The sequence below is a fragment of the Mesorhizobium sp. M0074 genome, assembly GCF_040322975.1.
Classification (GTDB): Bacteria; Pseudomonadota; Alphaproteobacteria; order Rhizobiales; family Rhizobiaceae; genus Mesorhizobium.
The window spans coordinates 1-103,223 of record NZ_JAMYUM010000027.1; the positions used below are offsets into that span (position 1 = coordinate 1).

A 103,223-nucleotide genomic window follows, 5' to 3' on the forward strand; every position below is an offset into this window, starting at 1 on the left:
CGGCGCTGCCGCTGACGGCCAACGGCAAGCTTGACCGCAAGGCGCTGCCTGTTCCCGACGACGACGCCTATGCGCGGGCGGCCTATGAGGCGCCGCGCGGCGCGATCGAGATGGCGCTGGCGCAGATCTGGGCGGAGCTTCTCGGGGTCGAGCGCATCGGGCGCCACGACCACTTCTTCGAGCTGGGTGGCCACTCGCTCCTGGCGGTGCAGTTGCTCAGTCGAGCATTAGATCTTGGGCTGGACTTTAGCGCCGCTGACCTCTTCCAAGCCCCTGTTCTGAAGGAACTTGCATCGAAGATTCATTTGGAGCCACAGCCCAGGAGTCGCGGAGTGATTTCCATTCGACCAACCGGATCGCAGCCACCGCTCTTCTTTGTCCCCACAGGTTTTGGCGATTGTTCCTATGTCGTCGGTCTGGTGGAGGAAATGGACGTAGACTGTCCCGTCTACGCTCTGCCATGGCCCCCCTTCAATAACCGTTGTCCACCAATTCTTGAGGCGATAGCCGCGGAGACCATCGTGGCGATTAGAAAGATCCAGCCGCAGGGTCCGTATCGTTTCGCTGGATACTCATCAGGCGGGATCTTGGCTTACGCCCAAGCCCAGCTCTTACTGGGTCTCGATGAAGCTATCTCTTTCATGGCGTTGATCGATGTTACGTTACCTGCAAACGTGACAAAGATATCACCCATCCAAATGGTACGAGACGTCGTGCTCGATTCTTTTGAACCCTTAGATGATGAGAGCTTCGAAGTGTTGGAGCAATTTGCTGGACAAAGTTCAATCGCTCAGCTGCTTGAAAAGGGGCAGCAAATTGGGGCAATACCTCTGGATCGTAATCTCCATAACGATGTTTTGATGTATGAAAGGACCGCCCGGTTTCACGAGGCGCTGCAGGCGTACCAAGTCCCAACCCTGCCAATTGAGATACATCAGTTTTATGCCACCGAGGCTCTCTTCAGTTCTCGGGCACGACAAGCTAAGAGTTCATTATGCCCAGAGGCACGTTCGCCTATGCGCGGCTGGGACCGGGTCTTGAGTCCGGAGGCCATTACTGCCGTACCGATTGTAGGCGACCACGTGACGATGATGAGTGTTCTGGAAAACCGCAAGGCTCTGGCCCGAGCCATTTCTACGCCTTTAACCGGGGTTCTTGAAAAAGATCCCTAGCGAACTGCACCGAAGGTTCTGGCACCCAGACGAGGTTCGGTCTCGGATCGCGACAATCCCCAAATGTCGGAGGAGTTCTGGCTCGGTGATCCAAAGATGGGAAACATATGTGGTCCGCCGCCGCTGCTGATCGACGACCGAACCGAGTCAATTCCAAGGCCAAGCTGCATTGGCTGAGCTTCTCATTCGAAAAGCTCAAAGGAACCAAACAGATGGAGATTATCGCAATTGATCAACGGAACATCCTCGTCGGCATCCGTCCAATAGAACCGGGCGACGACTCCACCTTATACGCTTCCGAAGTTACCTCGTTGGGACGCGCTGTTACCAAAGTTCGCCGCCAAAGCGGTGCTGCAAGAGTAGTCGCCAGAACACTCCTTGGGCAACTGGGATTCCCACAACTGCCGATCCTAAAGACGCGCTCTGGTGTTCCGATCTGGCCACCCGGCGTCGTCGGATCTTTGGCGCACCACGATACCGTAGCAGCCGCCGCCATTGCAGGGACGAAAAGGATTGCGGCTCTCGGCATCGACATTGAGCCTAATGAACCTCTGCCGGAGAACCTGATCGAATTGATTGCCACCCCTAACGAGCAACGCATGTACGATCTACATCTGCTCAAGCGGCGGGACCTCTTCGTTCTGAAAGAGGCGGTATATAAGGCGTATTTCCCGCTGTACAACCAGTTCATTGAATTCCAGGATGTGGAAATTGATATCTCTGCGCGATTAGGGTACGTGTCGAAGGCAAATTGCACGTTTTCGCTCGAGTTACTTATTTCCAACAATGTAATTGGGTTGGCGTATTCATGGCCGACATGCGGTGACCTTGCCCCGCTGATCTAATCCGGTTGACGTTCGTTCTGGCCCATCGAGAGGACCAGGACATGAAACGTAGCCGCTTTTCTGAAGAGCAGATCATCCGAATTTTGAAGGAACATGAGGCCGGGGTATCGGTTGCCGATCTGTGCCGCAAGCACGGGGTCAGCGACGCCTCGATCTACAACTGTCGCTTGGCAGATGGGGTGGTTGCCGTCCTCCCTTAACGAGACCGGTAACTTCTCTGGGGTTAGGCGGCGCGCAGGAGAGGCGGTTTGGGCTTGAATAGTGGTGGCACGTTCGGCTCTGGCTGTCGGAACGGTGCCCGCAATCGATTGCGAAGCTCGCCGTTGAGATCTGCCGTCCTGACCTGCATGAGCATGTGAGCACCGTGGAGCGACCACCGCATCTGCTGTTTCTTGACCATCCGCTTGCCGACAAGTGAATTCACCGCCGATCCAGCCAGAGTCGTTGCGACGCGAAGGCCGGCTTGGTAGCGCTTGCCATAGTTGACGATCGCGCCGCGGTTCGAACGGATATAGGTCAGGAGTTGCAAGCCGAGGCTTTGAAGTCGGGCGATGGAGAACTCGCTGTCTCCTTGCGAAGCCTTCACCCTCTCCAAGAGTTGCTCCAGATCGGTGATCGCGCGATCGACCCGCCCATGCCACAGGCGCCACTTCACCGCTCTGATGTCACGGTCGATTGCGGGAAGCGCTTCAGAGAGACCCGATCGGGATCGAGCCATATGATCGGCGATCTGCTGCATCGGCTGGACCTTCATGGCGATGTGGAACCAGTCGATGATGTGGGCCGTCGGCTTCGGCATTGCGCGGGGTAGCCGCTTCAGGATTTCGGCGCCGTCCGAAATCACCGTCACATCGCCAAAGCCGCGGTAGCCTACTTCCCGAAGGGCATGAAGGGCGCGATCCCGGATTGCCCGTTGGTCGGTGCTGCCGGTCACGAAATAGCGACCGCCGCCTTCGCCCCGCCCGCCGCGGCCGCATCGGGCCACAACGAGCTCGAAGTTGCGCGCGGAATTGGAATCGGCGCTGCGAACATGCGCAGTATCGATGCTGATGACGAACTCTTTGCGTCGATCGCCGGGAAGCTGCATTTCAAGCTGGCGTCGTTCGTCGGTTTGCGCCCTTGCGTGCAATTCTTCCTCAGCAACCTGATCGTCGAGCCGTTCGCCAATCCTGATGGTTCGCTTGCGCACGGTGGCATGCGTCTCGGTCGGCTCAACGGGCAGGAATTCGGCAAGCACTCTCGCAGCCTGCCGGTACGGCATCATGCTCCCCAGCCGCGCCGTCAGTTCCATCAGCTCGGATGTCGCTCGATCCGGGCAGATCTCCCGCAGCGGCGCAAAGGCATCGACCATGCCTGGGTAACAATCCCGACACAGCATCCAACGAGGATTGCGCACCTCCACGATGCCAAAGACAGTCCGGATCCGTCGCGTCGTGTAGTCCTTGACCGGCCGAAACCTGTGGCAATCCGGGCAGACCCGACGAAAGAGGGAATACGTCTCCGCCTCATGGTTCACGACCGCGCTCTGCAGCGCCGCCATGATGGTCTTGCTGTCCTCGATCGACAGGCCAAGGTCGCCGTCAAACAGACGTTCCCAGCTCTTGTCGATGCGGACCGCCTTCCGGCAAACGTCTCCGAACTCGTTCCTGCCCTCGATCGTGATCGTCCATTCCACCGCCATCGCTTTCCCTCCGAACAAAGCGGCGCTCATGGACTACGCGGGCCTAACAACCTGTATTCGACCCCAGAGAAATTACCGGTCTCAGCTGGCCGCAATCTCACATTTAAGTGCAGTGCGACATCGTGACCGGCACACGACATTGAGCGACGTCACCATTTTCAGCGACGGTGACGTTGGACCACAAGGAATCGTCCTGAGCGCCACAAGGGAGCCCATCACCCACATTCTCCACTGGTTCCATCTGTCGATGCAGCTTGGGCACATCGAGCGGGCATGGCACGGGATCAAGAGCTCGAGGGATCTGAATGTCTATCTCTGGGAGTCCGCGTTTCATGTGCCCAGGCTCCGTCACTTCTCTGGAGCGCGGCCAGGTCGCGGACTGCAAGGCGGCGAGGTGCTTCTCGGACAGATGCCAGAAACCGGTCCCGTCAATACCGACAAGGGCTACGATAGCAACGCCATCCGCCGCCAGATCAGTGAACGGGGAGCCTTCGCCAACATCCCGCCCAAAGCCAATCGCATCTGGAAAAACTGCTTCTCACCCTTCCTCTACCGCGACCGGAACGCAACCGAGCGCATGTTCTGCCGCCTCAAGGATTTCCGCCGGATCGCAACGAGATACGATCGCCTCGAAACTAATTTCCTCGCCGCAGTCTGCATCGCCGCGACCGTCAGCTTCTGGTTATAAGTCCGGACTCTAAAGACTAGAAGATGCCGCCATCGGTTAGGCACCGGGCTTGGGTTGAGACCTCCAAGCCTTACAGGCCTTTCCGAATGCCTGAAAAAGCTTCTTGGAGAAGTCATCCTCTGCTACATGCCACTCAGGATGCCATTGCACTGCCAACTGGAAAGATCTGGCATTGGCTACGCTGACAGCCTCTATCAAGCCGTCGGAGGCAACAGCCTCACAGACGAGACCTTTTCCAAGCGCTGATATTCCTTGGTTGTGAAGCGAGTTGACGTTGAAGGACTCGTAGCCATCAAAGATTTCCGCGAGAATTCCGTCGGGCTGAACAAGCACTTCGTGAACCGGGTCGTACTGCCTGTCCCGCGGTAGGGTTACGTCTTCCGTGTGGCACAGCATACCCTTCTTGCTCGAAATGTCTTCGTAGAGGTCGCCGCCGAATAGGACGTTGAGTTCCTGAACTCCCCGACAGATGCCAAGGATCGGCGTCCCCGCAGCAAGAGCGGCAGAGAGGAACGAACTTGCCATCAGGTCTCTAAAAGGATCCGATGCTCCACTGCGATACCCATCCTCTGACGGCGAAGGGCGTGGCGCGCCGGATCGCCTGAAGTAGGCGGGATCGAGGTTCGATTCGTCTCCGGTGAGGACAAGTCCGTCGAGACGGCAGGCGATTTTCCGGACGCCTTCTGCGTCGTCCGACGATCGCGTCGGCAGGATCACGACATCGACATCGGCGAATATCTCAAGTGCATCGATGTATCGCCTGCGGACCCACTCCCGGTGAACTCCGTCGTCGACGAGACGGTTTGCGGTAACTCCGACCAGTGGCATCGTTGCCTCTCTCCAAGATCTACGAGACGGCCGCCTTAGCCATTAGCAGGGTTGCTCTGCCCGGCTTACTTCGTACAGCCTTCTGTTGCGATCGATCAGTTGTGAGATAACGCTTGCCTGTCCTTCCGGCCCCTTACAGAAGAGGCCGCCCCATGTCGCCGCCGCCTTGCTGTATTCGGGGTCCGCCATCCGAATCTTCTGCGCCTCTTTGAGCAGCCAGAACGGAATGCCGGGAGAAAGGTGATGTTCGAGATGATATTCGTCCAGATTCACACCCAGCAATTTGCGCTCGATAAAGTTGCCCTTTCGGTTTCTGGTCAGGTACAGGTTCTTGTTCTCCGTTTCGCACATTGGCGAATGCTCGGCGATCTCGGTGAACCAGCCGATGACTTGGAAGGTCGTAAGGTATGGAACAAACCAGAAAAGCACGAGCTTGTCGAAGAACCCGAACGCCACCGACGCGCCCAGAACAGCCAGCCAGAAGGCAAAGAAACCCCACTTGTCGACCAAGATGCCCGTCTTGTCAGTGTAGTCCCCTTCAGTGCTGCCGACACTGAACCTGTAGGTGAAGAGGTATCTCAGGTAGGCCAATGTCGCTCCTCCCAGCATCGGGAAAACAACGATGTCCCAAAAATATCTCTTCGGGTGGCGCACGTCGTACACACCGCTCGCCAGGAAGAATTGGAGATCGGGATCTTTCTGCGGATCTCCAAGGTGCGGATGGTGCAGGTGGACGTGTGAAATCCGGTAGGCCCAATGGCGCTGGAACAACGGATAAGAGGCGAACAGGATGCCGAGGAGGTAGTTCAGCCTGATGTTTTTCGCCAGGGTCTTGTGTGCCGCGTCGTGCGCGATCGTGGTCAAGCCTCTTTGGTGCGCCCCGATAAACAGCACCGCCAACGGATAGAACCACCAGGAAACCCACGACACGAGTGCGGCGAAAGCGATTATGACCGCGTAATCTTTCGCGATGTAGAGCACGCCAGTGACGTTGTCCGGGCGTAGCGCAGCGAGCGACTTTTTGATACCGGAGGGAAAGCGGGCACTTTCGAAACGGTGGTCCTTTAGAGGCCAAACATCTTGAACGTTCATGTTTTCCTCGAAATGTTGGTGGTTGGCAGTTTTTCAACCCAAAGCCGACAAGGCGCGTTCCAGGTCGCGCATGATGTCGTCGACATGTTCAAGACCGACGCAGAGTCGGATGGTCCCGTCGTTGATACCGGCCGCCATACGCTTTTCACGGGGGACCGTCGTATGGGTCGTCGAAACGGGGTGAGTGATGAGAGTGCGGGCGTCACCCACGTTCGAGACGTGGTAAAGCATGTCGACGTTCTCTATGAGGATGCGGCCGCTGGCGGCGTCGCTGACTTCGAACATGAGCATGGCCCCGAAGCCATAGTTCCTATCGAATAGGTCATCCGCTAGTTCCTTCTTCCTGCCAGTGAACAGGGACGGATAGGTCACCTTGCTGACCTTTGGATGGTCCTTCAACATCTCAGCCACTGCCTGGGCGTTATCGCAATGCTCGCGCATTCGCAAATGCAGCGTTTCTAGTCCCTGCAGGAGTTGGAAGCTGTTAAAGGGACTGGCGCAAGCACCGACGTCGCGCAGCCACGTCATGCGCGCTTTCAGAAGCGCTGGGCTCTTGCCCAGGTCGTCGAGATCCCGCACAGCCTCGTGCCAAAGGATGTCGCCGTGCGCCTCGTCGGGGCCTGCGAATAAGGGAAAGCGTTCCGCATGTTCCTGGAAAGGGAAACTGGCATAATCCGTGATAATCCCGCCGAGCGTGGTCCCATGCCCGCAAACATACTTGGTGGCGGAATAGGTTGCCATATGTGCACCAAGTTTCGCAGGCCGGCAGACAAGCGGAGTCGTAGTATTGTCTACCACGACGGGTACGCCCCTCCTTCTCCCCATCTCTGCCAGTTGGCGCAGCGGCAACGGGTCCAGTATAGGATTGGAGATACACTCTCCGAACAGGCATATCGTGCGGTCATCTATCTGCCTTTCGAAAGCTTCAGGACCAGAGTTTTCGGCCGTCCGGGCCTCGATGCCGAGCCTTCTGAAGGTGTTGTGCAGCAGGTTCCACGTGTTCCCGTAGAGATACGGCGAAGCGACAACATTGTCGCCGGGCCTGCCGCTGCAGAGATTGGCCAACGCTATGAAAGTCGCAGCCTGGCCGGATGAGACAGCCAAGCTGTCAGACGCGTTGTCCACCGCCGCGAATCGTCTCTCCAGCGCCCTAGTCGTGGGATTGATAATGCGGGTATAAGTATACCCGTCTTCTTTGACATTGTAGATGTTGGCGATCTTGGAAAGGTCGCCATCCAATTCGTATGCGGTGTTTTGGTATATTGGTACGCAAACAGCCTTCGTCGCCGGATCGCTTCTGAAACCTGCATGCAGTGCTGCGGTCGCCGGGTGCATCCAGGATTCCGGCCCTTTGGCTTTCTTAAACATTCGGTGCTCCTTGTCTCGCCCCAGATCAGGCGGCCTGGACTGAAAACGATGTCGAGATGCGGAAATGCCCGGCTGTGACACCGAGAAGCTTGTCGATCCAAAAGTCTGGGATCTGACCAATGCATCCTATTCGGAACGTGCTGGTTTGCTCGTGGAGCTTCGCGTAGATGCAAATTCCATGTTCAGCGAGGCATTTGTAGAAGCTCTCGAAGGCCGCCTTGTCCGGAACGAGATCGGCTGAGTGGAAGGCCAGGCAAACAGGGGACTGGAACTCCTGCGGAACGACCGTTCCGAATCCGAGTGCCTTCATGCCACCAAGGATCCTGTCGCGGATTTTGCAATAGCGCTTGTTCCTTGAGGGGATCCCCTCTTCTAGAAGCCCTTCGAGTGCCTTGTCGAATGCTTGCACCACATGGGTCGGGGGCGTCGTGCGCCACTCCTGATGCTGTTCGAAGTGTTGCCATTGGTCCAAGATGTCGAGGCAGAATGATCGCGCGTGAGACACTCCAGCGCCGAGCAATCGGTTCGAGACTAAGGCGAAAGCGACGCCAGCAGGCGCTTCGATGCATTTGTTTCCCGACGACACCAAGATGTCGATGCCGTCAGCTTCGACATCGACAGTGAGGGCTCCGAAAGAACTCATTGCGTCAACGACGGTTACGAGTCCGTGCCGTCGGCCGATTTTCAGGAGACTGTGCATCGGATTGACCAGTCCCGTGGTGGTTTCGCAGTGAACGAAACAGACATGGGTGAAACGCTCGCCCAAGATTGTTGCCCGCTCGAATTCGGCGACATCTATTGGCAGGGAAGCTGGGAATCGGAGAGCTTCGAAGTCGATACCGCTTTTCGATAGGATTTGCGCGATGCGTTCACCGTAAATCCCGTTGATGCAGACGAGCGCTTTGTCTCCCTTGCCGATGAAGGTCGAAAGAGCTGCTTCCATTGCATAGGTGCCACTACCCTGAATCGGGATGGCCGAATGCGACAGCTGGCCGCCGGCTATGAGCAACAGCCGGTCTCTCAATTGTTGTGTGACCTGCTTGAAAGTTGGATCCCTCGATCCGAGGTCCACCCTCATTGCGTCCTTGACGGCAGAAGACAGGTTCAAAGGCCCGGGGGTAAAAAGACACCTGTCGCTCATCGCTTGCGCCTTCCTGTTCGAGGGTGAGATAGCTTCGCTGACAAGTCGCCCGGAACGGCCCGTGACACGACGTCCTACTGGCGTGGCTGCTCGGGCTCCAATTGCCAGTTGCGACTTGGCAAGTTGCACAACGTGTATTTCTTGTTACACTTCCTCGCAAACGTAATAGTGTCATGTGACACTATTTTTGGAGTTGTGATGCTTCTAAAATCGCCTTGGGAACCGTATCTTGCGGCCATGAAAGCCGCTCCGTCGGATCGACTGGTAACAGCTTTGGCTGACGACATTCTTACAGGCAGGCTCGGTGCAGACGACCGGCTGCCACCCCACCGTGACATCGCGTTCCGGCTGGGAATTGGCGTAGGAACAGTGACGAAAGCCTATACTGTCCTTGAGCGGCGTGGGCTGATACGGAGCGAACGAGGAAGGGGTACTTTCGTGGCCGCCTTGCCGGGGACGAGGGAGGCCGTAATCGATCTGAGTGTGAACACGCCGCCCCGCCTTCTCAGCGAGCGCATGCTTGGGAGGACCTTGGCATCTATCTCACGCGGCATCGATCCCAATCTGTTTGCCCAGTATCCGCCTGACGGAGGGCACATCGAGCATCGCAGGCAGATGGTACAATGGCTTGCGGGTCTCGGCATGCAGGCGAAGGCAGACAACGTTCTGCTGTGCAACGGTGCGCAACAGGCCTTAGCAGTTGCTTTCTCAGTGACGAACCAAGCGGGGGGAACGATCTTTAGCGAGTCGCAGACCTATCCGGGCGCGATCTCGTTTGCTCGATATGCTGGATACCGTCTCGTCGGTTTGAAGGTAGACGGTGAAGGCCTGAGACCGGACGTGCTCGATGAAGCCCTGCAACGTCCACGCGACGGCCAGAAAGGTGCCGTAGTTTACGTAACACCTACAATGCATAATCCTACCACTGCGACAATGGGGATAGGCCGCCGGCGGGACATCGTGGAAGTCTGCCGCAAGTGGGATGCTTTGATCATAGAGGACGACGTTTATTCCCTCGGCTCAACCGATCACCCTCCCTTAGCGATGCTTGCTCCCGAGAGGACCTTTTATGCCAACAGTCTATCCAAGACCGTCAGTCCAGGGTTGAGGATAGGCTCCTTGGTCGTTCCCGAGAATTTTGTCGGCCGTGCTGCAATCGCGCTTTCTGCCACATCGTCGATGGTGTCCCCGTTTTCTTGCGCGGTCATGGCCGAATTGCTCGTCAACGGCGTAGCGGAGTCCGTTCGCACGTCGATCGGTGTAGAATCGTCCAGACGCCTGAACTTAGCGAGATCATTCCTCGCAGACCGCGTGGTATTCCCTAAATACGAGGGATTCCACATATGGCTGCCGATGCGGCGCCAAGAAGCAGAAAGCTTTGCGATTGCTAGCAATGCAGTCGGCATTCATGTCACCCCGCCGGCAGCGACGGCCGCGGATCCGGCTGCCGATGACGGCGGCATTCGCATCTGCGTTGGTGGACCTGAGCTTTCCGACCTGAAGATTGCTTTGGAGAAAATCTCCGCCATCATCAAAAACTCCGACAATCGCGAACAGCCGCATAGATCTTTCGTCTGATCAGGAATATCCGGAAAGGCACCAATGCAACACAATTTGTGGATCATTTTCACTACGTTAGGGCTGTATGCAGCCATCATAGTCAGCCCAGGCCCCAATTTTGCCCTGGTTTCGCGCCTGTCGATGTCAGGCGCTCTGCCGTCAGCTCTGGGGGCAACACTGGGACTGTCTCTCGCGGCCACGCTCTACGCGGTCTTGTCCATGACCGGCCTCGCCATCCTGATTACTCGAGTGGATTGGCTAGCTACTGCCGTGCAGGCCGTCGGAGGTGCGTATCTTATCTATCTTGGGCTAAATAGCTGGTTTGCTTCTCCCTCACGTGACGAGGCCGTAAAATCGACGGGTGGCACTTTCTGGTCAGGCCTACACATGGGAACTTTGGTCGAGATGACAAATCCCAAGGGCATTGCGTTCTTCTTGGGCCTCTATGCCATGGCAATACCTGCAGATGCCGGCATCCCCCTAAAACTCGCAGTCCTGGCTGGCGGCTTCATTCTGGAAATGCTGTGGTACGGTTTTGTCGCCGTCGTGATGTCTACGCCGCCCGTACAGGCGGCCTACAAGAAATCAGGGGGGTGGATCGATCGCCTTACCGGCACACTTTTGATCGGCTTCGGCATTAAAATGCTGGCCGAGCGTATCTGAGCCAGCCAACTGCCTACATCGTCTTTAAGACAATCCTGGAAGAGCTGTCGCAAAGCGTCGATGAGGCGGATCTCCGCGAAGCCATGGCTGGTGCGGACGCAGGACTCGAGCTGATCATCCTCGACCATTTGACTTTGCCGTCGCAACTGGCCTTATCGATCAACCCCTCAACAGCGCCTGATGCGATTTGCGCAGTCACATGCCACGGTTTATGTCATATTCCTGTCTATTTGCCTGTTGTCTGTTGGACACCTTGTATGGGGATTTCGTTGTCAAGGGGCCTTCACTGATTTCGCGGTAAAGCGGTCAGGATAGCCATAACAGAACGGTTGGTCACTGCCTTGTGCATTGGTCCGCGAGCATCAAATTCGAGGGGAGCCTGCCTTTGGGCGCATCGCATTACGCCGCAACCTTGTATTCGGTGGGTCTGCAAAAGACCCGGACCATGAAGCAGTCATTGGCTTCAGCAGCAAGGCTCCGAGGCGGCGGGCCCATTCTCATGACAGCAAATAACGCCATGGTGTCCATCGGGACACCGCCACCTCGAATCGATACGCGCGGGCGTCATTACGGCGGTTGATCCGTCAGGCGCCCTGCAGTGTGTTCAGTTCATCGGGCGCAATGTGACGCCCATCGGGATTTCGCCGACGGTAACCAATCGCCAGAGCGCGATGAGTAACTTGCGTGCGAGCGCCACGATCATCGTCGTCTTGCGGGCGCCCTGTGCCGCTCGTGCCTGGAACCATTGCGTCAGTTCGCTATTCTTTTGGAATCTCAGGAAGCGCCAGGCCAATTGGATCAGCCCGCGTCGCACCCGGGCGTTGCCTGCCTTGGCCAACCCCTTTTCGCGTCGTTTCGATCCGCTCTCGTCGGGGGAGCCTGTCAGACCGGCGTAACGCGCCACCGCGCGCCGGTCTCTGAGGTTGCGGCTAAGCACCTCGTGGACCAGCATGTCGGCTGTCTCAATCCCGACACCAATCACGCGCGCCAATAGCACAACCATTGCATTACACCCCGACGCGGGCGCCTGCTCAAGCTGGGCAATTCTGGCTTTTTCAATCGTCGTGATCTGATCGCGCACCACCGCAAGCCGAGCCATGTCGCGCCGCATCTCTTCCAGCATATTCGGCGGAAGCGGCTGTCCTTCCGAAGTGCGCAGGTCCGGCAACTTCTTCGGCGCCCGGCGAAGCTCGGGCTTGAAGCCACGGATGCCGAGCCGAGCCAGCGCCCCTTTCATGCGATTGACTATCCGCGTTTTCTCGCTGACCAGGTTCTCCCGCTCGCGGCTCGGCCGCTTGGCATCCTCTTCCGCCAGTGATGGGATCGCCACCATGCGGCAGTGGCCACGCTCGCCACGCAGCCAACCCAGGAACACGCGCATCAGCATGGCCGTGTCTAGCCTGTCGGTTTTCGCCCGTCGGTGTTCACGGTTCACGGCGACGCTGGTTGAATGGATGACGTGAGCGTCTATGCCTCGCGTCTGCGGCAACAGCCTTATCGACCGATCCGGACAGCACCGCGGCAAGAACAGCGTCAACAAGCCGCCCGGCGATTCCCGAGAGCTTAGATCCATATTAGATTAGCGGACGTTAAATTTAGAACGTCTCGGCTTGTGACGTTCCGGGCAGAATGACGGAAGACGGTCTGGTTTCACTTCGCGAGCTTTGACCGTCTCGCCGACTTCGCGTGATCTCGACAAGACATTTGTTCACTAGGCATGGAAGCAGGATGTGTTGCAACGATTTTGTTACTCTCGAGTGGCAAGGGATCCTTCAACCATTTCGGAGGATTGCGATGTTCAAAGGCCGCCAGTTCGACCAATCTGTGATCCTGCTTTGCGTGCGCTGGTACCTGGCCTACAATCTGAGCCTGCGTGATCTTGAGGAGATGATGGCCGAGCGCGGCATTACGGTCGATCACACGACCATCCACCGCTGGACGGTCCGTTTCGCGCCCTTGTTGCTGGAGCGCTTCAACCGGCGCAAGCGTAGCGTGACCGGCAAATGGCATGTCGACGAGACCTACATCAAGGTCCGTGGCCAGTGGATGTATCTCTATCGCGCCATCGACAGTGTCGGCGACACCATCGAATTCTATTTCAGCGAGCAGCGCGACCTGCCGTCGGCCAAACGCTTCTTCAGAAAGGCGCTGGAGCGTCATGGCCGACCGGATCGCGTCGTCATCGACGGTAGCCAGACCAATCGGGAGGCGATCGTTTCCTGCGACACCACAAATCGCTTGCAGGATCGCTCCCGGCGCCGGCTGAAGCCGATCCGGATCCGCAAGAGTAGATACCTGAATAACCGGATCGAACAGGACCATCGGCGCATCAAGCGCCGTATCCGGCCGATGCTCGGCTTCAAATCGACGGCCACCGCAGCCACCACCCTGACCGGCATCGAAATGATTCACATGATGCGCAAGCGACAGGCGAGGTACGCCTTCAATCCGAATCCGTCCTCGGCCGAGCAGTTCGAAATCCTCGCCGCCTGATTGACCTCGCATCAGGGCCTCTCTGTGCCCCTATTCAGCCGTTGCAACAAAACCCCTCAGAAACCCATGCCGCCCATGCCGCCGCCGCCCATACCGCCAGGCATGCCGCCGCCAGCCGACCTCTTCTTCGGAGCCTCCGCGATCATGGCTTCGGTGGTGACGAGCAGGCCGGCGACCGAGGCCGCGTCCTGGAGAGCCGTGCGCACGACCTTGATCGGATCGACGATACCCATGGCGATCATGTCGCCATATTCGCCGGTCTGGGCGTTGTAGCCGAAGGCCGCGGTCGATTTGAAGACCGCCAAGGCATCGCGACGATCTTTTCGGGCTCGCCACTCTCTCCAATGCGCAGAGGCCTCCCGCTGAGATCGAGGAGTTTGGCAGAACCTTCACTCAAGACTGCCTGACGGCTCCAGGGCCTTCTGTTGCTGGCGGTTTACGGCACCCGTCTGGGGGAGCGGGCGGCCGTAGTGGTCATTACCGACAACTCTCCTTCGTCATCATTTCGGTTCGCAGGATCTCCCCGTCGGATCGGCCGTACTTGTAAACGGCCGGCAGCCCGATTCAAGGCCGGTTTGGCGCCGGCTCAACGGCAGCCAATTGAGTTGGCGTGGCTATCGACCAGTCGCCGGCGCTTTCCAGCTTGGCTTGCCAACGATATTCTTGGGCGCGTCAAGGATAGAGGCCGGATTGTAGTGGGGGTCCGTCGGGAAGGTATAATCCGCGTGATTGCCTTCGCTGATAAAGCCACCCGCATAGAGCGTCTCTAGATAGGGATTGTCGCTCACTAGCACGTCTGCATAAGGCTCGAGCGCGCCGAAAGTGGCACGCAAATCCATGTCGGGACGGCCGGGCAGCGTGATCGGCACTCCCTGACGGCCGTAGTAAAACTTCCGGCCGTTCACGGAGAAAGCTTCTGAGATATAGGACATTGTGAGAGGCGTGCTGGCGAACTTCTCGCCCGCCGCCTGAATCTCTTGGCCACCTGATTCATCTCCTCTGAGGTAGCGATCCCTTGAAGCGGGAGATTTCTACCATGGCGAGGTCGCCCAGCTTGTCGAAGGAGGTCAGCCAATTGACGGCCTGGGTGACTGAGTCGTCTATGATGTGAGAAGACCGGACGTCTTCGGTCGTGATGAGGACCGGGATCAGGTTTAGCTTGTTGTCCTGGACGGCGACGTTGGCCAGCTCCAGCGTATTAAGTACATTCGTGGTCTTCTTGTCCCAGTTCGCAATGACGCGATCGGTAGTGGGGACATAGGTCGAATAGATCTTGATGCCTAGGTGGCTGCGCACGTCCAGCATTTCCAGGTGCCGAGACAGACGTGATTGCGACGATCGTCGATCCTTCGTCCTTTGGGTCAATGAGGACGTTGAATTCGTCGCCGCCTCTTTTTGTCGCGCGAACATAATCGATAATACTCTGGAGGTCTTCTGTCTTTTGCGGATTGCCGTTGCGATCGAGTGCCGGCGTGTGTTCGTTCGTGATGGGATTCCATATCGAGAGGCTCATATTCTTGATTTCCTCGGAAGAGACCTCCGAGATCAGGCAATTGTTCGGATCGCCGGTGATGCGCCCGAGCGTCGCGTCGTGCATCATCCAGGGATGGCTGTTCTTGTCAGCACGCAGGTCGAATTCGACACCATGGAACCCATGCTTGAGGGCGTTGTCGGCAGCTGAAATGGTGTTCTCGAGAATGCCCTCGGAATTATCGAACAGGCCGCGGTGGGGCAGTACCTGCGTTCGGTGTGGATCAATGCCGCTGTCTTGGTCTCCGGCCGGGTCAGGAAGAGATTCGTGCCATAGCCGGAATCGTCAATTTCGTCTTCTGCGTCGCCGAGAGCGGGGCCGTCCAGACCGAAGTCGACTTTCCACTCGGCCTTATTGCCGGCCGCCAACCACTCGGTGATGGTCTTGTTGACGGTGCCGTCGACCGGATCATTCGGATCATTGGAACCAAATCTTGCGGTCGTCTCGCAACGGGCCGAAATTGATAAAGCGACGACCTCGTCGCCCGGCTGAAGCGGGTTGTTCCGAGTTTGGAGGCCAGTCTTCGCCTTTTCTGATGCAATAGCATTTGTGGCATTCAGCCCGCCCGCCAACGTAGAGGCGAGAACCATGGCCACGCGAGGATCTTGCCGGCAACGATCGATGCTTCCGCACCGGCGTTGGCCGCGATCTGACGGGCCGGAGCCTGCAGCGCGCGACGCATGATGTTGATGCCAGCGGTCTGGTCGGAGTTGGCGCCGACAGCCTTGATGTTCAGCGAAGCGCGCAGCAGGGCAACGCTGCCGCCGGGAACGATGCCTTCTTCGACGGCCGCGCGGGTCGCGTTGAGGGCGTCATTGACGCGGTCCTTCTTTTCCTTGACTTCGACTTCCGTCGCACCGCCGACGCGGATCACCGCAACGCCGCCCGCCAGCTTGGCGAGACGTTCCTGCAGCTTCTCCTTGTCGTAGTCCGAGGTGGTCTCCTCGATCTGCTGCTTGATCTGGGCGACGCTGGCTGGTGTTGCCAGCGAAGAACTCGCCTGACCCTGGACATACGCCTACGAGGCATCTGCTACCCTGGCACTGTGATCTAGCTTCCCTCTGTCGCGATCCCGACAGAATTGTATCGTGGCTAACAAACGGAACCAGCCGCGCAAAGCCAACCTATTGCAATAACGACGGCCTTTTAGCTGGCATGGCTCTTGCTGCCTGAACTGTAACATGCGCTTCGGAGCCGCTTCCAGCGATTCTCACGACCGTTGCGCATCTATAGGCCAAGGAACTTTTCTCCAGCAAGGTCAGGGCGACGATGAGTAATCGTCCCGTTTCACCGAGGTTCATTGGCTCTGAGTTTATGGAGGAGGTCATACAATGAGCAAGGCGGTTTCGTTCGGGGCTAAAGTCTTGCCGGTGACCGCCTCATTGACGTCCCTTCGCGAGCTCATTGTTTCGAACGAACTGACGTTTTTGATGGAAGCCCATGATGGGCTTTCGGCAGCGATTGCCGAGCGTGCCGGCTTTCGAGGGCTCTGGGCGTCTGGTCTTTCCATCGCCTCGGCGCTTGGCTATCGGGACGCCAACGAAGCGAGTTGGACGCAAGTCGTCGATGTCGTCGAGCACATAGTCGATGCGACGAATATCCCTGTTCTTGTCGACGGTGACAGCGGCTTCGGAAATTTCAACAATGCTCGCTTGGTTGCGCGGAAGCTTGAGCAACGCGGCGCCAGCGGCATCTGCCTTGAAGACAAGAGGTTCCCGAAAATCAACTCCTTCGTCGGCGATCGGCATCTGCTCGCTGACATTGACGAGTTCTGCGGCCGTCTCGAGGCTGTGAAAGACACGACGGGACCGGATTTCGTCGTCGTCGCGCGCATCGAGGCGCTGATCGCCGGTCACAGTCTCGATGAGGCGCTATGCCGGGCCGACGCTTATTCAGAGGCCGGCGCCGACGCAATCCTCATCCACTCCCGCGAGGCGGTCGCAGACGAGATCCTGACCTTCGCCAAGGAATGGAACAACAAGCTGCCAGTCGTCATCGTCCCTACCAAATACTACAAAACCCCGACTTCAGTCTATCGTGATGCCGGCATTTCGACCGTCATCTGGGCCAACCATTCGATGCGGGCGGCGATCGCTGGCATGCGTGACGCCTGCGGCCGCATTCGGTCGGAAGAAAGCATCGCCGGGATCGAGGACCAGGTTGCGGGCCTCGACGAACTGTTCAGTTTGATGGGCTACGACGAATTGGCTCAGGCGGAAGAACAGTATCTGCCGAAGCGGACAGCGGAGCGACGTCCGAGCGACTCGGACCAATTAAGCAATCGACAATTAGCTCAGGAGGGGGACGTCACGTGTGCGACCGCATCATTCAGAAAGAGAGCATTGCCGTATTGAAGGTGAAGTCGCGACGCTCGACGAGCTGTTCGAACTGATGAACTACGGCTAGCTCTCGGCGGCAGAAGAGAAATGGCCAAGGACAGCCGCGGTAAGCGGTTTTGCCGAAAAAGATGGAGACGCCCATGTTAGCGTCACGGACAAACTTGTTCAAATCGTCGGGCACAGCGGCCGCCCGCGCCGCGGCGAAGGCTGCCGCCGATGCCGGGATGGAGATTGTGGATCTCACGGCCGGCGAAATCTGGAGCGATCTGGCACCAACGATCCGGGACGGAGCGATCGAGGCCATTCGACAAGGCCTGAACCGCTACACCGACACGATTGGCTTGAAGGAGTTGCGCGAGGCGCTGGCACGGAAGGTCTCGGTCGAGACGGGACAGCTCTGGCGTGCCGATGAGATCGCCGTGACGAACGGTGCCAAGCAGGCTCTTTTCAATGTGGCGATGACACTGATCAATCCCGGCGACCAAGTCATCATTCCCGCACCCTACTGGACGACATTCCCAGCGCAGGTCCAGATCGCCGGCGGCACCCCAGTCCATATCGACACGCGAGCAAACGGCTACGTTCCACGGATCGATGACATTCAACGCGTCATCACGCCGCTGACTCGGGCCATCGTCGTCAACACGCCCGCCAACCCCAGCGGCGCTGTGTACGACGCGAAGACCCTTGCGGGCATCGCCCAGCTGGCGATGGATCGGAACCTCTGGATCATCTTCGACGAATGTTACTGCCCCTTCACCCATGATGGCCATCGGCATCATCCGATCGTGTCGCTGGCCCCGGAGGTCCGGGCCCGGACGGTGATCGTCAATGCCTTCTCCAAAAGCCTGGCCCTCACCGGCTGGCGCATCGGGTATCTCGCTGCGCCGAAGGAACTGATCTCGGCTGTCAAGGCGCTTCAGTCGCACACGACATCGAACCCGAATGTCGTTGCCCAGCACGCAGTGCTGCACCACCTCTGTGAGGGAGATGGTGCCTTTGAAGCCCGGCTCAAGGATCGAACGACGGCGTCGCGGCAGGCTGGGCTTACCGCCCTCTCCGAGCTGCAGAGCGTGCCGATGCCTGAAGCACAGGGCGGGTTCTATTTCTATCTCGATCTGTCCGGCCTGTTGCGGTCGACGATCGCCAATGGGTACGCCAGGACGGCTGACGACATCGTGGCCGCACTGCTCGCGCAGGCCGGCGTGGCCGGCGTGTCAGGCACCGCCTTCGGCGATCCCATGGGTCTCAGGCTCTCCTATGGCTTGCCGCCCGAGCAACTCGAGGTAGGCCTCGAGCGTGTGGTCGGCGTCCTTAACGCCTGGAACCGAAGGAATCGTCGGAAACCCAAACCGAAATAGAGGGACTTAGACCCATGACTGCAACTGTTCCGAGAAAGGCGGTGATTCTTGCCGCGGGGTTTGGCTCGCGCCTGCATCCGTTCACCGATCTGCGGCCGAAGCCGTTGGTCGAAATCAATGGCACGCCGATCCTTCACAACGCCTTGCAGAACCTCGAGGCCGTCGGCGTGCGGGAGGTGACGATCGTCGTCGGCTATCGCAAAGACGCGATCCAATATTCCTGCGGCCAACGCTTCGGCGATCTCGGCATCGACTATATCGAATCCGATGTCTTCGACCGCACTGGTAGCGCGTACTCGCTATGGCTGGCGCGCGATGCGCTCTTGGCCGGGGACACCTATCTGCTCGAAGGCGACGTGTTTTTCGAGCTGGATGCGCTTCGCTACCTGACGCTGGAGGATGCGGACAATGTCGCTGCCGTCGCGCCGTTCAGCCCGGCGATGGAAGGTTCCGCTGTCGTGCTGACGAACAACGGCTACATCGCCGAAGTGCGGATGAAGCAGACGGCAGCGAACCTTAATGATGGTTCGCCGTCTCTCTTCAAAATGATGAACCTGATCCGCTTTTCCGGAGAAGATCTGCGCCGGACGATCGTTCCGCATCTCAATGACATCATTAGCGAAGGGGCCGTCAAATCCTATACCGAAGAACTTCTGTCGAACCTGGTGCGCGAGAAAGGCTTGCAGATCGCGGCCGCCCGGTGCGACGACCTCAAATGGTACGAGATCGACAACGAGGCGGACCTGCGTTTCGCCGAAGCTATGTTCATGACGGCACGGGATATCGCGTGACGACCAAGTCTGGGAGGGTGGAAGATGCTTCGCTACCTCATTGATCCCGCCAACGCCATTACCACAAGCGGAATTATTTTCTCTGGCTTGGCCTTGCGCGAGTTGCTCGTGGGGCAGCCAGAACTGGCAGTCGCAATCTCGCTTTGGTCGATGTTAGCTGATCAGCTTGACGGCGTCATCGCTGGGCGCACAAAGAATAGAAGTCCCGAAGCAGCGAAAATCGGCAAGAGTCTCGACGGCTTCAGCGACCTCATCTACGGCAGCGTTATACCCGCCGCCGTAGTCATGAGCCTCGGAGGGGGCGAACTGACCTCGATCATCGTCGGAATCGTCCTTCTCGTCGCCGGTGCACTCCGGCTCAGTTATTTTAGCAATTTCGGTTTGACGACTGGATATTTCACGGGTGTCCCGCTGTCTTACGACGGACCGCTTCTAGCGACGCTTCTTATTCTTCGCCCATGGATTCCAGACGGCATCTTCGTTCCTATCGTAACAGCATCGTTTCTTCTGCTCGGCTGCCTGCATGTCAGCCCACTGCGCGTCCCCGCACCTGGGGGGGCGATGTATTTGGTCATTGTCGCCTTCGGCACCACGGCCTCAGCCTTCCTCGCTGGGCGCGTACTGATTTGGACCTAGGCAAAAGCATTCCATGACAGGAGTTTCTCCATGAATAGAACCGCACTTCAACCGGCCGTCAAATGGGGGGATTTTTCTCCCAATGCGTCTGAATACGGCCAGAGACCGCCCTATTCGGACGTAGTGCTGTCTGCGTTAGCGAGAACTGTTACTGAACAGTTTGGCCCCATTTGGCTAGCCGAGCTCGGTGCCGGGACCGGGAACCTGCTGCGATCATTCAAGGAAGCGGAAATCGGTGGCTTCGCCGTCGAGCCGAACAAGGATATGCGCGCGGTGGCCCGTAAACTCGCACCCAACGACCAGCGATTTGAATGGGTAGAAGGAACGGCTGAGCAATCTAATTTGCCGCCTGCTTCGGTGAACTGGGTGTTACTTGGCAACGCCTATCAGTTCGTTGACCCCCTCGCCATGTTTGCCGAAGCTCATCGAATTCTCGTGCCCGGTGGCTTTCTCACACTCATCTGGAATGTCCGGCATTTCCGGAAGGACCCTTTGCAGTGCTCCATTGAAGAGATGGTCAAGCGTCTCGCCGGAAGCCTCAAACGGACCGGGATTTCCGTGGCCGAAATCATGGATAGCTTGGACACCGGCGAACGCTTCTTAGAAGTCCTCTACGCCGAGGCTAGTCACAAACGGATTTTTACACCGGATAGGTTTCTCGCGACTTGGAAAGCCGGACACGATGTTCCCAGTCAGGTCTCTGCCGACATGTGGCGACGCATCATCAAAGAAACCGAGCGGATGATCCCCGACCAACCAGCCATCGAAACCATCTGGCTGACTCGTGCATGGACGCTCCAGGCCCAATAGTGCCTTCGCTGACCAACGGTAAATTCAAAGAGGTCGACGATGTCATACTCCGCTATGCCGCGCGGGACGATTGATCTCTCCCGTGCCATTCCGCCCGCTCCTCCGAAACTTGAGACCGCTTTGGTGGAGGCCATGGGGATGCTTGCAGCATCCGGCTCCCTGGCGCGCTCAATGCGACGCAACCGCTTCGCCGGCACGGAGGCCGATCAAGAGGCTGCGGCGCTCTGGCTGGCGCTACGTCTGGGGCAGGCGCCGGAAAGAGGACGCATCATCCTCGCCAATGGGACCCAAAGTCTTCTCGGCCTGCTGTTCTATCAGTTGGTCGGAGCAGGGGAGATTCTTCTTGCGGAAGCGCTCACCTACCCGGTTTTGCGCCCCCTGGCACAGCGCTTCGGCCTCATTCTCCAGCCGGTTGCGATTGATGAGGAGGGGTTACTGCCCGAAGCGCTCGAAGCGGCTTGTGAGCGCCATCGCCCCAAAGCGCTCTTTTGCAATCCGACGCTGCATAACCCAACCACGGCAATAATGGGATCGGAGCGCCGTCAGGCCGTTATCGAACTGGCAAGACGATTCGATCTCCTCGTCATCGAAGATGATGTCCTTGGTCCACTGCATGCGGCGGCGCCGCTCCCCTTGGCAGCGCTTGGGCCGGATGTCGTCTGGTATATCCAAAGCTTGTCTAAGTGCGTATCTCTGGGTTTGAAGGTGGCCTACATGGTGGCGCCGTCCGCGAATGCGGCTGAAACGCTGGTGCAATCGGCCGCAAGACATTCGTTCTGGTTTCCATCCGCCCTCTCAGCAGACATTGCGACGAGACTGATTGTAGAAAAAGCGATTGAAGACATCGCCGCTGCCATCGCTGGACGAGCTCTGCATTGCCAAGACATCGCAAGGCGGATCTTGCGCGATGTCCCTTTCTATTCGCAGTCGGGCGCTCTCCACATTTGGCTGCCGGTTCCTTCTCCCCGTTCTGCCGTCGATTTCGTCGCCACCGCGGCCGAGCAGGGCCTCTTGATCCGACCAGCCGATATGTTCGCAATCGACGGCAGCGACGGTCCTCCGAAGCCGGCGGCCGTGCGGGTCGCACTCACCACACCAGAAACGGATGAGCACCTTGAACTTGGGCTCGAACGTCTGAAGTCCCTTTTGCGATCATGACCTATTCTCCGTTTATACAGCGCTGCTATTCGAGGGTACCATGAGCCATTGGAAGCGCGACCGATCCCTGATGGATGCGTCGGCCGGCGGGCGCAAAGATGGTTCGTGGTGCATTGGTCTTGCTGTCGCCGCGGCGGGCGGCATTGCCGCCAGTCTGGCCGGATTGGCTGCACCATGGCTGACCGGGGGAATATGCGCTGCCGCGGTGGTCGCGTTGTCACACCCGTTTCCAAGCCCGTCCAAATGGCTGACGAATGCTTCTACGACCGCACTTGGAATATCGGTCGGATCGCGTATCGGCGTTAGAGAGTTGGAGATGGCGGCTACATGGCCACTCAGTTTGGTGGCGATGGTGGTTACCGTGACCTTGATGCTCATCAGTTCCTTCTATGCATTGCGCCGGATCTTCTGCTGGGATGTGGCCACAGCATTCTGGGCATCCTCTCCCGGCGCCGTCGGTATAGCTCTTTCGATGGCCGCCCAAACACGTGCTGATGTAGTAAAAGTCGCGATCGTTCAACTTATGAGAGTCTTCGCCGTCATGATTCTGCTACCGGTCGGACTAGGCCGGCCGACATTGATTCAGTCACTTCCTTCAACATCCACCCTTTGGCCGACCGCACTCGTGTTCGGGATCTGTTTTGGCCTCGGCCTATTCATCAAAGGGATGAAAGGTCCAGCGAGCATGTTGATCAGTGGGATCGTCGGGGCGGCATTTTGTCGGGCAAGCGGATGGTTCGTTGATGCTTCGCCGGACAGCCTAGTAATACCGGCCTGCATCATCATCTCGGCCGGTATCGGGGCGCGTTTTTCCGGCATGCACTTGCGAGATATTGCCAGACTACTGGCGCCGTCGCTCGTGTCCCTCCTAGTTGCTACCTTCATAGGTATCCTGGGCAGCCTGGTCATGACATCCATCGGCAAGCTGCCGTGGCAACAAGTCCTCATCGCCTATGCTCCCGGCGGATTGGATGCGTTGATCGCCACGTCGATTCTTCTCGGTGACGACCCGCTTTATGTCGCTGTTCATCAAGTCGCGCGCTTCGTGTTGCTCAGCCTCTTTTTGCCGATCACGGCAGATATCGTGCGGGCGCGTGCAGAACAGCCGTAAGCCCGTCAAGAAGGCACGGCCCTCGCCGTTGCCATAGGAGATCACGGCCGATGATTCCGGAAAGGACAGCGGTTGCAGCTCCGCCAATCGTCGCCAGTGTGAATACGCCATTATTTCGCTGCCGCTTTTTCACCGCTGACCAGATCGTGGAACGGCTTTGTGGTCGCGGACCGAACAACTCGCTGATGCGGATCCATTCCCTGTCGTTGATCTCGGTTTCCACGATCCCAAAGTCGCTGTAGGGGACGAGTTGAAGGATATCGAGCTCTGTGACATATCCATGCTCGAGGAAAGCGAAGCGACCGTCAATCACCGGTTGGCTGTAGGTTGAATATACCACCGCAGCATCGGCATCGCTAATCTCCGAGATCGCATGCGCCAAGAAGCACGCGAGAGAAGACTGGCCGTTGGCCTCAGAATATAGCGGCTCCGCCAGATAGCCGAGTACATTGCCTTCAGCAGTGTCAATTATGTCGGCACCATAGCCGCTCCATTTCCATGGCAGAGGACCTTGGCTTTCAACCAATTGAAACGACGATTGCGTCTGGCAATCATAGCCGATCTCGACAATCCCGATTTCGCAACCAAGCGGCCACGGCTGGATGACGGGCGTGCCAGCAATCGTTCCGCTGAACCGGCCGAGAGTGTGGCCACACAAGATGGCATCTACAGCCCCGGCCCATTGTGAACATATCCGCACCAGCCTCTCCGGAAAAACATTCCATCGTCGATCAATGTCGAAATGCCAGTCAACTCCATCATGGAGAGCGGCCACAACGATGGCTGCTCCCTGACGTCGCAATTCATTCGCCAAGGCGACGACGTCGATGGCCCTGTCGAGCTGGCTCTGGCAAGGCATTTCGCGATCGGGCGTCATGCTCCATGATCGCATCGAGGCGAGATCATGGTGCGTCAGGCCCACCACGCCGACATCACCAACTGGAGTGGCAATGATGGTCGTTGCATCGAGGCTCAGACCGGCATTGGCCCCCAGGACGGGAAACGGAAAGGTCTCTAGGCTTTCGAGGAAAAACGGGATGCCGAAGTCCAATTCGTGATTGCCCGCAATCGAGACGTCGACACCTAGTTCGGACGCTGCAATAATGCCCCCTTTGCCTCTGGTCGGTAAAGTCAAGGGGCCGCCTTGAACGAGATCGCCGGTGTCAATCCAGACGGTTGGACCTTGGCCGCGCATCTCATCGATCATCGATCGGAGACGCGCTCCCCCGCCCAGAAGTCCGCGCGTCGTCTTGAGCGGCGCAAAGCACCCGAAAAAATCATGGGTTACTAGGATACGAAGCTTGGTCATGCACGGCCTTCAAGGGCGCTTGCGATGATCCGAAGTCCCTTTTCGACCTCCCCGCGGTCTAGAGGGCCGCTCAGCGAGATGCGGATCGCATTGGCGTGGTTCCTTTCCGGTTCGATCGCGAAGGCGTCCGAAGGGCGGACCAAAACGCGATCGCGAGCGAGCACTTGCGCAAAGTTGCGACGATCGAGGCCGGGTGGGAGGCTCAGCCAGGCGTGCAAGCCGCCCGGTTGAATGGCTAGGTCGTGGTTGCCAAGGATCTCTTCCGCTAATTGTTGACGACACGCCGCTTCGGCAGAGATCGCATTGCGGACGCGATCGGCGACGCCGGAGACGATCCAATCGTTGACGATCGCGGTGGAGACCGGCGAAGGAAACCAATACGACAAACGGTTTGCACCGGTGGCGACCGCCTGCGTTTCAACCGCCGTTGGTCCAACGACGTAAGCGACCCTGAAGCCGTGTGCCAACCCCTTCGTCAGCCCGGCGATGTACCAGGTGATGTCCGGTGCGATCATGGCCATTGGCGGCGGGGCCTCCGGATGAAGGCAACCAAGGGGTTCGTCTTCAATGATCGTGACGGCATGCCGTCTGGCAATCTCGGCGATGGTCTTTCTGCGTTCTGCGGGCATCATGATCGCTGTCGGATTGTGAACCGTCGGATTGCAATATAAGGCGCGAGGTCGGTGCGTCTTGCAGGTTAACTCGAATGAGGATGGCTCAATACCATCAGCATCCAAATCAAGACTGCAGACCCGGATATGCGCTCTTGCCGCTAATTGGGGCAAGACGCCGTAGGATAACGCTTCAGCTGCGAGGAGACCGCCTTGGCCAACCAGTGCTTCGAACAGCAACAGGAGTGCGCCCTGTGTTCCATTGGTGACGATCAAGCGATTATCCGGTGGTTCCTTCAATCGCGATCGAAGCCACAGTCTGGCCGCCTCGCGATCGACTGCCGTGCCGCCGGCAAGACTATTCCGCGAAAGAAGGCCAATATCGTCTCGCGCTGCGAGTCTCGCCAACGTTCGTTGGAGCATTGGGGTAAAGAGCGGAGGCATGGGAGGAATCGACCTAGAGAGATCAATGGGATGCGTTGCTGTTGGCGACTGTGATATCGAGCCGATATGAAGCGTCGCGTTGGTCAAGACGTTATCTCTCATTGCGGCCCAATCATTGTCGACCGCTGTTGAAAAACCCGATGCGCGAGTTCGGGGTCGTTGACGATCAGAGCGTCGACTCCGGCCGCAGCAAGTTCGGCGATTTCTGACGGGACGGCGTCCCCAACAGGTCTTTTCCCGCCGCCACAGGTTATCATCACCTGCATACGGGCATCTTTCATGCGGGATATGGCATGTTGGCTGGCATCGGCGTGACGTAGGCGGACCCATTGCCCTGGCAGCGTTCTGGTGAACACCTCATTTTCGTCTCTCGTCGTAATTAGAGAAACTTGGGCAATTCCGGGATGTCGGTCCGCAATTGCCTCCGCCGTCGAGACGGAATGTACGCCGACAAGAAAGCGATGTGGGGCCGCAGAAATCTCCGGCAAAGCCAGGATATTGAAAATGTCGGCGGCCTCCGCCTCCTTGATGTCGAGAAAGATCGGCAAGGCTAATCGGCAGGCTTGAGCTAACGTCGGAGCGTTCGGCAATAAGAGAATAAGATCATGACAATCAAGGTCACGTGTGTAGTGAAGAACATCCTCGCCCGTAGTCCGACAAGTCAGATCGTGGTGGCAAATAGCGATTCGATCTCGTGTCAGGATTACGTCCGTTTCGAAGGCATCGGCTTGCGAGGTGATCGCCGCGTTGAAGGCGGCGATTGTGTTCTCGGGAGCTTGGGCGGACGCTCCCCGATGGGCGATGATCAGTGGACGCAGCCGTCGCCGGGCCGTAGGCCGTCGCCAAAGGCTCTGAATATCCATCATTCCAACCCTAGCAGCTTTTCGACATCCTTCTTCATCGCGGCCAGGGCCTCGTCAGGCTGCCGTCGCAACGTCAGAACGGCCTGAAGATAATTCTTGATGACGTCCGTGATCTTCATCGAATTCTCACCTGGAAAGGCATACCATTCAGTGAGGTGAGACAGTTCCGAGCTGGCGGCCTTTTGATTGGGCCGATCCTGCATTTGCTTCCCCAAGCGGTTCGGGTCGTCCAGTGCTGCCTGGTTAACCGCCAGCAATCCCGTTTCTCTCCCCATAATGGTTTGCGCGTCAATCCCAACAGCGAATTTGACGAAATCCCACGCTAGGGCTTTTGACTCTTCGTTCTTGGAAGTAATCATAAGAATTGTTCCGGCCGCTGGTATGCGGCCAACCGAGTCCACGAGCGGGAGAGGTGCGGCTCGAAGGTCAAATCTGCCAGCTGCTTGCTTTTCAAGATTGGGAAGGGCGCCGCTTGAAGTAACCAGAAGCCCGATCGTCCCTGCAGCAAAAGCTTGGCGCGCCTGATCACGAGTCATGTCGGCTTTAGCCTGACCCGCTCGGCCAAAAGCTTGGAGAATCTGGAAAGCTTCTCGACCTGCCGCGTTGTCAAACATGATCTGCCGACCGTCGGCGGTCATCATGCGACCGCCAAGTGTTGCTACCAGTGCTTTGTATGTCCAGTTGCCGGTGTTGTCATATTCCAAGAAGCCGCCAAGGTTGCCTTCTGCCGCCGCGATCTTGTTCATCAAGGCAACCGTGTCAGGCCAAGTAGTTGGGAAATGATCTGGGTCCCCGCCGGCTTTGGCCACCAGATCGGCGTTGTAGGCGATCACTGGAACAGATACGCCGAACGGCAGCCCATAAAGCTTTCCTTCGACCATTCCCACGCCCGTAGCCCCGCTGATCAAACCCAGGCTGCCAAGAGCCTGATCCGAGGCTCCGATCCTGGCCAGGTCCGTCGCGATCTTGCGGTCGATCAGCGGTCGCATAACATTGGGACTGATGAAGAGCACGTCCGGGAGAGTGCCGGTAACGGCTGCGCGCATCGTATTTTGGAGGAGTTCTTCATCCTCGCGGACCGCCGGAATCAGTTCGACCTTGATCTCCGGATGCAGCGTCTGAAATTCTTTAGTGATCTTTTCGTATATTCCTTGGTAGATCGAAGGCGCGGCAGCGATGCGGAGCGTCGCATCTTGAGCGTACGAAACTCCTATTGTGCAGCCGAGAAGTACAAAGGCACAAGTCACGATGGAAGTGAGACGCTTCATGGTATTTCCCTTGGTTATTTGATTGCTCCGCCAGTCGTCCCCTCGACAAACCAGCGTTGGGCGGAAAGGAAGGCGATGATGAGAGGTGCGACGACGATGGTGGACGCAGCCATCAGCGGCCCGTAATCGTTGCCGGCTTCCTCGTTCTTGAAGGCCATGATGCCAAGCGGCGGCGGCATGAGGTTTTGGTCTCGCACGGCGATCAGCGGCCAAAACAGGCTGTTCCAATGGCCGACGACGGAGAAGATGCCGAAGGCGATTATGGCCGGCAACGCCATCGGCACCACGATCTTCCAGACAATGGAAAGTTCCGACAGCCCGTCGAGACGGGCGGCGTGGATGACGTCGTCGGGGATGGTCTTGAAGAACTGCCGGAACAGGAAGAGGCCGAAGGGCGAGACGACGTACGGCAGGATCAGCGCCGCATAGGTGTTGAGGATGCCGATCTGGTAACCAAGGATGAACAGCGGCAGCGACAGCACCTCATGCGGCAGGATCAGCGCGATCAGCACCATGGCGAACAAAAGGTTCTTGCCGGGGAAGTCGAGCTTGGCCAGCGCATAGGCCGCCGGTGCGCAGACGATGATCTGGGCGATTACGATCATGGCGCAGACGAAGACGCCGTTCAGCATATACTGCGGCAGCGGTGCTCCGGTCAGCGCCTTGGTGTAGTTCTCGATGCCGTAGAACTGCTCAGGCCAGAAACTGAAGGTCGCACGGAAGATCTCGCCCGGCGGCTTGATCGAAAGGCTGATCATCCAGACGAAGGGTATCAGGATCAGCGCACCCGTGATCAGCAGAGCGGCATGGCGAAGAAGGGCCGATGGCGGCGCAAGGTGACGGATGCTCATTGGTAGTGAACCCTTTTGTCCAGCACGCGGGCCTGGATGAGCGTTAGCGCGACGACGATAAAGAGAAAGACGACGGCGACAGAGGCGCCATAACCGGTACGCAGATATTCGAAGCTCTCGCGGTAGAGGGTGTAGAGCAGCATCTCGGAGGCATGCCGCGGCCCGCCCTGGGTGAGGATCTGCACTGTGTCGAAAGTCTCGAAGGCCCGGAGCGCCACGACGATGAACACGAACATGGTGACAGGCCCAAGCATCGGCAGGGTGACGGTGCGCAGCCGGTCGAGCCAAAGGTCAGCGCCGTCGATGTCGGCAGCGTCATAGAGGTCCTGTGGTATCGACTTGAGGCCTGCGAGGAACAACACCATGGCATAGCCGAGGTTTTGCCAGATGCCGATGACAGCAAGAACCGGCAGCACCGTGTTCTCGTCGCGCAGCCAATTGGCCGTCGGCAATCCGAGGCCGGTGAGTGTCTGGTTGACGAGACCGATGGTTGGATGCAGCAGTGCCTCCCAGGCGATCGCCATGGCGGTCAGCGTGGCCATGAAGGGCAGGAAGTGGATGGCGCGGTAGAAGGCTCGGCAAGACTTGCCACTTTCGATCAAGAGCGCAATCACAAGGCCGAGGATGATTGTGCCGGGCACGACGATCACGACATAGAGGATGGTGTTGACAAGCGAAGCGCGAAAACCCTCGTCGGAGAAGACCTCGCTGAAGTTGGCGAACCCGACAAAAGAGAGCGTGCTGGCGCCGAACTGCCAGTCGGTGAGTGCAATGCCGAAGACGGCAATGACCGGCAGGAAGAATAGTACGACAAGCAAGAGAAGCGCCGGACCGGCCAACGACCAGGCCGCGAACGTTTCGCCGATCCGCTGGCGGCGTAGCGCCTTGTGGGTTCCGGAACTGCCTGTCGAAGAAGCGGACTGTTCCGGCGTCGTGGGAGACGCGACACTCATTAGGCGTGCTCCTTCATCCTCAACACCTTTGCCCCTACATCATCCCGTAAACGCACGCGCTTGCCGTCGGCGGCAAACAGCAGCAGTCGTTCCGGCTTGACGCCAAGATGCAGGGTCTGGCCCGAACCGATTTGCGGTGCGCGTTCGGCCAGCAGGCGGCCAACGACCGGATGGCCGGCACCTGGAACATCAAGGTGGACGAAGAGATCAGAGCCCATGTGCTCGACCAGCCTCACCGAACCGGTCAGCACATTCGGGCCACTGGCATCGACGAGATGGAAGGCTTCGGGGCGGATGCCAAGGCTCAGGGCTGTACCCGGTCCGGTATTGCCGGGAATAGAAAAGCTCGTGCCAGCCGTATCGGCTAGTCCGCCCTCCCGCAACTTCGCATCCAGTATGTTGATCTTGGGCGAGCCGATGAACTCGGCTACCCGCCGATCGTCCGGATCGGCATAGATCTCCTGCGGCGGAGCGACCTGGAGCAACTCGCCGTCCAACATCACAGCGACACGATCCGACATGGTCATGGCCTCGGACTGGTCGTGGGTGACATAGACGAAGGTGACGCCGAGCCGCTTGTGCAGTTCCTTGATCTCGGCGCGCATCTGAACCCTGAGCTTGGCGTCGAGATTGGAGAGCGGTTCATCCATCAGGAAGACCGCCGGCTGGCGTACCATGGCGCGGCCGACGGCCACACGCTGGCGCTGGCCGCCGGACAACTGCCCAGGCTTTCTCGCCAGCAGATGGCCGATGCCCAAGGCCTTAGCGGTGCGCATGACGTCCCGTTCGATCTCAGCGGCCGTCGTTGTCGTTCCCGGCATGAACCGGCCGACCCCAGGCAGCCGCTGCGAGGATGAAAGGCGCCGCATCCGCAGCGGCAAGGCCATGTTCTGCGCCACCGTCATATGTGGGTAGAGCGCATAGGACTGGAACACCATAGCCACGTCGCGCTTCTTCGGGCGTACCCCGTCGACAACCCGGTCGCCGATCGACACAGAACCGGCAGTCTGTACCTCAAGGCCTGCGAGGATGCGCAGCAGTGTCGACTTGCCGCAGCCCGACGGACCCAGTAGCGTCAGAAACTCGCCGTCAGCGATCTTAAGGGAGACGTCGCGTAGGACGGATGTCGGCCCGAAAGACTTTTTGATTGCGTCGATAGATATTCCGCTCATTACTCAGCAGCCTCCGCAATGTCGTTGGAGGCAACCGAGCCGCCTTCCAGGTAAGTTGTCTGATCCATACAAATGCGCCGGAGGATCTGCCGGTAACCATTGAGACCAGTTTCGAAGACCTCTGGTTCCAAACTGATGGCAGGCAGGTCAGCGGCGCTTTGCAGTACTTCCTTCAGCACCCTTCCTGTCATCGACGCAGGGATTGGCACTTCCAGGAGATGAAGAGCGGTGGGCGCGAAGTCGCAGATGCCCGATGGAATGTCTGAATTCTGTCCTGCATCCCGGAATGCCGCACCTGCCACGATGCCGACTGCGGCAAGCTCTTTCGGATGCAGCCCGCCATGCACGCCAAGGCCGGGACGCCGCGCATTGTCATACCAGGTTCTGCCCGCCAGCCCGAACTCGTCGACGTCGTCGTCGGCCCTGAACGAGAAATAGACGTCAGGCGCGCGCTCATGGTCGGCAAAGACCAGAGTGCTTGCGAAACTGCCTGGGGCGATGCCCTCGACAGCGTTTCGAGCGGCGGTGAAGATCGGCCCGCACCAGGGCCGTTCGATCAGGGCCTCCACGAGACGACCTAAATTGCTTTCAGAGCGATCGGCCAGGTAAAACGCGCCGACCTGCCCGGGAACGACTACCAGGTCCACGCCAGCCTCTGGTGCCGGGCCTGGGTTGAAGCCGTCAGCCTTCAGTTCTTCGATGACCGAGACACGGCTATGTGCGGTGATATGGCCATGATCGGAAGCGATGATGATCTGAACGCCGGCGGCCCTCCCATCCGCTTCCCACCAGTCGAGCACGCGACCGAACTGTGCATCGCAAAAGGAGATGATTTCGCGGGTGGCGGCTGCCCCGGTTCCATGGAAATGCGAAGTCGTGTCGGGCTCCCCATAGGAAATTATCGTTACATCAGGCTCCAGCGTCGGCCAGACAAAATCGAGAAAAGCGGACGTGATCCAGACTTGCCCATCGGTATCCGGCTGGCCTTGCGGTGGAGCGGGCGGCAGCGGACCGAGATGGGCCTCTGCGTGGTCAAGCAGATCATTTGGTGAACAGGCTTCACGGAAATGTCCGGAAAACCGGAGATGACCGAAGGTTTCGGCCTGGTGGTTGAATAGCCGGGTCGTCCCAGGGGTATTGGTAGCAAGGACCGCGAGGCTCTTTCCGGCCTTGTGGAGGATCTCACCCAGCGTCGGCGTGGTCATCAGGCCGCCATTGCTTTGGCGGTTCAATCGGTCGATGAGGCGCGCATCAGCAGTGTCAACGTAGAGCTGCGGTACAGCTTTTCGATCGACATATTTGTTGCCCACCATTCCGTGCTTGCTGGATGTCGCTCCTGTAACCAAGCTCGGAAATGCAACCCGCGTCTCGCTAGGATAGACCGTTCGATGGCGGGACAACGTCGTACCGCTTCTTCGTACCCGCTCTACGTTGGGGGTGAGTTCGGGACTGATCAGATCGGGTCGTAGCCCGTCAAAGCTTACAATAAGAATTTTCATGGGGACCGACCCTGCAGACACAACTTCATTCTTCGTTGCAGCGCGGCGTATCGGTCTGACGTAACAAATCTGTGACATATATTTAATAATACGATCCAGCACCGCCACTATTCGATGGATGGGCTTACAACATGGAGTGACTAAAAATGGGATCAGAGGTCGGCGATGTGCCCCTGAACGCAATCAGGGCGTTCGCTATGATCGCGAGAGAAAGGAGCGTCACCAAGGCAGCCGAGGCGCTCGGCACCACACAGAGTTCGGTCAGCAGGTATCTCGCGGTCCTCGAAGATTATCTCGGCGCCGGGTTGATCAAACGACAGGGCAGATACACCGAGCTGACCGATTTCGGACGGCTCTTCGCCAGTTCAGTAGCCGAACCTCTCGATCATATCTCATTCACGGCGCGAAGAATGCGCCGACGAGAGCGCCGCGAGATCAATCGGATCGTCGTCAATTCGTCCCTGCCAACTTTCGCCTATACGTTCCTGATCCCGAATCTCCAGGAATTCTCCACCGAGATGGGTGGTGCTGTCGTCGACGTAATGAGTTCCCTGTCGCTGCCATCTTCGACCGATGGTTTTGACGTCCTGATTACGCGTGACCTCGCTCTCGTCGAACCATCGGACCACTGGGAAGTTTATCGTGAACATCTTGTCTGCGTCGGCGCTCCCGGTCACATAGCTGGAAAAGGCATGGCAATCGCCAGGTCCTTGCCGATCCTCACGATTACCTCTCGCCCCGACATCCTGCCTGCCTGGCTGAAGGCCCATGATTTGACTTCTGACGACATCAAGCCGGGGGCGCGATACGATCACCACTATATGGCGCTGCCCGCCGTCATCACTGGCAAGTGCCTGCTTGTCGCGCCTGAGATCGTGGTAGGCGACCTGGTGCGTAACGGTTTGCTCAAGGTCGTTCCAAATTCGTGCACACCAAGTGGAATGCAGTATCGAGCATATGCTGTGGACCGCAGCAATAACCCGGAACTTGCGCGTGCTTTCTGTCGTTGGCTGGTGCGCCTTTGCCGCAAGGAGGCTTTGATCGCGGAATCCAGCCGGATCGAATAATGCGACTGTTGCATCGATAGATTCGATATATGGATTTGCCCAATCCGTATTTTCGCAGGTCTCATGGACATATTGCCCATGTGTCGTGCCATGGTCCTGTGGCGCCTGTCAGGATCACGTCCGCCATGTACGGCCCCACTCCTGGAGTTGTCCATGTCACTCGTTTCAAGCCGCCTCAAATCCATTCGTCCATCCGAAACAAAGGCGATGACGGCTCGAGCGGCCGCGCTCAAGGCGCAAGGCCATCAGGTCATTACGCTCAGTCAGGGCGAGCCAGACTTCGACACCCCCCTCAATATCGTTGAAGCCGGTATCCAGGCAATCCGTCATGGTCGAACCCGATACACGGCGGTGGCCGGAGTGGCACCGCTAAGAGAAGCAATTCGAGACAAACTGGCGCGGGAAAATGGCCTCAACTATTCGATCGACCAGATCACGGTCGGCTGCGGGGCCAAACAGGTGGTCTTCAACGCGCTCTTTGCCAGTCTGGAGCCCGGCGAGGAGGTCATCATCCCCGCTCCCTGCTGGGTCTCTTACCCCGATATGGTGCGCCTCGCCGGTGGTGACCCCATGATCGTCAACTGCCCGGAAGCACACGGCTTCAAGCTGACGCCGGAGGGGCTTGAGAAGGCGATCACCTCCCGCACCAAATGGCTGATGCTGAATTCGCCCAGCAATCCCACGGGCGCCGTCTACAGCGAAAACGAGCTTGCCGCACTGGCCGACGTTCTGAGGCGGCATCCACACGTCTACATCCTGTCAGACGATATCTACGAGAAATTAGTCTACGGAGCAGCGCGGTTCGCGACAATGGCGAGCGCTGCCCCCGACCTTTTCAACCGCACGGTCACGATCAATGGTGTATCGAAAACCAATGCGATGACGGGTTGGCGCGTTGGCTATGGCGCCGGGCCCATCGAGCTTATCAAGGCGATCAATGTCATTCAGGGGCAGACCACGTCGCACACCAGCTCGATCTCCCAATATGCGGCTATCGAAGCGATTGCCGGTGACCAAGGATACGTTCCCGAGTTCAAGGCTGAGTTCGAGAAGCGCCGAAACCTGGTCGTTGAAAGGCTCAATGCCGCGCCGGGATTGAGCTGCACCGTCCCTGACGGAGCCTTCTACGTATTCGCCAACTGCGCCGATGTCCTCGGCCAGAAGACGGAAGCGGACAGAGTGATCGCGACCGATACAGACTTCGCCATGTATCTGCTCGAAGAAGCGGGTGTCGCGGTCGTTCCGGGCTCAGGCTTCCTAGCCTCCCCGTACATCCGCATTTCCTACGCCTCCTCGATCAACGACCTTACCACAGCGTGCGACCGCATCACCGCGGCTTGCACCAAACTTTCTCAGGACAAAGCAGCATGAGCCAGGGCACGCTTCTCAAGAACATCATTTCGAAGAACGGCCTCGCTCATGTGATGGCCGCACATAGTCCGTTGTCGGCCCGTCTTGTCGAGGAAGCCGGGTTCGACGGCATTTGGGCGTCCGGCTTTGAGCTGTCGGCTTTGTATGGCCTCCCCGATGTCAGCCTCGTCTCGATGAGAGAGCACCTCGAGATGGTGCGCGCAATGGCGGAGCAGTCGTCGCTGCCGATCATCGCCGATATCGATACAGGGTTCGGAAATGCGATCAACGTGATTCACGCGGTGAAGCAATACGAACATGCAGGCGCAGCAGCAGTTGTTATCGAGGACAAGACCTTTCCCAAAGTGACCAGCCTGTTGGCTGATGGTCGGCAGGAACTGCTTCGGGTGGAGGAATTCCAGGGCAAGCTCCGCGCAGCGATCGCGACACGCTCCGATCCGAACTTCCTGATCATTGCTCGAACAGAGGCTTTGATCGCCGGTCTCGGCGAGAAAGAGGCCGTCGATCGAGCCGCCGCGTATGAAGCTGCTGGCGCCGACCTCATCGTCGTCCACTCCAAGCAGAAGACGCCCGATGAGGTGGAGAGCTTTGTCCGAGCCTGGAAAGGGAAGGCCGGCATTGTAGTCATTCCGACCGCCTATCCCCAGATGAACGAGGCCCGGATCAAGGATTTGGGAAAAATCTCGGTCGTCATCTATGGTAACCATGCGGTCCGCGCTTCGGTGACGGCTATGAAGGATGTATTCGCGCGGATCCTTAAGGATCGCGGCATTCACAATGTCGACAAGGACATCGTTTCAGTCGAGGAAATTTTCCGTCTCCAGAAGATGGACCAGATGAAGGCCAACGAAAAGGAGTTCCTTGCGTGAAGGAAGCCTGCTGGCCCGATCATCACACCGTTCCATGGTCCGTACGTCGCGAATGGGCCGCTCCGCTAATATACATAGAACTGATAGGACTGGCCCACCCCGATGACAGGGCTGCCGAACTCTGAACCCACATATGCGATCTACCTCACGCCTCCGCTCGGGGCGAAAGCCCGGCTCGCATTGTGCACAGCCGAGCCTGATGCCCCATCCCCCGTTTCTGGACAGCACAGCCGTTACCGAGCTGGCAAGTTCTGACTGCCTTCGACGGTGGAACTCATGCCGTTATCCAGCCGATATGCCGCGCATGCCGGCTTCGTCACCCGCCCCACAATTCCTCATGCTCTCCTTTCAGCTGACGGTGGATCGATGACGCTTTTAATACACCATAGCCAACGGACGGTTGTTGCCGAAGACAGCCGTTTCGCTCACGTCAGGCTGCTGTGGGGTTCCCGTGACAGCTCCGCAGCGGAAATAGTGCTCTGCATGCTGGTAGTAATTCTCTGCCTCGACGCGGTTGCCGAGCAAAGTCTGGGCATATGCAAGTTCCAAATTGCGCTCATAGTTTTTTTGCGAACCGTGAGCGTTGCCTGTCTTCAGGCCTGCAGGCCCCAATGTTGAGGCCCTCGTGCGGATACTGGAAGATATCACCTGTCTTCGTTGATTTCTTTTCATGTTGTTTTCAAGCCATCACGGCTTGCTCCTTAATTGGAATTGTTTGGTTTGGCGCATGGTCGAAGTTCGGGATTCACGCGCCGCATGAATCATGCTGCCGGTCAACTGCACAGGCTGCACCATTCAGCCGAAATAGCTTTGCGGCCTGTTGATCCGCACAGCGTAATTCTGGAATCATTTGGTTTAAGCGGACCCCGGCTGCACCTGGGGTGGCAAATGGTCGACTTCAGGTAAAAAAAGACCGGGCGCTCGATCACATATGAGAGCGAGCCGAGCCTGTTCAGCAAGGAATACATACGAACGCAATATGGCGATTTCAAGTTGTGCTTTACCGCTCGGAGGCATGCCCCATCAATGATTGGTTCTGCGGGAAGTTGATTATCTCAGTCTTCGAACAGCGTGAGATGCCGGTTACTGGAGCGATCGCGCTATGGCGGCCGGCTTGCGCTGCCATGGGCTTATCGCAATGCAGTATGCAAGGTCGTCCAGATTCCGCCGCCTGGCTCAGATGACCGTTGTTGGCTTGAACGGTTCCCGGTATTGCACCTCCTCAAAGCTGGATAGAGCCGATTGAATCGAGTCATACCACTTTGGAATTTGCGAGATTTGCGTACTCGAGCGCAGGCAGTTTTGGCGCGCGGTTCTGGCCATCTCCTCGAAATCACTATAACTGGTTGCAAGGTGATGCATCATTTCTGCAGCTTTGTCCTCGATGTCCGGCTCGTCGAGGACAACGCCATTCAGTCCATTTACGACCTGCCTTTTCAGACCAAAAGCGGACGACACCACGACGGGTTTGCCTCGGAACAGAGCCTCTGTTGCTGTCAGGCCGAAGCCCTCTTCGCGAGAGAGCGCAAATACTCCATGGGCGTTCTGTTGCAGCCGGCCGACAATTTCGGCATTTGCGTCGTGGTCCTTCATCGAGATACAGGCCAGATACACGCGCCGCCGCACTTCCTTGGGCAATTGAGAGCATAATACGACGCATTTGTCGAAATACTCGCGTCCTTCAGGATCGTCGGCAACATCCAAAGGATCCGGTCCCGCGACCACCAAGCGTATATCGTATGCCTCGTCGAGCGCCATTTTCACAAAGCGATCAAAAGCGGCGATGATCCGGTCAATACCTTTCAGTCCATCCCACCTGGATACATGCAGGAAATACCGCGAGCCGAGAATGTCCTGAAGGGATGGGGTGGGCTCGAATTCTTGGCTATTGAACGAAAACGAATTCTCCAGCGTCTGGCGTGCTGGCCCTTCATAGTTACGGTTCTTGCTTGAGAATGGGCTGATCGATGGCTGGATGATATCTATGGGGAGACCGGTATCAAAGGCATATTCCTTTGCGCTCAGGACAATGCGCTGGAATTTACGGAGGTATTCCCCCAGAAACCTCCAGATTTCGTCGACTGTCGGGGTGCGTTTTGGATAGCCGATGTGGCATCGCCAGATAGCCGGGTGCGGGTGAGATTCCAGGAACTTCGCGGCTGCACCAAGTGGCTGCGGATCATGAATAACCAGAAAGCCATCAGGTCTGATGATCCTTTCCAGCTGCGCGGCGCCTTGCTTCGATGCCTCAAGATAATGGGGCAGCAGATCATTCAAGCCTGCCACGGTGGCGTCGTGAAGAGAATTGTGAAGTCCTTTGGTGAACTGAAAAAATTGCTCTTCCTTCGGTTTAAAGATGAGCCAACGCACATCAAAACCAAGTTCCCGAAGGAGGCATATGTGGTGTGGAAGCATTTCGGCCACCCCACCGCCGAACGCGGTGGAACTTATGTGCCAAATACAACGGCGGCCAATCTTTTCACGAATTGCGCTAGACGAACGAAATAGTTCATCGAGGAGTTCGTCATAGTCGTTTCGCTCCGCTTCGTAATGCTCAAGTACCGAGCCTTCTACCAGCACCTCATCAAACAGCGGTGTGCGGGGTTTCGTTGATACTTTCATTTCGTGGCCGTCTTAAGTCTGGGAAGCAGGTTCAGCGCGGCCGGTTAGAAAGGGAGCCTCGCAAAAGTTCTCTATCCAGCCGCTGCTGTCAGGGTGACCCCTGGCATTGGGGCCGACACCTACGCAGGCGCAGCCTGCAGCGATCGCCGCTTCAATTCCGGTGCTGGAATCCTCGAAAACCAAGCATCTTTTGGGAGTGATGCGCAGCATTCGCAACAGCGTTTGATAGGGTTGCGGATGCGGCTTTCCTTGACTGACGTCCTCGGCTGCAATCATGATCCTCGGGCAGGAGAGTCCAGCCGCCTTGAGGCGCGCAAGGGCCGAAACCCTTGCCGAAGAGGTGACAATAGATCTCCGTTCGGCGGGGATCGAGCTATAGAACTCTGCGGCGCAATGGATCAGTTCCAACAGTCCCATCGCTTGGACCTCATAATCCGCAATGCGAGCTGCTTCGCGTTCTGGCGAGAGACCGGGCGCGACCGCCGCCACCAGGTCGACGTCCCGGCGGGCGGCCGACATCCGCATTGCGTAATCCGGAGAGATCCGTTCCTCCCGTGCCCATCGACGGAGTGCGCTTTCGACCACAGCCTCCGAATCCACAAGGGTTCCGTCCAGATCGAAGGCCACGTGATCATAATCTTCGAGCTGAACATTGACGGTTGCGGTTTTCGTTTGATCTTTCACGGCTTTCCTCCCCCTATCAGGCCCAATGATGCTTGTTGGAAAGACATGCTCTCGCTGTGGTGTGGAACGCCTCCGCGCAGTATTCGACCATGGATGCGTCAGTGACCTGTGCAGTCATGTCCTCGTCCTTGCGGTAGTCTGCGAGTGCTCGCTCCAGTGCCGGCTGCAAAGCTGCGAAAAATGCACCGTCCATGGACGCATTGCTCATGTATGTCCCTGGGTAGCCCGTGTAGATACCGTGCTGCAGACACCTCTGCGCGAAGACCCTTCCATGCTTTTGCGAGGGCAGAACGATTCTGAACATGGTATCGCTTCCGAGTACGCGCGCCGGTATTTCGCTACGCTCGAACGAGGTCTGGAACTGCCTCTTGAGCGCTAAGCCGCTCGCGGCGATGCGAGCAGCAATTTCTGCTTCTTCAAAGATTTCCTGTGTCAGGTTGCCGGCCACAAAGGCCCGGTTCTCGCGCAGATAGGTATTGCCCAGATAGGCCCTGTCGGCTCCCACCATGGCACCGGCGGTGCCGACGACCGCGGAAAGGCCAATGCCTTGTGCGATCCCCTTGGCCAATGTGATGAGGTCGGCTCTCACACCGTGTTTTCGGCAGTAGCCACCCTTGGCGTAACGAAGTCCGCATAGAACCTCATCAACGATGAGCAACACTCCATGCAGGCTTGCCATCCTGGAGATTTCCTGGAGCAATTCCGGAGGAAAGATCGACGGCTCAGGCGTGACGAAAATTCCCGCGACTCTCCCCTCGTTCCCGACCAGCTGCTGCTCCAGGATATCGAGGTCGTATTGGAAATCCTGGATGTGTTGATCCTTGGCCGGCGGATTGTCCGACCAGGGGAGCTGTTGAAAGATGTCGTGCCATCCGTGGAAGCCAGCCGTCAGCATGACCGGCCGGCCAGTTCGGTGCCGGGCGATCCGAACCGCCGCTTCCGTTGCACAAGATCCGGTCCTCAGAAAGAACACTCTGGGATTGCTTGGGAACATCTCCGCGATTTTCCCGGCGAGTATCTGGCGTTGCTCACCCACCGGCGATGGCAGAATATCAGTTTCCTGCTCCATCGCCTGCGCAAGCCTGGCCTTGAACACTGGGTCATTGCTGCCCAAGGGCGAAGCCCCGCTGCAGGACGTCATATCCAGATAGATCTTGCCGTTGATATCCTCCGCCATCGCGCCATTGGCGGAGCGGAATATGATGGATGATCGGGTGTCACGCTCCCATTCGGCCAAATGTCCGGCAGCTCCAGGATCGAGCATCTCGGTTACCCTTTACTTGAGTGACATGGCCATTCGCCTGGCGTTGGCCATGATTGTGTGTGTCGGATTGCTGTTCCCCGCGAAGTTCATAACGGAGCCATCCATGACATGGATGTTGGTGAACCCATGGACCCTGCCGCAGCTGTCGACGACCGAGGTCCTCGGATCACATCCGGCGCGCATCGTGCCGTGCAGGTGGCAGCCGCCTTTTCCATGGAAAGATGGCTCTCGCTCGATGCGGAATGCGCCAAGGTGGCGCAGAATGTCATCCGCGCGGTCGGCGAGAAAATTCATTCGCGCACGGTCATTTTCCGAGTTTCGGTATTCGAAACGGATGTAACGGATACCGTACTGGTCAACAGCCTCGTCAAGCACGATGCGATTGTGCGACCATGGCTCTTCTCCAGCTATGTAGTGCAGGCGCACAAGGCCGACGTTCTCATCCGGCGAGGGGAAATTCGCTTCATAAATGAGGCCGCCAAATCTGCATGGCACGTCGTTATGTTCGTAGAACTCATCGGTATAAACGGTCGCATGCGGTCCCCAGTGCGGAGCACATGCACCGGAGCCGCGATCGGCCGGCTCCATGTAGCCGACGGAGTAGCCGCTAATCTTGAATGAGAGGCCTCGCCCAACGAGGCCGGATTCGTTTCCTATTCCCTTAAGTGCATGCCCACTCTTTGACCGAAGCATCAATGCCGCTGATTGTATCGCGTTTGCGCACACGATGACCCTTTCAACTGGGACCCGGATCAGTTCCGACGAGAGCGGCACATAGCACTCAAGGGCTTCAGCCCGACCGTCGTTCCGCATTTCGATCCGGTTGACGAAACAGCCGTATAGAACCGAGATCGTTCCTGGCAGGGCGGAGTCATCCAAAATGTTTCTTGCAAGCACTGATGCTCTCGCATCCGTAGGGCACACCAGTTCATCGCAAGCGGAACACTTGATGCACCCCATGTTGGTCCCTGGCGGCCTGATTGCCAGGGGGATGCTCTTTGATCTTATGCTGAGTTCCTGCATTGCATTGGTTAGCATCAACCCACGCGCACTGGCTGGATACGATGGAAGCCCATTCGCGCCACTGATCTCCAGGAGATGCTCGATCTCCGAATAGTAGGGTTCAAGATCCTGGAGGGTAATGGGCCAATCAATCGCCATGTCAGTCGTAAGATATTGGGAGGCCGACAGATCTGCTTGTCGGTATCTGAACGTTATCGCGTTGTAGAACCACATCCCGCCGCCGACGCAGCACGCTGTCCAAGGATTACCATCGATGGGGCCGTTGGAAGTGAGTGCCTTGCTGTACGCCGCTTGATGAGGCCCGAGCATGGCGCCAGGCGAAACCAGGCCTCCATATTCCAGGACGGCCACATGGCAGCCCTTTTCCGCAAGTGTTCGGGCGACGATCGATCCAGATGGCCCAGAGCCAACGATAACCGCATCGAAGTTTGTGTAATTACACGAGTCCGCTGCAATGTGTCTGATATCCGTCACGGTCAATAGTCTCCTCTGGGGTGGGCGGTAGCGGGCCAGCGAGCGGTTCTCGCGATGCAGGCGAGGAGATGCTTTATACTGGCCATGTAGTGGGGGGACCGCGACGCCTGCCGGGCCGGTCGCAGGGTGACGGTAGTTGACGAAGAGGCCGTCGTAGGTACGCATGATCCAGAGGTACACGTCGTCCGGGTCGGTGCTGCGGCCGCGGAGGATGACAATCCGCCAAGTGTTCCAGTCGCGGGCACCGGGGTGCGACGAAGGTCACTGTACGAAACTTGAAGGGGTCGCGGAGGGGTCGGCCGAGGAGCTCCTCCACTCGGGGTGTGGGTATCTGGACCAGGTCCTTCACTCCGTCGAGGCCGGAGACCGCGGAGCGCGCCGCCTCAGCGAACGAGTCGGTTGCGCTTAAGGGGAAGGCGATGGGGCCCATACCTTCGTACCAGCCGATGGAGGACCGCGAGGGACCCGTCCGGGTGTGGAAGGGGGCCATGGTACGGAATACGCCCGAGCCGGTGATTTCGTGGCCGACCTTGGCCAGGCAGGCGAGCAGTCCGGAGAAAGAGGCGCCCCCGGCCGCGCGGCAGACTCGATCAAAGGCGTGCGCGGTGGATGCGTCGACAAGCTCGGTGTATCCGCCTGGCTGGGCGGCGGGGCTGCCGCTCACGTCGCTACCCGGTACAGGGAACTCCGGCAGGCGGCCGCCGGCTTCGGTGAGGAACTGCCGCCAGTGGACGATCGATTCGTGGGCCGCTGTCAGCGCGTCGGCGGCGGTCCGTTCGGCCTCCGCGAAATCGAGGTAACTGGCCGTGGGGGGAAGGGGAGGTGGGGCGGGCTTGCCGTTGGCGGCGGCGAGTGCTGCGGCGTACAGAGTGTGGATCTCATAAGCGGTTAGGCGAACGGAGTAACCGTCCGTCAGGGTGTGGTCGGCGGCGAGACAGGCGGTGGTTGCTTCTGGGCGGCTGATGGTGGCACAGATATACCCGGGCCAGCCGAGGGGGCCGGTTTCGCTGTCGAACAGTTCCTCCAGATACCGCGCCAGCTTCCGGCCGTCGGTGAAGTCCCGCGCCGCACTTGGGTGGATGCTCATGGCGCCGGCCGGTAGCATCATGCGTTGTAGACGGCCGCCCGGTGTGCAGCGAGGGGACAGAGTGAGTTGGCTGCGCAGGGCTTCGTGGCGGTTTGTCCAGCCGCGCAGCGCAGTGGCGAAGGCGTCCGCATCGAGTTCGGCGGGCAGATCGAAGGCGCAGCCCAGCCAGGACGGTGGCAGGGGACCCTCACCGGCCGCCTCGAGTGCGTATGTGATGTGCGCTTCCTGCACGTGAGACGCCCGCCGTAGGTCGGCTGCCCAGGTGGTGTCGGACATCGGCGTAGCGCAAGCCCGCCAGACGGTGAGACCGCCCGGAGACAGACCGAGTGATGGTATGTCAGTGAACTTCATGATATGGCGCGCCTTATCTGCGAGGAGCGGAAACGATGGGTGCACGAGGAGCGCCGGCCGGTCGCGAGAAGAGGGTAGAAGCTGCGGGGCAGGCGTCGCCGGAGCGCTTCGTGTGCCTACGGCGTCACCCCGCGCTTTCCGGATCCGGCATCGACAGGTCGTAGCCTAGGTGTTCCAGTTCCTTCCCGGCGATCCGCTCGAATTCCTCGATCTCCCCGGGCGTGAGGTCCTGCAGGTACCGTCCGTTACGCCCGGTATACAGCGGCTTACCCGCGGCCTCCGCTGCGGGATGGCCCCAGGGGTTGTCGAACAATGCGTGCTCGTGCTCCGCGTGGTGCAGGACCGCATCGTCCCATGGCAGGCCGAGGTGGTCCAGCATCCGCTCGACAGTGTCGCGGGGGCGGGTGACCAGATCCTCATACCGCACTTCCAGATAGCGGCCGTCGGGCGCAGCACGGCGGGGCCGGGTGACGACCTCCAGCCAGCCGCGCGCGGCTTCCGCGACGGTCCGGTAGCCCCAGTCGGGGACGGTCTTGAAGTGGGAGGCAGTCAGGTCGCGGCCGTCGCGGATGATGTGGATGAAGTGCGCTTGTGGCCAGATAGCGGCGTACGTGCCGATGTCCTGGATCCTCCGCTGAAGCTTCAGCCCCCATCGTCGGGCTCCCGTCTGTTCACGCCGGAATTCGCCGATGGAGTTGATGAGCAGGCAGCGGTCCTCCAAGGCGGACAGATCGGTACCGCGCTCGGCCATCAGGCTGATCACCAGGCTCCGTACATCGTCGCGGTCGAGACCGAAACGCTCGCACTGCACAACGAAGTGCCCGCCGTCGTACCACTCAGGGTCAACGGTGTCCTTCGTCCTACCGGCGAGCCGCGAGTCGCGGGCATCCATCAGGTCGCACACCGCGAGAATGTGCGGGCCGAGGTTAATAGGTTCGGTGAAATCGATCTCCGGGCCGACGACCAGGTCGTGGTGCGAGTCGAGCAGGACACTGAGCAGAGTGGTGCCGGAGCGGTTCTCGCCGCCGAGCAGGACAGGGTTAGAGGGCAGGGCGAGATGAGGGGACACGTCTTTGTCCATGCCCACGTTTCCTAGGAGAGGTTTGGAAGTGTTCACTTTCGTCTCCTCAAGCACGAGATTTTAGGCGACGCGACATCGCTCTGACGTCTCAATTTCCATCAATTGGCGGTTTCGTTTGAACTTCTAAGGCGAAGTCTTTTGAAAAAACCCGTCACTACGCAACGGCAGCGTATTGGCAGCAGGCGACCAACAAAATACGGTGAGGTCTGAACGCCAGCGGCACATCCACCCTAAAACCGAATGCCCGGCAGGAGACTGAGTTCGCTGCCGGTCCGGTACGCCTTGGGAGGTGGCATAAGTCGGAATTCATGCCCATCGACCTCAGATGGCTTTTGAGCTCCCCTGGAAGAGGTCATGATGCTGTAATCGGCGACCTGGAAGATATATTGGCCCATCGCGATGTCGTCGGGAGGAGCATCCACTCTAACAGGTCTGGATGTCGACCAGGGTTCCGGTAACGCCGATTGACAGCCTGCGCACCTGATCTCATGTCCAGGTTTCATTTCGTCGGTCGCATCGCACACTCACGATTTAACGATGATAGGATCGAAACGGGATTCTTTTCCGGAGTACTTTTTCGATGGAATCGAGGGCAGAAGTCCTGAGCGATAATCTTGGTTGCGTTTTCTGAAGCGGGTAAGATCGGTGGTGGAAACCTTCGCCAGCGGTTTTCGTGGCCATGGGAGACTTCTCCTCAGTACGTACTCGTTTTGCGGATAGCCTTGCATGTAACGTGCCAAAGCAGAAAGCATTTAAAAACATCTGATTGATCAGGTTCTGTTACGTTGCGTACCCGACATTGTCGGGTATCGGACAATACCGAACGTGCCTGAATGGCGCGTGATGACTCCAGTGCGACGGCGAGGCGTTGCCCAAAGCGGTTCAGGTCGCCGATCCGCTGGCATCTCATGGAGAATGCGAGCGCGGCTTTCCTCCATGCCGTCCGGAAGTCGATGCGTTCGATCCGTGCCGCGATCGGCGCCACCAGGGTCGATCCAAACCTGCTCACCTACGCGGAGAAGCTGCAGTATAAGGGTTATCTGCAGCGCGAGGAGACGAACTCAGCGATCATGAAGCTGGCGGGCGCAGGCGATCCAATCAAGGAGATCGTGCGTCGCACCGGCCATAGCCGTAAGATGGTCCGTCAAATGGTCCGTGGCCAGCAGACCGATATCTTCCGCGACCGCCAGAGTTCACTCGAAGCCTGGCTGCGCTTCCTGGATGGGCAATGGATATCGGGTTGCCACAATGCAAGCGAGACGTCTGGGTGTCGTCAGCGAATGGGCAAGGCGACGACGGCGCGCCAGCAAAAGCTTTATCGCGTCTTTCGCCAATGGCATCATTCGCGACCGCGCTGCCGTCCGCGCCGCGATCACCGAGCCATGGTCCAACGGGCAGACGGAAGGACAGATCACCAAGCTCAAGCTTGTAAAACGGCAGATGTATGGGCGCGGAAAGCTCGACCTCCAGCAAGCCAGGCTGATCGGTGCAGAATGACCGTAAGCGCTATTTTCCCCGCACGTTGACGCCCGCGATTTCGACGGATCGCCTTCGAATTGGGAAAGGCATCTGGTCTGATCAGGCAGTGGCGTTGGCGAAGTTGAAGGGCAGCAGATCATCGATATCGGCGTCTTCGGCACGCTGAGGCAATTCGGTGAGTGCGTGGCGCAACCACACTAACGGCTCGACGCCACAGGCGCGGCAGGTCAGCATCAGGCTGTAGATGACAGCGCTGGCCCTGGCGCCTGCCACTGTGTCGCTGAACAGCCAACTCTTCCTTGTGCCCATGTCGGGGACGAGCTGGAGGTTCATTATCGCTGGCATCCATATTTTGGCCGAAAGGTCAGCGTGCGGCGTTTGGAGCAGCGGGTAACGGGCCAGTTTCTCAAGGTGCAATACCCATCGGGCATTGTCGTATCGATTCCAGGCTGGATGATTCGGTCGCTTGCGCGGGCATGACATTTGGCCCGCCACAGGTTGATCTCACGGCCTTATCTGATCTGAAGACGCTGGTCACGCCGGCCGCTGTTTCCGCAAACTTCATGGAATCGCACGGGAGAAAGTCGATGAAACAGCACAACGTGCCTGCACCGACCTCGGGCAGGCAGATGAGCCTGATATTCGAACCCCACAGGCTGGAGGGGATGAGCAAAGTGGAGCGGGCGAACGCCTTGTTGACGCTCGCCCAAATCCTCATGCAGGCCGCCGGTCTGGTCGTCGAGGAGCTCGATGATGACCAGCACTGATCTGATTCCAACTGCGCTCTTGAAGCGCAAGGCCGTCGTCTATGTGCGCCAGTCGACGCAGTCGCAGGTCATGACCAACCTAGAGAGCCAGCGACGGCAATATGATCTGGTCGACATTGCGCGACAGCGCGGCTTCGCCGATATCGAAGTCATCGACGACGATCTTGGCCGATCAGCAAGCGGAACAGTGGCGCGCCCCGGCTTCGATCGGCTGGTTGCATGGTTGTGTGCGGGCAAGATCGGCGCCGTGTTGTGCCTGGACGCATCGAGGCTCGCACGCAATGGGCGGGACTGGCATCATCTGCTCGAGTTGTGTGGACTTGTCGAAGCCCGCGTCATCGACCACGATGGCGTGTACAACCCCTGCCTGCCTAATGATCGTCTGCTCTTGGGCATGAAGGGAAGCATCAGCGAGTTCGAACTGGGCGTGCTGAAGGCACGGATGCTCGAGGCCGCCAGATCAAGGCGCGCCGGGGGGAGCTGCGCCTGTCGGTACCGTTCGGTTACATCTGGCATCGCGAAGCTGGGCTTGGGCTCGACCCAGATACACGGCTACAGGAGGTAATCCGGCTCATCTTCGCGCGCTTCCGTGAACTCGGCAGCGCGCGCCAGGTGTTGTTGTCGATGACAGCGGATCAGATCCACTTCCCTCGGCCTTCTGATGAGGGCCGCATGACCAGCTTCGTCTGGTTGCCGATCCGTTATCGCAATGTGATCGCCGTTCTCAAAAACCCCTTTTACGCAGGTGTTTACGTTTACGGCAAAAGCGAAAAGCGAACCTCCATTGTCGACGGGCGAGCGCGGCGAAGCTACGGACATCGCAAGCCTGTCGGAACCTGGGAGGTGATGATCAAGGATCATCACGAGGGTTATATATCAGTTGGGATGAGTACGAGCGAAACCAGAAGCAGCTGGCACTCAACAACTACGGTCGCGCCGGCGGTGTAAAATCGGGCCGCGGCGGGAAAGCGCTGCTGTCAGGCATCATGACGTGTGCACGGTGCGGGCGGCGACTGAGCGTTTCCTATACCGGAAATCCGCAAAGTCGACCTGTCTATCGCTGCGACAAGCCAAACCTGATGATGGGCTTGCCCAGGTGCATGACCTTCGGCGGCCCACGGATTGACGCGGCTGTTGCGCGTGAGCTGTTGCGAGCGGTAGAACCCATGGCGATCGAGGCCGCGTTCGAGGCGGAGCGGATGCACCGGGAACGACAAGATGATCAACGCCAGATCCTCGATCTGGAACTTCAGCAGGCCCGTTACGAGGCCAATCTTGCTGAGCGCCGCTACGCTGCCTGCGATCCCGACAATCGCGAAAGCTGGGAGACCACGCTGCTGCGCTTGCGGGATCTTGAAACCCGCCAGCCTACTGACAGGCCACCGGCCATTGAGGTCGATCCCAGTGCCTTCGCCAATATGGCAGAAAACCTGTCAGCAGCCTGGAATGGACCTGATGTGACGATGCGTGCGCGCCAGCAGCTGCTACGAACCTTGATCGCCGACATCATCGTCGATGTCGACGACGCGGTACGGGACGTCGTGCTAATGATCCATTGGCGGGGCGGCCAGCACTCAGAACTGCGGGTTCGCAAGCCTCGAGCTGGCGAGCACGGTTGCGCGACGACCGACGACGCTTTGGGGGTGATGCGCAGCATAGCCGGTCGCTGGTCTGACGAGCATATCGCCGCCTCGCTCAATCGAATGGGATTACCCACCGGACAGGGAAAAACGTGGACGGCGCACCGCGTCTCTTCCGTTCGGCGAGTGCGTGGAATCCATGCCTATCGATCCGCTGAAAAAGACGGTGAATGGCTCACGATGACCGAAGCAGCAAAGGCCTTAGGCGTCACAAACCACGCGATACGCCGCCTTATCAAAACCGGCGTTCTTCCTGCTGCACAGGTTGTTCCTGGCGCACCCTATCAAATCCGTGCCGACGACTTGGCGGCGGGGCCGTTCAAAACGGCGGTGGCCCGAAAAGGTCGCCCGTGTCGCGTTGCCGACGTGGACACGCTGCCAATGTTTACAGATACTTGACGAGGGAGTGCATAATGACTCACGCATCGCAAAAATCCTGATGTCACGCTCCAGAAGATTATTGTCGATCGGCATGCTGCCGTCCTCGGTGTAACGAGTCAAATATCCCCATTGGTTCAGGGTGTAGGAGACGGCGTCGCCGAGCTTGCTGTCCGGCAAGACTTTTGGGGCGATGTCGTCGAGCCATGCCTTGAGAGCATGGAGGATGGGGACACTATGTTGTTGGCGGAAGTGGCGAATGCAGTGATCTCGCGTTTCGCGGTCATCGGGGATTTCGTTCCGTGCCTGCCTTTCAACCCGATAGAGCTGTTCGAAGAACCGGAGCGCCTGTTCCGGCGGCCCGCCGCCTTTCTTCCTCGCCTTTAGGGCATCGACGAAGCGCCGCCTCGAATGGACCATGCATCCAAGATGCGTTGCCCTTCCAGCGTGCGCCAAGCGGAATAGCCATCACTCATCACTATGCCGCGGCAATCGCCCAAGAACGTCTGCGGGTGTATCTGGCCGCGACCCGGCTGATAATCGAGCAGCACGATAGGCTCGTCACTGTCCTCGCCGCTCCGGTAAGCCCACATGTACGAGGTGCTTGCGGCCTCTCGATCCTTTTCCTTCAGGACCTGAACAGTCGTCTCGTCGCCATGGATGAGGGGCTGCGATCTGAGCCGCAGCTTCAGCGCGTCATAGATGCGGGAGAGATGCTTTTCGCTCGAGCCGATCACCCAGTGGCCCAGTGCGCCACGGCTGACAGGAACACCCGCGCGCTCGAAGGCCTGCGCCAGGCGGTAGAGCGGCGTGCCGTCGACGTATTTGTGAACGAGCGCGAAGGCCAGCCTCGAAGCCGTGGCGATGCTGCCCGGCAAGGGTTGTGCGGGCATCGGCGCGGTCACGACCGGCGTGTTGATGCCGGTACGGTCATCTCGTCGAAATGCTCGAGGACATGCGCGATGGGGAACAGCAGTTCGACGCCGCCCGCGTCCACCTCGCCTATCGGCATTTCGCGGTCTCATTCCCAAGTCGGCCCGGGTCTCCACGGTCGGAGAGACTCCAATTGCCGGGTTCCGCGACCGCTTCGCAACCAAGGAGGGGCTTGTTCTCGTCGATGTCAGCGACGGCACCGCAGTTTGGCGGCGGCCCTCCCAAGTTCGACGCGGCAAGCCGATCGTACCCGACAGTGCGCTTTACGTTCCCGAGCGTGAGATCTACCGAACGCTGTGGAACGCGCTGCGCATCGGCGAGACCACGATTGGCGATTGCTGCGAATATCTCAGGAGCCATGCCTCTGATATGGAGTAGTCAAACTTTACAGCGATAGGGCCGCTCCGGGGCTTCAGTTCAAGTAGTCAGTTCGGGAGCGCGAAAACTCGCGGCCTTTCAGCGGCGGCCGAAGGCCAGGACCTCGGCTGTGTAGGTCTCCACCACCAGGCTGAAGGGCTGGTTCGCCCCGGTATAGAGGATGGCCCGGTGCCGAAGCACCTCATGGGGAATGGCCAGTGCCCCCTTCCCCTCCGCCGGCAGCGGCGCGTCCATCTCCCACCCCTTGGGCAGCGGCGACCACAGCAGCTCGGCGCTAATGGTCTGGCGGCGGAAGTGCAGCGGCTGGACCACCTTGCCGAAGGGCTGGTCGGTGGTGTCGAGCACCTGGTTCATCTGGGGTGTGAGGCGCGACGGGACGTACCAGTTATCGGCCTCGGAGAGCACCAGCTCGCCACAGGCGAGCTGCACACGGCGGTACTGCACGGGTTCGTCAGCGCTGATGCCCAACGCCTGGCGGGCATTTTCCGGCAGCAGTTTGGCGTCGCCCTTCACGCGATGGGCGACGATCTTCGCTTCCGGCGCCAGCCCGTGGTCACCACACCATCGTTCCAGTGTGAGCGTGGCGCTGTGGTGGCTGAGCAGGTCGGCGTTGAGGGTTTCCAGCAGGGCCAAAGCCTGGGTGCGCGAGGCGGTGTCGTTGGTGAAGGGGGTGCGGGCCTCGGAGGGTGACGAGACGGTCACCATCATGGCGAGGGAGGCTGCTGCGATGAAATTTCGAGTACCCATGCTACAAAACCCTTTGCGTTGCGTTACGAAGCGGCGTTTGCAGGAACGCAGCCTGTGCGCGAATTGAAAACATGGCGACGCAGCCGCAGCCACGAAACGCACCCTGTTCGCGACGCAGATTTGAAAGGAAAGGGGCTCCTCCCTTTCATATTCCGCGCAGATTATGCCGTTGGCAGCTGCAGCGCTCCAGAACGAATCTCCGGTAGACGAAATCAAGCTGCGACCTTCTTGCGGGTCGGCTTCGCCGGTGCCGGCTCCGGCATTTCCGGCTCTTTCGGTTTGCGGCCGAGCCCCATCGTCTTGGCCAATGACGAGCGCGCCGCGGCGTAGTTCGGCGCGACCATGGGATAATCCGCCGGCAGGCCCCATTTGGCCCGATATCCATCCGGCGTCAGCCCATAGTGGGTCGACAGATGGCGCTTTAGCGATTTGAATTTCTTTCCGTCCTCAAGGGAGATGATGTAGTCCGCTGTCACCGACTTCCTGATCGGGACAGCAGGCTTCAGAGCCTGCGGCTCTTCTGCGGAGACGCTTCCGGCCGTGCCTTTCAGTGCGGCGTGCACTTGTCCGATCAAGGCAGGGAGATCCCCCACCGGGATCGGATTGTTGGAGACATAGGCGGAGACGACATCGGCGGTGAGCTCGATGAGGTTGTCGATGTTTTTTTCGGCTTCTTCTGTCATGGAATTCTCCGGGCAGCTTGAAACACAGTCGGCGAAGCGTCGCTTCATAGTCGCGGTTGTCGCTGAAAGCAAATACAGCTCGGCAGGACTATCGCGATGCTCGTCGGCACCGAGGACCATAGCGCTGCATCCGCCGTCGTGCGCGTGTTGATCTGCGAGCTGTTGGTTATCCCCCGACCGAGTCGAGTTCAGCTTTGCTTCCCGATCCCCTGCTCGAGAATTTTCCACGAAGAGCCGAAGATATTTCGCGCCATCGGAGCGCAACTGTCGCGATGTCGATTTTGGCAAGTCAGTACCCAAGCAGCTCGACACCTTTGTTGGCGTTCTTGCCGCAGTGCGTTGCGCATTTTCGATATAGGCGTGCAGCCTGCTGCGAAGCGCGTTTCAGCCGTAAGCTTTGGGCCGAATTTCGTCTCCCTTTGGAATGCGAAACTTGTTTCTTCGCAGCGAGTCCGGGCTGCTTAGGCCCTACTCCGAATGATGCTCGGTCAAGCTGACGGCGAGCTGAGGGCGGTGTTACCCAGCTTAGAGAGCAACCTTTGCGCGCCTCAAGACCTGCAGGCGGCCCGGATCTGTGAGGGCGGAAGCCGAATGGCTGAGCTACTCGACCGCGATCATGCGGCAAGCCGGACTTATCCCGGTTTCAATACGCATGCTGGCCGCAGGCAATTTATTGCGTGTCCAGGTTCCGCTGGTCCCTAAGATGAGGCGAACCATCAGGGAACGCCGTGATACCTCTTGAGCTCAAGGTCACCGCCGCGCGCAACCTTCTCTCCGTTACATGGGATGACGGTGCGGTCTCGCTTATCCCGGCGTCCATGCTCCGAGCACGCAGCCGGGCGGCACAGCAGGTGCGGGCGGACATCGAGGGTAACGAACATTCGTTCGAGACCGTCGCCGTGACGAGCGCAGAGGCGATCGGTTCATACGCCATACGTCTGGTTTTCTCCGACGGGCACGACCGAGGCATCTATCCCTGGAGCTATTTGCGCGAAATCGCCGATTCTGCGGCGTGAGGAACGAGAATGGATAATTTTGTCGAAGGGCTGTCGGAAGTCACCTGCGATGTGCTGGTGATCGGAGGCGGCACGGCCGGACCGATGGCGGCGCTCAAGGCGAAGCAGAAAAATCCCGCGCTGAATGTCGTCCTGCTCGAGAAGGCCAATGTGAAGCGTTCCGGAGCTATCTGCATGGGCATGGACGGGCTGAACAACGCCGTCGTCCCGGGATATGCGACGCCCGAGCAATACACCAAGGAGATCACCATCGCCAATGACGGCATCGTCGATCAGGCGCCGGTCTTCAAATATGCCTCGCGCTGCTACGACATCATCCAGGAACTTGACCGTTTCGGCATCCGTTTCCAGAAGAACGCCAACGGCGATTTCGACCTGAAGAAGGTCCACCATCTCGGAACCTATGTGTTGCCGATGCCGAATGGCGATACCGTCAAGAAGGCGCTCTACCGGCAGATCAGGCGCGAAAGGATATTGGTCTCCAATCGCTTCATGGCAACGCGCCTGTTGACCGCCAACGACGGCAGGATCGCGGGCGCCACTGCTGTGAACACGCGCACGGCTGAATTCCTCGTGCTGCGTGCCAAGACCGTGATCCTCTGCATGGGCGCGGCGGGCCGGCTCGGATTGCCGCATTCCGGCTACCTCTTCGGAACCTATGAGAATCCGACCAATTCCGGTGACGGTTATGCCATGGCCTATCATGCTGGTGCCGCGCTCGCGAATCTCGAATGCTATCAGATCAATCCGCTGATCAAGGACTATAACGGCCCGGCTTGCGCTTACGTTGCCGGTCCGTTCGGAGCCTATACCGCCAACAGTGAAGGCAATCGCTTCATCGAAAGCGACTACTGGTCGGGACAGATGATGCAGGAATTCTACAACGAGCTACAGTCGGGCAAGGGGCCGGTGTTCCTGAAGCTCAACCACCTTCATGCCGACACGGTCGGCGAGATCGAAGAGATCCTGCACAAGGTCGAGCGCCCGTCGCGCGGCAGATTCCATCAGGCGCGGGGCACCGATTACCGCGAAAAGATGATCGAAATGCACATTTCCGAAATCGGCTTCTGTTCGGGGCACAGCGCGTCGGGCGTTTTTGTCGATGAATTCGCCCGGACCACGGTGCCGGGCCTCTATGCCGCGGGCGACATGGCGAGCGTGCCACACAACTATATGCTCGGCGCCTTCACCAATGGAGCCGTCGCCGGCGAGCACGCTGCCGAAGTCGCGCTCGAAACCAACCTTGCGGATTTCGACAGCGAGTTTGTCCGGGCGGAGCGCGAGCGGGTGTTGGCACCGACGCGGCGCGAGGACGGGATCCCGCCCAACCAGCTGGAATACAAGGCCCGGCGGCTGGTCAACGACTATCTGCAGCCGCCCAAGGTGACGGCCAGGATGCAGATCGGCCAGGCGCGGCTTGCGGAGATCAGGGATGATCTCGAAACCGCCCTTGTCGCACGCGACGCACATGAACTGATGCGTTCGCTCGAAGTGTCGTCCATTCTGGACTGCGCCGACATGGCGGCCCATGCCTCGCTGTTCCGCACGGAGAGCCGGTGGGGGCTTTATCACAACCGCGTCGATTATCCCAAAAAGGATGACGACAACTGGTTCTGCCACACGCTTCTGCGCAAGGTCGACGGCCGCCTGGTTTCTGAGAAGCTGCCAATCCAACCCTACATCGTTCCGATCGAGAACGAGGAGCGGACGGCCTATGACCGTCTGCGCGTTTCCAATCAAGCCTGACGAGGAAGCCATGCCGCTTGCGCTTTCACCCACAACCGTTCCCGTCGTCGTGGACGAGGCGAAATGCATCGCCGACAAGGGCTGCACGGTCTGCGTCGATGTCTGCCCGCTGGATGTCCTGCGCATCAGCGATCTCACTGGCAAAGCCTATATGAAATTCGACGAATGCTGGTACTGCATGCCGTGCGAGAAGGATTGTCCGACCGGCGCTGTAACCGTCAACATCCCCTATCTGTTGCGCTGATATGACTGCATTCGATCCCTTCGAAGATTTTGGCGACATCGAGGAAATCGGCGAGCGTCTGAACGATGCAGACGCGGCCGTGCGACGGCTTGCCGTGATCGACCTTGCCGAGACCGTGAGCGCGGATGTGCTGCCGCATCTACTGACTGCCGTTGCCGACCCCGACGCGACCGTGCGTTTGCAGCTGGCGATCTCACTGTCCGAGTTCGACGCCGTTGAGGCGGCTGCGGGCCTTGCCCGTCTGGCGGCGGATCAGGATTTGTCGGTGGCCCAGGCGGCAGCCGATAGCCTTGCTGAACTGAAGGATCCGGCGGCCGCTGAATCCATTCTGCCGCTCGTCAGTCATGGGCGCGCCTTCGTCCGGGCGGCGGGTTTTCGCGGGCTGAAAGCGTTGCGTTCGCGTCGGGCACTCGGCCCCGCTCTGGCGGCGATGCGGGATGCCGATGCCAATGTCCGCGCACAGGCGCTCGGCGTCGTCGCCTATCTCAAACTGGAAGAGACCTTGCCGTCCCTCATCGCCGCGACGCGCGATGCCGATGCCAGCGTTCGGTCGGTTGCGGTCAAAGCCTTGTCCTTCACGAGCCAGCCCGCCACAGCGGCCGCTGTGACGGCTGCCCTCGACGATGAGAGCTGGCAGGTACGGGCCGCGGCGGCCGAATCCCTCGGCCGTATCGGCCAGACCTCGGCCGTCGACGGACTGAGCGCCGGCCTTTCCGACGAATACTGGCAGGTTCGGCAAAAATGCCTGAATGCGCTTGGCAAGCTCAAGGCGCAATCGGCGGTACGGCAGATTTCCGAGCTGTTGACGAGCGACATGGCCTCGCTGCGCAAGGAGTCCGCGGCGGCGCTCGGTGAAATCGCCGATCCATCGTCGCGGGATGCTCTCATGGCGCATATCGGCGACGCCGATCCAGACGTACGCAAGACCGTTCGCTGGGCGCTGACGCGGCTCGGTTAGTGGAAGCCGAAACGCGGCCTCACCCGGCCGTGCGCTTCGAAACCATTTCCTTCAGCGCGTGAGGGCGTTCGATGCGGATATGGCGCGGCGTCACCGTTACCAGCCCTTCCTTTTGGAAGCGCTTCATCATCATCGTCACCCATTGGCGTGTCGAGCCGACCATGGCCGCAACCTGGTCATGCGTCACCTTGGCATTGATGACGATTGCCCGTCCATCGCGGACGCCATGAAGGTTGCCGAGATTCATCAGGAACTGCGCCAGACGTTCGATCACCGAACGCGTGCCGAGCATCTGAGCCATCGCCGAATAGCATCTGCCCTTCGCTGCAAGCCCCTGCAGAAGACAGAGCGCGAAATTCGGAAGCTCGACGACGAGCTTCTTCAACGCAGTGGCCGGTATGAACAGCATCCGGCATTCACTCAATGCCTCTCCGGACCAGATATGAATTCCACCGCCGGTCATTTCGGGACCACCAATGAAATGCCCCACCGTCCAGTAGGCGAGGGTGATTTCGCGTCCTGACGGTGCCGTGTAGAACACGTGAACCTTGCCGCTTTCGATGATGAAAATGCCACCGTGCCTATCGCCCTGGGTGAAGATCGCCTGACGGGTCGCAAAAGCGAGACGTCGGCCATGCGCCCTAAGTTTCGCCCACTCCTCTGATGTCAGGGTATCGAGAAAATGCGCGCCGTCGTCGAGCCCTTCCACGCTTTCGCTGAGAAAGAGCGCCCGATGGCCGGGAAGAACGACCTGCTCGGGCAGTTCGAGCACCGGCTCATGTTTTTTACGCTCAGCTTCGAAATCGGTCGAAAGCATTTCGAGGCCCATATCCGGCTCCTTGCGCATCGTGAAAACGCGTAAAAAGTATATAAATTCTATAGACAAAAAAGGAATATAGTTGCGCCTTTCATGCCTGGCGTAGATGATTCTTCTGCCCTAATTTCGAACGGCGCATCTAACCACTTGTTTCAGAAAGACGATTTTTAATCCGTGCGAAAACCGGCCGGATGCCCGCGATCCAAGACCGGCTCCGAAATGGTGCAAGTAATTGCTTATACCTTCAGCCGATCGGCACATAAATTTGCGGAACAGCGGTTGGCTATCGCCACTGCGTCGGCAAATCCAGCCGCCGTATGCCGGCATCAAATCACGAGGTAGGACCATGTATTTTCGCACACATTTGGCTGCCCTTGCCCTTATGGCGGCCAGCTTCGCGTCTGCAGCGGATGCCGAAACCATCCGCGTGGCGATCGGCACGCAGGACACCACCATCAATACCGCCACGGGCGGATTGCTGATCCGTGAGTTGAAGCTGCTCGACAAATACCTGCCGCACGACGGCAAGTATAGTGACGTCACCTATGATATTCAGTGGAAGAACTTCACGAGCGGCGCGCCGATCACCAATGAGCAGATCGCCGGAAAGCTTGATTTCGGCGTGATGGCAGATTTCCCCGGCTCGTTCAACGGTCTCGCCCATACCAAGGCCGGAAGAAAGAGCTTGTTCATCACCGTGCTATCCGGCAGCGTGAACGGCAGCGGCAACGGCATTGTCGTGCCGACCGCTACGCCCATCCAGTCGCTCTCGCAGCTAAAGGGCAAAACCATCTCCGTTCCATTCGCATCGACCTCGCATGGCATGCTGCTGCGTGCCGCCAAGGCACAGGGCTGGGACGCCGAACGCGACTTGAAGATCATCACCCAGGCGCCTGAAGTTGCCGGCGCGGCCCTGCAGGCAAACCAGATCGAGGCGCATGCCGATTTTGTCCCATTTGCCGAACTCTTCCCCTGGCGCGGCTTCGCACGCAAGATCTATGACGGATCGCAGGCAAAGACGCCCACTTTCCACGGTGCTCTGGTCGATGCCAACTATGCCGAAAGATATCCCGAGATCGTTGTTGCCTATCTTCGCGCCGCAATCGAGGCCGACCAGTTGATCGCCAAGGAGCCGGAGAAATACAGTGAACTGATCGCAAAGGTGACGGGCGTCGAAGCCGAGGTCGACTACCTGTTCCATGGACCGCTCGGGCTTCAGACCCGTGATTTAACCTGGAAGCCGGAATACCGCCAGGCTGTCGCCACCGCGATCGACACTTTGAGGGTCCTGAAAAAGACCGACCAGTCGCTCGACGTGAACAGCTTTGTCGACGAGCGGTTCATAAGGGCCGCATTCAAGGCATCTGGGCTCGGCTACGATGCCGCGCTCAAGAACTACGCCCAGCTGCCTTTGAACGCCAAGGATGCTGCCGGTGAGGCGATCAGCGATCCAAAGCGTGTTGCCGAGATTTGGATCCAGGGTGAGCCGCTCGTGCGACATTATGCGTCGCCGGAAAACGCATTCAAGGCGCTCAAGGCCATCGAAGGTGAGGGCAAATCGATCCGGGTATTTTATGCCCAGGACCGTGAAAGCGGCATCAAGCTGCTCGGCAATCAGGCCTGGTTCGTGCGTGCCGACGGCGGCGAGGTCAGCGCCTTCCTGCTAAAGGAAAATGCCGAGAAATGGGCAAACGATCATGGTGGCAAGGTGCTGGATTTTGCTGCCGCCAAGGCCTCGATCATGGCCAGCAATTGAGGCTGGCCATGACGCGTTTCCACCTTGGGCGCTGGTTGCGCCGGACAGGATCTCTCGCCACCTGCCTCATTCTCTGGCAGATGGCATCGAGCCTCAAACTGAATCTCGGCATTGTCACGTTCGAGAATGTGCCGTTGCCCGTGGATGTCGGGTCGGCAGCATTGGATTTCCTGCGCTCGCCCAAGTTCTTTGCCCATGTCTCGAGCAGCCTGGAAAGGGTTCTCGCCGGCTTTGGCATCGCCGCCGTGATCGGCATCGTCCTCGGCCTCGTCATCGGTCGCTCACGGTGGCTCGGGGATTTCCTGCAAGCCCCGCTCGAGCTCCTGCGGCCGATCCCGGCCGTCGCCTGGATTCCGCTTGCGGTTCTGATGTTTTCGTCGTCGGACCTCTCGATGATTTTCATCACCTTTACGGGCGCATTGTTTCCGATCCTGCTCAACACCGTCCATGGCGTGGAAAGCGTCGATCCAAGGCTGATCGCCTCTGCGCGCAGCCTGGGGAGCACCCGGACGGCGATGCTGTTGGAAGTCATCGTTCCAGGCGCGGCGCCGAACATCGTCACGGGCCTCGTCATCGGCATGGGCACGTCCTGGTTTTGTCTCGTCACCGCCGAGATGATCTCCGGCCAGTTCGGTATCGGTTACTACACCTGGGAATCCTACACGCTGCAAAACTATCCTGAAATCATCGTCGGCATGATCCTGATCGGGCTGTTCGGCATGGGAAGCAGCGCCCTATTGCGAGCGGCAGGGGCGGCACTTCTTCCATGGCACACGAAGGACAGCAGATGATGAACACCCATGAGCGCAGCTTTCGCCCGGCAACGGGCCGTATCGAGGCCAATCATGTTTCGATCCGGCTCGGTCACGGCAGCGGTGCGTTCGAAGCCGTCAGTGATGCGAGCTTCGAAGTCTCTCCCGGCGAATTCGTCTGTCTTCTGGGGCCATCCGGCTGTGGGAAGTCGACCCTGCTCGGCGCCTTGGCGGGACACATCAAGCCAGCTGCCGGCGTCCTTTCGGTCGACGGACAGCCCGTAAAAGACCCCCATCCGGAACGCGGCATCGTTTTCCAGCACCACACGCTCTTTCCGTGGAAGAATGCGCGCGACAATGTCGCTTTCGGCCTCAAGATGCGCGGCGTCAAGCGCGGGCAGCGGCGTCTCGAGGCGGAGAAAATGCTCGATCTCGTCGGTCTGAACGGCTTTGCTGGGCGCTATCCCGGCCAGCTGTCCGGCGGCATGCAGCAACGCGTCGAGATCGCGCGTGTTCTCGTCAACCAGCCACGGCTGCTGCTGATGGACGAGCCGTTCGGGGCGCTCGATGCTCTGACACGGCTTCGAATGCAGGAATTGCTGCTCGATATCTGGGAGCAATTCCGCAAGACGATCCTATTCGTCACCCATGATATCGACGAAGCTCTGCTGCTCGCCGACCGGATCATCGTCATGCAGGCCCAGCCCGGCCGGATCCACGAGGAAATCACCGTGCCTTTCGAGAGGCCGCGCATGACCGAGATCATCGCCTCGGGCGAGTTCATGCGCCTGAAACACCATTGCCTGCATCTGCTTCACAGCGACAGGCGAGGGGATACTTTGCCCCGGCTTTCTCCCTTGGGCTTGTGAGTAAGGGTCGGGGCGGTCTCGACAGTCGCCATTCGGGCGGACCTCAACGGTTCATGAACCCGGGGATCTGTGGGCTCCGTATCCGTCCTTCAACTTGGCCAAGATCACAGCTTGGGGCGACAGCCCAATACCTGTCGTAGGATGAGGAATTTCGAAGCCTTTGCTTGCGCAGCCTGACACCATAAGAAGTCGCCCGAGAATGCGATATGCTCCTATCCGACCGGAGATCTATGCGGTCCTCTGGAACGATCCGAACAAGGGCAGTTGCCGGCTAGGGCTGCGACATCCTGCGGTCGACGAGGCTGAGGCGCTGCTTGAAGCCATGTCGACGGTCAGGCACTGCGGCGAGCGAGTTCGGCGTCAGCATCGTTTCCAGTCCGCGACACGCCAAGCCAGGACAAAACCTCGTCGCGAAGCCGAATGAAATTCGGATCGGAGCGGTCGCGAGACACGGCATCGGTCACGGGCAGAATCGTGGCGATCCGCCCGGGATGGGGATGCATGATGACGATCCGATCTCCGAGATAGACTGCTTCATCGACGTCGTGCGTGACGAGCACGGCGGTCGTGCCCTCGTGTCGGACGATCCGCTGAAGCTCGTCCTGCAAGCGTAGCCGGGTCAGCGCGTCGAGGGCGCCCAGCGGCTCGTCGAGCAGCAGAAAGCGCGGCTTCGCCACGAGCGCGCGGGCGATCGCCACACGCTGCGCCATGCCGCCCGACAATTGGGCGGGATAGGCTTTGGCGAATTGATCGAGGCCGACGAGATGCAGATGGTCGCGAACGAGTTCGCTCCGTTCGGCAGCGTCCAATCGGCGTTGGCGCAGCGCCGCCGCGACATTGGCCTCGACATTGAGCCAGGGCAAAAGCCTGTGCTCCTGGAAAACGATCGAGCGGTCGAGACTCGGTCGTTCCACCCTCTGCCCATCGACCCGAATGTCGCCGTCATACTCAGTGTCGAGGCCAAGCAGGACCCGCAGCAAGGTGGATTTGCCGCAACCCGAGGATCCTACGATGCTGACGAACTCGCCCTCGTCGACTGCAAGATGAACATGAGACAGAGCCTGGACCTGATGGCCGGCGACACTAAACCTCTTGCTGACATCAGCAATCCAAAGCGTGGCTTTGGCCACGTCCCCCGTTCGGAAATGGCGACAGGGCCGCTCATGGGATCCTCCAGCGCAGAAAGCGATGCTCCACGGCGCCGGCGATGACATTGAAGACCACGCCGACGCCACCGAGGAGGAGAACGCACAGCAGCAATAAATCCATGTGGAACAGGTGCTGGCCCTCGTTCATACGCCCGCCGATACCCGGTGCGATGTTGAGCAGAAGCTCGGCCCCACCGTCGCGGTCCAGGCATAGATCAGCGCGGCATGAAGGCCCGTGAAGATTTGCGGCAGCGCACCCGGAATGGCGATGATCCGGGCGAAGTCGAAGCAGCCGAAGGTCAGCACGACGGCAAGCTCGCGATAGCTGCGCGGGATGCCGGACACGCCCTGCCAGGTGTTGATCAAGGTCGGCTGGAACGCCGCGAGCGCGATGAAGACGACCTTGCCGGCCTCGCCTCCGCCGAACCACATCGAGATCAGGGGCACCCAAGCGAAGAGAGCGATCTGGCGGTGTACCAGCAGCACCGGCCCGCTCAGGCGTTCGATGAGGCGGGAAAACCCGATCGCCAAACCAAGCGCGATTCCGGCCACACTGCCACACACGAAACCGATCAGGTCACGCTCCAGGCTCGCCAGAAGATAGGAGCCGAGGCCACCGCGGCTGAGCTCTTGTCGGCCCGTCCGGCTCCGGCAAGAGTACCGTCGCCAAGCTGCTGCAGCGGCTGCATGTGCCGGAATACGGCCGGGTGCTGGTCGACGGTGTCGATCTCGCGCTGATCGATCCGCGCAGCCTGCGCCGACAGATCGGCGTCGTGTTGCAGGAGAACATCCTGTTTCGCCGCACCGTGCGCGAAAACATTGCGCTGGCCGATCCGGCGCTGCCGCTGGAGCGGGTGATCGAGGCGGCAAAGCTGTCGGGCGCACACGAGTTCATCCTGCAGCTCAAATCCGGCTACGACACCGTGCTGGAGGAGCGCGGCTCCAACCTGTCCGGCGGTCAGCGCCAGCGGATCGCCATCGCCCGGGCGCTGGTCACCAATCCGCGCATCCTGATCTTCGACGAGGCGACCAGCGCGCTCGACTACGAATCGGAATATGTCATTCAGCAGAACATGCGGCTGATGGCCAAGGGCCGCACCGTGTTCATCATCGCGCATAGGCTGGCCGCACTGCGCGACGCCACCCGCATCATCACCATCGAGGCCGGTCGCATCACCGAGCAGGGCTCGCATGACGAGCTGCTGAAGCTCAACGGCCGCTATGCCCAGCTCTATCGGCTGCAGGCGGAGCAGCGCCCGTCAGCCCCTATCGTGCCAGCCGAGGCGGCGGAGTAGGGCGATGGGGCGCTATTGGCAAGCAATCAGGGAAGGCGTGGCGCGCGAGACCGGCAGCAAGCGGCCGCCGCTCAACCGCGACGAGCGCGCCTTCCAGGCCGCCGCGATCGAGATCCTCGAAACGCCAGCCTCGCCGGCCGCGCGCGTCTTCTCGGCGCTGATTATGCTGTTTGCCGTCGGCGCGCTTGCCTGGTCGTGGTTCGGCCGCATCGACACCTATGCCACCATACAGGGCAAGCTGATCCCGATCGGCAAGGTGCAGGTCATCGAGCCGCTGATCACCGGCACGGTCAAAGCGCTGCACGTCAGGGCCGGCGACCATGTCGGGGCCGGCGACGCGCTGGTCGAGCTGGAGCCGGCGGAATATGCGGCCGAACGGCAGAAAAACGCCGGCAACCTTGCCGCCGCCGAGGTGTCGAAAGCCCGGCTCGAGGCGCTGGTCGATGCGGTCGCCGACGGCACGCCGTCGACAGAGGCGGGTTTCGTGGTTCCGGCCGATGCACCGGCGCCGCTGGTCGACCTGCAGCGCCTGCAGATGCGCCAGTCCCTTGCCGCCTATCAGGCCGAGCAGGAGAGCCTCGAAGCTGAGATCGCCCAGAAGCGCACCGAGATCGAGCGCGGCAACAAGACATTGGTCGAACGCCGCAAGCTGATCAGCCTGGCTGGCGACAGACTCGACATCTTCGAGGAGCTGGAAAAGCGGCAGGTCGGGATCAAGACAAGCACCATCGACGCGCGCCAGAGCGAGCAGGACCAGTTGATGGCGGCGGTGTCCGACGAGGGCCATATCGCCGAGCTCGAAGCCACCATAAGGACGCTTGCCGCGCAGAAGCGCGCGCGCCGCGAGGTCTATCTCGACAAGGTCGCGACAGAACTGATCGAGGTCGACCGGTCGATCGGGGTGCTGCGGCAGGATCTGGCCAAAGCCGAGCTGTTCGAGCGCGCCAGCCTGCTCAAATCGCCCGTCGCCGGCCGCGTCCAGCAACTGGAGGTCAACACGCTGGGTGAAGTGGTGCAGACTGGACAAAAGCTGATGGTGATCGTGCCGGATGGCACGGCACTGGAAATCGAGGCAATGCTGCTCAACCGCGACAAGGGATTTGTGCACGAGGGGCAAGAAGTGCGCATCAAGCTCGAAGCATTCCCCTTCACCCGATACGGCACGCTCAACGGCAACGTGCTCACCGTCTCCAACGACGCCATCCCGGCCGGCGCGCCGCAGCCGGGTTCTCCGGCCAAGGAGGAGACCGCGCGCGACAGCGCCAGGCCGCTGGTGTTTCCGGTGCGCATCGCGCTGAATGAGACGTCGATTCGCGTCGAGGGCAATGACGTCCTTTTAACGCCTGGAATGTCGGTCACAGCTGAGGTCAAGACCGGCAACCGCCGGGTGATCGAATTCCTCCTCGATCCGCTGATGGAAATGACGGATGAGACTTTTCATGAGAGGTAGAATATGTTCTCAGATCGCAAGATGTGTGAAACCAGTTCTTTTATTGCGCCGCAATGCCCTGTAGATAATAAACCGGATAAACAACGTCTCATTATAGTCGTTATACATATTGTGTTTTGCGCACGAGGGTAGGAGCATTAACGGGCTATGCGGACTGGATTTTTTAAGCGTTGTGTCGGTGGGGCTTGGCGGGGTCCCTCAGCAGTTGTATGCCCGCTGAAGGTGGCCCCGATGACTACGCTCGTCAGTCTCATTAGCGACGGTGAGCAGACTAGGAACAAGCATGTACTGATTCATGGAAGTGGCTTGGTCGTCAGAAGCCATAAATCGGTTACCTCGGTCCTGAGAGGAGACTGTTATTTATGGGAAGGTATGAACTGCTGCTACCACCACGCATTAAGAGCCGCGGCACCATTTGATTTGGCATGGGTAATGTGTATGCGTAGTAGCACTATTTTTTTGTCCAAGGCATGGGTTCGTTCTCCACCCGACCGAGACCGCGAAGAAGCTCGCCCGCAAGAAGGTGGTCGTCTGCGACTATCCCGATGGCCGTCTCGAGATCAGGCATGAGGGCGTTGCCCTGTCCTACAAAGCCTTCGATGAGCTGCGCTCTGTCCATCGTTCGGCAATCGTCGAGAACAAGCGGCTGGACGCCGTTCTGGAGATGGTTGCCGAGATGCAGGTTGGCCGCGACTTGCAGCGCAGCAAGCGCGGACCGCGCCGCACCGGCCAGACGGACCACATGTTCGGAATCCCTGACGGCGCTGAGAGCAACGGTTATGTGAAACGCGGTCGCAAGCCCGGCAGGCCGCCTGGTTACACCCGGCGGGAGCAAGCGCCCACCGAGGCGCCCGTACCGGAAGTCGGGCGCGCAGCCGTCGACGTCGATCTGCGGCTGACGGAGAGTGACAAGAATCGTATCGCCGATGTCGTCACGATGCTGAGCGAGTATCGGATCCCGCCGCGGTCGACGCCGGCCAACGAAGCTAGTCCGTAGCGGCGGGCTCTCAAAGCTAAAGCCGAAGGAATCTCACTGGAACGCACCCGATCGGGCTGCGCAACCCCGACCAGCTGACACCCGATCGGGTGCTCTCGCCACGGCCGGCAGCACTGTCATGCGACAATTCTACTTTGCCAGCAACGCGACATTCGAACTTGGTTGCAACACATAAGTATTGCCGCTGGTTTTAGTGAGCTAACGCAGTTGCACCGGATCGAGGTCTTGTCGAAGCTCACTGCTCAGGTCAATGTTACTTTATATCACCCCTGATCGCTGATGAAACAGCTAGAACGGGGAGACGGTTACGCCGGAGGTTTCTGAAACGCCGGCGGCTGGCGCTCGAGGTCAGACCATATCGGTTTTCGCTCGCCTTCCCTCTCGGCTCACTCACTTGTGCGGCATGCAATAGACACCCTCGGATTCCATGAGTACCGCGCCGCCCTTCAACTCGCTCATTGCGCCGACCCAGGCTTCCGAATAAGTGCGGCTGGCATCCACGGCCGTCAGCCAAAGAACGCGATTGTCAGCCAGTTCGACTTTAACTTCCTGCTGCAAAGGGCTTGCCTGCACGGTCTGTTGATAGTGCCGTTTGATCCTGACATTGCTGGCCGGGAACTCAGCTTCGTTGCTGCCATAGTTCAGCACAAATCCAGTATGGTCCTCGGCCACTGTGCAACTGCCGTCACGCTCACACACGATTTTGGCGGCGGTCTTGCAGTCCCATTTCAGTGAAGCGGGCCACATCGGATTGTCCGCGCTCGATCGCGGCTTATCGCTCTGACCAGCCGCCGTCGAGACTGCCCATGTGCTCATTATCGCAGTCGACAGGAGAAGCGCCTTGAACACTTATAAAAACCCTTGCCTGATCCAGTATTCGCGTTGACCTTCGAAGCCATCGCTCTCGTCGGCGTGAATAAACCGGACAGAGACGTTTTGTGATCCTCATAGCGACTCGTCCTGCGTGATCCCTGGCTTATGGCACGTTGAGATTGAACCAGCTTTTCTGGCGTATGCCGTTCGCGTTGTCATACTCGATGAACCAGGGCTTTCCGCGCATCGGCCGAGAGATGGTGTAGTAGGTGGAGCCGTTACCAAGGGAATGCCCTCTATCGTTGCCCGTGATCTGGATTTTTGCCGTTACCAACTTATCGTTGATTTCGATTTGGGCCTGTCGAGATCCGTTATCATGGTCTTGGCCGAGACGACTATTCGTGAAAGTGACGGGAAGCGTGAGCCTGTCGGAGCCGATGCGGCATATGTTCCGCTCTTGCCTCATTCCTGGCCGATCGGAGTCGTAGCTGCCAACTGCTTGCCAGCCAGACGGACAATCCTCATACTTCTCGAATCTCGCGGCGCTGGAGTTGGCTCGCGGACAGGTCGGCCAGTTAAAACCCGGAGCTTTCATTGCGGCAATCAACTTGTAGATTGGCGGGTGGCAAGAAGGAGTGCCCTGCCAGTCACCGGACAGACAGAGGAGGACCTGACAGCCCCATTCCGATGCCTGTGATTGGGATGGAAGAGCCGCGGCGCCCGCGACGGCGGCGGCACCCACCAAGAGATATTTCAGTACGATCATAGCCTTTTCCTCGCTGCGGATTCTGATACTTTACTATGGATCATCCGCGCGAAAAAGGACAGATCGAGAAGGCAGGTTTGTGCGACTACATCGATTTATGAAACGAGACATCGCGGGCGTGGTCGACAACCCGTTGCGTGTCAACATTGCGACAACGCTGGAGCGGGAGAGAGCCAGGCGTGGCCTATCCCATATGCACATGGCCGAGCTGTTCCGGACTGTCGAGGGCGAAAGGCTCGCCTACCGGACCTACATCCAGACCGTGCGACAGAAAAACAATGTCACCCTGACGACGTTGCAAATCATGGCAAGCGGCTTGCATGTGTCAGTTGCGGACCTGCTCGCGGGCGGAAAAAAACTTCCCGAATGGGCGCATCAGTTGGACGAAAATGCGATCCGCAAGCGTCTGGCGCACATCATCGACATTGAGCGAAAACGACGCACTTTGCTCCGCTATGAGATGGCCGAGCTCATCGGCGTGGCGGAGGCGACATTCATGAAATTGGAACGCGCAAGTGGCAATATCAGCGTCGACACAATTGCGGCGATCGCCAAGGCGTTGAAACTTGATCCAGCGACCTTCCTCTTTTCCGATAAGGTCCCGCCATCAACTGATCTACCTGTTTCTGACGCACCCGGAGGCGTAGGTTCTCATTTCAGAGTGCCGTAAACTTCCAGCGTCATCATCCGTCTAAGCTGGGCTACACCGAATGCTGGCAGGTTTTCGCCGTGATAGCGCATACCGGTGCAATTCAGGTGAAAATGGAGCAGAGCTGAGAACTAGCCGCGCCACGTGTGGACCTTTTTTCGCCTGTGCCTGAGGAACGATTGCCAGAAGATGGCTGCGGTGGAAAGCACGGGAACCCTGACCTCTACGGTTGTACCGACACCGTGAGCGCTGTCGATGATGAGCTTTCCTTTCAGCGCCGAGACCATCTGGGAACATGCGGTCAGTCCAAGGCCAGTATGATTTCCAGCTCGCGTTGAAAAGAAAGGGGTAGTTGCTTTTGCAACGATTGCAGGTGGCATGCCTGCGCCCTTGTCGGCCACTTCAAGCACGAGATAACTGCGCAGGAGGAAGGGGCGTCGCTTGACTGTCGCGGAGATGAGAATTGGGGCGTTTCTGGTGCCGGATAGAGCGGCAAGAGCGTTTTCTATCAGCTCATTAACGACCAACCGTAACGGCGTCGCCGGAACAGGTTGCACACGCGCTTTAGAATCGACCAAAACTTGCACCAAACTGCTGCGATCGTGCGCGAGATCCTCGAGGAGTGGGCCGAGCGCCACGGTGCTGGAATCTTGTGGCGCATAGGCGATCTGAAGGACACTGTCGGTGATCGATTCCAGTTCGGTAGCAGCACTGCGCGCAGCCTCAAGCATTTCGCCGCTCGGCTGCTTGTCTGGTTGTGCGTGCTCAAGGAACAGCCTCAAGGCTGTAACCCGCGATCGGGTCATATGCGCAAAGAGCGAAGCGAACGAGCGCATATGCTGGTCACGGCGATTGGCTAAAGCATAGCGCTGATGGATAACGAGATAGAAGGTAGCACCCAGGCCAAGTGCGATGGCGAAGATGAACCAGTTGCGCGAGGCCGCAATGTCGATGCTGGCGGTCTGCTGCAACGTGGCGCTGTGATCAACGGTAGAGCTGGAAATCTCGTAAATTGACTGTTCCAGCTTGGCCATGTCGGCAATGGCTTGGGTGTAGTTTCTACGCGCCGACACAAGAGGGGCAATTTTCTGTTCGAGGGTTAGGCGAATCCGGCCCAGGAGTTCGGCATCGTGGTCGGGAAAAAAGCGGTTCAGATAGGGCAGGTTTTCCAACTGCGCGACGTTGACGTTCACCAACGCCATTTGTCGATCGATGTCCGCATCAAGCTTGCCCGTCTCGTCGGCAATGCGAAGATAGCCATAGACTCGTATAAGGCGCTCGCGAATCTGTGCCGCGCGCCACTGAATCTCGAAAGTCTGACTGAGGATGGCATCCGTCTCCTGACGGTAGCGGTTCGATTGGATGAATGTCCACGCACTCAGCCCAAGCGCTGCAGCCATACCGAGATACGGCAGAACAGTGAGCAAGCGGCCGTTTAAGAACTTCATTGCTTGGCGCGCAGGATGACTGGGAAAAACACCCAGATCGAGTTTCTTGCGGGAACATATGAAGCGGGCAACCGGTCGAAGGGCCAAACAATGAAGATGGGGCCTTTCTCTACCATGCTGATCGGGCGGAAATCCTGGCCCGGCGGGCAATGCGAGCCGGCCTTGTCACTCTCGTTGCAACGACGTTCGATCGCCAGGATCGGATTATAAGACCGGATTTCGTCCATATGAATGTCGGCAACGAAGTTGTCATAGGCGACGACTTTGACTTCCTGAACAGCGGTTATTCCGGCCTTGGCAAGCACATTTGCAAGCAGCGGCCCGCGATATTCGATTTTCTCGTTGTTGCTCGTCCAGGGCGTACGCGTGTCATAGGTCTGTTGTGGAAACTCTGCCCGCAGCTGCTTTACTGAAAAGACGGCGACGGTCTTGCCGCTGGCGTCTTGAACCGACACTTCGTTGGGATCGAGGGGAATTTCCTCGGCGGCGCTGGCGAGCGGAAGGGACAGGGCAAATATGACGGCGAGAGCATTACGCAACATCTTCCACATCCTCGTATTCGCGGGGTCCATCGTTCTTGGCGAAGAGCACGCAAGGTCCTCGGGAGCCCCGCGGATCGTAGGCAAATCCCTTTTCTGCTAGGGCAAGGGTGATGTTGCGGATGCCGTCAAGGCCATAGAGGTGGTCGTGCAGCTCAAGAAAGATGCGCTCGACGCCGGGCAGCTCGGCATCTTGCAGAAGTTCTTTTTCAGCACCTTCAATGTCCATGACGAGGGCGTTTATTTGATGATCGGTGATGAAACGATCGACGTCGGCCGAGACGATCGAAAGTTCGCGCTCATATGGTCCCTGGTCTTTGTCCGTGGAAGACATCCAAAGGTCCCGGCGAACGTAGAAGGTGAAGGACCGCGGCGGGCCTGCTGTGAGAATACCCTGGGCATATGTGACATTGTCGAGATCGTTGGCCGCTATCACGCGCTTCGCTAGTTCCGCTGTTGCGGGATTTGCTTCAAAAGCCCACACCTGAACGCCGGGGATCTTCGCAATCAGTGCGGTGATGATGCCGATACCCGACCCTAGCTCCAGTACGCGATCACGCGCCTTGACTGCCCTGAAAATCCACTTCGCTTCCTTCGCCTCATAGCTCTGGCTTTGAAGCGCTCGCCAGATGACCGGCGAGACATCCTGCGGTTCCACGGGAACCTTGATCCCATGTACGGTTAGAGAAGCCATCGCGATCACAGCCCCTGTGGTAGCGGATGACCTTGCCTCATGAGTTTGGCCCGGGCCTGCTTGTAGTACCTTTCGGCAGAGCCGGCATCGATGCCCAGCCGCTCTGACATGAGGGCGAAAATCTCTTTCCGTTTCACACCAGGCGCGCGGCGGGCCATCATGTCGATGATTTCATGCTCGCGAGGCGTCAGAACGGAAAAGCGATAGTCGGGCCTTGTCATGGCGACTCGCGAAAGACGCAGGGAGAAGCCCTTGGATGAAATGTCCTCGAGCACGTCGCTGAAAACGCCGGGCGCAAGGCCGGTTTTGCCGAGATAAGCTGCGGCGCCGATCTGCTGGAAGCCTTCGGCCTCGGTTCGATTGTCAGAGCCGGTGACGACGATATGGATGGCGCTCGCAGAGGCTTCCATGATTTTGTCGACGACAGCAACCCGAGCAGTTTCTGACGTGGGATCAAATCCGGGCAAGCCGGGATCGATTACGATGAGATCAAATTGGATGTTTTGAAGCTCTCTGGACGCAATCTCCAAGGTTTCGGCACCTACGACGATGCAGTCATGGAAGCTTGCTTGCACTTCGTTCATTAATGCCAGACGCATAAGTGTCTGGTCTTCAACCACCAGGGCACGAAACATTAGAAGCCAATCCTTCTACGCAGGCACCCCCGCCCGGTCTTAGAATTGTCGCTTCAAAATAGGGATGATGCCATCCCTATTTTTCCTTACCTCCCGAGGTATCAGTATGTGACCAATGTACGCGAGGAGGAGGACGATGCCTATTCAACTGGTCTGTAGCAACGGACAAATGGAACCGGCTGAAGGTGTCGCGACTCTTATTGCAGCACATCGTCAGAGCCTGGCCATGCTCGAATATCTCGGCAAGCAATTGATGGAAGCTGAAGGGGCGGACGCGACCTTGCTGGGTCAGAGGATGGACGCGGTTATGGCGCAAGAGGCCGCGGCACGAAGGAGAGCCGCCATCGCTCCAGTAGCCACTGTCGCGGATATGAAAATGAAGGCAGCTTATTTCCAACGGTTGATGGGTCATGGCTGGTGCGAAATTGATGTCGACGACTTGCAGGTGGTGCTCGGTTCTTTCACGAAATTGCAATCCTAAGAGAAGAGTGCCGAAAGCCATGCTGTGATGGCGTGCCAGGCGGCATAAACTCCCGCGAGAACCAAGATGATGGCGATGAACCCGACAGCGCCGCCGACAGCGCCGTCCGAGCGTCCTTGGACAGGATATCCGTGGTAATAGTTATGCGCGTCGTCATCGCGGCTCATCATTATCTCTCCGATATGCGTTTCAGCAGAAGTTGTACTGGGTGCTGAAACGTTGTGTTCCACAATCCTCTGCGCTTCGACTTCGCATCCAATTCGGCAACTAGGTAATTGCCGTTGACTGCGTTGCCTTTTGCTGTCGTCGCCGCAAAAGCGTATCCCGTCGAGATGAGGGCCGTTCCGACGTCGATTGTTTCGCCTTTCAACTGCGCTCCGCATATGACAAAAGCCGCCTTGTCGAGCGCGTAGCCGATTGGCTGACAGGTGACTGCCGTGCCGTCAAAAAGCGCGGCCAGGTGCGCCAGCGATGCGTTGCCGCAATCAATTTTCCTACCGCCGGCCTCCTCTGCGATTGTCCCTCGTAAACACGACTGGACGCCATAGAGATGAAAAAGACGGGTTCCATCGCGCCATGTATCGCCAGTGAGCAACTGAACCGACTTCGACACTTGGAATGGTGCCGGCTCGGTGGAAGCATTGCTCTGCTGGGCGTGAGCCGATGCGGATAGTGCAACGGCGATGGCTGCGAGGCTGAATCGTCTCATTTTTGGAACTGCTCGCCCAGTTCGCCCGAATGTTCCAGATCGGGGCGCAGAGATTTGCCATCCTTGTTACCAATCGCCGCCATATCGAAAAAGACCATTTCGTCATCATCATAGGCGACCGTGTACGGATCGTTTGGATCGCCTGCACCGACGAGGGAGAAGCACGACACGGCGTCGGGTTCATCCTTCTTGCTTTGCAAAACAAGCGTCTTGCAAAGAACGACAGATGCACGGTGGTTGTAGATCCCCTCTTCGTAATCTTGCGCGGCTTTCGTGCAGTCCCATTCTTCGGCTTTATATGTGATTTTTGGCTTTGGGCACGCTGTGAGGCCGCGCAGCCGATACGTCGCGCCGTTGATAACGCGCTCAGTAGCCGAGTGCACCTTCACCGGCATCTTCAAGGCGGTAACGTCACGCCGATAAAGCGCGCCCTTGGCGTCGTAGCGCTCATAGACAAAGACCTTCTCGCCAGGCTTCGAGAACTGAAGCAAGTAGTCCTTCGATGGCTCATCGAAGGCATTCGGGGCGCTCGCGCCGGCTGCGAAACCCACGGTGCTTTGGAGCAGCAAGGCCACGAATATGGCTGTCTGTTTCATCGGATTTCCGTTCTCGTCACGCTTATCGATTGACACTTTACTAGGGTAGAGTGTAGCCATAGTAAAGTGTCAAATTGTGGCAAGCCAATGATTCGACCTCTCCTGATAATATCGCTTTGCGGTGCCATAGCGCCTTTCACGGCGCTGGCTCAGGACATGGCATCAGAGCGCGTTGCGGTCGCCTTTGCAACGCCGGCGAAAGCTGTGGCGGCAACCGGTATAGATCGCTCCGGGGCTTGTGAGGGTGGCAACCGTGCACAGATCGCGAGCCTTGTGCGCTCAATAGCGGCTGAAGAAGGATTTGACGCCGATCTAGCCGAAGCAATTGCATGGGCCGAAAGCGATCTTGGTGCCAACCAGGGTCCGTCAAAAGCCGGGGCCTTGGGAATCATGCAGCTGATGCCAGGAACGGCCTCCGATCTCGGCGTGAGCGACCGTTGCGATACACAGGCAAATGTCCGGGCTGGCCTTCGCTATCTGAAGTCACTGTATGACGAATTCGGGGATCCGCTGCTGATGCTGGCGGCATACAACGCCGGGCCCAACAGCGTCTACAAGGCGCAGGGGATTCCGGTGACTCCGGAGACGGCGGAATACATCGTGAAAATACTGAACCGCTGGAAGTTCGGCGGTGTGGTGAAGAAGTCCGCCCTGACCAAATCCGAGACGCTCGCGGCCGCTCCGCCAGCAAGCGAGGACGCTTGGCAGGATGGGCATGTCATGGATCTCGGCAACTGAAAGGAGCCAAGGGTGGAATACAGGAAAGCGGGCAAATTTGCCCTGAAACTGGCCTTGGCCTCGGCGGTCGGAATAGCTCTCGCGCCAGCCACTGCGTATGCCCAGTCGGCGGCGCCAGTCGAAAACGTGCTGGAGTGGTTCGTCGGAGTTCTGCAGGGCAACATCGCGCGCTCATTCGCCATCATCGCGGTCTGTTTTCTCGGCTTCCTCGCCATGACGGGCCGGCTGGCGTGGATGATGGCTTTTTCCATCATCATCGGCATCGCTCTTATCTTCGGGGCTGCCCAGCTGGTGGATGCGGTTCGCGCGACCGCTGGAGGCAGCTGAGACATGGACGACGAGGAAGTCTATGTCGAGCCGGTCAGCCTGCCACTGACACGCCCCCCGATGAAATGGGGGGTGCGATATGAAGTTTTTGCCCTGAATGGCATCCTGGCGGTGATCGGTTTCATCGCCACGAGCAGCTTCATGCTCGGCCTTGGCGTGTTCGGCGTGGTGCATCTGGTCAGCGCATATCTGTGCCAGCGCGACCCCTACATGTTCCATATTTTCGAGCGGCGCGTCTCCAAACGCGGAGCGGTGGCGAACCTTACTTTCTGGGGGGCGAGGAGCTATTCGCCATGAGCCTCGATGCCGACCTGAAATTTGGACGTGAACGCCGCCGTGAAAAGCCCGCGGCGATGCACATCCCTTACCTTCGCCATGTCGATGACAATTTGGTCGTGACGAAGAGCGGCTTTCTTGTCGGCGTCATCCAGCTCAGTGGCCTGCCATTCCAGACGATGGACCAGGCCGAGCTGAACAGCCGCATGTTCAACCGCAACACGACATTCCGCAATCTCTCGACCTCTCGCTTTGCCGTCTACACGACGATCATCCGCCGCCACGTGACGCCGGGAATCGAAGGCGACTTTGACAATCCTTTCGTGGCCGAGCTCGACGCCCGCTACATGGATGAGCTTGGGGCGAAAAACCTGTTCGTCAACGAGGCGTATCTGGCGGTCATACGCCGACCGATGGTCGGCCGCGTCGGCTGGGTGGACAAGGCTCTCAACGCGTTCCGCATCAGTACCGCGGGCGAAGAAACCCGCGAAGAGGCGGTCGCCGAACTGCATGACGTTCTCGACGGCGCCGTCAAGGATTTCACGGCGTATGGTGCGCGTCTTCTCGGCGTCGTGAAGCGCCGCGACAGCTTCTTTTCCGAGCCGGCGGAATTTGTGGCGAAGATCCTCGCCGGGGGCGTCGACGTGGAAATGCCTTTGCCGCGCATGAGCCTTGGTGATGTGCTGGCGACACGACAGCTGTTTTTCGGCAAGTCCGCGCTGGAACTTCGCGGGCCGGACGCCGGCAAACTCGGCGCCATGGTGTCGATCAAGGAATACCCACCCTTCACCGCTCCGGGCTCATTGGACGGTCTCTTGCGCCTGCCACATGAGTTTGTCCTGACGCAGAGTTTCGCGATCGAAGATCGTGTAACCGCGATGCGCAGGATCAACATCATCGCGAACCAGGTTGAGGGTTCCGACGAGGCAGGCACGACGGTCGAGGCGTCCGTACACGACGGCGCCGACAAGCTGGCCGGCGGCGAAGTGGTCTTCGGGCAACATCATATGAGCGTCATGGCCTTGGCACCGGACATAACCGGGCTCAACCGTGCGCTATCCGACGTTACGGCGGAGCTTTCGCGCATGTCGATCGTGCCGGTTCGCGAGACACTGAACACGGAACTGGCCTTCTGGGCGCAATTGCCGGGAAATTTCAGTTACATCGCGCGACGTGCGTTGATCTCGTCGCTTAACTTCGCCGGTCTTTTCTCAGGCCACAATTTCCCGTCCGGCCAACGTGAGCGGCTGCATTGGAAACGGCCTATCGCTTTGCTCGAAACGACCAGCCAGACGGCCTACTATTTCAATTTCCACGTTCACGATGTCGGGCACTTCACGGTGTTCGGCCCGACCGGCTCGGGCAAGACCGTCGTGCTGTCGTTCCTGATGGCGCAGGCCACGCGCATCATGCCGCGGCCACGATGTGTCTATTTCGACTATATGCGCGGTGCTGAAATTTTCGTTCGGGCGCTCGGCGGCCGCTACGAGGTGATGGAGCCTTCTCAGCCGACCGGGTTCGCGCCATTGCAGCTCGAGGACACGGCAGAAAACCGTTCTTTCCTTGAAGACTTGCTCATCTACATCTTGACGCCGGAAGGCGGCGCGCTGGACGTGGCGGAGATGCGCGTCATCAACGCCGCCGTCGACATGATCTACAAGATTCCGCGCGAACAGCGGACGTTCGACCTGCTGCCGGAAGTGCTGCGGGGCTCGCTCATGCCCGGCATGAACGATCTGGCGGCGCGGATACAACCCTGGCTGGACCCAAAGGACAAGGGCTGGCTTTTCAACAATCCCGTCGATCTCATCGATTTCTCGAAGCCCGTTGTCGGGTTCGACATGACGAAGATCCTAGGCGACCGAAAGCTGCGCTCGGCGGCATTGCTCTATATCTTTCATCGTCTTGAGGACGTCATCGACGGCTCGCCGATCATGCTCTTCCTCGATGAAGGCTGGAAGCTGTTGGATGACGAGGTTTTCGCCGCTTTCATCAACGAGACGCTGAAGACCATTCGTCGCCGCAACGGCGTGGTCGGCTTTGGCACGCAGACGGCGGAGGACGTCGTCAATTCCTCCATCTCGTCGTCGCTGATCGAGCAAACGAAGACCAACATTTTCTTCCCCAACCCGAAGGCGAGCAAGGACTCCTACATGGAGCGCTTCTCGCTGACGGCGAAGGAATTCGAGTTTGTGCGCCGGACCGCGAAGGAGACACGCACCTTCCTCGTCAAGCATGACAGCGACTCGATCGTAGCCAAGCTCGATTTGTCAGCTATGCCCGATCTCATCAAGGTCTTGTCCTCGAACGAAGCCAACAGCAAGGAATGCGCACGGCTCCGGGAGACCTTCGGCGACGAGCCGGAGGCGTGGCTGCCATACTTCTGCGGATGGGAGAACGAGCATGACGAAGCGGCTTAGCAGCGCTTGTCTGGCCGTGGCTCTCGCGACGGCGGAAAGCATGAGCGTGGCTGTCGCTCAGATCGCGGTCATCGACGGGCAGAACCTCGAAAAGCGGCAAGAGGACGAGCAGCACAGCACAAAGTCGGATGAGGCCAAGAAGGACGTAACCGACAAGAAGAAAAGCGTCGTCTGCACCTATTCGAACAAATACCGCTCACAAATGTTTCGCCGGTCTCCGGCCGAAGCGTTGCAGCGCGACGCGGGCAACGTGAAGATGATCCGCTATTATGCGCAAAAATACGGGGTGCCCGAAGGCCTGGCGCTTTCCGTTGCCTATCAGGAATCGCGCTTCGACACATGCGCCGGGAGCCACACCGGCGTCAAAGGCGTCATGCAGCTGACCAAGGGCACCGGCAAGTCCATGGGACTGGACCGCGACGTCAACGAGCAAAATGTCGAAGGCGGCGTCAAATACCTCGGAATGGGCGTGAAGCAATGCGGGGCGACGAACTACAGCTGTCTCGCCTCCTTCTACAACGGATCGAACGCAGGCGAGCAGAACCAATGGGCCGGCGGCGTCGGCCGCTGGAACAGCTACTTCAACGACTATGTGTCGAGCGGCAAGGCTCCGGCCGCCGCGCCGCCGCCATTCTCGATCGTAACGGCCGACGGCGCAGGCGGCACGGCTCAGGACGCGGCCATGGGCACGGTCAGGAAGGCGGCTGGCGGCCTTGATGCAAGCTCATCGCAGATCGGCGCCAACGGCGCGGCAATCGACGCGCTGGCGGGCAACGTTGGCCAGGTGACCGAATACAAGGACGCCTGGGAGCTGAACTCGTCGGCTCGTGGGATCAACGCCGATGTCACCAACCAGTACCTCGCCCAGGCGGGGGATTTTACGACGTTGCTGGCCCAACTTCTATCGTTGCAGAATGTTCAGGCATCGCAGTCGTCCAAGCTGGTGCAACGGCCGAAGAGCGGCTCTCCAAACCCGTTCTCTTGTGATCCCGCGGAATTGGAACGATTGAGGATCGATCGCGGCCGGTGGCTACCATGCGCACTTGAGAACGCGGGGGCAAGCTCGGCCGACAGCCGCTCGATGATCATCACCAGTGATCCTGCCGGCGCTGCCAGCGTGATCAATTCTCTACAGCAATAGGAGGCTGACATGAAAAAATTCGCGATTGCTGCCAGTCTGGCGCTTTGGGCAAGCACGGCCCACGCACAGATTGCCGTCATTGATGGCGCCAATCTCGATGTCGCCCGCAAGAATGCGGACAATACCAACTCCATCATGGATTCGAACAAGGATATCCTGAAAAAGAGCGAGGAGATCCTGCAGGCTCTCAGCGGCAGTCGTGACGGTTCGCTCGGGATCGGGCAGATGGGCCTTGGCGGCAATATGTCGATTGCCCAGGCGCCGTCGTTCGGATCGATCCTGAACGGCGGGGCTCTTTCGTTTGGTGGCCTGTCGCCCGAAATCCAGAAAATCGCCGGCGCCGTCATCAACGGGCTCCAGCTGGTGAAGCAGCTCCAGCAGATTGCCGGCAAAGAGACGAGCGCCGTGAACACCGCCTATGGCGGCAGCGTCAATGTGGCCTCGCTGCTAAGCGCGTTGACCTCGCAGGCTTCCCAGGGCGTGACCCAGCGCCAACAGTCACTGCAGTCCGCGAGCGGGCAGATCGGGCAGTCGCAGGACGTCAAGGGTTCCGTGGACCAGAACACACGAATGCAGCTGGAAAACGCGCGTGCTGTCAACGAACTGATCGGCGTCCAGAACGGTGCGGTCGCGGCCCTGAATGAGAAGCTGAAAGGAGATCTTCTTCGCCAGAGCCAGGTGCAGAAGATGATGACGCCCCGGAACGTCAATCCGTTCGCGGACTTTGGCAAGAGCGGAGGTTAGCACTTGTTGAAGCGGGTGTTGCGCATATGCGTTGTGATTGGGCTCAGCGCGGGGCTTTTCGGATGCGCAAATCGCGAACTAAAAGCGCCGTGCGGGCCTTTGGCGTATGCCCACGCCGACGAATGTGGCCCGCTGAAGCCGGTCAATTCAACGCCATTCGCCAGCATCATTGACGAGGATCCATGAACGGTCTTGCCGCAAGCATTCTCGGTGGCATTGACAACATCGGTGAGGACTTCGTTCGCACCGTCTATATGCAATTGGGCAATGCGATGGGCAACGTCTTCACCCTCATGCTGACCCTCTATATCGTGTGGTGGGGCTATTCGATCCTGAGCGGGCGAGAGTCGATTTCGCCAATCGAAGCGGCCTATCGCCTCGGCCGCGCCGTCATCATCTATCTGCTGCTGACCGGATGGGGCACATTTTCCGCGACGATCTACCAGCTTGTGCAAAGCATTCCAGATGAGGTCGGTAAGGTCATTGTCGGCGCCGTCTCGCGGGCAACCGGCAATCAGCTCAGCGATCAGGCGGCAATTCCAGCGCTTATCGACAATCTCTACCAAGGCGCCCAGGACGTCGCCAATCAGGTCTATAGCGGATCCTTCTATGACATTTTTGGCGCGCTGCTGTCGCTGCTCGTTCTGCTGTCTGCCATCATTTTCGCAGCGCTTGCCATTGCCGCGATCATCGCCGCCAAAGTGATGCTGTTCATCACGCTCGCTTTGGCGCCCATATGGATCATTCTTTGGCTATACCGCTGGTCATCGCGCATGAGCGAAGGCTTCCTTTCGCTCACCACCTTTCTGATGATTCAGCAAGTCCTGATCTACGGCTTTCTCGGCTTCTACTTCTCGCTCGTCAATGCGGCGCTCAACACCGCCACTTCCGGCGGAGCGACCATGGACAGCAAAATGTCGCTGGTGCTGCCCTTGGTGCTGGTGACGATCATCGGGATCTACGTTCTCATGCAGATACCCTCGATTGCTTCGATCCTGAATGGCGGCGGGTATCTCAGCACCGTGGGAGCATACAATCCTTATAGAAATTTCGGCAGAAACGCCCTGCGCTATTCCGGCGCGCGATGGGCCGCCGGCCGCGCCGCTCGGGGCGCCCGGCAGCTCGCCGCAAACAGTTTTCGATCTTCGCGAACAGCGAGAGCGGATGCCGCAACCCGGTCCGCCATCCAGCAAGGTGCGCGCGATAACTCCAGGCCCCTGGCCTAGAACGCACAACGATCACCGATCGCGGCCCTGGATCAGGATGCATCGCGCAAACGAGGCAATAGTAAAGTGGCAATTCCAATGGAAACAGCGGCTAACAGCAGCAGCGAACTCGTCGACAAGCGCTATTATAAAGCGGGTGCAACCTGGGAAGACGACACGCACCGGTCGATGCGTCGATCGCGTACCGTGGCGTGGATCGTCAGCGGGGCTTCCGGACTGGTGGCGGTACTGTCGCTCCTGGCGCTCGTGCTGATTCTGCCGCTCCGGCAGTTCGAACCGTACGTTGTCGAGGTCGACAAATCGACGGGCTACCTCGAGATCATGCGCGCTCTGAAGCCTGGAGATTTGTCCCAGAACGAAGCCGTCACGGCGGCCAATCTTGTGCGTTACATCAGGGCCCGCGAAACCTACGATTCCCGCGAACTGAAACAGAACTACGACCTGGCGCAGCTCTACTCCACTGACGCGGCGTCCAAGGATTTGACATGGCTTTTCACGCCGGCAAACCCGCAGTCGCTGGACAAGATTTATGGCCGCAATGTCACCATCTCGGTCGAGATCAAGTCGGTTTCCCTGCTCAATCGCAACACAGCCTCGGTGCGCTTTGCCACGACGACGCGGCGGGACAATTCGTCCATGATCGACAATTGGGTCGCGGTGATAAAATTCCGCTACACCTCAACGCCGCTCAAGAACGAATGGCGTTTCGACAACCCGTTGGGATTTCAGGCTACGGATTATCGCCGCGACCAGGAATCGGCGCCGGCTGCGGGAAGCCTGCAATGAGATGGCGCGTGAGCCTCGCTCTGTCGGCCGCCCTTCTGCTCGGCACGATGCACGGCGCGGCCGCACGCGACGGCCGCATCCGACATGTCACCTTCAACAATGACGACGTGACGTCGGTGCGCGCCGCTCTTGGCATTTCGACCATGGTCGAGCTCAGTCCGACCGAAGTCATCGAAACCGTGTCGGCTGGCGACACGAAAGGCTGGTCGATCATCCCCAAACGCGGATCGCGATTCCTCTTCGTCAAGCCGCTGGAGCGCGATGCGTGGACCAACGTCAACGTCGTCACCAACCGGCGCGTCTATTCCCTGCTGCTGCAGGCGACTGACAATGACCGGGACCGGGCATCCTTCCAGGTCCGGTTCAAATACCCGGACGAGGATGTCAACGCGCGCCTGCTCTCACAGGCCAAACAGAACGCCGCCGATCCGGATTTGAAGGACCTGAACTATGCCGATCTCAACTACGACTATGCCTACAAGGGCGACGACAGCCTGAAGCCGCGCACCGTATTCGACGACGGCACCAAGGTATTTCTGGAGTTCAAGGGTGACATTCCGGCGATTTTCGTTGTCGACGACAAGCGCCATGAGTCGCTGGTCAACGTTCGCACGCAGGGCAAATACACCGTCGTCGACAAGGTCGCGCAGCAATTCACCTTGCGAGCCGGTGGCAAGACGCTCTGCCTCTACAACCGGGTGCGACCCAACGCCATCGATCCCGTCGAGCAGGTCTACGGTCCAACGAAACTGACACGCGGTTCCACCCTGTTCGGATCCGGCGGAGGGCGGTGATGACCCAGATCGACTATAACCAACTGGACGGCAGCCCGACGGTCGCGCGCCGCGGTGCGGGCGTCGGTACCAAGATCGCCCTGGTCGGCCTCGGCGTGGTGCTTGTAGGCGCGCTGATATGGCTGAACTGGCCTCGGGAGCCGGTATCGCGCGATGTTCGCAGCGATGGCGAGGAAAACTTCAACCCGCCCGAGTTCCGCCCACCGGCGTTGAACGAGCCGCCTCAACCTGCCGACGGCACGATCGACCAGATCGTGGTGCCGCCACCGGCCGCCGACCAAAGCGGCACGCAACAGGCTGACAATGTCGATCAGACGGTGCAGGAGGGCGCGGACCTCGATGCGCAGCGGCGGGCGCTGGAGGCGCAGATGGCAGCCGAGGAAGCTCGCCGCAAGGCCGAGGCGGAAGAAGCCCGCCGCAAGGCCGCGGCTGAGGACGAGGCTCGCCGTAAGGCAGAGGCCGCCGAGCATGAAAAAGCGGTATGGGAACGCCTGCGGTCGAACCAGATGGTGACGAATGATGAAACCGGCTCGACGGATGCCGGCGCCCAAGCGGCACAGGTCGAAATCGCGCCCGACGGTCAGATCATCCCGGTCCCCGGCGCCGACAGTGATCCCGACAAGGCATTCCTGGCGCAGTCTGAGGCAAGTTCTTCCGGCATCGTCAAAGCCAGAGCCTTCCGACGCACCGATGCGTTGATCCCAGAGGGAACGATCATTCGCGGCTATTTGGAAACCGCTGTTAACACCGACCTTCCCGGCGCCGTGCGCGCTGTCGTGCGTGAGGATGTCTTCTCGCTCGACGGCAGGCGGATCCTCATTCCGAAGGGCTCGCGCCTGACCGGAGAATACCGCTCGGGGCTTGCACGCGGTCAAAAGCGTGTTTTCATCGTCTGGAGCAGGGTCATCCGCTCGGACGGCATTTCCGTCGATATTAAGTCGCCTGGCGCAGATGCGCTCGGCCGCGGTGGCATGGGCGGCCGTGTCGATACGCACTGGGTTGAACGCTATGGCAACGCCATCATGCTTTCCATTTTTGGCGGTGTCTCTGAATATCTGTCCTCGCTTGGAGATCGCAGCCAGGATGGACAACAGCGCCAGGTGTCGGCGATCGATCCCGTAACCGGCGAGACCACGACCGTAACTTATGGCGGCAATGGCTCGCAGCGCGACGCCCGCAGCATCGCCTTCGATAAGTCATCGACCGCCCTGCAGCAACTCGCGCAAGAGGCGTTTCGCGACACGCAGAACATTGGCCCGACAGTCTACGTCGACCAGGGCACATCGATCGTCGTGCTGGTGCGGCGAGATCTCGATTTCTCGGAATTGTACGCCGACCCCGTTCAGGAAGAAGTGGCGCGCCTTAAGGCAGGCGGGCGGCCGAAGACGGCGATCGATCCGACGCCTCTCTACGGCACGCCGAAGGATCATTTTTATCCCGGCTACGCGAGGCCGGTGAAATGAATGCCGTGCATCCCCTCCCCGACCCTTGGGCGAGAGCCCCGGTCCTGCGCGCTCATCTGGAACCGATATGGCCCTATTTGAACGAAGATACGGTTTCCGAGATTGCGATCAACAGGCCGGGTGAATTGTTCATCGAGCGCCTCGGCGCGAAGGAAATGGAGCACGTCGTCAAGCGCGAGGTCACGCCCGGCTGGATTCGCAATATCTCGACTGGCGTCGCCTCGGCGACAAATCAGGTCATCAACGAAGAAAAGCCGGTCCTGTCGGCCGCTCTACCTTCGGGTGAGCGCATCCAATGCATCTTGCCGCCGGCGGCTCCCGAAGGCGGGGCGATTTCGATCCGCAAGCAGGTCATCATGGATATGAGCCTTGATGCCTACAACGATCTCGGCGCATTCGAGAACACGGCAATGGGTAGCGGCCTTGCGCTTTCAACCGAAGAAAAGCGACTTGTCGAGATGTTGCACGACACGTCGCCGATGGACTTCCTGCAATATGCGGTGCGCAACCGCGTCTCGATCGTCGTTTCAGGCGGTACGTCGACCGGCAAGACGACGTTCTTGAATGCGCTCTTGAAGGAGATCCCGGCCCATGAACGGATCATCACGATCGAAGATACCCGCGAACTGAGGCTGCCGGCTCCCAACAACGTCACCTTGATAGCTTCGAAGGGCGACCAGGGCCTTGCCAAAGTCTCCGCCCAACAGCTGCTCGAGGCCTCGCTTCGCATGCGGCCCGACCGTCTGCTTCTGGGCGAGTTGCGCGGCGCTGAAACCTTCGCGTTCCTCCAGGCGATCAACACCGGCCACCCGGGTTCGCTCACGACCGTTCATGCCAATTCCGCCCGGTCCGCCTACGAGCGGCTGGCGCTGATGGTCATGCAGGGCAGCTCGGGCCTCTCACGAAGCGAAATCCTCGACTACCTGCGCGAGGTCATTCCGGTGGTCGTCCAGATGGTCCGCACCGAAGGCGGACGGCGCGGCATCAGCGAGATCAAGTTCACCAAGGCGGAGACGATCTAGCGGGCCCACCATGCAGAAAATCGCAACAGCAATTTTCATGGTGCTCATGGCAATGGCCCTGGGCGTCCTGGTCTTCACAGTCGCCTATGCCGCGACTGATTGGTACCGGACCGGCTCCCACGTCCTGTTCGATCAGCTGAACGCCAATCCCTTGCCGGTCGTTCGTCTGGCCTGGGCTGACGTGACCGCGAGAAATTTTGACCGGGTGCTATACGCCGTTGCGGCGGGAGTTTTAGGGTTTCTCTTGCCACTGGTCGGCCTGTTTCTCATGCGCCCCAGAAGGCGCAATGACTCTCGCTTCATGACTATGAGCGACGTATCGAAAACCGGCTTGACGAAAGTGGGCGGCGTCTTCGTCGGTCGAGCCGGCGGTAGGCTGGCCGAAATTCTGTCGCCCGGCCGCGATCAGCGCTCTGGCAAGATCCGCCTGATGCAGCGCAAGCTGATCGGCGGCAAGAAATTGTGGATTGATGGCGATGATGTCGGCGGCTTCGTCATAGGGCCGCCGCGCTCCGGTAAAGGCACGTCTCTCATCGTCCCGAACGCCTTGACCTGGCCGCATTCCCTCGTGGTTCTCGACCTGCGCGGCGAGACCTATGCGGCGACCGCCGGCTACCGTTCAACCATGAGCCGCGTGGTGCGTTTTGCGCCGGCTGACCCGGACGGCAATACCGCCTGCTACAATCCGATGGACTTCATCTCGCTGGATTCAGCACAGCGTGACATCGACCTTCGCAACATCGCTGCGGCGCTGTTTCCGCGGCCGCCCTCAAATGCAGACCCGTATTGGGTTAACGACGCCCGCCTCCTTTTTACCGGCATAGCGTCCTTCGTCATGGAATCGCCTGCGATCCCAAACGAGAAGAAGACCTTCGCCACAATCCTTGAGATCATGAACGGTGCCGAGCAGCCGCTCCTGGAATTCATCGGCTCGCTGCGCGAGGAACGCCGCCGCGAATGTTCGCATTTTACGCTGCAAACCCTGCTGCCATATTTCGAGATGTCTCAGCGGCAGTTTTCCGGAATCTACGCCGGCGTCCGGACCGGCATGGCCCCCTTCCTCAACGAGCGCCTGATGCGAGCTACGTCGCGCAGCACGTTCGATATTCGCAAGCTCAAGGGCGACCGGATTTCTCTCTATCTCGACGTGCGGCGCGAGCAGATTACGTCGCTTGGACCGCTGTTCAACGTGCTGATTACGCAGATGATGAACTTCATGTCGGAAACCATTCCGCAGCCGGGCGAGCATCCGGTGCTTGTGCTGCTCGACGAGTTCCAGAACCTCGGTAAGCTCGAGAACGTGACCGAAATGGCGAGCGTGCTCGGCGGCAACGGCGTTTCGATGTGGTTTTTCGTGCAGTCGCTGAAGGCTGTAGACGAGATCTATCGCCAGGAAGGGCGCAAAACGCTCATCAACGCCGCTCGCGTGCAGATCTTTTTCGGTGCGCAGGACGCGGACGATCTGCGCTACGTTTCCGAGCAGCTCGGCGAAACGTCGGACGTGCAAAAGGACGTGACGCGCACCAAGGCAACGTTGTTCGACACTTATTACACGCGCTCGGAGCACCGCAAGGAAGTGCGGCGGCCTCTGATGCGGCCAGATGAAATCCGCACCCTCGACAAGAACAAGGTCATCATATTGCCGCGCGGCGAACTGCCGATCCTCGGCACCCGCAATTTCTATTTCGCCGACGGTCCGCTCGCCAAACGCGCGTTCATGCCCCTGCCCGCCTCTACCGATGCTTCGCGCACGAAAAGCCCTGCCGCGGACTCCTCTGCGGCGGTCCCATCTCCTGTGCTCCCGACGATTGTGCCGACAGCACCCGCGTATCGCTCAGGCCTCTTGCAGGCCCGCCTGCGGCGCGGCGCGACATTTGCCGCAAAAGCAGGCCGTATAGCTCCGCCGCCGGGCCGGCGCGCAATCGTAAAAGAAAGGCGGAAAGCAACAGACGCTGCAGACGTACCAGCCTATGCCGCAATAGATTTTTCCGCTTTGGCGGCCAAACCAGTGACAGCACGCATAGCGCCCGACAAAGAAGCGGCGGTTGCGGCGATCCTGAACAAGGTGCGGTCTCTGCGCGCCAACGCATCCGATATCGAGGCTTTCGATAGGAATTTGAGCGTCGTCGAAGATGCTTTGCCTGATGTAGTCGATGGGTAGGCTAGCATTCCAATGCGGCGGAGAGGTCATTTGTCTACCGTGACCTTGTCGCACACGTCATGGCGGCGGAGGAAATTGCCGCGCGCTTCGGGCAGTGCAAGGTCTCAATCAAGAAGATCACACGGCGCGAACCGTCGACGATACTGGACCTCGACAGGCGTTTCAGGGACCCGCCCCGTCAAGTTCAATCGCAAATCCCGCATCGACCGCGCTTCGCGCAATGAGATCGCCAAGTTCCCAGTCCGTGAGTTCGCAAAGGGGAAGCATTCTCCTCATGGTGTGGCTAACCTCGGATATCGAAATAATCGGGCTGCCGATGTTGTCGATCAGGTGACGGACAATCGCTTGGCGAACGTCCGATAAGGTAGGCGTCTGCGCGAGCGCAGGCATAACCGGCCCTATGAATGGAGCCGTGGTTCTGCGGCCACGGCTGTTTTTAAGTCGAACGCGACGGGCACACCGTGAATAATGGATGCTGCCGCCACCAACTCCTCTAGGTCGCGGTCGGTAACCTGGCATGCCGGCATGAGTGTTCGGATGGCGCGGATTGCCTGCGCGATGGAGAGAAAACTGGCCTTGCCTCGGGAGAGGACGTAGGCTTCAGCGGCGCTTTCAACTGTGACGGTGTGAAAACTCCTGGTCATCGAGAAAACCTCCCTAAAACCCTCAACGCGATTTACGGCAGGAATTCCGTAGGCTGCAAGGGTCTGTCTGATTCCGAACAATCAGGCGGAGGCAAGGCCGAAGTGACTTTGTTCCTCCTCACCGTAAGCACCATGTGTGAGTTGTATCATTCCAACGCGGTCGACAATCGTGATCTCGCCGCGCTTGGCGTGAACCAGGCCCCGATATTCAAGCATTTGGAGTGCGATGGTAACGCCGGGACGCCGAGCGCCAAGCATGGTCGCCAGAAATTCATGCGTCAGGTAGATCTTGCTTCCTTCGACGCGGTCTTGGACCATCAGCAACCAGCGGGCCAACCGCTCCTCGATTTTCGAATGGCCGTTGACCAGTGCCGTCCGGGACGACTGGACGAGGAACGCGTGGGCATAGCGAAGCAGTGACTCGCGAAGGGATTGGCTTGCCGCAATCGCAGAGCGAAGATTTTCAACCGAGAGAATCCAGCCATTACCTGCGACCTGGATATAGGTTTCGTTGGGAGACCTGTCTTGGCCGAGGATAACGGCAACTCCTGTCATGCCGTCGTGGCCGACGATGCCGACCTCGCTTTGCCGCCCCCCAGTCATCGTAGCGACCACCGACGCGATGCCCATCTCTGGAAAATATACACGCTCGATCGGCTGATATGAGACTTCAAGCTGGGCTTTGATGCCTAGTTCGACGTGATGCAGTGACGGCTGCAATCGCGCGAAATCCTCTGAGGAGAGAGCTTTCAATACATGGTTGCGAAGAAGGGATTGGGGCATGGCTCTCTCCCATACGGGCAAGAGCACGTACCTCTTACTGTCGGCTGCGTCCGAAGGATCTGGCGGCCGATGCGACAGCATAGGCTTCAAATGCGCGACTGGCAAAGAATCCGCCGCTGGCGAAAAGTTGGAGAAAGTGGGTTCCCTCGGTGGAGGGCTAACCGGGCTCTTAAGGCCGATGGCAGAAAGCGGATACGCTGCGGCGGCATTTGAGGGCACGTTCCTGCTCTTAATTATTGCCAGTGAGCTGTGTGCGCAGATTGGGAAGGTGGAAGGGCCGGACCCAGGAAGCAGGGCCTCAATGATCGCCAAAAGCTCAATACGGCCGGCAACGAAACTAAAGAAGTAGTCGCGCGTTGGATGCGAAACGCTATTCATCTCTGAGTATGGTTTAGGTCAGGGTGGTCAAGCCAACGTCGCGCAAGGCAATCAATGGGTCGAGCGCTAGTCGAGCGAAGTCGCCCGTTCGTGACGAGGTCACTTTAGCGCCGCCTGCTTTCCGGCCGCTCCAGCTCGCAACGCTCGTGGACAGGGTCCCTGCCGGCGATCGTTGGATCCATGAGATGAAATACGACGGCTATCGTATTCTCGTTGCCGTCGGCGGCGGCGAAGCGCGAGCCTACACACGATCTGGTCTGGACTGGTCTAGCCGTTTTCCTTCGATCCTCTCCGAGGCTCGCAAGCTCAACGTGCGCTCCGTCCTGATTGACGGCGAGGCCGTGGTTGTCGATGCGGATGGAAGATCTAACTTCCAGGCACTTCAGAAGGCATTGAAGGCTGCCCCGGCGACTATCGACTTTTATGCGTTCGATCTACTGCAGCTCGACGGCGAAGATCTGACAAGGCTTCCTCTTCTTGAGCGCAAGGCGAAACTGGAGGCGATCTCGCCTGCGAAGAATCTGGTCCTTCGTTACTCCGACCATATCCTCGGCCGCGGAGAAGAGCTGCTCGATCGCTTCTGCGCAGCCGGCCTTGAGGGCGTTATCTCAAAGCTCGCGGATTCGCGTTATGTGGCGGCCCGCGGCGCAAGCTGGCTGAAGATCAAATGCATCAGGCGGCAGGAATTTGTGATTGTCGGCTGGACGCCGTCCGACAAGGTCCGCGCGTTTCGGTCCTTGATCCTTGGCGTTCATGACGGCGGCAAGCTGCGTTACGCCGGGAAAGTCGGCACCGGCTTCGATACCGCTGAACTTCTTCGTCTCTTGAAGATCATGGCGCCGCTTGAGCAGAAGGCCGCTACCGTCGACGCCCCACGCGCCGAAGTGCGCGACGCACACTGGCTCCGTCCGAAACTGGTCGCTGAGATTGCTTTTACCGAAATGACAAATGAAGGGACGTTACGACATCCGAGCTATCTTGGTCTCCGCGAAGACAAGAAGCCGGAGGCGGTCGTGCTCGAGACGGAACGTCATGCAGCCGGTCTCGCCGCGTCTGGGACAACCGCCATCGCGATAAGCAACGGTGACCGCGTCATCTATCCGGAGTCCAACATCACCAAGGGACAGCTCGCCGACCATTATGCAGCGGTCGCGGCGATCATGCTCCCTTGGGTTGGCAGCCGGCCGATCAGTCTGGTTCGATGCCCACAGGGCCGCGCGAAGAAGTGCTTCTTCCAAAAACACGACGCCGGCAGCTTCGGCGACAAAGTCCACCACGTCGGCATCAGGGAGAAGGACGGGCACGAGGAACCATATCTCTATGTCGACGATGCCGACGGACTGATGACGTGCGTCCAGATGGGAACGATTGAGCTGCATGGATGGGGGGCTCGGATCGAGGATGTCGAAAAGGCCGACCGTCTCGTGTTCGACCTAGACCCCGATGAAGGCCTCGATTTTGAGGCCGTCCGCGCAGCTGCCTTTCAGTTCCGCGCTATCCTTAAATCGCTGGGGCTCACGACTTTCCCGATGCTGACGGGAGGCAAAGGAGTGCACGTCATCGCGCCCCTCACCCCTGACGCCGAGTGGCCAGAGGTGAAGGACTTCGCGTTTCGCCTGGCGCAGGCGGTCGCCCAGAGCGATCCGGCCCATTTCACGGCCGTGTTGTCAAAGGCGCGCCGCAAGGGTCGCATCTTTGTGGACTATCTACGCAATCAGCGGGGGGCGACCGCGATCATGCCCTACAGCGCAAGATCACGTCCGGGCGCTCCTGTCGCGGCACCGATCACGTGGGCGGAGATGAAGACAATAGATGCGCCCTCTCATTTCCACGTGGGCGATGCTCCTGAATTAAAGAAACGCGCAGCCTCCAAAGCTCTGGCGGGATGGGGTCGCGCTGACCAATCCTTGCCCAATCTGTAGCGTCCGAGCGGGAAGAGGCAGTAAAGCCGGGATTTAAAGGACAATGCAGCGCTCTTGGCCTTGCCTGATTGGAACCCGCGGAGATCGGCCTCGTTTGGCTGAAGCCATGGCAAAAATCGATCCGAGGACCGTCGCCAGTCTTTTAAGGGAATATGCGCAACGGGCGTCTATGCGCGGCGACAATCCCTATCGCACAAAGGCATATCTGCGCGCGGCAGACAGTTTGATGGCGCTGTCGCAGCCGCTTGAACGGATCATCGCCGCCGGCGCCCTCACCAAGATCCCGCGGATCGGTGATGCCATCGCAGACATCGTGACCAAGCTTTATCAAACCGGCACGCATCCAAGTCTTGAGAAGCTGCGCGGGGATGTCCCAGCGGGCGTGATGGAGCTGTTTGCCATACCCGGGCTTCGTCCCGATAAGATACTGAAGCTTCATCAGGCGCTCGGCGTGAGCTCGCTAGCAGAGCTCGAGGCTGCGGCAAAACAAGACCGCATACGCCCGGTCAAAGGCCTCGGCGCTGCCCTTCAGACAAAGCTCCTGCAGAACCTGGCCATTGTGCGAAGCGGCGAAACGCAACTTCACCTGCACAAGGCCGCCGCTCTTCTCGAACATGCGGTCATATCGGTAAAGCAAGAGCATCCAGAGTTTTCGCGCGTCGAAATTGCCGGCGACTTCCGGCGCGGTTGCGAGCTCGTTTCCGACTTCGCCCTGGTAGCGCAGGGCAGAAAGTCGGTTGGAATTGAGGATACGACCCTCAGGCTTGTCGTCTCGGACAGGAAGCACTTTGGCGCGAGCCTGCTCGAAGCGACCGGTTCGGCAGATCACCTTGAGCAACTAAAGACGTTCGCGGCCGACAAGGGTTTCACTCTAAACGCCGACGGGCTTCATCGCGGGAGAAAGCTGATCGCGTCAGCGACAGAAGAAGAAATCTACCAAGCGCTAGAATTGCAATTTATCGAGCCGGAATTGCGCGAAGGCAGGGGCGAGATCGAGCGAGCGGCGAAGCAGAAGCTACCCGCCCTTATCCGGGATGAAGATCTGCATGGCATCCTGCATTCTCACACGACCGCATCCGATGGGACCGAAACGCTTGAGGCAATGGCTGAAGCCACGCGCAAGCGCGGTTTCGACTACTATGGTGTCGCCGATCATTCGCAGTCCGCTCATTACGCAGGCGGCCTTTCGTTGCAGGAGATTGCTGAACAGCACCGCGAAGCTGACCGGCTGAACAAGGCATACAATGGAAAATTTCGCATACTGAAGGGCATTGAGGCGGACATCCTGGCGGATGGCTCGCTCGATTACCCGGATCATATCTTGGAGCAGTTCGATTTCGTCGTCGCGAGCGTGCACAGCCACTTCAAGTTGCCCAAGAAGGAACAGACGGAGCGTATCATTGAGGCGGTCGGGAATCCTCGGACGACAATCATCGGGCACATGACCGGCCGCCAGCTGTTGCGCCGGCCCGGTTATGATCTCGACGTCGACAAAGTCCTCAAAGCGTGTGCGAAACACGGCGTCGCTGTCGAAATCAACGCTCATCCGTGGCGGCTCGACCTCGACTGGCGCTGGCATCAAAAGGCACTCGATCAGGGCTGCATCTTCAGCATCAATCCGGACGCTCATTCGATCCGCGAGCTTGACCACATGCATTGGGGTGTCGAGATGGCGCGCAAGGGCGGTGTCCCTGCGAAGCGGGTCCTGAACGCGATGCGTTTGGTGGCCCTCCTTGCGCATCTCGCACGGCGCAGGCAAACGTCTTAAACTGCTTGTGCGCCCGGCCTATCAGCGCAGGAGTCCGTCCTTCTCAAAATCTTCCCAGCCGCGCAAACTGGAGTGCGAGTTCTCATCGGGGCCATAGGCAGCTGAAGCTGCAGTTCCGCGATCGTTTCTTTGGGCGCGCTTCATAGCGGCCTTCCCCGCGGCTCGCCGCCTATTCTCTGCAGCTGTCGCTGCGTCCTGCTCGCGCCAGACCGTAACCAGGTCGCGGTCAAGCACATCCTCCACGTGCTGCGGCTCGAACACGTGAAAGGTGATGTTCCTTGCCCGCCCGCGGAGTTTCACCGTTTTGGTCCCGGCGCTCTGCAAACGACCATCTTTCAGCCAGCGGTGCCGTTCGGCCGTCGAGATCGTCAGAATGTCCTCGATTTCACGGGGAATTACGGGCAGGTCTTCGATATTCTGCAGTGCTTTGGATACGATCCCGAATACCACCTGCACATCATCCTCGGCGCCCTCAGATAGGCGCAGGGTGAGCACGCGGGACTCGATATGGAGCAGTTTCCTGAACTCCGTCGGAAGGCGAGCGCGTATTTCGAGAAAAATACCCCTCGCTCTCACGGACGATCCAAGCGTTGCAGCCGGGGTTAAAGGCCACTCTCCAATCAGCTTCGCTGTTGCATTGATTTTTCGGCGCGTGGACATGCCCTTTATATAGGTCACCGAATATAGGTCACCGATTGTCGGCAACGATGAGCCGATCGCAAAGCCAACATGAGTTCAATCCGCCAGCGGTCTGAACCACGATGCCCTAAAGGCGCAACCACGATTATCAGCGGGGCCGCTCAACTTCGGCTAACAGGAAGCGGCAGGAGGTCATCTCAAAGTGCGTTGCCGCCTGGCAGCTTTGGGGCCGTCTCCTGCCCGTCGGGTTTCAGGCCCAAAGGGGGAGAAAGCGGACATTCGCGCGCAACGTGCGCGTTGTGTGCCAGCGCCTTATCTCGGTCATGAGTAACTCCGTAACATCCAAATGGGCCGTTTTCTCGCTTGAACATTGTCAGCAACCTGTCGTAGCTGGGGGCGGGGGGATGAATGCCGATATCTGAAGATTTCGATCGCTCGATCAACTTGTTGACGCCGGCCAATGTGTCGGCGCTGCTCGGATGGGCGAAAAGCCATGTCCGCAAGTTCGCTGAAAACGCCCGGCATCGGAAGGTGGATGGCTGGAACGAGACATTCGGCAAGGATGAAACCTATCTTGCTCTCTCAAGATTGCTAAACCTCCCGGGTGGTCGTGAAGCAACTGAAGCGATCTGCAACCGGGCGAAAATCAGAGGTCTTGAGGAAGCCGTCAAAGCGAATGCCAAACGGGTTGTCGTCACGCTCCGAGGTCCCGAACTACCCGGAAAGGCGTCTTGGGCGCGCATTCTGGCTGAGGGAGGAGCGTCGATCGAGGCCGCGTGGGTGCTATGGTGGGACCATGGCTCCGACATTGACCAGTCAGCGAATGGGTGGATTGCGGATTATCGCGAGGTCGCGACGCTGTTCGAACCCCTGACCGTTGCCAACGCCAAACCGGAGGCTCGCGACGTGTCCTCGTCTGAGGAGGACATCAGGCAAACCCAAGATAGCCTGCGGAAGATTCGAGACGACATTTTCGAATGGCTCGCTGACGCCGACGGCGATGCTACAGACCTCGCGTCCCAACTGAGGCGAGCGGCCGATCGCCTGGATCACCTCGCGACAGATGAGCATCGGGCTCGAGCCACCAAAGATAAGAGAGTCGAACTCGCTGCTGTATTGTCGAACTATCAGACTGCGGTATCGCAGGCGGCTGGCAGCACGACGGCCAATACGGCAGATATACTGGCGCGCATAGCCGTGACGGGTGACGAATGGCCGCTTTCCGTGATCGAGCAGGTCATCGAACTCGCGCCGTCCTACATACAGGCGGCGCAGAGCTGGCGATCGGCGATGGATCGCCTGTCCGAGACGCATGACTATACCGGAGTGGCTGCCGCGCACGAAGCAGAACGGCTTCTGGCCAAGGAAATCGATCTGCTGCTCACGGCACTCGCGACCGACCAGCCGCAGACCCTATCAACCGAAGCAGATGACTCGGAAGCAGCTTCGCCGGCTCCCGAGGCTGCGGTACAGTCATCGAATATTCCAGACGATGCGCCTGAGATTTTGGTCCTTGGCACCCCTTTGCTCGATGAAGGCGCGCCATCCGACACCACGTCTACCGTGGAGAGCGAGCACGCTGTCGTGGAGACAATCGAAGGTCCCGCAGTGGAGCCGATTGTCGACGAATCCGATCTCATCGACTTAGGGGGAAGTGCCAACGCCGATATCAAAAGCAGAAGACAGCAGGCTCTGCGGGCATCTGCCACTGCGCTGGCAAGACGTCGCTATGGTCTCGCCACCCATATTTCGGCTGTAGCGGAAATAGACGGCGAGGCTCCGCCGTTTGGTTTCAGTAGCGCGCTTCTGAAGGCGCTGGGCGCCGGGCTTGTCGTGGGAACACCGGGTGGATCACGCGGCGTCGCCCTTTTTTCGCATGCTCGTCCCGGAGTGGAAGAATTGCTCGGCGATGACGACGTCGATCAGCCGGTTCGACTTGTGGCATTCGCCGGGGCTCTCCGTCCGGCCCTGTTCGCGATAGCGTCCGGCGCTAACCAAGTCTTGCTGCGCCTGTCTGGCCTCCAGAGTCTGGGGCCTGCCATTCATGGCCTGTCCGTGTTCGCCACCAACAATGTCAGAAACGGCGACATCGTGCCGGCTGAGTTGGCAGTCGTTGGGGACAAAATGGCGCCAAAGCTTGAGCTCGAAGCGCTCCAGTCGGCCACCGAGCGGTTTCTTGCGATTGCCGACCGCCGAACCATCAAATTTCAACCGGCGACGGCCATCTGGGTCAGCGTGCTGCGCAAGGGCCCAGTTCACGATGCGCTGCAGGCAATAATTGCGGGTGCCCCCAATGCGGCCAGGTTGGTTGACCATGCGCTGGATTCAACGCTGGCCGACATCGACAGGCTGATCACCGACCGGGATCGGGAAGCTCTTGGTGGGCGCAAGCGTGAGCCATTGACCGCCAAACCCCGGGCGACGCTGCGTGACTGGCTGAAGGATGTCGCCGCGAGGCTGGAAAGCTGGCGAACCTTATATCGGGCGCTGCAGAAATCACCGCTCGATCGGTATAATGTGGAAAGTCGGGACGAACTGAAGACACGTCTCGAAGCCGCTTCTGCTGAACTGGCAGCGATCGACACACAGGGTAATCCCGCGCTGAAACTGGCAATCGATGTTTGTCATGAGGCGATAGCGGGCGTCCTCGACTTGTTTCAGGGCGTGAACCGCCCCCCGCTTGTCACAGCCGACGAGGAACTTCTTCTCTTCAATTCACGTATCGCGATCGAAGACGCAGGGTCCTGGAACGAGCAGAAACGATTTGCCTTTTTTGTCGATGCCGAAGAACTGGCCTCTCGCTCGCCCGATTTCGAACTGGCCCTGCAGTCTGCGCTTCAGCGGGGACGGTTCACCCAGGTCGACCTGTTGCGTGAAAAGGTCGTCGCGGATGACCCTACGCGGGATGAATCGCTGGAGCGGAAGATCCGGGGTGAACGGGATCGACTGCTGACGCAGGCACGCTCTCGCCTTGCGAAAGCCCGGAGCCGTCTGAATGAACTGCTCGGCGCCGACGACCGCCAGCTTCTCAGTCGCGATCTGAGCCCCAGTCTGGACGAGTTGGAGATCCAGGTCGGCGATAATACCGGATCTATCGACCTCGCGGATTGGAACGATACGCTTTCCCGGATCGAGACCCAGCTCGATAGCGGCTTCAACGCGCTTGTCGGTCCACTGCAACACGAGGTCAGCACGCTCGAAAGCACTGGCCAAAATGTCTCCGAACTACGCAAGATGATCGAGCTGGGCGATCTTGCGACACTGAGCGAACATATCGAAGCCTACAAGCATGGCGCGGTGCCGCCGCCGTCGGCAACCAACCTCTTGGAAGCTTTCAATGCCCATCTTCAAGGTCAGGGGAGGCGTATAGACCTGCCTTCGCTGGAGCGCGCGATCGAGGCGCGTGGGCAGCTGGATGGCGTCGACTTCAGCGGTTGGGAAGAAGGCGAGATTGATACTGCGCGGTCATTGCTGAAGGCATGGCGTGAGCTTAAGGAAAATGAGGGCAATCAGTCGCCGCCGCAGCTTCGAGCGATATTTCAGGCGCTTTTCGCGGCGACTGCAATTGATGTCACCATCAACAAGAATCCTGAGGTGCCGGGCCACTACCAACTGAGAACACCTGTCTTCACGACGCGGGAAGAATGCGTCGTCCCGTCCTTCGGAAGCGAGGCGAAAGGCCGGTATGCGGTCGTGTTGGTCGATCGCCGCGGCATCGGATCCGGTGTCGAACTGGCGACATTGAAAGGCAAGCTGAGCGCGCCCACCTTTTTTGTCATTCGCGGATCGATGCCGGGCGCCGCGCGCAAGGCGTTCATGCAAAGGGTGAGGTCAGCCGGCGCGACACCAGCATGCGGCTTGATTGATGAGGCGACGATACTCTTCCTGGTGATGCGTCGTGGCTGGCAACGGTCGGACGTGTTCGGGCTGTCGCTCGCATGTGGCGTCGTACAGCCCTATTCCGACACGGCGCAGAAGACTTCTCCCGAAATGTTCTTCGGTCGCAGCGGCGAGCTCAGGGAGTTGTGGGATCCCAATGGCTCCTGCCTTGTCTACGGCGGCCGGCAGCTCGGCAAGACGGCACTTTTGCGGCAGATCGAGCTACGCCACAACAGGCCCGACCAAGTGGTTGAGTATGGCGACGATGAGGTCGAAGAGTTCACACGCCAAGGCATACAGAGCTTCTGGCGGTGGATCGGCAATCGAGCGGAAGCGCGTGGCATCCCCATGCCAAGCAAGCGTAGCGCCCCCGAGATTCAGAAAGCTATTCGTGACTGGCTTGAAGCGGATGTCACGAGACGCCTGCTCTTCTTGATAGACGAAGCAGACAAGTTCCTGAGCAGCGAGATGCGTTCGGACTTCAAGATGCTTCTCCAGCTGCGCGAACTGATGCGTGTCACCGACCGACGCTGCAAATTCGTCTTTGCTGGACTGCACGACGTGCAACGCCTCGCACGCACGCCCAACTCCCCTCTGCTGCATTTCGGCATGCCCATTCGGGTCGGCCCGCTGATGGGCAAGGATCTGTTCGAAGCGCGCAACATGGTCGAGCAGCCGATGGCCGCCGCCGGCTACGCCTTTGGGGCCAATGTTGAAGAAGGCCGGGCGCTGATGGGCCGAGCATTGTCCGAGGTCGGCTACTATCCGTCGCTGATGCAGACGTTCGGCATGGTGCTCGTAAACCGCATGAACGCCCGTGCTGGGTCCAGTATCGGTGGCGAGCCGCCGGAATTGCCTATCCGTATCAGCGGAAGTGAGCTCAACGCAGCATTGGAAGACAGCGCTTTTCGCAACAATGTGCGGGATAAGTTCGACAAAACGCTCGACCTCGATCCGCGATATCGCCTGATCGCCTATCTCGTGATGATTGGGACCCAGAAGTCGGCCAACCGAGACGATATGCGTCCCGGCATGTCGATTGCCGCGATCCAAAAAGAGGCAATGTTCTGGTGGCCGCAGGGATTTGTCGAGGATAGTTCAAACTCCGCATTTGAGGGCCTCCTGAAGGAAATGGAGGGCCTCGGCGTTCTGGTCGGGCTCAATGACGGTCGCTATGCGATACGGTCGGCGCGGATCGCGGCGATGCTGGGCTCGGTTACCGAGGTCGAGGACCGAATACAGGAACTGGCCGATCAGTCTTATGAAGTCGTCGAGGACACCGGAAGCCTTCGGCGAGCCTTAGGGAAAGCATCTTCACCTCTGACCTTCCGCCAAGAAGCTGTGCTGATGGAGCATCGCAACGCGCCCCCGGTCACGCTCGTTCTGACATCTGAGGCGCTCGGCTTGGGGCTAATGCCGGAGGCAATCGCAGAACTAACGCGGACAGACGAGGAGCTCCTCGTCGTACCGTTCAAATCGGTCGATACTATCTCACAGCTCGAACGCGCCATAACGACGGTTGCCAGCCGGACCAAGGAAGCTGGACGCCAAAAAGGTCTGCTGATCGCGTCCGGGCCCTGGCTCGGCAGGGAAGCTGTTGCTGCGGCGTTCGAACATCTTGAAGTCCGGCGCGCAAAGCGCTTGTCCAATCGGGGAAAGGAGCAAGGCGTCAGAGTCATTCTATTGCCCAGCATGATTGACTGGCGTGAACTGGGTGATGAAGATCAGGGCGATCGCCTGTGGGGGGCGATGCTCGTTTCGCTTAGTCCGCTTCATGATGCCAGCCTCCGAGCATGGCTTGAGCGTAGGACGGGGAGCCGGACGGTGCCTCCGGGCGCGATCGAAAAGCTCCGGCTTACGACCGGAGGCTTTCCGGACGTCCTCGCGGACCTGGTTGGTGATACCGCCGAGCAAATACTGGCGGCCGCCGAGACTGCACGCGGGACAATGTTGGCCGATCCTGACAAGGCGCTTGCAAGCGTCGGACTCGGTGCTGTCTGGCTCAGACAGGTTAGTGAGTTCGTTCTGAACCAATGCGACGGCGCGATCTCCGTCGGCGACCAAGAATCCGTCATTGATCTCATGCGCGACGAGGGACTGCGGGACGGTGATCGTGCCCTGCGGGTTCTTGGATGCCTCGGCTTATTAGATCGCACGATGGATCGCGATCTGCTTTCCGGTTGGCAACTCAACCCGCTTATAGCGGAGTTGCTCCGTTCTCGGCCATCCGCTTGAACCGGCATGTGGATTTTTGGCGCCTTCCGGGCGGGAGGCGCTTCGTGGAGGCGATCCGGACTGGCGATCGGGAACGACGATCCATCCTGATCCATGAGCCATTCCACACCGCCCCCTTGGTGTCGGCCATCGCTGACCTTACGCGTCGGGAAGGGTTGGATCATCTCTGTGAGGTCGATGGTGCGTCGCACGAAACCTTCTGTGAGCGACTGAAAGGTACATTTTCAAACGTCGCATCCACGGTAGACGGCTTCGCTTTCGATTTGAAATATGCCGTCATATTGGCCTGGAATGCGGAATCAAACCCCTCGCTGACGTCCGACATCTTGAGCTTCGCCCAGAGTTGCGCTGTTCGCGGGGACGCGTCGGCGCCGGTCGTGGTGCTGGTCACGCCAGAACATGTCGACGCATGCTCGCGTCCCGTCTGGGAACTCCTGCAGACCGAAGGCATCTTAGGCCCCCATGACGGGATCGGGTTCGCCGCAGCCGCCGGACGTGGCATCCAGACATTCGAGCATCGCTTGAAGACAAGCGTTGCCGTTGAGGTGGGTGCTTGGGATTTCGATATCGTCGAGCGCATATTGTCGATGCCCACACATCGAGCAACCAGGCCGGACGCGCACCTGTACAATTGGAGTGACCCAAGAATCGATTTGTGGCGCGGGGCTCGGCCAAATTGGGCCGCGGGCAATCTCGACCGTTGGGGCGGCGAGCCGTGTATTCATCCGCTACTGCTTGCCGCGAACGAGCCTTCGCTGCTCACGAAGCGCGTCTGGCGTGGGCAGGTAGCAATTCTATTCCCGTGGTTGGATGAATATCGGCAAGCGGTGGTTCGAACCTATCGTCGGCAGCTACGGCCTGACGAGCTGTCATACGGTGACGATGTCGATACGTTGGACTGGGGCCCGATCTGCTGGCAGTTGAAACGCGCCGGAATTGCCAGCCGGGTGCTCGACGCCATCCACGCGGGGCGAATTCTGCGGAACAATCTTGCGCATGGTCGCCCGGTCGACTGGAAAGACATTCAGAGTTTCGAGGCTGGTATGGTTGGCGCCGGTCTTTTGCGCTGAGCACTATCGAGGCGTGACGGCAGCAGGCCTAGGCGGCTGCAATGTTTGTCCAGCCGTTGATAGCTGGCAAATCCAATCAGCTTTGCCGCCTTGCTCTTGTTACCAGCAGCCGCCTCGATTGCACGTTCGATATAATGTGTGGCGACCTCATCGAGAAGAGAGTCAAGCTTGAAAGCGGGGCCAAGCGGGCGCTCAAGTATCTCGCCATTATTGATGCTGGGCTTATCCGAGAATAGAGCGAATCTTGCGTCCTCGGCAGAAAGAACGTCGTTATCCGACCATACAAGGGCGCGTCGCATTGTGTTGTGAAGTTCTCGGACATTTCCCCGCCACGGCTGTTGCATCAGTACCTGGCGCGCGTCCGAGCTGAGCGATTTCGGGGCGTACATTGGATCGTCACCTAGCTCTCCATTGATTCGCTCCAGCCCTTGATCAATCAAAAGTCCAAGGTCGCTGCCTCGCTCCCTCAATGCTGGAAGCCGGAGCCGGAGGACAGCTAAGCGATAGAACAGGTCTTCGCGAAACTGTCCGCTCACGACCGCTGCTGCGAGGTTCCGATGTGTCGCGGCGATCACGCGAACGTTCACCTTGCGAACCTTGTTTTGTCCGATGCGGGTGACCTCTCCTTCTTGCAGAACGCGGAGGAGCGCCACCTGCGCAGAAGGCGAAAGTTCTCCGACCTCGTCTAAAAACAGCGTACTTCCGTCGGCCTCTTCGAAACATCCGGCTTGGTTGCTAATTGCCCCCGTGAACGCGCCCTTGGTGTGGCCGAATAGTCGAGACTCAATCAGGGTCTCCGGAATGGCGCCGCAATTCACGATGACCATGAGTTTATCCGCCCGCGGACTTGCCTGATGAACGGCTTGAGCGAAAAGCTCCTTTCCTGTGCCGGATTCCCCTTCGATGAGGAGCGGGATGTTACGCGGAGCGGCCTTCTTCGCGAGCGCGATCACACGCTTCATCACTTCGCTATCGCCGGTGATTTTCTCAAAGCCGCTGCTCGGTTGCGGGCGGCCTGCGGTCGACTCACTTAGGCGTCGATCTGGATCGTGCAACAAGTCTGGTAGAATCTGTTTGGGCAGATTGAACGGCGTCTCGACCGTGTTGACTGCGCCGCGCGAGGACTCAATCAATTCTGCTGGAAAGCGGGATGTCGCGAGCAGGAGCCAGACCGATGCCATTATCGGCGTGCCGGGACTGAGGTGAAACGTCAGGCGAGGCGACAGCCGCTTGCATGCAATAGCTTCTCCAACGACCGCAGAGGCGTGCTCGTAGATCTCGGTAAACGCGTTGGGCTGACTGAGGTTGATAGAGCGCCGATGGATTCGGGCCTTGATTCCGGTCGCACCCAACCAAGCCTGATAGCGAAGCACCCATTCCTCTGGCCAACTGCACAGCAGCCAAACTTCGTCGAACGACCGCTGCCGGAGTGCACCCATGATCGGGCCCTCCGTCTTGTTCTTCTCAGCTTCGAGGTCGGCCGTGCCAATCCAGGCGAATAGCAATCTCATGCGATGGCTATAGCATATATTACGATTCCATAACCAGTATTATTGGTTTGCAAGATCGATGTAGGGAAAAACGGCAGTTTTCCGCCGTTCCGAGCAATTGGCACGATCCCTGCATATCCTCCTTTGACGAAACAATGAGGAGGATTGAATGAAGCGTTCGAAGAAGTTGTTTCTGGTTTATGCGGAGATCCGCCGCGCCGTTGGGAGCCTGGTCAGCGCCGGCGAGGTGCTTGAGATCGCGGAGCGGCTGATCGACCTCGCCAAATATCGCGATGTAATCGATCGCTGCGGTACGATGGATTTCTCGACGTCGGGCTTGATCGCGCTCGATCATGCTTTCGACGATGGCGGCTGGGCGCTGCTCCACGAATCCTACTCGAGCGGCCTCTTGGGGGATGACGATCCGGCCGACTATTCTTGGCGCCCCGGTCGCCGCGCGGCGCCATTGATGGAGCATTACGCATGAGCAGCATTCGCCACAGCGGGGTCCTCGCGGCACGCGAGCATCTTCTGTCGGGAGAACCCATGACCCGGCTCGAGGCCATCGTACTTTTTGGTGTGCCCGATCTGACCAAGCTGATTAGCGATCTTCGTCGCGATGGCTTCATCGTTCACACGCGTCAGATTGCCTACATCGCTGCTGTCGCGCGGGTGAACCGCCACGCCGTCCTTCAGCCACCGGCAAATCTGCCGGTCAGGGAAATCGTGCTCACGGACTATTGGGTGAGCAAATGAGGCGGCGGTTCACCCGCCGACAGCGCCGGATCGCGGCCATGGTCGCGGGCGGTCGCTGCAGAAGGTGCGGCGATCCGCTTTCGCCCGATTTTCACGCCGATCACCGCCGGGCCTTTGCGAGGCGCGGCACCACCATCCTTGCCAATGCTGACGCCCTTTGTGGCCCCTGCAATCTCTCGAAAGGAACCAAATCCATGCTGAAGCTCCGTCCTTGGCAGCGCGAGGCGCACGATCAGGCCGTCAACTGGCTGACGAAGGCTCGCCTCGACCGTCATTTCCTCATCAACGCGGCGCCCGGCGCCGGCAAGACGTTGGCAACCTGTGCAATCGCAGCGACGTTGTTTGAGCAGGACGAGATCGACCGCGTCGTCGTGATCGCGCCGCGCACCGAGGTCGTCAATCAGTGGGCCGCCGATTTCGCCCGCGTGACCGGACGGCACATGAACAAGGCCACGGGCGCCGATCGCGAGCTGCATACGCTCGGTCTGGACCTGTGCGCGACTTGGAGCGCGGTCGCCGGTTTGCAGGATGCGTTCCAGGCGATCTGCCGCGACAAGCGCGTCCTCGTCGTGTGCGATGAGCATCATCACGCTGCGGTGGCGGCCGCGTGGGGCGATGGCGCTGACAGTGCCTTTGCCGAAGCGCACTATGTGATCGTCTTGACCGGCACGCCGATCCGCTCGGACGGCGCTCAGTCGGTGTGGCTAGCCTATGACGACCGTGGCGCGATCGATCATCCGGCGGAAGGGACCTACACGCTCACCTATGGTGCGGCGGTCGATCTCGGTTACTGCCGACCGGTCACCTTCCACCGCCACGAGGGCCGTTTTACGGTCGATTTGGAAGGGGGCGAGGCGGTCCACATTTCGAGCCGCGACAAGGCGGAGATCACTGGCAAGCTGGCCCGGATCCCCGCCCTCCAGCGCGCCCTCGACTTCTACCGTCTCGCCTGCGCTCCCCAGTACGAGCCGGGTAGCCGCATTCCGCTCGCCACGGGATATCAGGCGTCGATGGTCGAGTGGGCGAGCGCGAAGCTCAACGATCTGCGCGAGCGCATGCCGCGGGCCGGCGGTCTGGTGATCGCGCCGTCGATCGAGATGGCCGAGTTCTTCGCGGAGCTGATCGAGCGCTTCGAAGGCGAACGGCCGATCATCGTCCACAGCCAGATGACGGGCGCCGAAAATCGCATTGCGGCTTTCCGCAATACGGACCGGCGCTGGATCGTGTCCGTCGCGATGATCTCCGAAGGCGTAGATATCCGGCGCTTGCGGGTCTTGGTCTATCTGCCTAATGCCCTGACCGAGCTGGCCTTCCGCCAGGCGATCGGTCGGGTCGTGCGCACGGATGGCCCAGACGACGATACGCGCGCCTATGTGGTGATGCCGAGCTTCGAGACGCTGGAAGCCTATGCCCGCCGCGTCGAAGAGGAGATGTCGCCTGGCGCGCGTCGCGATACGATGCCGCGGTCGAAGCGGTGCGTCATGTGCGCGGAGGAGAATCCGCTCAGTGCGACCGAGTGCACGTCGTGCGGCTATGAGTTCCCGCAGCGCCCGACGAACTTCCGCGCTTGCTCCGAGTGCGGCGGCCTCAACCCCGCCGGCGCGCAGGACTGCCAGCACTGCGGCGAGAGTCTGAGACACGCCTTCACGCTCACGCTCGACGAGGCCCTCCGCACCGGCGCGATCGTCCGCGGGATGGAGATCGACGAGGATGAGGTCCAGGCGGGCGAGAAGATCGCGCCCAAGGTGCGGGATATGGTGCTTAAGAGCGGGGATTCCGCACTGCTCAGGGTGACCCAGCTCCTGCCCGAGGAGAGCTGGCATCGCCTGCGCACCATCCTGGAAGACGCTGCCTAGCCCGCGCTTGCCCTCCAAATACTCTCTGTCCAACTTGCTTAATCGGGAGCCACGCATGAGCTTTGTCTTCTACGATACTGAAACCACCGGGACTTCAACCGACTTCGACCAGATCCTGCAGTTCGCCGCCATCAAGACGGACGCCGATCTGAGGGAGATCAACCGGATCGAGATGCGGTGCCGCCTCCTCCCGCACGTCGTGCCGCACCCCGCCGCTCTCAAGGTCACTGGCATGTCGATCGCGCGTGTGACCGACGCGACGTTGCCCTGCCACTATGAGATGATGCGGGCGGTGCGGTCGAAACTCCTTGAATGGTCGCCGGCCATCTTCATCGGCTATAATTCGATGAGATTCGACGAGCTGCTGCTGCGGCAGGCGCTGTTCCGTACTCTGCATGAGCCTTATCTGACGAACACCAGCGGCAATTGCCGTGCCGATGTCCTGCCCCTCGTCCAGGCGGCTTCGCAGTTCGCCCCCGAATGCATCCGCGTTCCGAGGGGTGAGAACGAAAAAGCTGTCTTCAAGCTCGATCAGCTGGCGCCGCTGAACGGCTTCTCGCACGAGAATGCCCATGATGCGCTCGCCGACGTGGAGGCGACCATCCACATCGCTCGATGCGTTCGGGATCGCGCGCCCGATTGCTGGCGGCGGTTCATCCAGTTCTCTAGCAAGGCGGGCGTCAACGGGTTCATCGCGCAGGAGAGCGCCTTCGTGGTGACGGAGTTCTATTTCAACCGACCTTATCATTTCGTGGTGGCGCCGCTCGGGAGCGATCCGGACAACACCGCGGCGCATCTATGCTTCGATCTCAAGCATGACCTCGATTGGGTCGCTTCGCTTGGCGACTGCGATATGGTGGCATGGGTGAACGCCAGCCCCAAGCCAGTGCGCAAGGTCAAGACGAACGCGGCGCCCTCGCTCGCGCCGATCGGTGCCGTGCCGAGCAGCTTCCCGGGTAACCTTTCGGCATGTATGGACGGCCCCTCTTAGGCAAGAGGCAATTAGCAGATACGGCGCAAGTCTGGAGCGGTCATGTATTCGGCCTTTTGATGCGGTCGATTTGATGACTGCTGGCCCTCAAGGGTTACGCGGATCGAGTTCCAATCATCCCAGCGCGCTTTGTATCGCGATGACGAAGGCGGAGTGTCTCGACCCAGGTCCTGACCATTTTGCCGTGCTGCTTTTTGCTC

At 59.2% G+C, this 103,223-nt stretch carries 90 protein-coding genes and 13 pseudogenes; 54 read left to right on the forward strand and 49 right to left on the reverse strand.

Going from position 1 to position 103,223, the window contains the following annotated elements:
• From NKJ73_RS28505 to NKJ73_RS28515, 3 genes and pseudogenes are all read left to right on the forward strand, one after another.
• The coding region (locus NKJ73_RS28505; RefSeq protein ID WP_352571880.1) for a thioesterase domain-containing protein at positions 1–1,172 on the forward strand (1,172 nt) is incomplete at its 5' end.
• 107 nt (positions 1,173–1,279) lie between these two features.
• The gene (locus NKJ73_RS28510; protein WP_352571881.1) at positions 1,280–2,017 is read left to right on the forward strand and encodes a 4'-phosphopantetheinyl transferase family protein; all 738 of its coding nucleotides are present in this window, start codon (positions 1,280–1,282) and stop codon (positions 2,015–2,017) included.
• Between the two features lie 41 nt (positions 2,018–2,058).
• Positions 2,059–2,208 (forward strand): annotated as a pseudogene (locus NKJ73_RS28515) (transposase); the annotation flags it as partial.
• Between the two features lie 32 nt (positions 2,209–2,240).
• On the opposite strand, the gene NKJ73_RS28520 reads toward NKJ73_RS28515, so the two are convergent.
• On the reverse strand, positions 2,241–3,698 hold the full coding sequence (locus tag NKJ73_RS28520; protein WP_352571882.1) for an ISKra4 family transposase: 1,458 nt from the start codon (positions 3,696–3,698) through the stop codon (positions 2,241–2,243).
• A gap of 145 nt (positions 3,699–3,843) precedes the next feature.
• On the opposite strand from NKJ73_RS28520, the pseudogene NKJ73_RS28525 reads away from it, so the two are divergent.
• Together NKJ73_RS28525 and NKJ73_RS28530 are read left to right on the forward strand one after the other, a co-directional pair.
• Positions 3,844–4,050, forward strand: a pseudogene (locus NKJ73_RS28525) (hypothetical protein); the annotation flags it as partial.
• A 4-nt stretch (positions 4,051–4,054) separates the two neighbouring features.
• Positions 4,055–4,386 (forward strand): annotated as a pseudogene (locus NKJ73_RS28530) (transposase); the annotation flags it as partial.
• A 36-nt stretch (positions 4,387–4,422) separates the two neighbouring features.
• On the opposite strand, the gene NKJ73_RS28535 reads toward NKJ73_RS28530, so the two are convergent.
• Genes NKJ73_RS28535 through NKJ73_RS28550 form a run of 4 tightly spaced genes read right to left on the reverse strand, consistent with a single transcriptional unit; the run spans position 4,423 to position 8,815 of the window.
• Positions 4,423–5,214, reverse strand: a complete 792-nt coding sequence (locus tag NKJ73_RS28535) for a gamma-glutamyl-gamma-aminobutyrate hydrolase family protein (protein ID WP_352571883.1) — start codon at positions 5,212–5,214, stop codon at positions 4,423–4,425.
• Positions 5,215–5,256: 42 nt separating this feature from the next.
• Positions 5,257–6,306, reverse strand: a complete 1,050-nt coding sequence (locus NKJ73_RS28540) for a fatty acid desaturase (RefSeq protein WP_352571884.1) — start codon at positions 6,304–6,306, stop codon at positions 5,257–5,259.
• Between the two features lie 33 nt (positions 6,307–6,339).
• Positions 6,340–7,674, reverse strand: a complete 1,335-nt coding sequence (locus NKJ73_RS28545; protein WP_352571885.1) for an O-acetylhomoserine aminocarboxypropyltransferase/cysteine synthase family protein — start codon at positions 7,672–7,674, stop codon at positions 6,340–6,342.
• 25 nt (positions 7,675–7,699) lie between these two features.
• Positions 7,700–8,815, reverse strand: coding sequence for a 2-aminoethylphosphonate--pyruvate transaminase (locus NKJ73_RS28550; RefSeq protein ID WP_352571886.1), 1,116 nt, complete (start codon positions 8,813–8,815; stop codon positions 7,700–7,702).
• A 198-nt stretch (positions 8,816–9,013) separates the two neighbouring features.
• Here NKJ73_RS28550 and NKJ73_RS28555 point away from each other — a divergent pair, with 198 nt between their 5' ends.
• Entirely contained in the window at positions 9,014–10,393 is a 1,380-nt protein-coding gene (locus tag NKJ73_RS28555; RefSeq protein WP_352571887.1) for an aminotransferase-like domain-containing protein, read from the forward strand.
• A gap of 24 nt (positions 10,394–10,417) precedes the next feature.
• Positions 10,418–11,038, forward strand: coding sequence for a LysE family translocator (locus NKJ73_RS28560; protein ID WP_352571888.1), 621 nt, complete (start codon positions 10,418–10,420; stop codon positions 11,036–11,038).
• Between the two features lie 604 nt (positions 11,039–11,642).
• On the opposite strand, the pseudogene NKJ73_RS28565 reads toward NKJ73_RS28560, so the two are convergent.
• Positions 11,643–12,515: pseudogene (locus NKJ73_RS28565) on the reverse strand (IS110 family RNA-guided transposase); the annotation flags it as partial.
• Between the two features lie 317 nt (positions 12,516–12,832).
• On the opposite strand from NKJ73_RS28565, the gene NKJ73_RS28570 reads away from it, so the two are divergent.
• Positions 12,833–13,531 carry an IS6 family transposase gene (locus NKJ73_RS28570; protein ID WP_352571890.1) on the forward strand — a complete coding sequence of 233 codons (699 nt, stop codon included), beginning with the start codon at positions 12,833–12,835 and terminating at the stop codon, positions 13,529–13,531.
• Positions 13,532–13,587: 56 nt separating this feature from the next.
• On the opposite strand, the pseudogene NKJ73_RS28575 reads toward NKJ73_RS28570, so the two are convergent.
• The 6 genes and pseudogenes from NKJ73_RS28575 to NKJ73_RS28600 form a co-directional block, all read right to left on the reverse strand.
• Positions 13,588–13,815 (reverse strand): annotated as a pseudogene (locus NKJ73_RS28575) (TCP-1/cpn60 chaperonin family protein); the annotation flags it as partial.
• 330 nt (positions 13,816–14,145) lie between these two features.
• On the reverse strand, positions 14,146–14,436 hold the full coding sequence (locus NKJ73_RS28580) for a hypothetical protein (RefSeq protein WP_352571891.1): 291 nt from the start codon (positions 14,434–14,436) through the stop codon (positions 14,146–14,148).
• An 85-nt stretch (positions 14,437–14,521) separates the two neighbouring features.
• Entirely contained in the window at positions 14,522–14,827 is a 306-nt protein-coding gene (locus NKJ73_RS28585; protein WP_352571892.1) for a hypothetical protein, read from the reverse strand.
• Complete coding sequence (locus NKJ73_RS28590; protein ID WP_352571961.1) at positions 14,730–15,230, reverse strand: glycerophosphodiester phosphodiesterase family protein; 501 nt, start codon at positions 15,228–15,230, stop codon at positions 14,730–14,732. Before NKJ73_RS28590 ends, NKJ73_RS28585 begins: the two co-directional genes overlap by 98 nt.
• Positions 15,128–15,658: a hypothetical protein gene (locus NKJ73_RS28595; RefSeq protein ID WP_352571893.1), complete on the reverse strand. Its 531-nt coding sequence runs from the start codon at positions 15,656–15,658 to the stop codon at positions 15,128–15,130. The genes NKJ73_RS28590 and NKJ73_RS28595 overlap by 103 nt, the downstream gene beginning before the upstream one ends.
• A 2-nt stretch (positions 15,659–15,660) precedes the next feature.
• Positions 15,661–16,032 (reverse strand): annotated as a pseudogene (locus tag NKJ73_RS28600) (TCP-1/cpn60 chaperonin family protein); the annotation flags it as partial.
• A gap of 361 nt (positions 16,033–16,393) precedes the next feature.
• On the opposite strand from NKJ73_RS28600, the gene aepX reads away from it, so the two are divergent.
• The 7 genes from aepX to NKJ73_RS28635 all read left to right on the forward strand — a co-directional run bounded on the left by aepX (position 16,394) and on the right by NKJ73_RS28635 (position 23,268).
• On the forward strand, positions 16,394–17,416 hold the full coding sequence (aepX, locus tag NKJ73_RS28605; RefSeq protein ID WP_352571894.1) for a phosphoenolpyruvate mutase: 1,023 nt from the start codon (positions 16,394–16,396) through the stop codon (positions 17,414–17,416).
• 125 nt (positions 17,417–17,541) lie between these two features.
• Entirely contained in the window at positions 17,542–18,762 is a 1,221-nt protein-coding gene (locus NKJ73_RS28610) for an aminotransferase class I/II-fold pyridoxal phosphate-dependent enzyme (RefSeq protein ID WP_352571962.1), read from the forward strand.
• A gap of 14 nt (positions 18,763–18,776) precedes the next feature.
• On the forward strand, positions 18,777–19,553 hold the full coding sequence (locus NKJ73_RS28615) for a phosphocholine cytidylyltransferase family protein (protein ID WP_352571895.1): 777 nt from the start codon (positions 18,777–18,779) through the stop codon (positions 19,551–19,553).
• Between the two features lie 24 nt (positions 19,554–19,577).
• A complete protein-coding gene (locus tag NKJ73_RS28620) occupies positions 19,578–20,189 on the forward strand; it encodes a CDP-alcohol phosphatidyltransferase family protein (protein ID WP_352571896.1) in 612 nt (203 codons plus the stop codon).
• Positions 20,190–20,219: 30 nt separating this feature from the next.
• Positions 20,220–20,999: a class I SAM-dependent methyltransferase gene (locus NKJ73_RS28625; RefSeq protein ID WP_352571897.1), complete on the forward strand. Its 780-nt coding sequence runs from the start codon at positions 20,220–20,222 to the stop codon at positions 20,997–20,999.
• Positions 21,000–21,137: 138 nt separating this feature from the next.
• Positions 21,138–22,157, forward strand: a complete 1,020-nt coding sequence (locus tag NKJ73_RS28630; RefSeq protein ID WP_352571898.1) for an aminotransferase class I/II-fold pyridoxal phosphate-dependent enzyme — start codon at positions 21,138–21,140, stop codon at positions 22,155–22,157.
• Positions 22,158–22,197: 40 nt separating this feature from the next.
• Positions 22,198–23,268, forward strand: a complete 1,071-nt coding sequence (locus tag NKJ73_RS28635; protein WP_352571899.1) for an AbrB family transcriptional regulator — start codon at positions 22,198–22,200, stop codon at positions 23,266–23,268.
• Here NKJ73_RS28635 and NKJ73_RS28640 read toward each other — a convergent pair.
• The 8 genes from NKJ73_RS28640 to NKJ73_RS28675 are packed head-to-tail and all read right to left on the reverse strand — an operon-like array spanning position 23,228 to position 32,238.
• Complete coding sequence (locus NKJ73_RS28640) at positions 23,228–24,577, reverse strand: metallophosphoesterase (RefSeq protein ID WP_352571900.1); 1,350 nt, start codon at positions 24,575–24,577, stop codon at positions 23,228–23,230. The two genes, NKJ73_RS28635 and NKJ73_RS28640, sit on opposite strands and share 41 nt — an antisense overlap.
• On the reverse strand, positions 24,574–25,734 hold the full coding sequence (locus NKJ73_RS28645) for an aminotransferase-like domain-containing protein (RefSeq protein WP_352571901.1): 1,161 nt from the start codon (positions 25,732–25,734) through the stop codon (positions 24,574–24,576). Before NKJ73_RS28645 ends, NKJ73_RS28640 begins: the two co-directional genes overlap by 4 nt.
• The gene (locus tag NKJ73_RS28650; RefSeq protein ID WP_352571902.1) at positions 25,731–26,495 is read right to left on the reverse strand and encodes a glycerophosphodiester phosphodiesterase; all 765 of its coding nucleotides are present in this window, start codon (positions 26,493–26,495) and stop codon (positions 25,731–25,733) included. The genes NKJ73_RS28645 and NKJ73_RS28650 overlap by 4 nt, the downstream gene beginning before the upstream one ends.
• Complete coding sequence (locus tag NKJ73_RS28655) at positions 26,495–27,763, reverse strand: extracellular solute-binding protein (RefSeq protein WP_352571903.1); 1,269 nt, start codon at positions 27,761–27,763, stop codon at positions 26,495–26,497. Before NKJ73_RS28655 ends, NKJ73_RS28650 begins: the two co-directional genes overlap by 1 nt.
• A 14-nt stretch (positions 27,764–27,777) precedes the next feature.
• The gene (locus NKJ73_RS28660; RefSeq protein WP_352571904.1) at positions 27,778–28,614 is read right to left on the reverse strand and encodes a carbohydrate ABC transporter permease; all 837 of its coding nucleotides are present in this window, start codon (positions 28,612–28,614) and stop codon (positions 27,778–27,780) included.
• On the reverse strand, positions 28,611–29,567 hold the full coding sequence (locus tag NKJ73_RS28665) for a carbohydrate ABC transporter permease (protein WP_352571905.1): 957 nt from the start codon (positions 29,565–29,567) through the stop codon (positions 28,611–28,613). Before NKJ73_RS28665 ends, NKJ73_RS28660 begins: the two co-directional genes overlap by 4 nt.
• Positions 29,567–30,739 carry an ABC transporter ATP-binding protein gene (locus tag NKJ73_RS28670; RefSeq protein WP_352571906.1) on the reverse strand — a complete coding sequence of 391 codons (1,173 nt, stop codon included), beginning with the start codon at positions 30,737–30,739 and terminating at the stop codon, positions 29,567–29,569. The genes NKJ73_RS28665 and NKJ73_RS28670 overlap by 1 nt, the downstream gene beginning before the upstream one ends.
• Positions 30,739–32,238: an alkaline phosphatase family protein gene (locus tag NKJ73_RS28675; RefSeq protein WP_352571907.1), complete on the reverse strand. Its 1,500-nt coding sequence runs from the start codon at positions 32,236–32,238 to the stop codon at positions 30,739–30,741. Before NKJ73_RS28675 ends, NKJ73_RS28670 begins: the two co-directional genes overlap by 1 nt.
• 146 nt (positions 32,239–32,384) lie before the next feature.
• Between NKJ73_RS28675 and NKJ73_RS28680 the strand changes: the two genes are divergently transcribed.
• From NKJ73_RS28680 to NKJ73_RS28690, 3 genes are all read left to right on the forward strand, one after another.
• Positions 32,385–33,305 (forward strand): LysR family transcriptional regulator, encoded by a 921-nt coding sequence (locus NKJ73_RS28680; protein ID WP_352571908.1) that lies wholly within the window; start codon positions 32,385–32,387, stop codon positions 33,303–33,305.
• Between the two features lie 153 nt (positions 33,306–33,458).
• Positions 33,459–34,676 (forward strand): pyridoxal phosphate-dependent aminotransferase, encoded by a 1,218-nt coding sequence (locus tag NKJ73_RS28685; RefSeq protein WP_352571909.1) that lies wholly within the window; start codon positions 33,459–33,461, stop codon positions 34,674–34,676.
• On the forward strand, positions 34,673–35,545 hold the full coding sequence (locus NKJ73_RS28690) for a phosphonopyruvate hydrolase (protein ID WP_352571910.1): 873 nt from the start codon (positions 34,673–34,675) through the stop codon (positions 35,543–35,545). The genes NKJ73_RS28685 and NKJ73_RS28690 overlap by 4 nt, the downstream gene beginning before the upstream one ends.
• A 375-nt stretch (positions 35,546–35,920) precedes the next feature.
• On the opposite strand, the gene NKJ73_RS28695 is transcribed toward NKJ73_RS28690, so the two are convergent.
• From NKJ73_RS28695 to NKJ73_RS28725, 7 genes are all read right to left on the reverse strand, one after another.
• Complete coding sequence (locus tag NKJ73_RS28695; protein WP_352571911.1) at positions 35,921–36,217, reverse strand: DUF4167 domain-containing protein; 297 nt, start codon at positions 36,215–36,217, stop codon at positions 35,921–35,923.
• A 504-nt stretch (positions 36,218–36,721) separates the two neighbouring features.
• A complete protein-coding gene (locus NKJ73_RS28700) occupies positions 36,722–38,167 on the reverse strand; it encodes a glycosyltransferase (RefSeq protein WP_352571912.1) in 1,446 nt (481 codons plus the stop codon).
• A 12-nt stretch (positions 38,168–38,179) separates the two neighbouring features.
• Complete coding sequence (locus NKJ73_RS28705) at positions 38,180–38,851, reverse strand: HAD-IA family hydrolase (protein ID WP_352571913.1); 672 nt, start codon at positions 38,849–38,851, stop codon at positions 38,180–38,182.
• A gap of 16 nt (positions 38,852–38,867) precedes the next feature.
• The gene (locus NKJ73_RS28710) at positions 38,868–40,115 is read right to left on the reverse strand and encodes an aminotransferase class III-fold pyridoxal phosphate-dependent enzyme (protein ID WP_352571914.1); all 1,248 of its coding nucleotides are present in this window, start codon (positions 40,113–40,115) and stop codon (positions 38,868–38,870) included.
• A gap of 12 nt (positions 40,116–40,127) precedes the next feature.
• Positions 40,128–41,612 carry a GMC oxidoreductase gene (locus tag NKJ73_RS28715; protein WP_352571915.1) on the reverse strand — a complete coding sequence of 495 codons (1,485 nt, stop codon included), beginning with the start codon at positions 41,610–41,612 and terminating at the stop codon, positions 40,128–40,130.
• Between the two features lie 73 nt (positions 41,613–41,685).
• The gene (locus tag NKJ73_RS28720) at positions 41,686–42,975 is read right to left on the reverse strand and encodes a condensation domain-containing protein (RefSeq protein WP_352571916.1); all 1,290 of its coding nucleotides are present in this window, start codon (positions 42,973–42,975) and stop codon (positions 41,686–41,688) included.
• 199 nt (positions 42,976–43,174) lie between these two features.
• Positions 43,175–44,131 carry a sulfotransferase gene (locus NKJ73_RS28725; protein ID WP_352571917.1) on the reverse strand — a complete coding sequence of 319 codons (957 nt, stop codon included), beginning with the start codon at positions 44,129–44,131 and terminating at the stop codon, positions 43,175–43,177.
• 865 nt (positions 44,132–44,996) lie between these two features.
• On the opposite strand from NKJ73_RS28725, the pseudogene NKJ73_RS28730 reads away from it, so the two are divergent.
• Positions 44,997–45,628 (forward strand): annotated as a pseudogene (locus NKJ73_RS28730) (transposase); the annotation flags it as partial.
• An 81-nt stretch (positions 45,629–45,709) separates the two neighbouring features.
• Here the strand turns inward: NKJ73_RS28730 and NKJ73_RS28735 are convergent.
• Positions 45,710–45,910 (reverse strand): annotated as a pseudogene (locus tag NKJ73_RS28735) (transposase domain-containing protein); the annotation flags it as partial.
• 287 nt (positions 45,911–46,197) lie between these two features.
• Here NKJ73_RS28735 and NKJ73_RS28740 point away from each other — a divergent pair.
• Together NKJ73_RS28740 and NKJ73_RS28745 are read left to right on the forward strand one after the other, a co-directional pair.
• Complete coding sequence (locus NKJ73_RS28740) at positions 46,198–46,377, forward strand: hypothetical protein (RefSeq protein ID WP_352571918.1); 180 nt, start codon at positions 46,198–46,200, stop codon at positions 46,375–46,377.
• A pseudogene (locus NKJ73_RS28745) lies at positions 46,364–48,416 on the forward strand (recombinase family protein). Before NKJ73_RS28740 ends, NKJ73_RS28745 begins: the two are co-directional and overlap by 14 nt.
• A gap of 27 nt (positions 48,417–48,443) precedes the next feature.
• Here NKJ73_RS28745 and tnpC read toward each other — a convergent pair.
• The 3 genes and pseudogenes from tnpC to NKJ73_RS28760 all read right to left on the reverse strand — a co-directional run.
• Positions 48,444–49,342 (reverse strand): annotated as a pseudogene (gene tnpC / locus NKJ73_RS28750) (IS66 family transposase); the annotation flags it as partial.
• A gap of 442 nt (positions 49,343–49,784) precedes the next feature.
• Positions 49,785–50,414: a hypothetical protein gene (locus NKJ73_RS28755; RefSeq protein WP_352571919.1), complete on the reverse strand. Its 630-nt coding sequence runs from the start codon at positions 50,412–50,414 to the stop codon at positions 49,785–49,787.
• 251 nt (positions 50,415–50,665) lie between these two features.
• Positions 50,666–51,136 carry a Ros/MucR family transcriptional regulator gene (locus tag NKJ73_RS28760; protein ID WP_352571963.1) on the reverse strand — a complete coding sequence of 157 codons (471 nt, stop codon included), beginning with the start codon at positions 51,134–51,136 and terminating at the stop codon, positions 50,666–50,668.
• 728 nt (positions 51,137–51,864) lie between these two features.
• On the opposite strand from NKJ73_RS28760, the gene NKJ73_RS28765 reads away from it, so the two are divergent.
• From NKJ73_RS28765 to NKJ73_RS28780, 4 genes are read left to right on the forward strand one after another with little or no spacing between them, the layout of a single operon-like run.
• A complete protein-coding gene (locus NKJ73_RS28765) occupies positions 51,865–52,152 on the forward strand; it encodes a gamma-butyrobetaine hydroxylase-like domain-containing protein (protein ID WP_352571920.1) in 288 nt (95 codons plus the stop codon).
• 9 nt (positions 52,153–52,161) lie between these two features.
• On the forward strand, positions 52,162–53,898 hold the full coding sequence (locus NKJ73_RS28770; protein ID WP_352571921.1) for a fumarate reductase/succinate dehydrogenase flavoprotein subunit: 1,737 nt from the start codon (positions 52,162–52,164) through the stop codon (positions 53,896–53,898).
• 10 nt (positions 53,899–53,908) lie between these two features.
• A complete protein-coding gene (locus NKJ73_RS28775) occupies positions 53,909–54,142 on the forward strand; it encodes a 4Fe-4S dicluster domain-containing protein (RefSeq protein WP_031256548.1) in 234 nt (77 codons plus the stop codon).
• Position 54,143: 1 nt separating this feature from the next.
• Positions 54,144–55,100, forward strand: coding sequence for a HEAT repeat domain-containing protein (locus tag NKJ73_RS28780; protein WP_352571922.1), 957 nt, complete (start codon positions 54,144–54,146; stop codon positions 55,098–55,100).
• A 19-nt stretch (positions 55,101–55,119) separates the two neighbouring features.
• Here the strand turns inward: NKJ73_RS28780 and NKJ73_RS28785 are convergent, their stop codons facing one another.
• Complete coding sequence (locus NKJ73_RS28785; protein WP_352571923.1) at positions 55,120–55,929, reverse strand: Crp/Fnr family transcriptional regulator; 810 nt, start codon at positions 55,927–55,929, stop codon at positions 55,120–55,122.
• A gap of 334 nt (positions 55,930–56,263) precedes the next feature.
• Here NKJ73_RS28785 and NKJ73_RS28790 point away from each other — a divergent pair, with 334 nt between their 5' ends.
• From NKJ73_RS28790 to NKJ73_RS28800, 3 genes are read left to right on the forward strand one after another with little or no spacing between them, the layout of a single operon-like run.
• Complete coding sequence (locus NKJ73_RS28790) at positions 56,264–57,673, forward strand: ABC transporter substrate-binding protein (protein ID WP_352571924.1); 1,410 nt, start codon at positions 56,264–56,266, stop codon at positions 57,671–57,673.
• Positions 57,674–57,681: 8 nt separating this feature from the next.
• Positions 57,682–58,464, forward strand: a complete 783-nt coding sequence (locus NKJ73_RS28795) for an ABC transporter permease (RefSeq protein WP_352571925.1) — start codon at positions 57,682–57,684, stop codon at positions 58,462–58,464.
• The gene (locus tag NKJ73_RS28800; protein ID WP_352571964.1) at positions 58,464–59,294 is read left to right on the forward strand and encodes an ABC transporter ATP-binding protein; all 831 of its coding nucleotides are present in this window, start codon (positions 58,464–58,466) and stop codon (positions 59,292–59,294) included. Before NKJ73_RS28795 ends, NKJ73_RS28800 begins: the two co-directional genes overlap by 1 nt.
• 332 nt (positions 59,295–59,626) lie before the next feature.
• On the opposite strand, the gene NKJ73_RS28805 is transcribed toward NKJ73_RS28800, so the two are convergent.
• From NKJ73_RS28805 to NKJ73_RS28815, 3 genes are read right to left on the reverse strand one after another with little or no spacing between them, the layout of a single operon-like run.
• The gene (locus NKJ73_RS28805; protein ID WP_352571926.1) at positions 59,627–60,424 is read right to left on the reverse strand and encodes an ABC transporter ATP-binding protein; all 798 of its coding nucleotides are present in this window, start codon (positions 60,422–60,424) and stop codon (positions 59,627–59,629) included.
• A 31-nt stretch (positions 60,425–60,455) separates the two neighbouring features.
• A complete protein-coding gene (locus NKJ73_RS28810) occupies positions 60,456–60,590 on the reverse strand; it encodes a hypothetical protein (protein WP_352571927.1) in 135 nt (44 codons plus the stop codon).
• Entirely contained in the window at positions 60,587–60,994 is a 408-nt protein-coding gene (locus tag NKJ73_RS28815; RefSeq protein WP_352571928.1) for an ABC transporter permease, read from the reverse strand. The genes NKJ73_RS28810 and NKJ73_RS28815 overlap by 4 nt, the downstream gene beginning before the upstream one ends.
• Positions 60,995–61,071: 77 nt before the next feature.
• On the opposite strand from NKJ73_RS28815, the pseudogene NKJ73_RS28820 reads away from it, so the two are divergent.
• From NKJ73_RS28820 to NKJ73_RS28830, 3 genes and pseudogenes are all read left to right on the forward strand, one after another.
• Positions 61,072–61,737: pseudogene (locus NKJ73_RS28820) on the forward strand (ATP-binding cassette domain-containing protein); the annotation flags it as partial.
• A 4-nt stretch (positions 61,738–61,741) separates the two neighbouring features.
• A complete protein-coding gene (locus NKJ73_RS28825) occupies positions 61,742–63,187 on the forward strand; it encodes an HlyD family type I secretion periplasmic adaptor subunit (protein WP_352571929.1) in 1,446 nt (481 codons plus the stop codon).
• Positions 63,188–63,662: 475 nt separating this feature from the next.
• Positions 63,663–64,049 (forward strand): annotated as a pseudogene (locus NKJ73_RS28830) (ISNCY family transposase); the annotation flags it as partial.
• Positions 64,050–64,574: 525 nt separating this feature from the next.
• Here the strand turns inward: NKJ73_RS28830 and NKJ73_RS28835 are convergent.
• A complete protein-coding gene (locus NKJ73_RS28835; RefSeq protein WP_352571930.1) occupies positions 64,575–65,033 on the reverse strand; it encodes a hypothetical protein in 459 nt (152 codons plus the stop codon).
• Positions 65,034–65,160: 127 nt separating this feature from the next.
• Positions 65,161–65,763, reverse strand: coding sequence for a hypothetical protein (locus tag NKJ73_RS28840; protein ID WP_352571931.1), 603 nt, complete (start codon positions 65,761–65,763; stop codon positions 65,161–65,163).
• 97 nt (positions 65,764–65,860) lie between these two features.
• On the opposite strand from NKJ73_RS28840, the gene NKJ73_RS28845 reads away from it, so the two are divergent.
• Complete coding sequence (locus NKJ73_RS28845) at positions 65,861–66,433, forward strand: helix-turn-helix domain-containing protein (RefSeq protein WP_352571932.1); 573 nt, start codon at positions 65,861–65,863, stop codon at positions 66,431–66,433.
• A gap of 110 nt (positions 66,434–66,543) precedes the next feature.
• Here the strand turns inward: NKJ73_RS28845 and NKJ73_RS28850 are convergent, their stop codons facing one another.
• From NKJ73_RS28850 to NKJ73_RS28865, 4 genes are read right to left on the reverse strand one after another with little or no spacing between them, the layout of a single operon-like run.
• Positions 66,544–67,860: a sensor histidine kinase gene (locus tag NKJ73_RS28850; protein WP_352571933.1), complete on the reverse strand. Its 1,317-nt coding sequence runs from the start codon at positions 67,858–67,860 to the stop codon at positions 66,544–66,546.
• Positions 67,857–68,411, reverse strand: coding sequence for a putative pterin-binding protein (locus tag NKJ73_RS28855; RefSeq protein ID WP_352571934.1), 555 nt, complete (start codon positions 68,409–68,411; stop codon positions 67,857–67,859). The genes NKJ73_RS28850 and NKJ73_RS28855 overlap by 4 nt, the downstream gene beginning before the upstream one ends.
• Positions 68,392–69,093 (reverse strand): FkbM family methyltransferase, encoded by a 702-nt coding sequence (locus tag NKJ73_RS28860; RefSeq protein ID WP_352571935.1) that lies wholly within the window; start codon positions 69,091–69,093, stop codon positions 68,392–68,394. Before NKJ73_RS28860 ends, NKJ73_RS28855 begins: the two co-directional genes overlap by 20 nt.
• Before the next feature lie 5 nt (positions 69,094–69,098).
• Positions 69,099–69,728, reverse strand: a complete 630-nt coding sequence (locus NKJ73_RS28865) for a DNA-binding response regulator (protein WP_352571936.1) — start codon at positions 69,726–69,728, stop codon at positions 69,099–69,101.
• A gap of 136 nt (positions 69,729–69,864) precedes the next feature.
• On the opposite strand from NKJ73_RS28865, the gene NKJ73_RS28870 reads away from it, so the two are divergent.
• Positions 69,865–70,209: a hypothetical protein gene (locus tag NKJ73_RS28870; RefSeq protein ID WP_352571937.1), complete on the forward strand. Its 345-nt coding sequence runs from the start codon at positions 69,865–69,867 to the stop codon at positions 70,207–70,209.
• Here the strand turns inward: NKJ73_RS28870 and NKJ73_RS28875 are convergent.
• Genes NKJ73_RS28875 through NKJ73_RS28885 form a run of 3 tightly spaced genes read right to left on the reverse strand, consistent with a single transcriptional unit; the run spans position 70,206 to position 71,514 of the window.
• Positions 70,206–70,376 (reverse strand): hypothetical protein, encoded by a 171-nt coding sequence (locus tag NKJ73_RS28875; protein ID WP_352571938.1) that lies wholly within the window; start codon positions 70,374–70,376, stop codon positions 70,206–70,208. The genes NKJ73_RS28870 and NKJ73_RS28875 overlap by 4 nt on opposite strands.
• A 2-nt stretch (positions 70,377–70,378) precedes the next feature.
• Positions 70,379–70,918 carry a thermonuclease family protein gene (locus tag NKJ73_RS28880; protein WP_352571939.1) on the reverse strand — a complete coding sequence of 180 codons (540 nt, stop codon included), beginning with the start codon at positions 70,916–70,918 and terminating at the stop codon, positions 70,379–70,381.
• Positions 70,915–71,514, reverse strand: coding sequence for a hypothetical protein (locus NKJ73_RS28885; protein ID WP_352571940.1), 600 nt, complete (start codon positions 71,512–71,514; stop codon positions 70,915–70,917). The genes NKJ73_RS28880 and NKJ73_RS28885 overlap by 4 nt, the downstream gene beginning before the upstream one ends.
• Before the next feature lie 156 nt (positions 71,515–71,670).
• On the opposite strand from NKJ73_RS28885, the gene NKJ73_RS28890 reads away from it, so the two are divergent.
• The 12 genes from NKJ73_RS28890 (at position 71,671) to NKJ73_RS28945 (ending at position 84,612) form a co-directional block, all read left to right on the forward strand.
• On the forward strand, positions 71,671–72,252 hold the full coding sequence (locus tag NKJ73_RS28890; RefSeq protein ID WP_352571941.1) for a lytic transglycosylase domain-containing protein: 582 nt from the start codon (positions 71,671–71,673) through the stop codon (positions 72,250–72,252).
• A 12-nt stretch (positions 72,253–72,264) separates the two neighbouring features.
• Complete coding sequence (locus tag NKJ73_RS28895) at positions 72,265–72,579, forward strand: TrbC/VirB2 family type IV secretion system protein (protein ID WP_023720448.1); 315 nt, start codon at positions 72,265–72,267, stop codon at positions 72,577–72,579.
• A gap of 3 nt (positions 72,580–72,582) precedes the next feature.
• Entirely contained in the window at positions 72,583–72,876 is a 294-nt protein-coding gene (locus NKJ73_RS28900; RefSeq protein ID WP_023720449.1) for a VirB3 family type IV secretion system protein, read from the forward strand.
• The gene (locus NKJ73_RS28905) at positions 72,873–75,275 is read left to right on the forward strand and encodes a VirB4 family type IV secretion/conjugal transfer ATPase (protein WP_352571942.1); all 2,403 of its coding nucleotides are present in this window, start codon (positions 72,873–72,875) and stop codon (positions 75,273–75,275) included. The genes NKJ73_RS28900 and NKJ73_RS28905 overlap by 4 nt, the downstream gene beginning before the upstream one ends.
• Positions 75,259–76,416, forward strand: a complete 1,158-nt coding sequence (locus NKJ73_RS28910; RefSeq protein WP_352571943.1) for a transglycosylase SLT domain-containing protein — start codon at positions 75,259–75,261, stop codon at positions 76,414–76,416. The genes NKJ73_RS28905 and NKJ73_RS28910 overlap by 17 nt, the downstream gene beginning before the upstream one ends.
• Positions 76,417–76,425: 9 nt before the next feature.
• Positions 76,426–77,160: a type IV secretion system protein gene (locus tag NKJ73_RS28915; protein ID WP_352571944.1), complete on the forward strand. Its 735-nt coding sequence runs from the start codon at positions 76,426–76,428 to the stop codon at positions 77,158–77,160.
• 182 nt (positions 77,161–77,342) lie between these two features.
• On the forward strand, positions 77,343–78,386 hold the full coding sequence (locus tag NKJ73_RS28920; protein WP_352571945.1) for a TrbL/VirB6 family protein: 1,044 nt from the start codon (positions 77,343–77,345) through the stop codon (positions 78,384–78,386).
• A 78-nt stretch (positions 78,387–78,464) separates the two neighbouring features.
• Positions 78,465–79,172 (forward strand): VirB8 family type IV secretion system protein, encoded by a 708-nt coding sequence (locus tag NKJ73_RS28925; protein WP_352571946.1) that lies wholly within the window; start codon positions 78,465–78,467, stop codon positions 79,170–79,172.
• Positions 79,169–79,966, forward strand: coding sequence for a TrbG/VirB9 family P-type conjugative transfer protein (locus NKJ73_RS28930; RefSeq protein ID WP_352571947.1), 798 nt, complete (start codon positions 79,169–79,171; stop codon positions 79,964–79,966). Before NKJ73_RS28925 ends, NKJ73_RS28930 begins: the two co-directional genes overlap by 4 nt.
• Entirely contained in the window at positions 79,966–81,429 is a 1,464-nt protein-coding gene (gene virB10, locus NKJ73_RS28935; protein WP_352571948.1) for a type IV secretion system protein VirB10, read from the forward strand. The genes NKJ73_RS28930 and virB10 overlap by 1 nt, the downstream gene beginning before the upstream one ends.
• A complete protein-coding gene (gene virB11 / locus NKJ73_RS28940; protein ID WP_502905405.1) occupies positions 81,426–82,451 on the forward strand; it encodes a P-type DNA transfer ATPase VirB11 in 1,026 nt (341 codons plus the stop codon). The genes virB10 and virB11 overlap by 4 nt, the downstream gene beginning before the upstream one ends.
• 10 nt (positions 82,452–82,461) lie before the next feature.
• Positions 82,462–84,612, forward strand: coding sequence for a type IV secretory system conjugative DNA transfer family protein (locus NKJ73_RS28945; protein ID WP_352571950.1), 2,151 nt, complete (start codon positions 82,462–82,464; stop codon positions 84,610–84,612).
• Positions 84,613–85,010: 398 nt separating this feature from the next.
• Here NKJ73_RS28945 and NKJ73_RS28950 read toward each other — a convergent pair whose 3' ends face one another.
• Complete coding sequence (locus tag NKJ73_RS28950; RefSeq protein ID WP_352571951.1) at positions 85,011–85,256, reverse strand: hypothetical protein; 246 nt, start codon at positions 85,254–85,256, stop codon at positions 85,011–85,013.
• An 81-nt stretch (positions 85,257–85,337) separates the two neighbouring features.
• Positions 85,338–86,039, reverse strand: a complete 702-nt coding sequence (locus tag NKJ73_RS28955) for a Crp/Fnr family transcriptional regulator (protein WP_352571952.1) — start codon at positions 86,037–86,039, stop codon at positions 85,338–85,340.
• Between the two features lie 401 nt (positions 86,040–86,440).
• On the opposite strand from NKJ73_RS28955, the gene ligD reads away from it, so the two are divergent.
• Both ligD and NKJ73_RS28965 read left to right on the forward strand, forming a co-directional pair.
• A complete protein-coding gene (gene ligD, locus NKJ73_RS28960) occupies positions 86,441–88,339 on the forward strand; it encodes a DNA ligase D (RefSeq protein ID WP_352571953.1) in 1,899 nt (632 codons plus the stop codon).
• Positions 88,340–88,445: 106 nt separating this feature from the next.
• Positions 88,446–90,107: a DNA polymerase/3'-5' exonuclease PolX gene (locus NKJ73_RS28965; protein WP_352571965.1), complete on the forward strand. Its 1,662-nt coding sequence runs from the start codon at positions 88,446–88,448 to the stop codon at positions 90,105–90,107.
• 21 nt (positions 90,108–90,128) lie between these two features.
• Here the strand turns inward: NKJ73_RS28965 and NKJ73_RS28970 are convergent, their stop codons facing one another.
• The gene (locus NKJ73_RS28970) at positions 90,129–90,767 is read right to left on the reverse strand and encodes a hypothetical protein (RefSeq protein WP_352571966.1); all 639 of its coding nucleotides are present in this window, start codon (positions 90,765–90,767) and stop codon (positions 90,129–90,131) included.
• Positions 90,768–91,154: 387 nt separating this feature from the next.
• Here NKJ73_RS28970 and NKJ73_RS28975 point away from each other — a divergent pair, with 387 nt between their 5' ends.
• Complete coding sequence (locus NKJ73_RS28975; protein ID WP_352571954.1) at positions 91,155–96,860, forward strand: ATP-binding protein; 5,706 nt, start codon at positions 91,155–91,157, stop codon at positions 96,858–96,860.
• Between the two features lie 44 nt (positions 96,861–96,904).
• On the forward strand, positions 96,905–97,930 hold the full coding sequence (locus tag NKJ73_RS28980; protein WP_352571955.1) for a hypothetical protein: 1,026 nt from the start codon (positions 96,905–96,907) through the stop codon (positions 97,928–97,930).
• Here the strand turns inward: NKJ73_RS28980 and NKJ73_RS28985 are convergent.
• Positions 97,885–99,441, reverse strand: a complete 1,557-nt coding sequence (locus tag NKJ73_RS28985; RefSeq protein WP_352571956.1) for a sigma-54 interaction domain-containing protein — start codon at positions 99,439–99,441, stop codon at positions 97,885–97,887. The two genes, NKJ73_RS28980 and NKJ73_RS28985, sit on opposite strands and share 46 nt — an antisense overlap.
• Before the next feature lie 148 nt (positions 99,442–99,589).
• Between NKJ73_RS28985 and NKJ73_RS28990 the strand changes: the two genes are divergently transcribed.
• The 5 genes and pseudogenes from NKJ73_RS28990 (at position 99,590) to NKJ73_RS29010 (ending at position 103,023) form a co-directional block, all read left to right on the forward strand.
• A complete protein-coding gene (locus NKJ73_RS28990) occupies positions 99,590–99,907 on the forward strand; it encodes a hypothetical protein (protein ID WP_352571957.1) in 318 nt (105 codons plus the stop codon).
• The gene (locus NKJ73_RS28995; protein WP_352571958.1) at positions 99,904–100,176 is read left to right on the forward strand and encodes a helix-turn-helix domain-containing protein; all 273 of its coding nucleotides are present in this window, start codon (positions 99,904–99,906) and stop codon (positions 100,174–100,176) included. The genes NKJ73_RS28990 and NKJ73_RS28995 overlap by 4 nt, the downstream gene beginning before the upstream one ends.
• Before the next feature lie 38 nt (positions 100,177–100,214).
• Positions 100,215–100,352, forward strand: a pseudogene (locus NKJ73_RS29000) (HNH endonuclease); the annotation flags it as partial.
• 18 nt (positions 100,353–100,370) lie between these two features.
• Positions 100,371–102,032 carry a DEAD/DEAH box helicase gene (locus tag NKJ73_RS29005; protein ID WP_352571967.1) on the forward strand — a complete coding sequence of 554 codons (1,662 nt, stop codon included), beginning with the start codon at positions 100,371–100,373 and terminating at the stop codon, positions 102,030–102,032.
• A gap of 55 nt (positions 102,033–102,087) precedes the next feature.
• Positions 102,088–103,023 (forward strand): exonuclease domain-containing protein, encoded by a 936-nt coding sequence (locus NKJ73_RS29010; RefSeq protein ID WP_352571959.1) that lies wholly within the window; start codon positions 102,088–102,090, stop codon positions 103,021–103,023.
• A gap of 11 nt (positions 103,024–103,034) precedes the next feature.
• Here NKJ73_RS29010 and NKJ73_RS29015 read toward each other — a convergent pair.
• Positions 103,035–103,223: hypothetical protein (locus NKJ73_RS29015; RefSeq protein ID WP_352571960.1), on the reverse strand; the 189-nt coding region annotated here is incomplete at its 5' end.

Excerpts from the sequence above, each read along its gene's own strand:
- NKJ73_RS28510 (WP_352571881.1), top strand. The coding sequence starts at position 1,280 with ATGTGGTCCGCCGCCGCTGCTGATCGACGACCGAACCGAGTCAATTCC.
- NKJ73_RS28520 (WP_352571882.1), bottom strand. The coding sequence starts at position 3,698 with ATGGCGGTGGAATGGACGATCACGATCGAGGGCAGGAACGAGTTCGGA.
- NKJ73_RS28535 (WP_352571883.1), bottom strand. The coding sequence starts at position 5,214 with ATGCCACTGGTCGGAGTTACCGCAAACCGTCTCGTCGACGACGGAGTT.
- NKJ73_RS28540 (WP_352571884.1), bottom strand. The coding sequence starts at position 6,306 with ATGAACGTTCAAGATGTTTGGCCTCTAAAGGACCACCGTTTCGAAAGT.
- NKJ73_RS28545 (WP_352571885.1), bottom strand. The coding sequence starts at position 7,674 with ATGTTTAAGAAAGCCAAAGGGCCGGAATCCTGGATGCACCCGGCGACC.
- NKJ73_RS28550 (WP_352571886.1), bottom strand. The coding sequence starts at position 8,815 with ATGAGCGACAGGTGTCTTTTTACCCCCGGGCCTTTGAACCTGTCTTCT.
- NKJ73_RS28555 (WP_352571887.1), top strand. The coding sequence starts at position 9,014 with ATGCTTCTAAAATCGCCTTGGGAACCGTATCTTGCGGCCATGAAAGCC.
- NKJ73_RS28560 (WP_352571888.1), top strand. The coding sequence starts at position 10,418 with ATGCAACACAATTTGTGGATCATTTTCACTACGTTAGGGCTGTATGCA.
- NKJ73_RS28570 (WP_352571890.1), top strand. The coding sequence starts at position 12,833 with ATGTTCAAAGGCCGCCAGTTCGACCAATCTGTGATCCTGCTTTGCGTG.
- aepX (WP_352571894.1), top strand. The coding sequence starts at position 16,394 with ATGAGCAAGGCGGTTTCGTTCGGGGCTAAAGTCTTGCCGGTGACCGCC.
- NKJ73_RS28610 (WP_352571962.1), top strand. The coding sequence starts at position 17,542 with ATGTTAGCGTCACGGACAAACTTGTTCAAATCGTCGGGCACAGCGGCC.
- NKJ73_RS28615 (WP_352571895.1), top strand. The coding sequence starts at position 18,777 with ATGACTGCAACTGTTCCGAGAAAGGCGGTGATTCTTGCCGCGGGGTTT.
- NKJ73_RS28620 (WP_352571896.1), top strand. The coding sequence starts at position 19,578 with ATGCTTCGCTACCTCATTGATCCCGCCAACGCCATTACCACAAGCGGA.
- NKJ73_RS28625 (WP_352571897.1), top strand. The coding sequence starts at position 20,220 with ATGAATAGAACCGCACTTCAACCGGCCGTCAAATGGGGGGATTTTTCT.
- NKJ73_RS28630 (WP_352571898.1), top strand. The coding sequence starts at position 21,138 with ATGCTTGCAGCATCCGGCTCCCTGGCGCGCTCAATGCGACGCAACCGC.
- NKJ73_RS28635 (WP_352571899.1), top strand. The coding sequence starts at position 22,198 with ATGAGCCATTGGAAGCGCGACCGATCCCTGATGGATGCGTCGGCCGGC.
- NKJ73_RS28640 (WP_352571900.1), bottom strand. The coding sequence starts at position 24,577 with ATGACCAAGCTTCGTATCCTAGTAACCCATGATTTTTTCGGGTGCTTT.
- NKJ73_RS28645 (WP_352571901.1), bottom strand. The coding sequence starts at position 25,734 with ATGAGAGATAACGTCTTGACCAACGCGACGCTTCATATCGGCTCGATA.
- NKJ73_RS28650 (WP_352571902.1), bottom strand. The coding sequence starts at position 26,495 with ATGGATATTCAGAGCCTTTGGCGACGGCCTACGGCCCGGCGACGGCTG.
- NKJ73_RS28655 (WP_352571903.1), bottom strand. The coding sequence starts at position 27,763 with ATGAAGCGTCTCACTTCCATCGTGACTTGTGCCTTTGTACTTCTCGGC.
- NKJ73_RS28660 (WP_352571904.1), bottom strand. The coding sequence starts at position 28,614 with ATGAGCATCCGTCACCTTGCGCCGCCATCGGCCCTTCTTCGCCATGCC.
- NKJ73_RS28665 (WP_352571905.1), bottom strand. The coding sequence starts at position 29,567 with ATGAGTGTCGCGTCTCCCACGACGCCGGAACAGTCCGCTTCTTCGACA.
- NKJ73_RS28670 (WP_352571906.1), bottom strand. The coding sequence starts at position 30,739 with ATGAGCGGAATATCTATCGACGCAATCAAAAAGTCTTTCGGGCCGACA.
- NKJ73_RS28675 (WP_352571907.1), bottom strand. The coding sequence starts at position 32,238 with ATGAAAATTCTTATTGTAAGCTTTGACGGGCTACGACCCGATCTGATC.
- NKJ73_RS28680 (WP_352571908.1), top strand. The coding sequence starts at position 32,385 with ATGGGATCAGAGGTCGGCGATGTGCCCCTGAACGCAATCAGGGCGTTC.
- NKJ73_RS28685 (WP_352571909.1), top strand. The coding sequence starts at position 33,459 with ATGTCACTCGTTTCAAGCCGCCTCAAATCCATTCGTCCATCCGAAACA.
- NKJ73_RS28690 (WP_352571910.1), top strand. The coding sequence starts at position 34,673 with ATGAGCCAGGGCACGCTTCTCAAGAACATCATTTCGAAGAACGGCCTC.
- NKJ73_RS28695 (WP_352571911.1), bottom strand. The coding sequence starts at position 36,217 with ATGAAAAGAAATCAACGAAGACAGGTGATATCTTCCAGTATCCGCACG.
- NKJ73_RS28700 (WP_352571912.1), bottom strand. The coding sequence starts at position 38,167 with ATGAAAGTATCAACGAAACCCCGCACACCGCTGTTTGATGAGGTGCTG.
- NKJ73_RS28710 (WP_352571914.1), bottom strand. The coding sequence starts at position 40,115 with ATGCTCGATCCTGGAGCTGCCGGACATTTGGCCGAATGGGAGCGTGAC.
- NKJ73_RS28720 (WP_352571916.1), bottom strand. The coding sequence starts at position 42,975 with ATGTCCGACACCACCTGGGCAGCCGACCTACGGCGGGCGTCTCACGTG.
- NKJ73_RS28725 (WP_352571917.1), bottom strand. The coding sequence starts at position 44,131 with ATGGACAAAGACGTGTCCCCTCATCTCGCCCTGCCCTCTAACCCTGTC.
- NKJ73_RS28740 (WP_352571918.1), top strand. The coding sequence starts at position 46,198 with ATGAAACAGCACAACGTGCCTGCACCGACCTCGGGCAGGCAGATGAGC.
- NKJ73_RS28755 (WP_352571919.1), bottom strand. The coding sequence starts at position 50,414 with ATGATGGTGACCGTCTCGTCACCCTCCGAGGCCCGCACCCCCTTCACC.
- NKJ73_RS28760 (WP_352571963.1), bottom strand. The coding sequence starts at position 51,136 with ATGACAGAAGAAGCCGAAAAAAACATCGACAACCTCATCGAGCTCACC.
- NKJ73_RS28770 (WP_352571921.1), top strand. The coding sequence starts at position 52,162 with ATGGATAATTTTGTCGAAGGGCTGTCGGAAGTCACCTGCGATGTGCTG.
- NKJ73_RS28775 (WP_031256548.1), top strand. The coding sequence starts at position 53,909 with ATGCCGCTTGCGCTTTCACCCACAACCGTTCCCGTCGTCGTGGACGAG.
- NKJ73_RS28780 (WP_352571922.1), top strand. The coding sequence starts at position 54,144 with ATGACTGCATTCGATCCCTTCGAAGATTTTGGCGACATCGAGGAAATC.
- NKJ73_RS28785 (WP_352571923.1), bottom strand. The coding sequence starts at position 55,929 with ATGGGCCTCGAAATGCTTTCGACCGATTTCGAAGCTGAGCGTAAAAAA.
- NKJ73_RS28790 (WP_352571924.1), top strand. The coding sequence starts at position 56,264 with ATGTATTTTCGCACACATTTGGCTGCCCTTGCCCTTATGGCGGCCAGC.
- NKJ73_RS28795 (WP_352571925.1), top strand. The coding sequence starts at position 57,682 with ATGACGCGTTTCCACCTTGGGCGCTGGTTGCGCCGGACAGGATCTCTC.
- NKJ73_RS28800 (WP_352571964.1), top strand. The coding sequence starts at position 58,464 with ATGAACACCCATGAGCGCAGCTTTCGCCCGGCAACGGGCCGTATCGAG.
- NKJ73_RS28810 (WP_352571927.1), bottom strand. The coding sequence starts at position 60,590 with ATGAACGAGGGCCAGCACCTGTTCCACATGGATTTATTGCTGCTGTGC.
- NKJ73_RS28825 (WP_352571929.1), top strand. The coding sequence starts at position 61,742 with ATGGGGCGCTATTGGCAAGCAATCAGGGAAGGCGTGGCGCGCGAGACC.
- NKJ73_RS28840 (WP_352571931.1), bottom strand. The coding sequence starts at position 65,763 with ATGATCGTACTGAAATATCTCTTGGTGGGTGCCGCCGCCGTCGCGGGC.
- NKJ73_RS28845 (WP_352571932.1), top strand. The coding sequence starts at position 65,861 with ATGAAACGAGACATCGCGGGCGTGGTCGACAACCCGTTGCGTGTCAAC.
- NKJ73_RS28850 (WP_352571933.1), bottom strand. The coding sequence starts at position 67,860 with ATGAAGTTCTTAAACGGCCGCTTGCTCACTGTTCTGCCGTATCTCGGT.
- NKJ73_RS28855 (WP_352571934.1), bottom strand. The coding sequence starts at position 68,411 with ATGTGGAAGATGTTGCGTAATGCTCTCGCCGTCATATTTGCCCTGTCC.
- NKJ73_RS28860 (WP_352571935.1), bottom strand. The coding sequence starts at position 69,093 with ATGGCTTCTCTAACCGTACATGGGATCAAGGTTCCCGTGGAACCGCAG.
- NKJ73_RS28865 (WP_352571936.1), bottom strand. The coding sequence starts at position 69,728 with ATGTTTCGTGCCCTGGTGGTTGAAGACCAGACACTTATGCGTCTGGCA.
- NKJ73_RS28870 (WP_352571937.1), top strand. The coding sequence starts at position 69,865 with ATGCCTATTCAACTGGTCTGTAGCAACGGACAAATGGAACCGGCTGAA.
- NKJ73_RS28875 (WP_352571938.1), bottom strand. The coding sequence starts at position 70,376 with ATGAGCCGCGATGACGACGCGCATAACTATTACCACGGATATCCTGTC.
- NKJ73_RS28880 (WP_352571939.1), bottom strand. The coding sequence starts at position 70,918 with ATGAGACGATTCAGCCTCGCAGCCATCGCCGTTGCACTATCCGCATCG.
- NKJ73_RS28885 (WP_352571940.1), bottom strand. The coding sequence starts at position 71,514 with ATGAAACAGACAGCCATATTCGTGGCCTTGCTGCTCCAAAGCACCGTG.
- NKJ73_RS28890 (WP_352571941.1), top strand. The coding sequence starts at position 71,671 with ATGGCATCAGAGCGCGTTGCGGTCGCCTTTGCAACGCCGGCGAAAGCT.
- NKJ73_RS28900 (WP_023720449.1), top strand. The coding sequence starts at position 72,583 with ATGGACGACGAGGAAGTCTATGTCGAGCCGGTCAGCCTGCCACTGACA.
- NKJ73_RS28905 (WP_352571942.1), top strand. The coding sequence starts at position 72,873 with ATGAGCCTCGATGCCGACCTGAAATTTGGACGTGAACGCCGCCGTGAA.
- NKJ73_RS28910 (WP_352571943.1), top strand. The coding sequence starts at position 75,259 with ATGACGAAGCGGCTTAGCAGCGCTTGTCTGGCCGTGGCTCTCGCGACG.
- NKJ73_RS28915 (WP_352571944.1), top strand. The coding sequence starts at position 76,426 with ATGAAAAAATTCGCGATTGCTGCCAGTCTGGCGCTTTGGGCAAGCACG.
- NKJ73_RS28920 (WP_352571945.1), top strand. The coding sequence starts at position 77,343 with ATGAACGGTCTTGCCGCAAGCATTCTCGGTGGCATTGACAACATCGGT.
- NKJ73_RS28925 (WP_352571946.1), top strand. The coding sequence starts at position 78,465 with ATGGAAACAGCGGCTAACAGCAGCAGCGAACTCGTCGACAAGCGCTAT.
- NKJ73_RS28930 (WP_352571947.1), top strand. The coding sequence starts at position 79,169 with ATGAGATGGCGCGTGAGCCTCGCTCTGTCGGCCGCCCTTCTGCTCGGC.
- virB10 (WP_352571948.1), top strand. The coding sequence starts at position 79,966 with ATGACCCAGATCGACTATAACCAACTGGACGGCAGCCCGACGGTCGCG.
- virB11 (WP_502905405.1), top strand. The coding sequence starts at position 81,426 with ATGAATGCCGTGCATCCCCTCCCCGACCCTTGGGCGAGAGCCCCGGTC.
- NKJ73_RS28945 (WP_352571950.1), top strand. The coding sequence starts at position 82,462 with ATGCAGAAAATCGCAACAGCAATTTTCATGGTGCTCATGGCAATGGCC.
- NKJ73_RS28950 (WP_352571951.1), bottom strand. The coding sequence starts at position 85,256 with ATGACCAGGAGTTTTCACACCGTCACAGTTGAAAGCGCCGCTGAAGCC.
- NKJ73_RS28955 (WP_352571952.1), bottom strand. The coding sequence starts at position 86,039 with ATGCCCCAATCCCTTCTTCGCAACCATGTATTGAAAGCTCTCTCCTCA.
- NKJ73_RS28965 (WP_352571965.1), top strand. The coding sequence starts at position 88,446 with ATGGCAAAAATCGATCCGAGGACCGTCGCCAGTCTTTTAAGGGAATAT.
- NKJ73_RS28970 (WP_352571966.1), bottom strand. The coding sequence starts at position 90,767 with ATGTCCACGCGCCGAAAAATCAATGCAACAGCGAAGCTGATTGGAGAG.
- NKJ73_RS28975 (WP_352571954.1), top strand. The coding sequence starts at position 91,155 with ATGCCGATATCTGAAGATTTCGATCGCTCGATCAACTTGTTGACGCCG.
- NKJ73_RS28985 (WP_352571956.1), bottom strand. The coding sequence starts at position 99,441 with ATGAGATTGCTATTCGCCTGGATTGGCACGGCCGACCTCGAAGCTGAG.
- NKJ73_RS28990 (WP_352571957.1), top strand. The coding sequence starts at position 99,590 with ATGAAGCGTTCGAAGAAGTTGTTTCTGGTTTATGCGGAGATCCGCCGC.
- NKJ73_RS28995 (WP_352571958.1), top strand. The coding sequence starts at position 99,904 with ATGAGCAGCATTCGCCACAGCGGGGTCCTCGCGGCACGCGAGCATCTT.
- NKJ73_RS29005 (WP_352571967.1), top strand. The coding sequence starts at position 100,371 with ATGCTGAAGCTCCGTCCTTGGCAGCGCGAGGCGCACGATCAGGCCGTC.
- NKJ73_RS29010 (WP_352571959.1), top strand. The coding sequence starts at position 102,088 with ATGAGCTTTGTCTTCTACGATACTGAAACCACCGGGACTTCAACCGAC.